The organism is Nonomuraea sp. NPDC049152 (assembly GCF_040648355.1).
Taxonomy (GTDB): Bacteria; Actinomycetota; Actinomycetes; order Streptosporangiales; family Streptosporangiaceae; genus Nonomuraea.
The window spans coordinates 1-115,343 of sequence record NZ_JBEZDO010000025.1; the positions used below are offsets into that span (position 1 = coordinate 1).

Sequence of the window (115,343 nt, forward strand, 5' to 3'; positions counted from 1 at the left end):
CGGTCAGCGCGATTCCCTGCCCCCACGCCAGGAAGATCGCGATTCCCAACGCGACGAACGGCAGAACGACGATCGTCGCCATCAGCGCTATCTGTGCTCTGCCGGCCGGAGCGTGTTGGGCGGCCGAGGGGAAGGGGGAAACGCCGTCGTAGTCCTCCCGGCGTCTCTCCGCTCGTTCAGAAATGGTCATGGTCTCTTCCGTCTCTGTCACACGGCTTGACCGTGCACGTAACACCATCGCCAGGTCGTTCCCGGCTCCAGCGCGGCAGCGACCGGATGGTCGGTCTCGCGGTAGTGCTCCCTGGCGTGACCGCCCGGCGAGTCGTCGGAGCAGGCCACCCACCCGCACGTCAGGCACACCAGGAGGCGTGACCAGGTCAAGCCGGACGCCAGGCACTTTTGGCACTCGGGCGCGCCCCGCTCGGCGACGGGAACCAGATCGTGGTCGCAGCGTGGCGCCTGACCGTTCAGACCGCCGCGCGCGGTCACATGCATGCCATGGATGTTCAGGGTCATGGCGACCCCCTCACAGCGACAGTGACGCGGAGTGCGTCGACTGATCACCTACCAGTCAACGTGATCGGCGGGTCCGCGGAAACGTCCAATGTCAGCAAGCCTCATCACCGGCTGCGATCGCCGGTCTGACGCCGCGTTGCTCTCGTCTCCGCCATCCGGGTGTACGGCAGGCGGCTGCTCGATCTCAGGACCATGATCCGCGCCGATGGCTCACCGCGTGGTCTCTTCCGGGTCATCGTCTCACCGGAACCGATGAGCACGCGCTCGTCTGTGTCGGAGACGATCACCCATGGATCGGTCAGTCGTAGGACCGACTTGGCAGGCTCGCGGTGCTCCTCATCCGCTGGAAAGTGGGTGGCAGCCTCCCAGTACGTCGGCAACCTTCACCGACGCTTGGCTACGGACTCGGTGGGTGGGCATGCCTCGTCACGGTGGCCGGCGGCAGCGAACAGCCCCTTGACCGACACCGGTCATGAGTGGGCGGCGCGGATCTCCGTAACGGTGAACTCGTCGACGATGTGCCTGTTCTGCAGCAGGAACCCGACCACGCCCGCCACCGCCTCCGCGCCCAGAGCGGCTCTCACCTGTCCGCTCAGGAGGTAGACGAGGGGAGTCGACGGCTGGGTGAGCGCGAGGCTGCGGTCGTGGCGGTGGACGTCCTGCAGGGCCCTGATCGGGATCGGCTTCGCCGTGGTGAACCACGCCGCGACCTCCCACAACGGCAGTGCCGGATCGGCTTCGGCTGAGGCGTGGTAGCAGGTGACGCAGCCGTGCCCGGCGTGCTGGCCGTGCGGGCAGGTCCACTGGACGAGGTCTGCCCGGCTCTGGTCGCGGGTGTTGAGGATCGCCGCCTCGGTGACGCGGCGGCGTACGGGTCGTGGCGGATCCTGCGAAGGGGGAAAGGAGTCGCTGACGATGATCGGATCCCTTCGCGCCTACGTTTCGACATATCCGAGCCTAGCCGCGTACGGCGCGCAACCTGGCGAACCCCCCTCTCGTGCGCGCCACCTGGAGATGCGGCCGCCCGGTGGCAGCCCCGACCACATCCGCTTCCCGGACGGCTGATGCGGAAACGACAACTCGGGCGGCAGGCCCGAGGACTCCCCACGGCCTGGAACAGGGGAGCGCCGGGAGCGGGGACGGAGAAGGTCTCGCACAGCTGCCTGGACTCCTCCTCGGTGATGCGGGTCAGCCGGGGGTCACTCAGGACCTGGGCGTACCGGCGCTCGACGCGCAGGCCATGCGGCTGCGCGGGCTGCTCAGCGTCATGCTCGGCAGGGAAGGCGGGGTCGGGCTGCTGCTCGACGCGGCGCGGATCCTGGCCGAGATCGATGCCCGGGCGGCCAGGGACACGCTGCTCGAGGCGCTGGACGCTTCGCTCGTCGTGGCAGGGAAGGAGGAAGACGCGTGGCGGCTGCAGATCGCGCGGGCCGCGCTCGATCTGCCGCGCGTGATGTTCGGTCTTGAGCATCAACGGAGGGACCGCGCCGAGCAGCACGGCCTTGGCGACGCGGGAGGTGCCGTGGCGGCCGATGTAGCGGGTCACCTCGCCGCCGCCCGTGGAGTGGCCGACCAGGACGACCTCGCGCAGGTCGAGGGTCTCGATGAGCTGGGCCAGGTCGTCGGCGTAGGTGTCCATGTCGTTGCCGGTCCACGTCTGGGTGGAGCGGCCGTGCCCGCGCCGGTCGTGGGCGATCGCGCGGAAGCCGTTGTCGGCCACGGCGCGAAGCTGGTCGTCCCAGGCGTCGGCGTTGAGCGGCCAGCCGTGACTGAACACGACCGGCCGGCCGCTGCCCCAGTCCTTGTAGAAGATCTCGGTACCGTCGGCGGTGGTGATGAAAGCCATGGTCATTCCCCTTCGTTTGCTGTAGGGCTTCAGTCAACCGGGTGGGGTACGTGGCAACATCGCGTGAATAAGCCATTTTGTGTGGGTTTGGCCCAGGCTGGCGGTAGCCGGGCGCGCGATGCGCTTCCGATACGATGCGCTTAGGCGTGAGGTGCTCCTTCTTGCGGGGACCTCGGCCACTACCTGAGAGCGAGACGCGACATGAGCAGTGCTCGCACAAACAATGATCATGATGCCACGGATTCCGCCCAGCGCGATGAGGTCGACGAGCGCGCCGAGCATGCGGCGAACGCGCAGTGGCTCAAGGACAACCCGGCCGCGATGCCACAGGTGGGCGCGGGCCGCTGGGCCGTGTACGACCGCGAAGGCCACCTGTGCGGCCACCTGGTCGGCGACGGACCGACCCGCGACACCCGTTTCAAGGCGACCGTCGCGACGAACGAGTGGATGCCCCCAGGGGGCGTACCGGACGGTTTCGGCATCACCCTGCACGATGCGGGGGCGCACCTCCTCGACGCCGCCGCGCGCGGCGGCGGCAGGTGAAGGAAGGGGTCCGGCGACGGGGTCCGGCATAGGCCTTGCCGACGAGGGACCAAGGACCCTAGTAGTGCTGTGATAGATCGTGGAACGTCGGGCATATGACGGCAATGCAGCGAATCGACGCCTACTGGCGCGCGGCCAACTACCTGTCCGTGGGCCAGATCTACCTGCTCGACAATCCGTTGCTGACGGAACCGCTCAGGCCCGAGCACATCAAACCCCGCCTGCTCGGTCACTGGGGCACCACACCCGGGCTGAACTTCTGCTTCGCGCACCTCAACCGGATCATCGCCGAGCGCGAGCAGGACATGATCTACATCGCGGGCCCCGGTCACGGCGGCCCCGCGGCGGTCGCGCACGCCTGGCTGGAGGGTTCGTACTCCGAACGCTACCCGCAGGTCTCGCAGGACGCCGCGGGGATGCGCAGGCTGTTCCGCCAGTTCTCCTTCCCCGGTGGCGTCCCCAGTCACGTGGCGCCCGAGACGCCGGGCTCCGTCCACGAGGGCGGCGAGCTCGGATACGCGCTGGCCCACGCGTTCGGGGCGGCCTTCGACAACCCTCGCCTGGTCGTCGCGTGCGTCGTCGGCGACGGAGAGGCCGAGACGGGGCCGCTGGCGGCGAGCTGGCATTCCAACAAGTTCCTCGACCCCCAGCGCGACGGCGTCGTCCTGCCCATCCTCCACCTGAACGGCTACAAGATCGCCAACCCGACCGTCCTGGCCAGGATCCCCGAAGAGGAGCTGGTCAAGCTGATGGAGGGGTACGGCTACCGCCCCCATCTCGTCGGCCCCGACCACCAGGAGATGGCGCGGGTGCTGGACGAGGTATTCGACCAGATCGCCGCCTACAAGGACGGCGACCAGGCCAGGCTCCCGATGATCATTATGCGGACCCCGAAGGGCTGGACCGGTCCGAGCACCGTGGACGGACTGCCCGTGGAGGGCACCTGGCGCGCGCACCAGGTGCCGTTGTCGGGGGTGCGCGACAACCCGGAACACCTGGCGATGCTGGAGGAGTGGATGCGCTCCTACCGGCCGGAGGAGCTGTTCGACGCCGAAGGCCGCCCGGTGCCCGACGTACTCCGGAACGTGCCGGACAGCTCGCTCAGGATGAGCTCCAGCCCGCACGCCAACGGGGGAGAGATCCTGCGCCCGCTGGCGATGCCTGACTTCCGCGCCTACGCGATAGAGATGAAGGCGCCCGCGACGCAGTCGAGCGAGCCGACGCGGGTCCTGGGCGGCCTGTTGCGCGACGTGATCGCCGCCAACCCGCGGAGCTTCCGGCTGATGGGCCCGGACGAGACCGCCTCCAACCGGCTCTCGGCCGTCTTCGAGGTCACAGACAGGGCGTGGAACGCCTCTCTGCTGCCGACCGACGAGCACCTGGCTCCAGGCGGACGGGTCATGGAGGTGCTGTCGGAGCATCTGTGCCAGGGCTGGCTCGAAGGCTATCTCCTCACCGGCAGGCACGGGCTCTTCAACTGCTACGAGGCGTTCATCCACATCGTCGACGCCATGTTCAACCAGCACGCCAAGTGGCTGGAGTCGTCGAAGAAGATCACCTGGCGCCGCCCGGTGGCCTCGCTGAACTACCTGCTGTCCTCGCACGTGTGGCGGCAGGACCACAACGGTTTCAGCCACCAGGACCCCGGATTCCTCGACGTGGTGGTCAACAAGAAGGCCGAGGTGGTGCGCGTCTACCTGCCGCCGGACGCCAACACCCTCCTCTCCGTCGCCGACCACTGCCTGCGCTCGCGCGACTACATCAACGTGATCGTCGCGGGCAAGCAGCCGGTGCTCGACCTGTTCACCATGGAAGAGGCGGTCGCGCACTGCACCCGCGGGCTGGGCGTCCTGCCCTGGGCCTCGACCGACGAAGGCCAGGCGCCCGACGTCGTGATGGCATGCGCGGGCGACGTGCCGACCCTGGAGACGCTGGCCGCGACCGCGATCCTGCGCGAGCACCTGCCCGAACTGAAGGTCCGCGTGGTCAACGTGGTGGACCTCATGCGGCTCCAGCAGCCGTCGGAGCACCCGCACGGGATGTCGGACGCCGAGTTCGACGCCCTGTTCACAGCCGACAGGCCGGTCATCTTCAACTTCCACGGCTATCCCTGGCTGATCCACCGGCTCACCTACCGCCGGCACGGCCATCACAACCTCCACGTGCGCGGCTACAAGGAGGAGGGCACCACGACCACCCCCTTCGACATGGCCATGCTCAACGACATCGACCGCTACCACCTCGTGATGGACGTCATCGACCGCGTGCCCGGACTGGGCACCACGGCGGCCCACCTGCGCCAGCGGATGTCCGACAGCCGCCTTCGGGCCCGCGCCCACACCCGCGAGTACGGCGAGGACGCTCCCGAGATCCGCGACTGGACCTGGCCGTGAGCGTCCTGGTGCTGAACACGGGCTCCTCCACCGTCAAGTACGAGCTGATCGACGTCGAGACGGGCGAGCGCCAGGCCAAGGGCCTGGTCGAGCGCATCGGCGAGGAGGAAGGGCTGCTCACCCACGACAACGGCTCCGTCAAGGACCGCTTCGCCGACCACGAGGCCGCGCTGAAGGCGATCCTGCAGGTGCTCGGCGACATCTCTCCTGAGGCCGTGGGCCATCGCGTGGTCCACGGCGGGGAGCGCTTCCGGGAAGCGGTGGTCGTGGACGAGGAGGTGATCGCCGCCGTCGAACGGCTGGCACCGCTGGCCCCGCTGCACAACCCGGTGAACGTCGCCGGCATCAGGGTGGCCCAGCGCGCCTTCCCCGGCGTGCCCCAGGTCGCGGTGTTCGACACCGCCTTCCACCACACGCTTCCTCCGCACGCCTCCACCTACGCCGTCCCGCGGGAATGGCAGGTGCGCCGCTTCGGCTTCCACGGCACCTCGTGCGCCTACGTGGCCGAGCGGGCGTCGGCCATGCTCGGCAGAGGGCTCTCGCAGACCAACCTCATCGTCCTGCACCTGGGCAACGGCGCCAGCGCCACCGCCATCCGCGCGGGCCGCAGCGCCGACACCTCGATGGGGCTGACGCCCATGGAGGGCCTGGTGATGGGCACCCGCTCCGGCGACGTGGACCCCGGCCTGGCCGGATACCTCGCCAGGACCCGGGGGATCGACGCCGACGAGGCGCTCACCAGGGACAGCGGCCTGCTCGCGCTGGCCGGCGTCTCCGACATGCGTGCCGTACGGCAGCGGGCCGACGACGGCGACCAGGACGCCCGCCTGGCCCGCGAGGTCTACTGCCACAGGATCCGCAAGTACGTCGGCGCCTACTACGCGGTGCTCGGCAGGGTGGACGCGATCGTCTTCACCGGGGGAGTGGGCGAGCACGACTCCGGCGTGCGCGCGATGTCCATGGCCGGGCTCGACCGCCTGGGCATCACCCTCGATCCCGCGCGCAACGACGAGCCATCCACCGGCGAGCGGGCGGTCTCCGCCCCGGACGGCGAGGTCGCCGTCCTCGTCATCCCCACCGACGAGGAATGGGAGATCGCCCGCCAGACCGTCACGGCGATCAGGAACATGCCGGCCAGGTGACCCTTCTGGCTCTTCGTGCTGCATCGACCGCTTAAGACCCTGATGACGCGGGACCTTCGGCCCTGAACGAGGCGCGGGTCGCGTGATGGGCTGGAGTCCGGAGGTGATGGCCATGCAGGCCGAGGCGATCCGCACGGCTCTCGAGGCCGCGACGTGGGCTCCGTCGGTGCACAACAGCCAAGCCTTTTCCCGCATGAGCGGCCGTCACGGGTGAGCCCGGCGGATCGGAGGGTATGGGGCAGGTCTGCTCTGTGATGCGGGTCAGGCGTGTCGGGCAGTCCGGAGGCCGAGGTGAGAGCGCGTGGGACGATGCGACATCGGTACTCTCGCGGCGCCAGCTGATCACTATCCTTGGGTGTTCGAAGGTGCGGCTTGCGGCCCAGGCCGCGGTGGGGACGGTGGCGTGGTGACGTTGGATGCGGATACCCAGATCACGGACTTGAGACTCAACGATCACGCCTGCCTCACTTTCGGCGAGTCCGAAGAACTGCTCGACCTCACCGCCGCGTACATTCGGGACGGACTGGCCGCTGGGCTTCGGGTCGTATGGTTGAGCGAGGAGCCGCAGGGAGCGCTGATCGAGCTGAGTCGCCGGGGGATTGCCGTGGATTCCACCGCCGCCACGGGACGGGTGGAGATCGCGGCCTGCCAGGATGGATTGCTGGCCGGTCAGAATTTCGCCGTCGAGCACGCGATGGGCTGGCTGCGGGCCCAGATGGCGCTCACCGAGAGTGAGGGCTACTCAGGTCTGCGGGTCGCCCTCGACATGAGCTGGGCGCTACGGCCGATCAGCGGGATCGAGCAGCTCCCGATGTTCGAGGAGGAGATCGCCGCCGCGCTGTCGGGTACCAGAGCATCGGTCCTCTGTCAGTACGACCGCGACCGTTTCGACCCGGTCACCCTCGCCTCGGTGTCCGCCTACCACACGCGCTCTGTCGCCGCGGCCACCTATCACTACGACCCTCTGCTGCGGATCTGCCGTCAGTACGCGCCACCTGGCATCCGGCTGGCCGGCCAGATCGACCGGACCGCCGAGGACTCGCTGGCGCTGGCGCTGGCCGAAGCCATCCGGGTCGACGGCGACATCACCGTCAACATGGTCGAGCTGTCGTTCATCGACCTGCTGTGCGCCCGGATGATCATTGACGCGGCCAGGAGCGTCGCCCCCGCCCGCAAGGTCGTCCTGTACTGCAACAGCACGGTCGCGGCGAGATTCGTGCTGCTCGGCGCTACCGGCATTCCCGGTGTCAGTCTGGTGACCGTTCATGACCGGTGACAAAGCGCTGAACAACCCACCGGCCGCGACAGACCGGCGGGGCGACATCCCTGCCGGCACGCCGCTGCTCGTGGACCAGGCGTTCGACGGCGACTCGCTCTACGCGCTACGGGCGACATTGGAGGCGCACGCCACGGAGGCCGGGCTGCCCGAAGGCCGAGCGGGCGATCTCGTGATCACCGTCCACGAACTGGCGACCAACGCCGTCCTGCACGGCGCGGGGGCCGGACGGGTCAGGGTCTGGGGACACGCCAGGGCACTGCATTGCCAGGTCAGCGACGACGGAACCCCCCGGACGGACGTGCAGCCCGCGGAGAAGTGGCCTTACGAGCACGGACACGGCCTGTGGATCGCACGTTATCTGTCCGACCGGTTCGCCGTGAGCTCCGGCCCCGGCGGGACCACCGCCACGGTCACCTTCGCCCTGCCGGCCAATGATCACTCCGACTCCTTCAGGCTCGTCCGTCACTCGAGGAACACCCACGTCGTCCTCTCGCTGGCCGGCGACCTCGACCAGCGAGCGGCTCACGAGGTCGGCGCCGCTGTCCGGGCTCTCCTGTCCGAGAATCCGGCGCCCAGGCTCATCCTGGACCTGACCGCCGTGACCTTCTGGGACGCCATCGGCATCGCCGCTCTCGTCACGGCGCAGCAGCGCATCGACGAGACGTCGGCGGGAGCGATGTTCCTGGTCGGTTTGTCCGAGGAATTCAAGAAGCGGCTGGCCGCCCTCAGCCCTACGCCCTTCACCTTCAGTGACACGCCCGACGACGCCGTCCAGCACCTCCCGCCACCCTCGTGAGAGTCCGGCGCGTCAGCGCCTTTTGTGACATAGCCCATAGCCACCTAATCTGGACATATAGGAGGTAAAGCGGCGTAAGGGAGATGGGCGTGCATATCGACTACGAGGCGGTATTCAAGGCCAGCCCGACCCCGTCGTTGATACTGACGCCTGATTTCGTCATGGTGGCGGCGAACGACTCCTATCTGAAGGTCGTCCCACGTACCCTGCCGGACCTGCTCGGCCAGAATCTCTTCACCGCCTTCCCTGCCAATCCGCACACGGCCAATGATCCGGAGTCGCAGGGAGTGGAGGTCTTGCGCGCTTCGCTCGAATACGCGATGGCCACCGGCAAGCCGGACTGCATGCCACTGCAGAGATACGACCGCGAGGTGGCCGGTAGGCCAGGGGTGTTCGAGGAGCGGTACTGGACCACGGTCAACACGCCCATCCTCGGCCCGGACGGCGACGTGAAATGGCTCATGCTCAGTATCGAGGACGTCACCGACGTCGTCCAGGTGCTGAAGCGCAGCCAACGCGCGGCCCACGGCAAGCTGGCACAACGGCAGGAGGTGGACGTCGACCTCTACGCCCGAGCCCGCGAGCTGCACAACCTCGGCGTACAGCTCAAGCAGGCGCACAGCCAACACCGCGAGATAACCACAGCGCTGCACGAGGCCATCAAGCGGCAGCGGCAAATGGTCTTCGACGTGTCCCACGATCTCCGCAACCCGATCACCGGGCTGCTGACCGAGCTGGAGGTCGCCCTTTCGGAACCTGTCATCGACCTGCAGCAGATCCTGCGCAACCTGCTGCGCGACGCGGAGCGGCTCAACGAGATCGTGGCCGACGTGCTCGAGCTCGCCAGGATGGACAGCATCACGCCCGACGCCCCCGATGAGGTTGACCTGGGGTATCTCGTCGCGGAAGAGCTCCAACGCCGCATCCCGGCCGCCGGCATCCGCACCCGACTCGATCAGGGGGTGGTGGTGCGGGCCTCACGGATTCGGCTGGCCCGGCTGCTGAGCAACCTGCTGGCCAACGCCGAACGGCACACCTCCACCACCATCGAGATCATCGTCACCACCGACCCGCCTGACGCGGTCCTCGAAGTCATCGACGATGGGGCGGGCATTCCCCCTGCCGACAGGGAAGGAGTCTTCGAGCGACTGCGCCGTCTGGACGAGGCCCGCCGCCGTGACCCCGGCGGCTCGGGACTCGGGCTGCCCATCGCGCGCGCCATCGCCGAGGCGTACGGCGGTCGCCTGTACGTCGCCGACCATCCCCAGGGCGCTCGTCTCGTCCTGCGCCTCCCGCTGTGCCGGCCAGGGACCGAGAACGCCTCCCGCGCGGAGTGAACGCGCCGCTCGGAGGCCTTCGCAGGCCGCGAAGCCGGACGGCGGACCTTCATCATTGATCTTCTGTCGCCGGCACCTACCCTTGGCCGCATGGGGTTATCACGACCCCATGGTGCAAATCGGCTACACCCTGATGTCCGAACAGACTCCGGCGCGGCAGCTCGTGGACTACGCGGCCGCGGCGGAGCGCATCGGTTTCGACTACGCGGTCATCTCCGACCACTACTTCCCGTGGGTGGAGGAGATGGGGCACTCGCCCTACGCCTGGTCGGTGCTCGGAGCCGTCGCTCAGGCGACCACGCGGCTACCCCTCATGACGTACGTGACCTGCCCCATCATGCGCTACCACCCGGCCGTGGTCGCGCAGAAGGCCGCCACGATGGGCGTGCTGAGCGAGGGTAGGTTCACGCTCGGGCTGGGCGCGGGCGAGAATCTGAACGAGCACGTGATCGGCAAGGGCTGGCCGGCGGTGGACACCAGGCATCGCATGTTCGCCGAGGCCGTCCAGATCATCAGGCAGCTGTTCAGCGGCGATTACATCACCTACCAGGGCGAGTACTACAACGTCGACTCGGCCAAGCTCTACGATCTGCCGGACGAGCAGGTCCCGATCGGCATCGCCGCCTCCGGCGGCAGGTCCGCCAGGATCGCCGCCGAGCACGGCGACGTCCTGGTCGTCAACGACCCGATGCCGGAGGTGGTCACGCAGTTCCAGGCCGCGGGAGGCGAGGGCAAACCCGTCTACGGTCAGCTCCCCATCGCCTATGACCGCGACGCCGAGGTCGCCGAGCAGCGGGCGCACCAGCTGTGGCGCTGGGCCGCGGTCGGCGGCTGGAAGGTCATGGCGGAACTGCCTGGACCGGTGAACTTCGCCGCGGCGGCCGGGTCGGTCCGTCCCGAGGACGTGGCGCAGAGCGTTCCCTGCGGCAACGACGTGGACGCGGTCGTGCGGGCCGTGCGGAAGTTCGCCGACGCGGGCTACACGCACGTGGCCCTGGTGCAGATCGGCGCCGATCAGCAGCAGCCGTTCTTCGAGTGGGCGGAGAAGGACCTCATGCCCGCGCTGCGCGGCCTCTAGCCGTACCGGCTCCCCGGCCGGCGGCCGCGTGCCGTCAGTGAGTGGTGCGGGTCCAGTCCTCGGCCGCCGCCTGGGCGGTCGGGTAGGTGGCCATGACCTGGTCGAGGCCGACCAGGCGGAAGACCCGGGTGACCCTGGCAGGCACGGCGGCCAGCGCGACGGCCGCGTCGGCGGCCAGAGCGCGGTTACGAGCCGCGACAAAGGTGGCGATGCCGCTGGAGTCGCAGAACGTGAGGTCCGACAGGTCGATGATGAGCTGCTGGCCTGCCGTCAGAGTGATGTCCGCCAGCGCCGCGCGGACCTCGGGAGCGGTGCGGTGGTCCAGGTGTCCGGCGAGTTCGAGCAGGGCGCCGCTGTCGATGCCGCGGGCGGTGACGGTCAGGCCGGTCATGGCGGCTCTTCCTCGGGACGTGGGACGCTGAGCGCCAGGATGGCGGTGTCGTCGTCCAGGCCGGTGCCGAAGCTGTCCAGGAGCTCGGACAGTGCGGTGATGGCGACCGCCGCGGTGGTGGGCGCGAGGCGCGTGGCGAAGGCGTGCAGGGCCTGCTCTCCGTAGCGGTCGACGGCGACGCCGGTGACGCCGGTACGGGCCTCGGTCAGCCCGTCGGTGTACAGCAGCAGGGTGTCTCCGGGTGACAGGCGGATCGTCCTGGCGCTGAACGTGGCGTCGGGCAGGATGCCGATGAGCATGCCGTGCGGGGTGGGCTGGTAGTCGGCCGTGCCGTCGGCGCGCAGCAGCAGACATGGGGGGTGGCCGCCGCCGGCCAGCGTGATGGAGAAAGCGTCGCCGTCGGGGGTGAGAATGCCGAAGACGGCGGTGCAGTAGTGGGGATCGTCACCGCTGTATTCCCGGTGCAGGGCGGTGTTGAGGGTGTCCAGCACGGTGACCGGGTCGGGATCGTAGACCGCGGCCGCGCGCAGGGTGTAGCGGATCAGGGATGTCACCGTCGCGGCCTCGGCGCCTTTGCCGCACACGTCGCCAAGGAAGAAGCCCCACCGGTCGCGGGAGAGCGGGAACAGGTCGTAGAAGTCGCCGCTGACCTCGTCGCGGGAGGCGATGTGGTAGTGGGCGGCGGCCTCCAGACCGGGTACGGCAGGCAGCGAGGACGGCAACAGGCTGCGCTGCAGGGTGGTGACCAGGCGCTGGAGCCGTTCGCGTTCGCGGTCGGCCTCCTGGCGTGCGCGCAGCAGTTCCTGTTCGTAGGAGCGGCGGTCGGAGGCGTCGAAGATCGTGGTGCGGATGAGCTGGGGTTGCCCGTCCGCGCTGGTCTTGACCGTGGAGGTGACCAGGACCGGTAGCCGGCTGCCGTCGGCGGCGCGCAGCTCCAGGGCCACGCCGCCGATCTCGCCCTGTATCGCCAGCAGGGGCGCGAAATGCGTCTCGTGGTAGAGCCTGCCGCCGACGGTGAGCAGGTCGGAGAAGGACCGGCGGCCCACCAGTTCCTCCCTGGTGTAGCCGAGCCAGGTCAGCAGCGTGGCGTTCACCTTGGCGATCTGGCCGTCCAGAAGGGTGGACAGGTAGCCGCAGGGCGCGTTGTCGTACAGGTCCTCGGCGCTGTCCTCCAGCAGCGAGGGGAACGCCGCCGCCCCGTACTCGTCGCCGGGGTCGCGCCGCCCCGATTCGTGCCCGTTCATGTTCTCCGATGGCCCGCGGCGAAGGCGGCGATCGCCTCGCTGGTGGCCTCCGGGGCGCTCAGCTGCGGGCAGTGACCGGTCGCGGGCAGCGTGATCAGTCGGCTTCCCCTGATCTGGCTCTGGACGAACGCGCCGACCTCGGGTGGTGCGATCACGTCCTGGGCGCAGTCGAGAATCAGCGTCGGCACGCTCACGTGGGCTAGATCGGCGCGGTGGTCGGACAGGAACGTCACGCGAGCGAACGACCTGGCGATCCGCGGGTCGGTCCTGCAGAAACTGTTGGTCAGTTCCTGGGTCAGCTCGGGACGGTCAGGATTGCCCATGATGACCGGGGCCATCGCCGCGGACCAGCCGAGATAGTTGCTGTCCAGCGACGCCAGCAGCTCCTCGATGTCGGCTCCGCTGAACCCGCCCCGGTAGCCGTCGTCATCGATGTAGCAGGGCGAGGGGACCAGCAGCACGAGCTTGGCGAACCTCTCCGGTTCCCGGGCCGCGGCGAGCACGCCGATCATCGCGCTGACCGAATGCCCCACGAACACCACCTGTGACAGGTCCAGCTCCCGGCAGATCCGCAGCACATCGTCGGCGTACCCGTCCAGGGTGGCGTACCGCTCAGCCTGCCAGGCCGACAGGTCCGACCTGCCCGATCCCACATGATCGAACAACACCACCCGAAAGTCCCTGGCCAGCGCCGGCGCCACCAGGCGCCAGAGGTTCTGATCGCAGCCGAACCCGTGAGAGAGCATCACCGTCGGACCGTCCTCGCGGCCGGTCACCACCACATGATTCCTGACATTTACCTCAATATCGCTCATAATCGCCCACTCTTTCACTCCCCATCTGGAGAGCGCGGAAACGCGTAGCCGAACCACGGGAGTCCTGGCCGGGGGCCGGCCCCCCGTGGTCGAGGCCGACGCCGACCCGCGTCTGCCATCGAAGCATGACGCGGGTGCCGGCGGTGGAGGACGACTCGCTTATCGGCTCGGCGTCAGGCGGTGACGCCTCCGTCCACCGCTATGGAGGCGCCCGTGATGTACCGGCCTCCCTCACCGGCCAGGTGGGCGACGGTCGCGGCGATGTCCGCCGGCTGCCCGTAGTGCCCGAGGGCGGTGTAGGCGCTCTGGGCGTCGGCGCCGGGTCCGTCGGCCGGGTTCATGTCGGTGTCGATCGGGCCTGGGTGGATCACGTTGGCGGTGATGCCGCGCGGACCGAGGTCGCGGGCGAGGCCCTTGGTCAGCCCGGTGAGGGCGGTCTTGCTCAACGCGTACAGGGTGATGCCGGGGAAAGGCGTACGGCCGGCCAGGCAGCTGCCGATGTTGATGATCCGTCCGCCTTCGGTCATGTGTCCCGCCGCGATCTGGGCGGCGATGAACGGCGCGCGCACGTTGACGGCCAGCACCCGGTCGAAGTCCTCCGGCCTCACGTCCTGCAGCGGCCCGGAGGGGAACACCCCGGCGTTGTTGACCAGGACGTCCAACCGGCCGAACTCGGCGGCCGCCCGCCGCACGGTGTGCGCCACCGCCTCAGGGCCACCGGCGTCGGCCCGCAGAGCCACGGCCCTGCGGCCCAGCGCCTTGACCCGCTCGACCACCTCGTTGGCCTGGTCGGCGCGGTGCTGGTAGGTCACGGCGACGTCCGCCCCGTCCGCGGCCAGCCGGAGCGCGATCGCCTCGCCGATGCCGCGGCTTCCGCCGGTCACCAGCGCCGCCTTGCCGTCCAGAACTGCAGTCATGCCGGACTCCTGTCGTGAGTGAGCTTCAGGTGAGAGGCGGTAACCCGTCTCCCATGTGTCCCTGTAACCCCACTCCGCCTTGCCCGGTTGCACGGGGACGGCTTGCTCGAAGGTTTCCCGCGTGCTCCGCGTCCAGTTCCCGTTGCCAGGGCGGTTCGGCGCCCACGCGGGTGCAGGTGAGGGCGGCCACGCGCTGGGCATGGGTGAGCGCCGCGGTCAGCGTGTCGATGGGGATGGTGGCGAGCCGGTCCCTGGCCAGCCTCCCACCCTGGTCGAGAGCGGCGAGCAGACCGGACATGAACGCGTCTCCGGCCCCAACGGTGTCGGCGACCCGCACCCGGGGTGCGGGCAGGTCGACCGGCCCGTCAGGCCCGAGCGCGTGGACGCCCGCGGCCCCGCGCGTCACGACGACGAGAGTGGGGCCGCGCCCTCGCCAGCGGGCCGCGACGGCCTCGACCGGCTCGCCGGGGGCGAACCAGGCGAGGTCGTCAGAACTCACCTTGACCAGGTCCACCAGAGTGATCCAGCGATCCAGCCGCGCGCGCAGCTGGGCGGGATCGCGGGACAGCCTGGGCCTGAGGTTCGGGTCGAAGGTGAGAGTGCGCCGGGTTCGCTCCCGCCGCAGCAGCGACTCGAGGGTGTCGCCCATGCCGGGTACGGCGAGCGCGAGCGACCCGCTCACGTGCAGGCAGGCGGCGCCGTCGGGCAGCTTCGACGGCAGCTGGCCGGACTCCCATGCGCCGTCGGCGCTGCCTTCGACGTAGAAGGTGTACTCGGCGGCGCCCTGCGGGCCGAGGGTGACGACGGCCAGCGTCGTCGGCTCGTCGGCGGGGATGGCGATGCTCAGGTCGACGTGCGAGTCCGTCAGATGCGCCCGCAGGAGCCGGCCGAACCCGTCGTCCGCGATCCTGGCGAGCAGCGCGACGTCGACGCCGAGGCGGCCGAGACCGGCGGCGACGTTGGCAGGGCTGCCCCCCGGCCGGGCGGCGTAACCGTCGCCGTCCCGCCGCGGGACCAGGTCGACCAGTGCCTCACCACAGGACACGATCACGTGCTGGGCCCCCTGTCCTGATGCCCGTGGTCAGATGGACAGCCGTTGGCCGGTGACCGCGGAGAAGAGCCGTTCCTTGCCCGGCTGGATCCGCAGGCGGACCTGCTCGCCCTTGGCCGGCGGCGCGTTGGGGTCGACTCGCGCGATGACCGTCTGCTCTCGCATCACAGGGTCGGTCGCGCCGGCGTACTGGCCGTAGAGGAAGGCGTCCGAGCCGAGTTCCTCGACGACCGTGACGTCGATCGGGAAGGTCGAGTCGTCGGTGCCGCCCTCGCCGACCACGTCCACCCCCTCGGGCCGGAACCCCACGATGACGCGGTCGCTGCCCTCGTCCTTGAGCGCCTTGAGCGCCTCGCGGGTCAGCCGGATCCGCACCTGCCCGAGGACCGCCTCGTCACCTTCGACGCGGTACTCGGCCAGGTTCATCGACGGTGAGCCGATGAAGCCGGCGACGAAGACGTTGGCCGGATGCTGGTAGAGCCGCAACGGGGTGTCGACCTGCTGGAGAACCCCGTCCTTGAGCACGGCCACCCGGTCGCCCATCGTCATGGCCTCGACCTGGTCGTGGGTGACGTAGACCGTCGTCACCCCGAGCCGGCGCTGCAGGGCGGCGATCTGGGTGCGGGTCTGCACCCTCAGTTTGGCGTCCAGGTTGGACAGCGGCTCGTCCATGAGGAACACCTTCGGCTCGCGCACGATCGCCCTGCCCATGGCCACGCGTTGCCGCTGTCCGCCGGAGAGCGCCTTCGGTTTCCTGTCGAGGAACTCCTCCAGGTCCAGCAGGCGGGCGGCCTCCAGGACCCGCCGGTCGCGCTCCTCCTTGGGCGCCTTCATCACCCGCAGGGCGAAGCCCATGTTGTCGGCCACCGACATGTGCGGGTAGAGCGCGTAGTTCTGGAACACCATCGCGATGTCCCTGTCGCGCGGCGCCAGGTGGGTGACGTCACGTTCACCGATGCTGATGTGCCCGCCGTCCACCCTCTCCAGTCCCGCGAGCATGCGCAGCGAGGTGGACTTCCCGCAGCCGGACGGACCAACGAGGACCAGGAACTCGCCGTCGGTGATGTCGAGGTCGAGGGCGTCCACCGCGGGTCGTTCGGATCCGGGGTAGACGCGGGTCGCCTCGTCGTAGAGAACTCTGGCCATCGATGTCTCCTTACGAGTTCGCCGGAAGTGGTTCGGTGAAGGCGGCCGTCGGCCGGCCGTTCTGGACGCTGACGAGAAGCAGGCGAGTGCCCAGCCTGCGGACGGTTCGCTCCTCGTCCTGCGGGACACCCCGATCGGTGATCACGATGTCGTAGGCGCTCACGTCGCGGTGGCTGAAGGGGGCGTGGCGGCCGAACTTGGAGGAGTCCACGAGCAGCAGGCGCCGCTGGGCCGCGTCGAGCATCGCCTCCTTGATCGCGGCGTAGCCTTGCACCGGGTGGTAGAGACGGCCGCCGGTGATCGCCACCGCCGACATGAGCGCGAGATCCGCGTGGACGCGCTGCAGGGCACGGGACACCTCCGGCCCCACCGTGGAGTCGAAGGCGCTGTGATAGTCACCGCCGAGCAGGATCGCGTCACTGCGCTCGGTGGCGGCGACGATGCGCGCGATCCCGATGGAGTTCGTTATCACCGTGTAGCCGCCGCACTCGTCGAGGCGTCGCGCCAGCGGGAACAGCGTGGTCGAGTCGTCCATGAGGAGCACTCCCCTGGGCGGCAGTTCCTTCAGCGCGGCCTCGGCTATGGCTTCCTTCTCCGCCAGCCGCGCCTGCCTCCGCACGTCCGAGGAGACCTCCACCATGACGGCCGCGACGGTCGCCACCTGGCCGCGGGACTTGCGCAACAGCGCACGGCCGACGAGGGTGTCCAGGTCCCTGTGCATGGTCATCAGGCTGACGCCGAACTCGCCTGCCAGCTCGGCGATGCCTATCTGCCCCACCTGGGCGACCCGGGCGAGCACCGCCCGCCGCCTCTCCTCGAGGCCGGCGGTCGTGGTTCGCGCTCTCGCCATGCCATCACTCCTGCGGCCGCACGACTGCCTTGACCAGTTCGGGATCGCGGGAGCCCGCCGTGAGAGCCTTCTCGACCTCGGCCAGGCCGTAGTGGCCGGTGACCAGGGCGTCCAGCTCCACGCGTCCTGAGGCGGCCAGCGCGATGGCCTGGGGCCAGGTGTTGGCGTAGCGGAACGTGCCCGTCACCTCGATCTCGCGCGTCTGCACGTGCGAGAGCGGCAGCGGGATCTCGTCCCCGCCCATGCCGATGAGGACGACCCGCCCGGCCCTTCCCACCGCTCGGACGGCCTCCCCGATCGCGGCCGGATGACCCGAGCATTCGAGCAGCACGTCGGGGTCGAACCTGGCGTCCCCCAAGCGATTCTCGCGCACGTTGAGGGTTTCGCTCGCGCCCAGGTCGCGGGCCCGCCCCAGCCTGGCCGGGTTGACGTCGGTGACCAGGATGTCGGTCGCGCCGAAGGCCAGCGCGGCCTGCAGGCACAGCAGCCCGATCGGGCCCGCGCCGGTGACGAGCACGCGGGTGCCGGGCCCGACCCGCGCCTTCCCGCAGGCCCACACGCCCACCGACAGCGGCTCGATCAGGGCGGCGGCGTCGTCGGACACGGCGTCGGGGACCGGGTAGGCGAACTCCTCGTGCACCACGACGTACTCGCAGAAGGCGCCGTCGATCGGCGGGGTGCCGAAGAAGCGCATCCGCGGGCAGAGGTTGTACCGGCCGGCCCTGCACTGGGGGCAGGTGAAGTCGGGCACTCCAGGCTCCAGCGAGACCCGCTGCCCCGGGCGATGGCGGCCGGCCCCGGGCCCGGCCGCCACCACGGTCCCCGACGGCTCGTGGCCGAGCACCAGCGGGGAGGTCACCACGAAGTCGCCGATCCGCCCGTGTTCGTAGTAGTGCACGTCGGAGCCGCACGTCCCCACCGACGCGACCTGCACGAGGACCTCCCGAGGACCGGGCTCGGGCCTGGGCCGCTCCTCCAGAACGATCTCGCCGACGCCGTGCAGTACGGCTGCGCGCATGACTTCCCTCCTACTCGCCCGTGACGGCGCCGAGGGTGAGTCCGGTGACCAGCCAGCGGCGCACGGCGAGCCCCGCGAGCATCATCGGGACGACCACGATCGTGCCGATAGCGGTGAGCTGACCCCAGTCCACGCCCGTCTGGGTGACCAGCTGGGAGGCGGCGATGGGCAGCGTCTGGGAGTTCGGCCCGGAGAAGACCACGGCGAAGGCGTAGTCGTTCCAGGCGAAGACGAGACACAGGACGAAGGTGGTGACCAGACCCGACTTCGTCAGCGGGAGGATGACCGTGTGGAAGGCCTGCCAGCGGGTGCAGCCGGCGACGAGCGCGGACTCCTCCAGAGAGGGCGGCACCTCGGCGAAGAACGCGCTCATCAGCCAGATGGCGAACGGCAGGTTGAAGGTCAGGTAGGCCAGCACCAGCCCGGGAATCGAGTCGATCAGGCCGATCCCGCGGAAGATGATGAACAGCGGGACCACGACCGCGGCGATCGGCGCCATACGGGTCGAGATGATCCAGAAGGCCAGGTGCCTCTTCCCTCGCATCTGGGTACGGGCCAGGCCGTACCCGGCGAGCGCTCCCAGGCCGACCGCGAGCACCGCGGAGATCCCGGCGGCGAGCACGCTGTGCAGGATGTACGGCCAGAGGTTGTTCGAGCCGGTGAACAGGTTGCGGTAGTTGTCCAGCGTCGGCCCGAACAGGAGCTGCGGCGTGGCCGAGGTCACGTCCGTGCGGTTCTTGAACGAGGACAGCAGCATCCACAGCAGCGGGACCAGCGTCCATAGCAGGGCCACGACGAGGAGCAGCGCCACCACCCACCGCGTGCGCTTGCTGGTCGCCTCGAGCGGCGACTGCGGTGTCCCTCGCGGGGCGGCGGTGACCGCTTGCCCCTTCGTCTGCGCGACCTGAGCGGTGCTCATCGGGTCAACCCCCTGACGTCCAGCAGCCGGACGAAGGTGCGGGCGATGAAGATGGAGAAGGCCAGCATCGCCAGGCCGATGGCGGCCGCGTAGCCGAGGTCGAAGAAGCGGAACGCCGTCTCGTACAGCCGGACAGGGACGATCTTGGTCGCGTCCGCGGGTCCTCCGTTGGTGGTGACCCAGATGATGTCGAAGTAGCGGATGGCATCCATCGACCGGATGAGCAGCGCGACGAGCAGCACGTTGGAGATCGCCGGGAAGATGATGTAGCGCAGCGTCATCCATCCGGGGGCGCCGTCGACGGCCGCGGCCTCCCGCACCGACTGCGGCACGCTGGAAAGACCGGCCAGCGTGATCAGGGCGATCAGGGGAGTCCACTCCCATACGTCCATCAGCACGACCGCGGCGAAGGCGCTGACCGGGCTGCCGAGGACGTCGCCGGTGTAGCCCAACGAGCGCAGCACCCACGCGTAGAGCCCGAAGGTCGAGTCGGTGAGGTAGCGGCCCAGCAGGCCGACGATCGAGGGCGCGGCGAACATCGGCAGCAGCAGCAGACTGAGCATGATGTTACGGCCGCGCAGCACCCGGAACAGGCACAGCGCGATACCCACGCCCAGTGCCATCTCCAGCCCGACGGTGAGGACGAAGTAGATGATCGTGCGAAGCCACGACATCCACATGTCGGCGTCGGTGAAGAAGCGCACCCAGTTGGTGACGCCCACCAGATCGAGCCGCACCCCGCCCAGCAGCCGGACATGGGAGAAGCTCATGGCGACGAGGGCGAGGAACGGCACGATCGACAGCGCGGCCAGCAGGAGCAGGCCCGGTGACATCATCTTGCCCTCGAAGCCGAGCCTCGGCTCCCTGGGAGCGGTGGCCTTCGGCCTGGTGGATCGGTCGATCGCCGATGAGTAGTCCGCGGCGTGCGTCATCTAGGCCACCCACCCTCGCGCCACGATCTGGTCGACCCGTGACTTGATCGAACGCATCGCTTCCTCCGGTGACGCTCCTCCGGTAAGCATGCGCGACAGCTGAGTGAAGATCGCGGTGTTGCACTCGTTCCACATCGGGATCTTGGGCCGCAGGCCGATCTTGTCGGCCTGCCAGGCCTCCCGCACCGCGGCGGCCGTGAGCATGTTGGGCATCGGCGAAGGCCGCTTCTCGGCCGCGCGGACTTCCGGCAGCTCGTACACGGAGGTGCGCGTGGGGGTGCCGCCGCCTGCCTTGCTCTTGAGGTTGGCGAGCTGCGTCTGCGGCGAGGTGGCCCACACGAGGAACAGCCAGGCCGCGCCGCGCTCGTGAGGCAGCGTGTTCGCGCTGATCGCCAGGCCCGTGCCGCCGTACATGTTGGCCGTGCTGACCGGCCCCTTGGGCAGCGCCGAGTAGCCGACCTTGCCGGGCATCACCTGCTCGTTGCTGGCCGCGAACTCGTGCCAGTTCGGGCACATCGCCAGCCGGCCCGCGCGGAAGGCGGCGCCCACGCCGTCCCAGTCCCACGTCTTGGAGGCGGGGTCGGCGATGCTGAGCAGCCGCTGGTAGAACTCCGCGCCCGCGATCGCGGCGGCGGAGTCGAGGCGGCACGGCCCGGGGTCGCGCGACCCCAGACGCCCCACCTGCTTGCCGTTGTCGAAGTAGTCGCCGCCGAAGGACCACAGCACGTTGCTGAAGTCGTTCATCAGGGAGTCGTGCTGCCGGGCCTGGTGGCCGGTGCCGTACTTGACGTCCGACGTGCCGTTCTTGTTGAACCACTGGGCGATGCGGAAGTACTCCTCCCACGTCCGCTCGCCGCTCGGCGTGGGATCGAACCCGAGATCATTGGCCATGCGGTCGTGGTACTTGTCGAACAGGTCGTGCCGGTACTGCCAGATCATCGTCGGCGCGTCGTACGGCAGGGCGAAGACCGCCTGCGGATCGACGAAGCGGCCGGCGGCGTCCATCTGCGCGGGGATGAAGTCCGCGACGCCGCCGGGCAGGTCCGGCAGGTTCGGATCGGCCTGCATCGATCGCAGGTCGACCAGCCCTCGCTGGTATGGCGCCAGCACCTGGTAGGGGTCGGCGTAGATCACCTGATACTGGGCCCGGCCCGAGGCCAGGTCCAGAGCGACCCGCTGGACCAGCGCGGTCAGCTCGAGCGTCACGATCCTGACATCGATCCCCGTCAGGTCGCTGAACGGGCGGGTGTTCGCGGCGATGGCCGCGGTGGGAGCGGTGTTCTCCGAGATGAAGTTCAGGGTGGCGCCCTGGAACTGGCGCCACTGGTCGCCGGCGGTTCGCGGCGCGTCGGCGCGCGATCCGCAGGAGCTCACGCTCCCGGACAAGGTAAGCGCCGCCCCGGCGGCCAATGCGCCACGAAGGACAGCACGCCTACTCGGCTCGGGCGGATAGCGGTCCACTGTCCACTTCACCCCCGTACTCCAGCAGGTAAGGGCAATGAGGCAGGTTTACTCCGCGGAAAAAGCCGATGTAAACTAATATGTGAGAAAATCTCACAAATAATATGAGATTTTGACTCCGCCATCGTGGATGACCAGCCTCTTATGGGGTCACCGGCTTCTAGGCTCGGCGAATGAGGCAGCAATGACACTCGTCGCGGGCGTCGATTCCTCGACCCAGAACTGCAAGGTCGTGATCCGAGATGCCGCGACGGGACATCTCGTGCGCTCCGGCAGGGCGGCCCATCCGGACGGCACCGAAGTGGATCCCGCGCGATGGTGGGAAGCGCTGCAGACGGCCATCGCGCGAGCCGGCGGAATCGACGAGGTCGCGGCGATCGCGATAGCGGGCCAGCAGCACGGCCTCATCGCCCTCGACGCCGACGGCCACGTCATCAGGCCGGCGCTCCTGTGGAACGACACGCGGTCGGCCGCGGCCGCGCGCGACCTCGTCGCCGAAACGGGCGCGGAGACCTACGCCCGGAGGACGGGAACCGTGCCCGTGGCCTCCTTCACCGCCGCGAAGCTGCGCTGGCTGCGCGATCAGGAACCGGGCAACGCCGCCAAGGTCGCCGCCGTCGCGCTGCCGCACGACTGGCTGACCTGGCGGCTGCGCGGATACGGCCCTGCCGGTTCGAGTCCGCTCGGGCCCGATCTCGGCGAGCTCGTCACGGACCGATCGGACGCGAGCGGCACGGCGTACTGGAACCCGTCCACCGGCCGGTACGACAGGGAGCTGTTCGAGCGGGCGCTCGGGCACGCGGCGATCGTGCCACGGATCCTCGGGCCCTCCGAACGCGCGGGCACGGCCGCCGGAACCTCGATCGTCGTCGGCGCCGGCGCGGGCGACAACGCCGGAGCGGCGCTCGGGCTCGGCGCGGCGCGCGGCGACGTCGTCGTGTCGATCGGGACGAGCGGCACCGTTTTCGCCGTGACCGACCGGCCGACCCGCGACAGCACCGGCATCGTCGCCGGATTCGCCGACGCGAGCGGCCTGTTCCTGCCGCTGGTCGCGACGTTGAACGCGGCACGCGTCCTGGATGCCGTGGCGGGCGTCCTCGACGTCGATCACGACAGACTCGGCCGGCTCGCCCTCGAAGCCCCTCCCGGCTCGCACGGCCTCGTGCTCCAGCCGTATTTCGAAGGGGAACGCACCCCCAATCTGCCCGACGCCACGGCCACGCTGTTCGGGCTGACGCTGGAGTCGACGACTCGCCCGTGCCTGGCACGCGCTGCCATCGAGGGCATGCTGTGCGGCCTGGCCGACGCTCTCGAAGCCGTCCGCGGGCAGGGAGTCGAGACCGAGCGCATCCTGCTGATCGGCGGGGCGGCCCAGAACACCGCCGTGCAGGACATCGCCGCCCAGACGTTCGAGCCGCCGGTGGTCGTCCCCCGACCAGGCGAATACGTCGCAGACGGGGCCGCGATCCAGGCGGCATGGGCCCTCACGGGGACGCGTCCGCGCTGGCCGTTGTCCATCGCGGCCGAACCGGCACCCGACTACCGCCCCGTCATCCGGGAGCAGTACGCCCGGCACGCGCTCTGAGCCGCCGTACGCTCACGCGCGCATTCCCGCGAGCTCCCGCACCGTCGCACGCGCGCCCCGCTCGTGCAGCGACTCCAGGGCGTGCAGGTACGGTTCGACGAACCGCTTGTCGCCGGCGAGGTCGCCGAAGAGGTCCTGGTTGTCGATGAAGGCCGTGGGCTGTCCCCGCTGCGTTCTCGCGATGGCCGTCAGCTGGTCCTTCAGCCGGTCGACGATCGCGATCGGCTCACCTGATTCATCGACTCCCTCGGCGTAGCGCGCCCAACTGGCCACCACGGCGGCCGCGCGGGCGACCTCACCGCCACGGGCCAGCCGCTCGCGTACGACGGGAAGCACCCACTTGGGGATCCGGTCCGACGACTCGGCGCACAGTCTCGCGAGCGTGTCGCGCACCTCGGGGTTGGAGAACCGCTCGATGAGGGTCCGCTTGTAGAGGTCCAGATCGACACCCGGCACCGGCCGGAGCGTCGGCGTGGCCTCGAGGTCCATGTAGTCGAGAACGAACTTCGCGATCGCGGGGTCGGTGGCCGCCTCGTGGACGTACACGTGGCCGCTGAGATAGCCGAAGTAGCCCAGCGCCTGATGTCCGGCGTTGAGCAGGCGTAGTTTCATCAGCTCGTACGGCTCCACGTCCGCGACGACCTGGACTCCGGCCTCCTCGAAGGGGGGACGTCCAGCGGAGAAGCGCTCCTCGAGCACCCACTGGGTGAACGGCTCGCAGGTGACCGGCCAGGCATCGTGGACGCCGAACCGCACGGCCACGGTCTCGCGGTCCTGGTCGGTGGTGGCGGGCGTGATGCGATCGACCATGGAATTGGGGAACGCGACGGCATCCTCGACCCAGGCCCCGAGGCCGGGGTCGGCCAGCCGGGCGAAGGCGGTGAAGCTGCGACGCGCGACGTCGCCGTTCCCCTGGATGTTGTCGCACGACATGATCGTGAACGGCGGGAGCCCTCGGTCGCGCCGGCGGCGCAGAGCCTCGGTGACGAGCCCGAACACCGTCGCGGGGACCGCACCAGGCTCCAGGTCCGCGCGGATCGCCGGGGACTCCGCGGCGAACTCCCCGGTCACGGGGTGGATGTTGTAGCCGCCTTCGGTGACCGTGAGCGAGACGATTCTCACCGCCGCATCGGCCATCCTCTCGATGACCGCCTCAGGGTCGTCGGGCGCGAAGAGGAATTCGGTGATCGAACCGATGACGCGGGCCTCACGCGTTCCGTCCGGGTGCTTCAGCATGAGCGTGTAGAGGCCGTCCTGCGCGGTCAGCGCGTCCCGCATCCGCGCGTCTCCAGGTAGGACGCCGACACCGCAGATCGCCCAATCGTGTGCCTTGCCCTCGTTCATCAGCCGGTCGAGGTACATCGCCTGATGCGCGCGATGGAATCCCCCCACCCCGATATGGACGATCCCGACAGTGAGGCCCGACCGGTCATAGGAGGGGGTCGCCACCTCCTCGGGAAGAGCAGAAAGCGTCTCCTGCGTCAGTGCTGTCACGGCCATCAAGTCCCCTCGTCGCTCAGCATGGCCGACTCCCACGGCTTCCAGCCGGGACCATGACGGGCTCGCCCGGTGCCGGGCTCCCCGATGGCGGGGAGCCCGGCACGGCGGTGATGGCGTCGCCGTCTACGGCAGGTTCGGGAAGCGGCCGTAGTAGTCGCCGACCTGCTGGCGGTAGCCCGGCTCCTTGTAGGTGCTCTCGTCGAACTCCGGAGCGTCCTTGATCTCCTCCTTGGTGCGGGCGAGGTAGACCTTCTTCTCCTGCGGGTCGACCCGGATGATCGTGCTGGCGGGCAGGACGACCTTCTTGCCGAAGATCCAGAAGCCGGTGTCGACGACGACGTAGCTGTCGCCGACCACGTTGCTCTCCTCGTCCACCGCACCGATCTTGCCGTCAGTGGCCTCGACGTCGAAGCCGACCAGGCTGAGGTCGCCGCCGGAGACGACGCCTTCGCGGTAGTTCCATGGCTCGGTCATGTATGTCTGCTCCTTGGTGTTGAAGTGGTGAGTCGGTCAGCTACCCCGCGGTGGGGTGGGAAACGTGGTCGTCTCAGCCGCTCGGCCGGTCGCCGCGGGGGCGGGACGGCGTCGGCCGCCGGTGCGACGGTGCCCACGTCCGGTGGACCGACGCGGTCAGGCCGTCGTGGCGGAGGTCTTCGCCGTGGCGCCGCGCGCGGGCTTGCCGTTGTGGGCGGCGGCGGTGGCGACGTGCAGGATCGAGCCGCGCTCGTCGCGCTCGTCGGCGTCGGGCTCGTCCATCCAGACCCCTCCCTCGGCCAGGTAGCGGAAGCAGATGCTGCTGCCCTGGGGCAGCTCGATCACGGCGGTGTGCGCGCCCTGCTGGGTGCGGGTCATGGGGTGGGCGTAGGGGTCCCACTGGTTGAAGTCGCCCACGACCGAGATCGGCCCGGGGATGTCCGCGGGCATGGTGAAGGTGAGCTGGACGAGCCCGTCATCGGTTGGCTTGTCTTGCCTGATCATGGAGAGCCCCTTGTCGGCACGCGTGTGGGATCAGATGGCGACGCGCCGGGCAGTCGCCGGCCACGAAGAGCCGGAGGCGTCTGGGCCTGTTGGCGCGCTTGCGGCCATTGCAGGACACGAGAGGTGGTGGCGGCAATTCGCCACGACGCAGGGCAAGGGCATCTTGATCCGCTTTTTCGGTCCCTTATAGCTGACCGTCGCCGCGAGCGCCGTGAAGCCGACGTTCCATCGCACAACGCCCGCCGGTGTCGGGGTTTCTCGATGATCTCGCCGCATCGGCGCGGTCAGAAAAGGACCAGGTCGGCCGTGCGGGCCGAGAGCGCATGGCTCACGCGGCAGGCCACTGAGTGGCCCCTCCGGATCGCCGCCCTCGGCCTCGGCATGGGCATTGGAGACCATGCAGCCCCAGCGCGCGTGCGGTACAGCTGCCGCTTGCCGCCGAATGCTGCCGGGCCGTTCAGGGCAGCGGTTCTCGCGCGACGCCGGCGATGACGGTGGTCACGATCTTGTGGACGGCTCCAGCCTCCGGCGGGGTGCTCTCCCGGCCGGCGAAGAGCAGGTGCCCGGTGCCGATCAGCGTGAGCGCGAGCGTGTCGACGTCGGCATCGGCCGCGATGCGGCCCCGTTCGCGCTCGACGGTGAGATAGGAGGCGATCATGGCCGTCGCTTCCGTCAGTACGGGGACGCCGGCCGGCGTGGCCTGGCGCAGCCGGGCGCGCAGGTCGTCCCGGAAGGTGATGAGGCCGACGATCGCCACGGCGACCGACCCGAACAGGTCCATCAGCGCGTCGGTGAGGTTGCCGGCGACGGTGCCGGTCCCGGCGGAGTCGCGCAGGGCGGCGGCCTGGACGCCGATCCGGCCGATGCGGTCCAGCACGAGCTCGGTGAGGAAGGCGTCGAAGTCGGCGAAGTGCCGGTGCAGGACGCCCTTGGCGCAGCCCGCCTCCGTGGTGACCGCCCGGCTGGTCAGCGCGTTCGGCCCGTCCCTGAGCAGGATGCGCTCGGCGGCGTCGAACAGCTGCTCACGCGCGTCGCGGATGGCTACCCCTGTCGGCACGGTGCGTCTCCCCTTCGCTCGCGTGGCCCGCCCGTTGACGAGTGGGCGCATGCCCACTTATGGTGGGCGCATGCCCACTATACCTTCGGGGCGATCGCCTCTCTCCGAGAACGAGCCTCATCGACACCGTCAGGCGGCCGAGTCGTTCGGCTCGGACGCCGAACGCTACGACCGGACCCGCCCCCACTACCCCGACGCCATGGTGGACCGGATCATCGCCGCCAGCCCGGGGCCCGACGTCCTCGACGTCGGCATCGGCACCGGCATAGAAGCCCGGCAGTTCCAAGCGGCCGGCTGCAAGGTGCTCGGGGTCGAGCCCGACGCGCGGATGGCCGACTTCTCGCGGCGCGGCGGGGTCGAGGTCGAGGTGGCGACGTTCGAAGCCTGGGACCCCGCCGGCCGGAACTTCGACGCGGTCATCGCCGGGCAGGCCTGGCACTGGGTGGACCCGGTCGTGGGAGCGGCGAAGGCGGCGCGCGTGCTACGGCCCGGCGGCCGGCTGGCAGCGTTCTGGAACGTCGGCCAGCCCCCGCCCGAAGCGACGGAAGCCTTCGCCGCGGTCTACGACCAGGTGGTGCCCGACACACTCGCCTCGCGGGCCTACCGCCGGGCGATGCCCGCCCTGGACGGGTACGCGGTGCTGTTCACCAAGGCGACCGACGGGATACGGGAGGCCGGCGCGTTCGGCGATCCTGAGCAGTGGCGATTCGACTGGGAGCAGTCCTACACCCGGGACGCGTGGCTGGACCAGCTGCCCACCCAAGGCGGGCACAGCCAGCTGCCGCCGGCCAAGCTGGAGGAGCTGCTGGCGGGCATCGGGGCCGCCATCGACGCCATGGGGGGCGGCTTCACGATGCACTACACCGCGGTGGTGGTCACCGCGGTCCGCACGCCGAGCCCCACCAGCACGAGACCGCCGGCGTAGACCATCACCACGCGTGGCCGACCACCCGCCGAACCCGCCACGCCTGCCAGCACCTGTCCTCCCTGGTCTCCACGCCACGGGCAACCGGTGGATCATCCCACTCGGCCGCCGACATCAGGCAGGAGACCCAGCGTCGTGATGCCGTACGTCTCGTCGAGAGCGCGCATGGTCTGCTCCGAGAGGTCGCCTGTCTCCGCCTCGCGGTGGATCTCCCGGAAGAACCCTTCGGTCCCGCCAGGCACGAAGATCGTCAGTTTGCGCCCTCCGGAGGGTCCGACGCGCAGCCCGTGGGGACATCCTGGCGGCACGAACACCACCGCGCCCGCCTCCGCGGACAGCCATCGCCCAGCGACGTAGTAGGCGTACTGCCCGTCGAGGATGTACCAGAGCTCCGCCACCTCGTGACGGTGCAGCACCGTGGAGAAGCCTGGCGGATCCAGGCTCTCCAACATGCCGATCGCGCCGCCCGTGAGCTCGCTGGACGCCTTGATCGTCATGCTGTTGCGCTCCCGGGTGGTGGCGGGCTCGCCCTGACCGGCGGCCAGCAGGTACGGCCTCGGCGAGTCGCCCGTCACCAGGTCACCGGAAGGTCGTGCGGGCCGAAGGCGACCATGCCGCTGCGCCAGCGCAGGTCGGCGGGGTCCGCCGCCGGCCGGAGGTCTGGGAACCGGCGGATGAGAGCCGCCAGGCCGACCTGCAGTTCCAACCGGGCGATCGCGGCGCCCAAGCAGAAGTGCGCCCCGCGGCCGAACGTGAGGTGCTCGTTCTTGGCGCGTTCGAGGTCCGTCCTGACGGGCTCGGGGAAGGCGTGCTCGTCCCTGTTCGCGGCGGCGATCCAGGCAAGGACCATGCTGCCGGCGGGGATGAGCACGCCGCCGACCTCCACGTCCGCTGTGGCGATGCGTGCGGTGCCGTGAGTGGTCGGCGTCAGGCGCAGGAGTTCCTCGACCGCCGACGGCACGCGTGCCGGATCCTCGCGCAGGCCGGTGTACAGCTCGCGGTCGCGCAGCAGCACGTACGCGCTGATCGCCAACTGGTTGACCGTGGTCTCGAACCCCGCCCCCAGGATCGTGCCCGCGACGCTCACCATCTCCGCGTCGCTCAGCTCGTCCTGCCGTTCGGGAGCGGTGATCAGCATGCTCAGCAGGTCGTCCGACGGTGCCGCCCGCTTGGCCGCCACCAGCTCCACGAAGTAGGCGTGCAGCCGTGTCAGCGCCTCCGTGATGTCGTCGGGGGAGTGGGCCGTCAACGACAGGGCCCTGTCGGTCCAGTCGCGCAACGCCGCCCAGTCCGCCTGCGGTACGCCGAACAGCCGGCAGATCACCGAGATCGGCAGAGGGGAGCAGAACTCCTCGACCAGATCAGCGGGCCCGCCCTTGGCCTCCATGCGATCGAGCAGGCCTTCCGCGACCTCCCGCACGCTGGCCCGCATCGACTCGACCCGCCGCGGCACAAAGGCCCGCGACACCGCCCGGCGCAGCCGCGTGTGGTCGGGGGGATCCAGGTTGAGCAAGCTTTCGGGCAGGCCGAGCGGGCTGCCGGAGTACCGCGGTACGTCGGGACGGAACAGCCAGGCACGGCTGAAAGCCGGATCCATGAGCACCCTGACGACATCGTCGTAGCGGGTCACCAGGTAGCCCTCGTCTCCCGACGGCATGCGGACCCGGAACACCGGTGGTTCTGTGCTCGCCTTGGTCAGCAGCGAGGGAGGATCGAGCGGGGACGGCCAGTCGAAGGAGAACTCGTGCATGTCTCCTTACGATTCACCGCGAAACGATCCAACGGTCTCCCGCGCGAGAGGGAGTCGCATCCCTCGCGCGGGGGATCTCCGGCACGCGTGGGCACTCCGGAGCAGCGGCTCCGGTGACAGGGAACAGCAGGCGCGCACGGGGCTAAGGAAGCCGCAGGGTCGCGGGCCGCCTCATGCGCGTGGAGACGCCCGCCGGGCCGCCGGCGGCCCGGCCGCGATGACCGCGCACGTGAGGAGTGCCAGGCACACCGGCGTGTACGCGAGGAGATTGAGCCAGTAGAACGGGGTCTCGGGGCTCGCCCCGATCCCCAGCGCCCAGACCAGGCCCGCGACGCTGCGCACCAGCAGCCCGGCGGCGACCACCTGCCCGCCCAGCCTGGTGACGGCGGCGGGAATCCTGCGGCTGAGCAGGGCGGGCCGGCCGACGGCCATGAGGATCAGCGTCGATGCCGCGATCAGCAGCGCCAACGGCAGCAGGAGCCCCCGCGGCGTGAACGGAACCACGAAGTTGAGCACCGCCAGGGACAGCGACTCGGGGTCCCGCGCCGGCCAGGTACTGCCGGTCATCCAGTACACGTGCACCATGGCGTCCGCCGCCAGCACCGCGACCACCGCGAAACCCGCACGCACTCGTGTTCGATCTTTCACAACTACCGCCTCCTGATGACGTGAAATGCCGGCACGACGGAAGAGGGCTGGAACCGGTCCCGCGTTCCCTGTGACGTCGATCACCGGCAGGACAGGAGATGTGACGCAGAACACGGGGAACGTTCGGCCGGTCCGCGCGCTCTTCCTGGCTGACACCCCGTCAGAGGAGGAAACAGTGCGAATCCCATGGGCCCGCTCGGCCAGGCGCCTCGGCTGCGCCGTCGTCACAGGCCTGGCTCTCGCCGCGACGGTGCCCGGCACCGCCGCGGCGGCGCCCGCCGGCCGGTTGCCCGAGTCGTATGTGTCGATGTCCGGGCATGACGCGCCAGGCCCGGCGACCCACGACCGTATCCACGTGCTGAAAGTCGGCTCGGCCCGTGCCCGCCAGGTCCTGGTGCTGCTGCCGGGCCAGTTCGGTGCCGCGGGCAGCTTCGGCCCGCTCGCCAGGGAGCTGGCGGCCAGGCTGCCCGGCACGCAGGTCTGGGCAGTCGACCGCAGAGAGCAGAACCTGTCCGACCTCCGCGGGTTCCGGCGCTCGCCGGACCGGGCCGCCGACCACTACCTCGGCGGGCACTACCGGGCGCAGACGCCGCGGACCGTGCCGTACGTCGGAGACTGGGGTCTTGGCGTGCAACTCGCCGACCTGCGGCGGGTGGTGCTCGCGGCCCGGGACGGCGGGCGCCGTCAGGTGGTGCTGGGCGGTCATTCGTGGGGCGCGACCACCGCTCTCGCCTACGCAGGCTGGGACTTCGCGGGTCAGCCCGGATACCGCGACCTGTCCGGCCTGGTGCTGATCGACGGGGGTGTGCACGACGCGTTCGCCGGCGAGGGCTACGTCTACCGGCTCACCACCGACCAGGCGGACGACCGGCTCGGCAAGATCGCGGCAGGGGAGATCTTCGACGAGTCGCTCACCATGGGAAGGACCGAGACGTTCGCGATCCTGCAGCAGCTTGCCGGCAGGTACGCGCAGGCCGCCCCCGACCAGCCCTCCACTCTGGCCGCTCACCTGCCCGACCGGCTGCGCCCGCCGGCGCAGGTGACCAACGAGGGCTTGGTGAAGTGGCTGTACGTCACCCATCCGCTGGTGCCGGACATGAGCCTGAACCCTGACTACACCTCGACCGCCACCTTCGCGGGCGCGTTGTCCGGCCCGGTTCCCTCGATGCTGGAGTGGTACTGGCCGAGCCGGCTCAGCCTCGACCTGGAGGCGGCCGACCCGTTCGATGACACCCCTGTCGCCCGCAGGCTGGGACTGCGGCTGTGGCACACTCGCGGGATGGACGTGCCGCTGTACTCCTTCCAGAGCGGCCTGACGCACGGCACCGCCAACACGGCCGCGAGGTGGGTGGCGGCGCACTCGCGGATCACCGAGGCGACCTACGCGGGGAACGACGCCATGACCCATCTGGACCCGCTGTTCGCCTCACCGGAGAAGAACACCTTCCTGACCACGGTGACACCGTTCCTCTCCCGACTGAGCGAGCGGTGACCACGGTCCCCGACACCGGGGTCCCCGGCAGCACGGGCGCGGCCGAACTGGCGGCGCTCGTGCGGGCGGCCCAGCGCGGCGACAGCCTGGCCGTGCAGGAGCTGCTCGACCTGCTCACCCCCTACATAGGCAGGCTGTGCGGCCCGATCGCGCTGCAGGACGGCCCGGATGCCACGCAGGAAGCGCTGATCGTGATCTTCCGACGCCTCGGGCAGCTGCGGGAACCGGCGGCCCTGTTCGGCTGGGCGCGGGTGATCGCCGTCCGGGAGGCGGTACGGCTGGCCCGCGCGGCCGGGCGTGCCGTACCGGATCCACTCCACGACGTGCCCGCGAGGGACGACCCGCAGCTCGCCGCCGACGTGCGCGACGTACTGGAACGGCTGTCGCCCGCGCACCGTGCCGTGCTCGTCCTGCGCGATCTCGAAGGGCTGGACGAACATGCCGTCAGCGCCCTGCTCGGCGTGCCGGAACCCACCGTGAGGACCCGGCTGTTCCGGGCTCGCCGCAACTTCAGGAAGGCGTGGGAACGTTGACCGACTCCTGGCCGGTAGCCGAGCTCGACAGCGTCCGCAGGCTACGGGTGATCGCCCGGAGCACCCCCGGCATCAGCTACGCGGAGCAGGTGATCGCCGCCCCGTACGACCGGGTCTGGGCCCTCGCCTCCGATCTCGAGAGCCAGATGCCCATGCTCATCACCGACATCAGGTCCTTCACCGTCCTCTCGGCGGAAGGGGAGCACCTCGAGGCACTGGCCCGCAGCCCCCTGGGTCTGAGGGCGCGCTTCGACATCGTGCTGCGCCCGGGCTGGTGCCTGATGCAGAGCCGCTTCCTGCTCGGCGGCATGGCCGCCGTACCGGAGGGGGAGGGGACCAGGTTCGCCTTCTTCGGCGGGCTGCGCCTGCCCGGCATCCGCCTGGTCGACTTCTTGCTGGGCCCGGTGAAGGATCCGCTGATCGCGCGGGCGCTCAGGCGCTTCACCAGCCAGCTGAGCCCCTGAGCGCCGCCGACCCCCCGTCATGCCGTTCCCGAAGGGCGGGAGCCGACTCCGCGGGCGTCCCGCGATCCCGCGAACACCACGACGAGCTCCAGGCCGCCCCCCGGGTTGGGGTTCGCTCGTACGTCGGCCCCATGCGCCTTCGCGATCGACGCCACGATCGACAACCCGAGCCCGGTGCCCTGCTCACGGGTCGTGTGCAGTCGCCGGAAGGGCTCGAAGAGATCGCCGCAACGCTCCCTCGGCACGTCCGGGCCGGTGTTCCGGACTGTCAGAATCCCCTGAGAGAGCGTTATCCCGACGGTTCCGCCTGGATGGTTGTAGCGGACCGCGTTGTCGACGAGGTTGGTGACGAGCCGGCTCAGCAGGACCGGATCCCCGTCCACGACGAACGGCTCGATCCGCGTCGTCACGGTGACCTCGTCCGAGCCCCCTTCGGCCAGGACGAGTCGTACCACCTCGTCCAGGGCCACCGGCTGCCTGTTGTCCAGGCCGTTCTCCGCCTGGGCCAGGACCAGCAGGGCGTCGATGAGGTTCTCGGTGCGGTGGTTGTGGAACAGGAGCTTGTCGCGGATCTCGCCGACGTCCTCGGGGAGGCCGATCTCGATCGCCGCCCGCTGGACGGCCAGCGGGGTCCGCAACTCGTGGGAGGCGTTCGCGATGAAGCGCCGCTGCCCCTTGACCGCGCGTTCGAGCCGGTCGAGCATCGCGTCGAACGTGTCGGCCAGTTCCTTCAGCTCGTCCTTCGGCCCGCTGAGCGCGATCCGCTCGTGCAGGTTCGACACGGACAGCCGCCGCGCGGTGGCGGTGATCTGGTGGACGGGCCGCAGGATCCGCCCGGCGACCAGCCATCCGACGACCACCGACACCACCGCCAAGATCCCGATCATCAGCGCGGTCACCCCCCACTGGTAGTCGATCACGTCGTCCACCAGTCCGGGCAGCTGCGGCATCGGCCCGTCGTCCGGCGCCCCTCGCGTCGGCGCCGTCGGCGCCACCGGCGTCAGGGTGAGCCCGGCGATCCGCGCGCGCAGTGCCTCGCGCAGCAGCAGGTTGACCGTGACCAGTAGCACGACCGAGGTCAGCAGGAACAGCCCGGAGTAGATCAGCGTGAGCCGTACCCTGACGGTCGTCACAGCAGGTATCCGGCGCCGGGAATCGTCTGGACGCACGGCGGGTCGCCCAGCTTGGCCCGCAAGCGGCTGACCACCACCCGCACCACGGTCGTGAACGGGTCGGTGTTCTCGTCCCACGCCTCTTCGAGCAGCCGTTCGGAGCTCACGACCGCGCCGTCCGCCCTCATCAGCGCCTCGAGGACGGCGAACTCCTTGAGCGACAGGTGCAGATGCCGCCCGTCCCGCGACGCCTGCAGCCGGTGCGTGTCGAGCACGATCCCATGCCGCGTCAGCACCGGCGGCACCTGCGACAGGCTGCGCCGCCCCAGCGCCTGCACCCGCGCGACCAGCTCGGCGTAGTCGAACGGCTTGGGCAGGTAGTCGTCGGCGCCCATCCCGAGACCCGCGACCCGCTCCGGCACCGACGCCGCCGCCGTCATCATCAGGATCCGCGTACGGTTCCCGCGCGCCACCAGCTCACGGCACACGAGGTCGCCGTGCATCTCGGGCAGATCCCGATCCAGCACGAGAACGTCGTAGTCGTGCACCGCCAGCCGCTCCGCCGCCGCGGCCCCGTCGTACACCACGTCGACGGCCATGGCGTGGCGGCGTAACCCCAACGCCACGAGGTCGGCCAGGTCACGTTCGTCTTCGGCCACCAGAACCCGCATGTCGACATTCGTACCCGAATCGGGGTGACAGCGGCGTTAACGGTTCCGTTCACGACCGTGCAACCCGCTGCCGGCCACGCTGGCGGCCATGATCAGAGCCCTCTGCGCGGCCGTCCTGGTGACGGCCTGCTCCATGTCCGTACCCGCGTCGGCACCGACGGCCCAGCCGCCGTCTCCACCGGCCGCCACCTCGGGCGGGGGTTGCGCCGCCATCACGGCGCCACCGCCGGACTCAGCCCCGCCGACCTCGGTGAACACGCTCCGGCAGGCGTACTTCTGCGTGCTCGACAACTACTACAGCGGCCCGGTCATGGCTCCGAAGTCCCTGCTGAAGAGCGCCTTCGCGGCCTACACCCAGAACCTCGTGCGGCGCGGCGCCGACCGGGCCTACCTCCGGCTGCCCGCCCTGACGGGGAACCGCGACATCGACTGGGCGGCCTTCGCGAAGGTCCTCGGCGACGGCGACCCCGCCGCGCTGCGCGACGCGATCACCGGCATGGTCGCAGGACTGCACGACAACCACGCTCGCTGGGTCAGGCCGTCCCCGCCGCCGGAGGGCGGGCCGACAGGAACGGGCATCGTGGGCGCGTCGGCCCTGCAGGGCCCGCAGCTCGACCCGGCGGCACGGCCGCCGCTGTTCATCACCCGCGTCCTGCCCGGCAGCCCTGCCGCCAAGGCCGACATCAGACCCGGCGACATCGTGGTCAGGGTCAACGGCATGCCGGTGTTCATCGGGGACACCCCGAACCAGGGCATCCTCGACGCCTTCGCCTCCGGCACGGTACGGCTGACGCTCAAGCGCCCCACGACGGGACGGTCCCGCACCGTCGAGCTGAGGGAGGGCCCCATCACGCGTCAGCCTCCGGCGGTGACGTCGAAGACGCTGCCAGACGGCGTCGCCTACGTTCAGCTGCCCGGGTTCTCCGAAGGCGCCGCCGACCAGGTCATCGCCAAGTTGCGGGACAAGCCGAAGGCGGTGGTCCTCGACCTGCGCGGCAACGGCGGCGGCTCGCCCCGCGAGGTGACGCGGCTGCTCGGCGCGTTCGCGCATGGCAAGATCACCAGTTACTTCTGCCCGCTCAAGGGCGGGTGCGTGCCCAACAGGACCGACGACAGCGTCCCGCTCCTCGGCCTGCGCCTGGTCGTCCTCACCGACCGCGGGTGCGCCTCGGCCTGCGAGGACTTCAGCGCCGCCGTCAAGGACAACGGCCTGGGCACCCTCGTCGGGACCCGCACCGCCGGGGCCGTCTCCGGTCCCTCCGAGGGGTACCTCCTCGACGACGGCAGCATCCTGCTCCTGCCCAAGGTCCGGCACCTCGGCCCCGCCCGCGAGATCATCGACACGATCGGCGTGCCGGTCGACCACTACGCCCCCATGACCGCCCTCGACCTGGCCACCGGGCGCGACCCCGGCGTGGCCAAGGCGCTCGCGCTGCTGTGACTCGAGCGCCTCGAGATCGTCGCGGCCTCCTCCGGCGAGATGGAGGCCGCGACGCCCGACGTGACCGAGCCCGCACGCCCCGCCCCTTCGCGTCCGGCGGGTGGCAGGGCGCCGGGACTCACCGCTCGAACAGGGCCCGGCCCCAGTAGTCGCCCGCGTCCTGGACCCCGGGGGGGACGGCGAACAGGCCGCTGGAGACGTGCTTGATGTACTCGTTGAGCGCGTCCTGCCGGGCCAGCGCCATCTGCACGGGCACGAACTGCTTGTGCGGGTCGCGCTGGTAGGCGATGAAGAACAGCCCGGCGTCCAGGCGTCCCAGGCCGTCGGAGCCGTCGACGAAGTTGTAGCCGCGGCGCAGCAGCCTGGCGCCCTTGTTGTTCGACGGGTGCGCGAGCCGTACGTGAGCGTCGTCGGCGATCAGCGCCTTGCCGTCCGAGCCCTTCTTCGTGAAGTCGATCGCGTCGAACTCCTTGTGGTGACCGAGCGCGGCGCCCTCGCCCTTGTTCCTGCCGAAGATCGCCTCCTGCTCGGTCAGGGAGGTGCGGTCCCAGGTCTCGATGTGCATCCTGATCTTGCGGGTGACCAGGTAGCTGCCGCCGGTCAGCCAGGCCGCGCCGTCGCCGTCGGCCACCCACAGGTGGTCGCGGAGCATCGCGGTGTCCTCCAGCTTCAGGTTGGCGGTGCCGTCCTTGAAGCCCAGCAGGTTGCGCGGCGTCGCCTGGGCGCGCGAGGTCGACGAGGTACGGCCGAAGCCGAGCTGGGAGTAGCGGACGGAGACCCGGCCGAACCCGATCCTGGCCAGGTTGCGGATCGCGTGCACGGCCACCTGCGGGTCGTGCGCACAGGCCTGGATGCACAGGTCGCCGCCGGAGATCTCCGGCAGCAGCGCTTCGCCGGGGAACTTCGGCAGGTCGGCCAGCCCGGCGGGCTTCTTCGCGGCCAGCCCGAACCGGTCGTCGAACAGCGACGCGCCGAACCCGATCGTCAGCGTCAGCCCGGAGGCGGGCAGGCCGAGGGCCTCGCCGGTGTCGTCAGGCGGGGCCTCGGGGAGGCCGCCGACCGCGCCGAAGGTGCCCGCCTCGCGGCCCTGCGTCATCCGGGCGGCGGCCGCCGTCCACTCCTGGAGCAGCTCGGCGAGTTCCTCGCGCTTGGTGGTGGTGACGTCGAACGCGACGAAGTGGAGCCTGTCCTGGGCCGGGGTGACGATCCCGGCCTGGTGGGCGCCGTAGAAGGGGACCGCGTCCGAAATGGAGGCGGCGTTGGCGACGGTGATGTCGGCGGCATGCTCGTCGGCCACCGCGCGGACGGCGAGCGCCCCCGCACCGGCGGCGGCCACTCCCGCCGCGCCGATGCCGAACAACTTCCTGCGGCTGATCTCGCCCACGGTCTCCCCTTCTACTTCGCGACGATGGCGGAGATCTTGCTGACCGGCTCCGCCAGGGCGTTGATCGTGTCGGACAGGACCTTCAGCTCGTCCTTCGACAGGTCGGTGTGCAGCTTCCAGCCGTCACCGGCGCGGTGGGCCTCAAGCGCGGCCTCGGCCGCCGCGAACTTCTCGTCCAGCGTCTTGACCAGCTCGGGGGCGCGCTCCTCCAGGATCGGACGGAGCGACTGGACGGCCGCCTTGGAGCCGGCCAGGTTGGCCGCGAAGTCCCACAGATCGGTGTGGGAGTAGCGGTCCTCCTCGCCGGTGATCTTGCCGGTGGCGACCTCGTCGAGGAGCTCCTTGGCACCGTTGCCGAGCTGCAGCGGCGACAGCTTCTCCGCGTTGGCCTTCTCGACGATCAGCTTCACGTTGGCCATCAGCTGGTCGGCCATGGGACCGGACTTGCTGATGTCCTTCGTGACCCACAGGTCCTTCTCCAGGCGGTGGAAGCCGGTGAACTCCATGCCCTCCTCGATGACCTCCTCGCGGCCGTCGATCTTGGGGTCGAGGTCGCCGAAGATCTCCGCGACCGGCTCGATGCGCTCCCAGTAGGTGCGCGCGACGGGGTACAGGGCCTTGGCCTTCTCCGCCTCGCCCGCCTTCACGGCGTCGACGAACTCCTGGGTCTTGTCCAGCAGCGCGGCGGTCTGGCTCTTGACGTACCGCTGGTAGCTCGCCGCGGCGCCGGCCAGCGCGGCGTCATCGGTCAGCGGCTTGTGCTCGCCGGTGACCTTGAGCGGGCCGCGGATGCCCTTGCCGATCATGCCGGGCTTGCAGACCGCCTCGTACGTCCCTGCCGGGAGCTCGACGACCAGTTCGCGGGTCAGGCCGGGGACGATGTTCTCGATCTCGCCCATGACGCGGTCGCCAGGGGCGTACACGTAGAACTCGGTGACCTTGCTGCCGCCGTTGGTGATGGAGAACGTCGAGGTGCCGGCCACGAGCTGGGCAGAGGAGACCCGGCATTCGGTGTCGCTCGCCGCCACCGTCACCTTGCCGGGCGCCGCCGCCGCGCTCTTGGCGCCGGTGGGCGCGGTCGTGGGGCCCTCCGTGCCACCGCAGGCGGTAAGCGTCGCCAGGGCGAGGACGCCGACGAGAAGGGGGGTGCGCATGGCAGTTCTCCTGAGTTACGAAACGGGCTGGGGGCTCACCTTGACGGTGGCCGGCCTGAGGAAGAGGAAGAGGACGGGCACGACGTAGGCGGTCCACACGACGACTTCCAGCACGGTCGGCTGGGCCGTGATGTTGAACATGCCGCTGAGCAGGGCCGAGTACCACGCGCCCGGGTCGAGCACGCCGCTGAGGTCGAAGGCCTGGCTGGTCAGGCCGGGAAGGACGCCCGCCTCCTGGAGGTCGTGCACGCCGTACTTGAGGATGCCGCCGGCGACCAGGATGAGCAGCAGGCCGGTCCAGGTGAAGAACCTGGTCAGGTTGATCCTGATCGCGCTCGCGTACAGGCCCCAGCCGATCACGATCGAGGTGAGCACGCCGAGGCTGATCCCGATCAGCGGGCTGGCGGTGGAGGCGGCGCCCTGGGCGGAGGCGAAGAACAGCAGCGAGGTCTCCAGGCCCTCCCTGACCACCGACAGGAACGCCATGACCGCCACAGCGACCGAGCCCACCTGGAGCGCCTCGCCGAGCTTGGACTTGAGGTCGGCCGAGATCTTCCTTGCCGCGCCGCGCATCCAGAAGATCATCCAGGTGACGAACACCGTGGCGCTGATCGACGCGATCGCCTCGAACAGCTCCTGGTGCTCGTACTGGAGCCGGGCGGCGGTGAAGGACAGGAGCGCGCCGAATCCGATCGAGAGCGCCACCGCGGCAGCGACACCGGACCAGACGAGGGGCAGTTTGTCCCGCCGGTCGCTCTTGACCAGGAAGGCGACCAGGATGGACACCACGAGTGTCGCCTCCAGTCCTTCGCGGAGGCCGATGAGATAGCTGGCGAACACGTGAACGCTCCCAAGGTGAGCCTTGCCTAATTTAGGTGTGCATTACCTTACTCGAGCACCCGCGCTCGTCCTCGCGGCGGGGTGGGCCCGCGACCTGAGGTCACGCGACACATGGCGGCTACATCCCTTTAGGGTAGGCAACCCTAATTAAAAACACCACCATGGATGGGAACGAAGTGGACCGGCTTCTCATGACGGCCGGGGCGTGAGTCTGTCGGCCTTGCTCGCGGCCTGCGGCGGACCGATCGCCACTCCACCCCGACGTGCTGGTCTGCGACGGATCGGCGGGGCATGTCACCGCCTCCCCGCACCGCTGGCGGATGACATGTCCGCCGCGCCTCTTGCGCCGGCAGACTAGTCCGTGTTCGGATTAATTCGGTCACCGGGCTCGGAGTATCCGGGCTCACTCCGGCCGCGATCGTCCGTGTCCGGACTAACTTGGCGTGATCATGGGAGAGTCGATGGACCAGAACCTGTTGAACGAGATCTGCCTGCGCCAGCTGACGCTCAGCGGCGTGCACGAGGGCGAGACGGTGGCGGTGCTCTCGGAGGGCGCCGAACGCCTCGACTACGCCGACGCGTTCCTCTACGCGGCCAGGCGCCTGGGGGCCTCCGCCTACCACCTGCGGCTCCCCGCTCCCACGACCACGTCGGGAGCCTGGGCGGTGGGCGCGTCCGAACTCGCCGCGAGCCCTCAGGCGGTGGAGGCGCTCAAGCGGGCCGACATGCTCGTCGACCTGAAGTTCCTGCTGTTCAGCAAGGAGCAGTTCGCCATCCAGGACGCGGGCACGCGGATCCTCACCGCCGTCGAGCCCGCCCCGCTGCTCGCCCGCCTCATGCCCACCCCAGAGCTCAGGGAACGGGTCGAGGTCGGCGCCGAGCTGCTCGCCAAGGCCGGCTCCATGCGCATCACCAGCCTAGGCGGGACCGACGTGACCTACCGCCTCGGCGTCTACCCCACGATGAGCGAGTACGGCTACACCGACCAACCCGGACGCTGGGACCACTGGCCGGCCGCGTTCGTCTTCACCGGGGGCGCCGACGACGGCGTGGACGGCAGGATCGTGCTGTCCCCCGGCGACGTGCTGCTTCCGTTCAACACCTACGTCCAGACGCCCGTCACGCTCACCATCGAGCAGGGCTTCATCACCGACATCCGCGGCGGCCTCGACGCCGAGCTGCTGTCGTCCTACATCAGGTCCTTCGACGACCCGCGCGGCTACGGGATGTCCCACGTCGGGTGGGGGCTGGACGAGCGGGCCCACTGGCACGGCCTGACCCAGTTCCCCGGCGGGATGGGTATGGAGCTGCGCTCGTTCTACGGCAACGTCATGTTCTCCATCGGGCCCAACAACGAGCTGGGCGGCCCGAACGACACCCCCTGTCACTTCGACATCCCGATGCGCGGCTGCAGCCTCTTCCTCGACGACGAGCCCGTGGTCGTGGACGGCGACGTCGTCGTCGCGGAGATGCGCCCTGCCGGACGCCGCTGACCCGCCTGGAGGATTCCGTGACCGACCATCACATCGGCCTGATCGTGCCGAGTTCCAACCTGACCATGGAGACCGAGCTGCCGCGGATGCTGCGCGCCCGCGAGGAGGCCGAGCCGGGCGACAGGTTCGTGTTCCACAGCAGCAGGGCGCGGATGCGGCAGGTGACGCCAGAGCAGCTCCGCGCCATGAACGCGCAGGCGGAGCGCGCCGCACGCGAGCTCGCCGACGCCCGCCCCGACGTGGTCGCCACCGCCTGCCTGGTGGCGATCATGGCGCAGGGGCCCGGCTACCACTGCAGCGCGGAGGACTCCATCCGCGACGCCCTGCGTGCCGAGGGCTCCGAGGCGCCCGTCATCTCCAGCGCGGGGGCGCTCCTGGCGGGGCTCGGCGCCCTCAAGGCCGGAAGGGTCGCCATCATCACCCCCTATATGAAACCGCTGACCCAGAAGGTCGTGGACTACATCGAGGACGCGGGCGTCGAGATCGTCGACGCGCTGAGCCTGGAGGTGGCCGACAACCTGGCCGTCGGCCGCCTCGACCCGCAGGGCCTGCGGGAACATTGGCGCAGGCTCGACCTGAGCCGCGCGGACGCGCTGGTCCTGTCGGCGTGTGTGCAGATGCCGTCGCTGCCGGTCGTGCAGGCCGTCGAGGACGAGGCCGGGCTGCCCGTCCTGACGGCCGCGACGGCGACCACCTACCGCATCCTGTCCGAACTGGGGCTCGCCACCACCGTCCCGCAGGCAGGAAGCCTGCTCGGCGGCACCTACTGACGAAACGAAGGAGGGCCGGGCTGCCCCGGCCCTCCTTCAGGCCATGTCTATAGCCAGGGGGCGCCTCAGGCCACCAGCTCGCGCAGGATGGCGCGAACGGCCGCCAGCCCATCCCGCGGGTTGTCCCAGAAGACCATGTGTCCCGCGTCGGGCACCTCGACCAGGCGCGCGGCGGTGTTGCTCCTGGCCGCCTCCTGCGCGCCCAGAGCGGTCACCACCGGGCTCTGCGCGCCGTACACCAGGAAGGCCGGATCGGGCACCGACGGCCAGAAGTCGAAGAAGTCCTCGCTCTCGAAGCCCCGGTGCGTCTCGGCCACGGCCTCGTCGCCGCAACTGGCCAGCCACCGCGCCCTCAACTCCTGCTCGCGCCGCGGCCACCGAGGCCAGGACCTGGCGACCTCGTCGGCGTCCGTCCCGCGCCGCGCCTGCTGGAGCTGGCTCTGGAACGCGGCGAGCGTGGTCGGATACGGCTCGCGCCTCGGGCCGCTCATCGGCGGGTCCACGAGCACCGTCCCGCGCAGCGCGAGGTTGCCCTTGGCGGCGGTCAGGCCCGCGATCCGCGCCCCCATCGAGTGGCCCAGCAGCACGGCGCCGTCGAGCCCGAGGCCCGTGATCACCGCCTCGGTGTCGGCGGCGTAGTCCTCCAGCGTGTACGAAGGGCCGTCGTCGGAGAATCCGCGGCCCCGCACGTCCAGGACGACGGGGCGGACCAGGCCGGTCAGCTCGCGCGCGACGAAGTCCATGGCGATCGCCGGACTGGTGATCCCCGGCAGGACGAGCACCGGCACGCCGTCGCCGCCGTAGTCGAGGGCGTGCAACCGGATCGGGCCCGAGCCGACCCAGCGGCTGCGTGCGGGCACCGCGGCGAGATCGGCGAGGGCCGGCTGGGTCAGGACGCGTTCAGACATCGGACGGAACTCCTTCCGTGAGATAGCCGGCGGCCTCCACGAGGTCGATGACGTCGCCGTACTTGGCCTGGATGTCGAAGAGGCTGGCCTCGTGCGGGCCTGCCGCGCGGTCGCCGACGCATTCGCGCGGCACCAGCACCGAGAACCCTGACTGGACGGCGTCCACCGCGGTGGCCCGTACGCAGCCGCTGGTGGTGGCGCCGCAGACCAGGACGGTGTCGCGGCCGAGACCGGTCAGGATCGAGGCGAGGCCGGTGCCGAAGAACGCCGAGGCGCCCTTCTTCACCACCAGGGTGTCGCCGGAGCGGCGCGGGAGCCGCCCGTCGATCGCCACCGCGTGGCTGCCCTCGCGCATCGCGCGCATCCCTGGGGCCTTGTGCAGCCAGGTCACCATCTCGCCGTCGGCCTCGGCCCGCGTGTAGGCGATGGTGGTGAAGACGACGGGCACCCCCGCCGCGCGGCCGTGCTCGATGAGCGTCGCGGTGGCGGCGACCACGTCCGACAGGTCGGAGCCCGACGGGTAGGCGGGATCCGTGAAGCCGTTGGTGAGGTCCACGACGACGATCGCGGGACGCTCGCCCCTGCGCGCCGACGCGCCGAACCCGGCGTGCGCGTAGGTGTCGTCGGTCGGCTTGCCGTACATCCCGCTAGCCACGGCGCAACTCCTTGATGATCTTGGCCTGGGCGCTCACCTTGCCGAGCAGCCAGCCCTGGAACAGGCCGAGCGCGAAGGCGGCGGCGATCGGCAGGTACTTGGCGGCGCCCGGCGGCAGCACCATCGACAGGGCGTCGAGTTCGCCCGCCGGCTCCGGCGCCAGGACGGCCGCGGCGGCGGCAGGCTTCGGGCCGCCGGAACGGTCGGCCTCGATCAGGCGCGCGAGGTTGCCCGCGAACTGCCGCAGCAGCTTGTCGGAGACGGTGACGATCGCGCCCTTGCCGAACTGGACGATCTTCCCCCGGATCAGCAGGTCGGTCTGCACCCGCAGCACCGCACCGCTGGGCGCCTCCGCCACCGTGAGGACCACCTCGGCCTCGGCGTCGCCGCTGCCGTGCGTGTCGGCGCCCCTGCCCTGCAGCCGCAGACGCCGCCTGCCGGGATCGACCTCCAGGAAGCGCACGGTCCCCGCGTACGCGGCGGTGATGGGACCGACCTTGACCTTGACGCCGCCGTGGTAGGCGTCGCCGTCGCGGCCGTCGAGCGCGGCGCCCGGCAGGCACGTCACGACCCGTTCCACGTCGTTGATCAGGGCGAAGACCTCGTCCGGCGAGGCGTTCACGGTGATCTCGTTGTCCAGGATCATCGGGTTTCCCTCACTTCGCGCCGCCCTCTGGCGCAGTCCTCGATCGCGTCGACGATGCTCTGGTAGCCGGTGCACCGGCACAGGTTGGCGGACACGACCTCGCGTATCTCCTCTCTCGTGGCCTCGGGGTGCTCGGCGAGGAAGCCCTCGGCGAGCATCAGGAAGCCGGGTGTGCAGAACCCGCACTGCAGGCCATGGCAGGCGGAGAAGGCCCGCTGGAGGTCGTTCATCTCACCGTCCTCTGCCAGCGTCTCGACCGTGCGGATCTCCTGGCCCTCGGCCTGGGCAGCGAAGATCAGGCACGAGCGCACGGGGGCGCCGTCGAGCAGGACGGTGCAGGCGCCGCAGATGCCGTGCTCGCAACCGACATGCGTGCCGGTGAGGCCGAGGTGGTGCCGCAGCACGTCCACCAGCGTGTGCCGGGACTCCACGACCAGATCGTCGTGCCGTTCGCCGTTCACGGTCAGACTGATCAGCAGTTTCTCCGTCATGCCTTCGCTCCGATCGCCCGCTGTACCGTCTCGGGCCGGATGGGTGTGTCGTCGAGCTCCACCCCGGTGGGCCGGAGCGCGTCGTTCACGGCGTTGAGCACCGCCGCGGGGGCGCCGATCGTGCCGCCCTCTCCCGCGCCCTTCGCTCCGCTCTCGGTGAACGCGCACGGGGTCTCCAGATGGTGGATCTCGATGTCGGGGATCTCGTTCGCGGTGGGCACCTTGTAGTCGATGAAGCTCGCGCACGACGGCTCGCCCTGCGCGTCGTAGGTCACCTCCTCGAACAGCGCCCCCGCGATGCCCTGCGCGATGCCGCCGCGGCACTGTCCCTCGACGACCTGCGGGTTGATGGCGACCCCGCAGTCCTCCACGCAGACGTACCGCAGGAACTCCACCCGTCCGGTGCCTGGATGCAGTTCGACGACCACGCCGTGCGCGGCGTTGGAGAACGTCCCGTCGCCGTGCACGTCGAACGACGCGCTCGCGGTCAGGCCTGGTTCGGCGTCCTTGGGCAGCAGGTTGGCCTTCAGGTAGGCGACCTCGGCCAGCTTCGGGTACGCCACGGCCTTCCCCTGGTCGTCGAGCCTGCGCACGTGCCCGCCGTACAGCTCCACGTTGTCGCGTGTCGTCTCCAGCAGGTGCGCGCCCAGGTGCAGGAGCCGGTCCGCCAGCCTGGTGGCCGCCCGCGCGACCGCGCTGCCGCCGATGGTGGCCGACCGGCTGGCGAACGTCCCGAACCCGTAGGTGATCCGGTCGGTGTCGCCCTGGTGGATCTTGACCTGGGCGAGGTCCAGACCGAGTCGGTCGGCGGCGATCTGGGCCAGCGTGGTCTCGTGGCTCTGCCCGTGGCTCATGGTCCCCGTCGTCACGGTGACGTTCCCCGTGAGGTCCATCCTGATCTCGGCGAGGTCGAAGCCGGGCACCACGGCCATCTTGCGCTTGGCGAACGCGCCGGAGCCGTAGCCGGTGCGCTCACTGAAGCACGAGTAGCCGATTCCGAGGAAGCGTCCTTCGGCGGCCGCCCGTTCCTTGCGTTCGTACCAGCCCTCCTCCCTGAGCGTCCGCTCACAGAGGTTCAGCGACTCCAGGTAGGAGCCAGGGTCGTAGGTGACGTCGTTGATCCCGGTGTAGGGGAACTCGGTGATCAGGTTCCGCCGCCGGATCTCGACAGGGTCCAGGTCCAGCTCGCGGGCCGCCCGCTCGAAGACCCGTTCCATGACCATGACGAACTGCGGCCTGCTCACGCCCCGGTACGGCGCGGACGGCGCCTTGTTGGTCGTGACGGCCCGGCCGCGCACCCGGTAGGCGGGCACCCGGTAGACGCCAGGCATCTCCGCCGACGCCATCAGCGGCTCGATGCCTGCGGTGAACGGATAGCAGGAGTAGGCGCCCATGTCGCACACCACGTCGGCGTCGAGGGCCAGGATCCGGCCGCCCGAATCGAAGGCGGCGCGCACGTCGTAGCGCTGCTCGCGGGCCAGGAACGAGGCGGTGAGCGCGTCTCTGCGGTCCTCGATCCACTTGACCGGGCGGCGCAGCCGCAGGGCCGCGGCCCCGGCCGCGATCTCCTCGCGCCCGACGACGCACTTCTGCCCGAAACCGCCGCCCATGTCGGGCACCACCACCCGTACGGCTCGCTCGCCGAGGCCGAGACACTGGGCCATCACCGTGCGGACCTGGTGCGGGACCTGGGTGCAGGTGTGCACGAGAAGCTGTTCCTCGCGCGCGTCCCATGCCGCGACGGCGCCTCTGGTCTCCAGCGGAAGCGCGTTCTGCCGGCCCGTCTTGGACCGCACCCGCACCACGCGATGCGCCGCGGAGAAGATGTCGTCGATGCCGGCGGTCGCGAACATCGACACGTCCACCAGGGTGTTGGCCGCCGCCGCGTCGTGCACGAGCGGGGCGCCGGGAGCGAGCGCCTGCTCGTCGGAGAGCACAGGCGTGCCCGCCTCGTAGGTCACCTTGGCGGCCTCCAGGCCGTCCTCCACGGAGTACGGGTCCTCGGCCAGCACGATGGCGATAGGCTCGCCGACGTAGCGGACCCGCTTCCTGGCCAGCACGGGCATCGCGGTGGGCACGAACTCCGAGAGCGGCCGGTCGAGGACGGCCGTGATGTCCCCGATGGTCAGGTCGTCGGCGGTGAACGCGGCGACGACCCCCGGCACGGCGAGCGTCCCGGACAGGTCGACGCCTGTCACGGTCCCGTTGGCGATGGTGCTGCGGACGAACTGCGCGTGCAGCATGCGAGGAAGGTGGATGTCGTCGACGAACCGCCCGTTCCCCGTCAGCAGCCGCGGGTCCTCCCGCCGGGCGGCCGACCTCCCGACCCAGCTCATTGCATCGCCTCCGCACAGGCTCGGACGAGCAGGGTCCTGGTGAGGGCCCTGCGGTAGTCGGCGCTGCCGTTGCCGTCGGCGGGCGGGTCGATGGCCGTCGCGGCCGCCTCGGCGCATTCGGCGAACGTGCCGCCGTTCGCGAGCACCGCCTCCGCCTCGGGGACCCGAAGCGGCACGGGGGCGACCCCGCCGAGCACGACGCGTTTCGCGTCCAGGTCGACGGCGGCGGCCACGATGGCGAAGTCGCCCCGCCGCTCTGCGTACTCGGTCAGCGCCGCGTGCGACGCGGCGCGCGGGAAGACCACCTCGATGATCATTTCTTCCGGTTCCAGCGCCGTGGTGAAGAAGCCGAGGAACAGGTCCTCGGCGGGAACGCGCCGCAGCCCTCCAGACCCCTGGACGACGACCTCGGCGCCCAGCAGGACCGCGAGCAGGCACCACTCGGCGGTGGCGTCGCTGTGGGCCAGACTACCGCCGACCGTGCCGCGCGTCCGGATCGGCAGGTGCCCGATCCATTTCATCGTGTCGCGGAGCACGGCGAAGTCCTGGCCGAGCGGCGCGTTCTCCACCTGGTGGTGGGTGGTCAGCGCCCCGATGCGCAGGCCGCCGCTCTCGTTCCTGATGGAGGAGAGCTCGCCGCGCAGGCCGGTGAGATCGACCAGGTGTGCGGGGCGGGCCAGGCGGAAGTTCATCATCGCGACCAGGCTCTGGCCGCCGGCGATGTACTTGGCGTCCTCGCCCAGCTCGGCGAGCAGGGCGACCGCTCCTTCGACGTCCCTGGCGCGGTGGTAGGTGAACGGCGCGGGCTTCATCACGTCCTCACATGCGCCGCGTCGTCGGAGGGACCGGTGATGTGGTCCAGCTCCCTGCCCTTGGTCTCCGGCGCTGCGAAGGCCATCCACAGCACGACCGCCAGCATCACGGCGCCCAGCACGGTGAACGTCAGGGTCAGACCCAGCGTGGGCCAGAGCAGTCCGCCGAAGATCAGAGGGATGAAGCCGGAGGTCACCCTGCTGGCCGACGAGGCCCAGCCGAACCCGCTGGCCCGGATCGGCGTGGGGTACAGCTCGGCGACGTAGGCGTACAGCACCGGGATGGCGACCTGGATGAAGAAGCCGAACAGGCCGAGCCACACCAGGGCGGCGGTCTTGAGGTCCAGGAACAGCGCGAAGCCCACCAGGGCGGCCGCGGACACCGGCGCCGACACCCCGATCACCCACTTGCGGCCGACGGTCTCGACCAGCCACGCGGAGACCAGGACGCCGACGATGCCCACCGCCGTCATCAGGGTGGTCTTGGCGAAGGCCGCGTAGTCGGTGTAGCCCCCCTCCTTGAGGATCGTGGGCATCCAGCTCAGCGCCACGTAGTACACCGTCATCACGGTGATGAACAGCAGCCAGGCGACGGAGGTCACCCGCGGGCTGAAGCTCCAGACCTGGCGGAGCTGGTCGAGCACCGCGCGCACTCCGCGTGAGCCCGCGCCCTCCTCGGCGGGAGCCTCGATGACGTACGGCTCGGCAGCGGCGCCCGCCCTGGCGACCAGATCGTCGATGATCTCACGAGCCTCCCGCTCACGACCGGTCTTGGCCAGGTAGAGGGGCGATTCGGGAACGCCGCGGCGCACCCAGAACAGCAGCAGCGCGGGAAGGACCATCACCGTGAGCATCCAGCGCCAGTTGCCCTGCACCGGCTCCAGCACGATGGCGACCACCCCGCACAGCGTCGCGCCGATCGGCCACCAGACGTCCATGGCCGCCAGGATCTTGCCGCGCAGCCGGCTCGGCGAGAACTCGCCCACCAGCGCGTAGTCGACGGGGATGCAGCCGCCCAGGCCGACCCCTGCCAGGAACCGCAACACCAGGAAGACGCCGTAGTTCGGGGCCAAGGCGCCGAGGACGGAGAAGAGCGCGAAGATGAGCAGGGTCAGGCTGAAGGCGCGCTTGCGGCCCAGGCGGTCGGCGATCGTGCCCCACAGGACGGCGCCTACCGCCATGCCGATGAGGTTGGCGGCGGCCACCAGGCCCTTCTCACCGACCGACAGGCCGAACTCCTTGCCCAGCAGCGGCGTGAGGAAGCCGTTGAGCGCGACGTCCCAGGCGTCGAACATGTAGCCGAGGCCACCGATGATGAAGATCTTGCCTTGGACGCTCCACTTCCACGGCAGATTCTGGACGATCTGGTCTCCTGTTTGCATGGTGCTCCCACCCTGATGTGAGTGTTGAGGAGACGGGAACGCGATAGGGGCGTTCCCGGGGGTGCCCGTACCCGTAGGGCCGGGGGACTGTCAGTTGTGGAACTGGTAGGAGAAGGTCTCTTCGTCGGGGTCGTTCAGCGGGGTGCCGCTCCACAGCCACTCGTAGGAGACGTCGGACTCGCCGTCGAACCGCTTGAGCTTCTCGTCGCGGGCCCGTTGCTCAGGGCCGTCGGGCAGGTGGTAGAAGGACATGTTGCGCCAGGCGGCGTCCTGGACCATCCCCGCGTGCTTGGCGCGGCGCGCCACGTACCGCATGAGTGCGGCCCCGACGCCCTCGGCCGGGACGGCGCCGAGCTCCTCGGCGAGCACGGCCGCGTCCTCCATCGCCTGCGAGGCGCCCTGCGCCTGATAGGGCAGCATGGCGTGGCAGGCGTCGCCGAGCAGGGCCACGTGGCCGTCCACCCACACCGGATCACGGCGGCGGTGGTACATGGCCCACGCGGAGATGTCGCCCTCGGCCTTGGAGAGCATCAGGGCGACCCGGTCGTCCCAGCCGGGGAAGGCGTCGGCCAGCTCGTCCACGGTGGCGGGCACGGTCCAGCGCTCCTCGACCTCGGGCGAGCACGGCACGATCGCGACGACGTTGAGCCACTCCCCGCCGCGGATCATGTAGTGGACCAGGTGCCGGTCAGGGCCGTACCAGATCGTGCTCTGGAAGCGATCCACCAGCCAGCGGGTCGCGGGGTCCGCGGCGATCTTGTCTCCTGGGATGAGCGCGCGGTAGGCCATCTCGCCGGAGAAGAGCAGGGTGTCGGGCAGGCCGAGCGCGTCGCGTACGCCCGACCGGATACCGTCCGCGCCGACCAGGACGTCGGCCTCGAACCGCTCACCCGCGGCGGTGACGGCGGCGGGCCTGGTGCGGTCCGAACGGTCGATCTCGACGACCTTGCGTCCCGTCCGCACCTCCACCACGGGGCCTGGGCGATCCTCGGCCAGGCAGGCGTCCAGCAGCACCTTGTGCAGGTCGGCGCGGTGATAGTGCCAGTAGGGGGCGTTGTACTCGCGCTTGCAGAAGTCGCCGAGCGGAGTCAGGCCGATCACGCTGCCGTCCTGCCAGCGGCGGCGCACCTGGTCCAGCGGTTCGGTGCGGATCTCCTCGAGGGCGGCGCGCAGCCCGAGCCCGAGCAGGACGCGGCTGGCGTTGGGCGCGGTCTGGATGCCCGCCCCGACCTCGCCCAGCTCCGCGGCCTGCTCAAGGACCGTGACCCGCAGACCGCGCTGCCGCAACGCCAGCGCGGCGGTCAGCCCGCCGAGACCACCTCCGACGATCGTGACGCGGTACGACTGGCTCACCTGGCTCTGCGCCAATGCTCCTCCAACCCCTCGGAATGTCATCACGAATGCCGTTACGGCTGTTCGCGGGCACGCAGATCACAGCCAACCCGCCAGTGCGGCGGAAGCACAGGGGCTGCGCCCGGCAAAACTAATCCGAACACGGACGATCCGGAAAAACAAGAGGTGAGCCAGGATGTGAACGCTTTACCCGCCGCTCGGGGGCGACGTCATTCGTCGCCCATGAGCCGTTCCCAGCGGGCGGCCAGCACCGTCATCTCGCGCAGTACGCGTTCGCGCTCGCTCTGCGAGTAGCCGTTCAGCAACTGCTCGTCCAGCGCTCGGGCGCGCCGGTTGACCTCCTCGAGGCGCCGCGCTCCCTCCTCGGTCAGGTGCAGCAGCTTGCGGCGGCCGTCGTGCAGCGCGGTGTGCCGGACGATCAGCCCGTTGTCCTCCAGTCGGCGGACGATGTCGGCCATCGTGGACCGGTCGAGCGCCACCGACGAGGCGAGCGAGCCCTGGTCGACACCGGGATAGTTGTCCACGGCCGTGAGCACCGCGAACTGCGGGCCGGTCAGGACCGGGTCGACCATGCGCGTCCACAAGGCGACATAGGACTGGTAGAGGCGCCGGGCCACGTAGCCAGGCGCGGCGAGGAGCTCGGCAGGGGTCGTGATCGCCTCGCCGCGGCCTCCCTTCGCCGCTGTCGATTTACCCGCTTCACGCACCATGCGCCTACCCAATCATGAACCCGCCGCGCCCCCTTAATCGCCGTCACCGCCTCAACGCTCGAGAGGCGGCGCCGATCGGCGGATCGCACAGGGGGCGGTCGGCCGCGACGCCGGACTGACCCCTCCGCCGCGCCCTGTGCGGGTCCCGCCGCAGGCGGCAGGGCGGGGGTCAGGAGCCGCGGTAGCCGGGGTGGACTCCCGGGGTGAGGTCCTGGTCGGCGGCGATCAACTGCAGCAGCGCGATGAGCTGTTTCTGCTGGTCGGGGTCTAGGGCCGAGGTGATGTCGGCCTCGTGCGCGATCGCGGTCCTCTTGATGTCGTCCATGACGCGCGTCGCGTCAGGGGTCAGGTGCAGCTCGTAGTTGCGGCGGTCGCCGGTGGACCGGCGGCGCTCAACCAGGCCCGCCCGGTCCAGCGGGTCGATCAGGGCGGTGACGCGGCTCGGCACCACGCCGAGGTCGGCGGCCAGCGACTGCTGGCTGCGGCCCGGCTGGGCGGCGATCATCCGCAGCAGCCCGACGTCGGCGGGGGACAGGCCGAGCTCGGCGATCCGCGCGGCGAACCGGTTCGCGGCGTGCGCGCCGAGTTGCGCGAGCAGGAACGCGGCGCCCATCGGCCGGTTGCGGGATTCGGGCATGACGCATACTGTACTCCGACAGAATGATTCATAATGATGAACCTTTCTCTCGAGAGAAGTGATGTGTGATGGCAACCGACTGGCCGAGGTATCCCGGGCTGGACGGCAAGGTCGCCCTGGTCACCGGCGGTTCACGCGGCATCGGCGCGGCGTCCTGCCGCGCCCTGGCCGCCAACGGCGTCAAGGTCGCGGTCACCGGCCGCGACACCGCGGCGGTCGACCGCGTCGTCGCGTCGATCACCGACGAGGGCGGGCGGGCGCTCGCCGCGCCCGGCGACGTGACCGACCAGGACGCGCTCGCCCGCATCCGCGCGAGCGTCGAGGACGAGCTGGGGCCGGTGGAGATCCTCGTCCCGTTCGCCGGTGGGCAGGGCGCGCCCGCGCCGACCGCCGGACTCGACCCCGCCCGCTGGCGGGCCGTGCTGGAATCCGATCTGACCTCGGTGTTCCTCACCGTCCACGAGTTCCTGCCGGGTATGCTCCGGCGCCGCGCCGGCTCGATCATCCTGATGTCGTCGACGGCGGGCCGCCGCCCCGGCGGCGCGAACGCCGCCTACGCCGCCGCCAAGGCGGGCGTCGTCATGTTCGCGCGGCACCTGGCCGCCGAGGTCGGCGGCGACGGAGTGCGCGTCAACTGCCTGGCGCCCTCCGCCGTGCTCAACGACAAGCTCGGTTCCCTGCCCGCCGAACGGCTCCAGCGACTCGCGGCGGCGTTCCCGCTCGGCCGCATCGGCGAGCCCGACGACATCGCGCAGGCGGTCCTCTACCTCGCCTCGCCCGCCTCTTCCTGGGTGACCGGCGCGACGTTCGACCTCACCGGCGGGCGCGTGAGCGGATGAACGCCCCCGCCCGCCCCGCTCACCCGTCCCGCCGCCCGAACGGAGACCCCCTGATGACCAGCCCGACGATCGACCCGATGACCGAGCGGCTCGTCCGGTTCCAGCGGCCCGGCACCGCCCTGCCCTACCTGGCGGGCGCGGACGAGGCCCGCGTCGCCGCCCTGTTCGGCCTCGACGCCGCCGCCTACCGCGCACTGCTCGACGGCTTCGAGCGGCAGGTCCTGCAGGCCGCCGAGACGCTGCTCGCGCGGCCGGACTTCGCCGACGCCGTGGACCGGCTGCCGCTGGAGGACGCCCCCCACGTCGTCGCCCTGGGCGAGAGCACCACCGCCGACCGGCTGTCGTGGTTCGAGATCCTGCGGCACGCCGTGACGCTGCGCCGCCCCGCCGAAGCCGTCCGGTTCACCAACCTGGCCGTCTCAGGCTCCACCAGCACCCAGGCGCTCAGGCAGGTGCCCGCACTGGCGTTCCAGCGGCCCGACCTGGTGCTGTGCATGCTCGGAGCCAACGACGCGGAGCATCCCGCGCCCGGCGCGCCGACCCTGGTCGGGCTGCCCGAGACCCAACGCAATCTGGCCCTGCTGCACGACCTCGCCCGGCAGCGGGGACCGGTGCGCTGGACGTGGCTCACCCCCAGCGCGGTGGACGAGCCGCGCGTCGCCGAATACCCGCACTTCCGGCGCGCCGGGATCGCCTGGGCCAACAAGGACATCGACGCGATCGCCGAATACCTGCTGGACCGGCCCGAACCCACCGTGGACACGCGATTCGACACCTCCGCCGAGGACCGCTACCTGGACGACGGCGTTCACCTTGCCATCGCTGGCCAGTGCGAGGTCGCTGCCGCCGTCGTCCATGCGATGGCCGGTGCGGCGTGAAGGTGATGGTCTTCGGCGCGACCGGCGGCACCGGACGCCAGGTAGTCGAGCAGGCGGTCGCCGCCGGGCACGACGTCACGGTCCTGGCACGCGACCCCGCCCGGGTCGTGGCGCGCGACCGGGTGACCGTGATCGGCGGCGACGTGCTGACGCCGCAACCCTGGCGCGCCGCCGTCGCCGGCCAGGACGCCGTGCTGTCGTGCCTGGGCAGCACCGACCGCCGCCACACCACCACCGTCTACTCCGAGGGCACCGCCAACATCCTCGCCGCGATGCGCGACGGCGGGGTGCGCCGCGTCCTGTGCCTGTCGTCGGCGGGCCTGGAGATCGCGCCGGGCACGCCGCTGGGACAGCGGCTCGTCACCCGGCTCGTGATCCAGCGCCTCTACCGGCACGGCTACGCCGACATGGCGCGCATGGAACGGCTGGTGGCCGCCGCCCGCGACCTCGACTGGACCATCGTGCGCCCGCCGATGCTGACCGACGGGCCGGCGGCCGGCGACCGCCAAGGCGAAGTCGATCTCCCGCGCCGACCTCGCCCACTACCTGCTCGCCCACGTCACCGACGAGGCGAGCCGGCACACCGTCGTCGAGATCTCCGGCTGACCGACACCGCCGTTCCCGAGGTGACACGGGAACGGCGGCACAGCCGGAACCCAGAGCGTTCGGGAAACCGTCATCGCGACGCTGACCTGTGTGTTCCGTTCAAGCCCGGTGGTCGGCGGGGTGAGGGCGGATCGTGACCGGGCTGCCGGTCCTGGCCGACTCGTAGGCCGCCTCGATCACGGCCACCGCCGCGGCGGCCTCCGCGCCGGGCGCGTGATTCCCGCCCCGCCCCGCGATCAGCGCACCGAACGCCTCGACGGGAGCGTGCCTGGCCCAGGCGGTCTGGCTGGGGTCGGGAGCCAGGCGGATCTGCGATCCGTCCGGCCGGTGGACGGCGGCGGTGCCGTACTGGAGGTCGTGCTCGACCATGCCGGCGGTGCCGTAGAAGCGCAGGCGCTGCCTGGTCGGCAGGCCGCCGGGCACGGTGCCGGTCGCGGTGAGCGCGCCCACGGCGCCGCCGGTGAGACGGAGCGCGAGCGCGTTCACCACGTCGACGGGCAGCGAGCGGTTGTCCATGTAGGCGAAGACCTGTTCGGCCCTGCGGCCCGTCGCGCGGGTCAGGGCGCCGACGAGGTGGGTGAGCTGGGCCTGGCCCTGCCCGCCCGCGGCCAGGGCGGGGTCGCCGTAGGTCGGGGTGCCGGTGAACAGGTCCATCATGGCGGAGGAGAAGTCGCCGTTGACGCAGACCAGCTCGCCGACCTCCTCCAGTACGGCGGCGCGCACGCGTGCGGCGGCGGCCGTGTACTGACCGGTGTAGCCGACCGACAGGTGTGCTCCGGCGCGTTCGGCCGTGGCGACCAGGTCCCATGCCTGCGCGGCGGTGGTCGCCATGGGTTTCTCGACCAGGACATGGATCCCGTCCGCCAGTGCGGCGCGGGCCAGCGCGTGGTGCGTGGTGTGCGGCGTGGCTATGACGACGCCGTCGACCAGGCCAGAGGCGAGCAGCTCGACCGGCTCGGTGAAGGCGCGGGCGGCGCCCAGGGCCCCGGCTTCCGCCAGGGCGGCGGCTCGGAGCGGATCGGTGTCGCACACCGCGGTCAGGTCGAGATCGGGAGCGGCGGCGATGGCCGGCAGGTGGGCGAAGCGTGCCCACCAGCCCAGGCCGATCACGCCCAGTCGCACGGTCACCGGATGCGGTGGAGCGGGACGGCGGGGTCGAGCTCCAGCCCGAAGCCGGGCGCGTCGCCCAGCCGCACCTTGCCGTCGATCGGGAACGATTCGCCGGTGAAGATGGGATGCTGCGGGACCGGCTGGTCGCAGCCTCCGGCGAAGATGCCGAACTCGGCCAGCGGCGGTTCCGGCCGGGTCGCGATGAAGTGGTAGGCGTAGTGGCCGCCGGTGTGCGGGATGAGCCGGGTACCGCTCATCCGGGCGACCGCCGAGATCCGGCGCAGCTCGGTGAGGCCTCCGCACCAGTTGGGGTCGGGCTGGACGAGGTCCACCCCCGATGCGCAGAGCAGGTCGAAACCGGCTGCGGTGTACTCGTGCTCACCCGAGGCCAGCGTCATCCCCGGCGGCAGGCGGTCACGCAGGCGCCGGTGGGCGGCGTAGTCGTCGGGCCGCAGCGGTTCCTCGATCCAGTGGAAGCCGAGCGGCGCGACGGCATGGCCCAGGCGGGCGGCGTAGTCGACGTCGAGCGACATCCAGCAGTCGTACATGAGCGGGAAGCCGGGCCCGACGCTGTCGCGCGCCTGCTCGGCGATGGAGACGTTGGCGCGGAAGCCGTCCTCACCCTCGACCGGCGCATAGGTCAGCGGGATCTTCGCCCCCCAGAAGCCGAGCTCGCGCGCGACGTCCGGCCGCGGCCCGGTGGCGTACAGCTCGACCGACTCGTGCACCGGGCCGCCGAGCAGGGTGTGCACCGGTGTCTGCGTGATGCGCCCGTGCAGGTCCCAGATCGCCAGGTCGACGGCGGAGAGGGCGTGCAGGGCCAGGCCCTTGCGCCCGTAGTGCAGCGTGCTGTTGAACATCCGGTCCCAGAGCCGCTCGTGGTCGAAGGCGCTCTGGCCCTCCACGAGGTAGGCCAGGTGCAGCGCGACCAGGGTGGCGACGACCACCCCGCCGTTGGTGGTGCCGACGCCCACGTGCCCGGAGACGCTCTCCACCTGCACCACCACGGTCTGCTGGGAGTTCGGCCCGATGGCCGCCATCCGGTCGTCGCGGAAGTCGGCGTGCTGGCTCATCGGGCTGGCGACCTTGCGCCGCTTCCACTGCCGTAACGCCTCGTGATCGGCGGGATCCGCCGCTACGGGCGGGAGATTGGTGTAGTCGGCCACGTAGGCGCGGACGTCCACGATCCGGTCCATCAGCTCCCCTGATCCTTGTACGGCTGGACGGCCTGCTGCGCCGCCGCCATGGTCTCGCCCGCCTGCCCGAAGGTCCGCTGGGCCACCGCGATGAACAGCACGTCGACCACGGCGAGCTGGCCGTGCCGGGCGGCCAGCGACTCGGTGCGGAACCCGGTCTGCTGGACCCTGGTCAGCAGGGTGAGCTCGGCGCGGGCGGCGAGCGGCGAGGCGGGGTCGTTGCAGATCGCGATGGTGGCCGCGCCGTGGGTCATCGCCTCGGTGACCAGGTCGACCACCTCTTTGGTGCGGCCGCTGTGGGAGATGGCCACGACCACGTCGTCGGGGCCGAGCAGCGCGGCGCCGCTGAGCGCGATGTGGGTGTCGGTCGAGGTCCAGGCGGACACGCCGACGTGGTAGAGCCGCTGCTGCAGCTCCGAGGCCACCGTGGAGCTGCCGCCCGCGCCGAACACCCACACCCTGCGGGCGGCGGCGAGCATGGTGGAGGCCCGGTCGGCCGCCTCCAGGTCGAGCCAGGAGACGGTCTCGACGGCGGCCTGCGTGATCGCGGCGGAGACCACCTCGGCGATGCGCTGGATGCCGTCGTCCTCGGCCACGTCGGCGCCGATGCTCGCACTCCACGGCTCGGCCCGGGTCCTGCCGCTGTCGGAGGCCAGAGCCAGCCGCAACTGGGCGTAGCCGTTGAGGCCGAGCGCCCGGCACAACCTGGTGACGCTGCCGGTGGACACGCCGCACCGCTCCGCCAGGTCGAGGATGGTCAGACGGGCCACCGCGCCCGGATCTGCCAGCACCAGCTCGGCGATGGCGCGCTGGGCCTCCGGCATCGAGGGCGCAAGCGCGGCGATCCGGTCGACGATGCCCTCCACGGGGCTGTGCATGTGGGTCCTCCCTCTCCGCTGTGGAGAATAATTATTCACTACGTAGGTCGTCAATGGCGAATCCGTGACGGCGAACCTCTTGACGACCAGGGTCTGGTGGTCGCATCTTAGCGGCCACAGAGAAAAATTGATCGCTATGTGATCGAGGTGTCGATGTCTTCCGTCTCTGCGGCCGCCTATCTGGACGTGCTTCAGGACCTCATGGCCAGGGTGAGCGCGTCCCAGGCGCCGCTCGTGGACAAGTCGGCGGGGCTCATCGCCGACGCCATCGCATCCGGAGGCGTCCTCCAGGCCTTCGGCAGCGGCCACTCCGAGGCGTTCGCCCTGGAGCTGACCGGCAGAGCGGGCGGGCTGGTCGCCGCCAACCGGATCGAGCTGCGCGATCTCGTGCTGCGCGGTGGCGCCGCGCCGGACGTGCTGACCGATCCACTGCTGGAACGCGATCCCGGCGCCGCCCGCCGGCTCTACGAGCTGGCCGCGCCGCACCCGCGCGACGTCTTCGTCATCGCGTCCAACTCGGGGGTCAACGGCTCGATCGTCGAACTCGCCGCCCTCGTCAAGGCCAGGGGCCACGCGCTGATCGCGGTGACCTCGGCCGAGCACTCCGGGCGGATGGCCTCCCGGCACCCGTCGGGGCTGCACCTGGCCGACCATGCCGACATCGTGCTGGACAACGGCGCACCGTACGGCGACGCCATCATCCCGCTGCGCGACGGCGGCCACGTGTGCGGGGTCTCCTCCATCACCGGCGCGCTGCTGGCCCAGCAGATCGTGGCCGAGGTGGTGCGCCGGATGGAGGAGTCGGGCGTGCGGCCGCCGGTGTACCTGTCGGCGAACGTCCAGGGCGGCGACGACCACAACCGCCGACTCGAAGAACGGTACGACGGGCGCATCCGCCGGACCACCAGGTAACCCCAGGAGAACGACCATGAAAGATCTTTCCCGGCGTCAGGTCCTGCGCGGAGCGGCCCTGACAGGGGCCGGCCTGCTGGCCGCGGCCTGCGCCACGCCCGGAGACCCGGCCGGCGCGCCCAAGCCGGCCATGACGGGCGCGATCAGCGCCGCCAACCCGCTCGGCATGGACGAGAACGGCCCCCTCGAGATCGTCATCTTCGACGGCGGATTCGGCGACGCCTACGCCACCAAGATCCACGAGCCGATGTTCCTTGGCAGGCACCCCAAGGTGCGGCTCAAGCACGTCAGCACCAAGGAGATCTCCGGGACCCTGCAGCCGCGGTTCGTCGGCGGCGACCCGCCCGAGGTGATCAACAACGACGGCGCCCAAGCGCTCGACCTGGCGGCGCTGGTGCAGGGCGGTCAGGTGCAGGACCTGACGCCGCTCCTCGACGCCCCCTCATGGGACGACCCTGGCAGGAAGGTACGCGAGGGCCTGCTGCCCGTCGCGATCGAGGCCGGCTCGTTCGACGGGAAGCCGTACAGCCTGCCGTACGTGTTCATGATCTTCGGCTTCTGGTACTCCGGCAAGCTCTTCGACGAGAAGGGCTGGAAGCCCGCCACCACCTGGGACGAGTTCCTCGTCCTCTGCGGCGAGATCAAGAAGGCGGGCATCGCGCCGTTCGCCTACGCGGGAAAGTATCCCGGCTACGTCTGGGAGGCGATCCTGACGATGGCCGTCAAGCATGGCGGGGTCGATGTGATGAGGAACGTCGACAACCTGGAGGACGGCGCCTGGAAGGTGGACGCGCTCAGGAAGGCGGCCACCGCGTTCGGCGAGCTGCACGCGAAGGGTTACCTGCTGCAGGGGAGCGAGGGTCTCAACCACACCGAGTCGCAGACCAGGCAGAACGGCTACGAGGTCGCAGTGATCCCTAACGGCTCCTGGCTGGAGAACGAGCAGAAAGACGTCGCCCCGGCCGACTTCGGCTACGCCATGTTCCCGGTCCCGGCGCTCGAGGCCGGCGAGGCACTCCCGCACGCCGCGCTGCACGCGATGCCCGGCGCCGGGTTCATCGTGGCGTCCAGGAGCAAGAACCCGACGGCGGGCATGGAGTACCTGCGCACGATGGTGTCCAGCGAGGGCGCGGGCAGGTACAGCGGCCTGGTCAGCACGCTCACCACGGTCCGCGGGGCCGCGCTGCCGGCCGACGCCAAGCCAGGGCTCAAGAGCGCGGCGGCCGCGCTGACCACGGCGGGGACAGACCTCGTCAACTGGCGTGTGCACGAGTGGTACAAGGAGATCGCCACCGAGCTGGACGCCGCCACCGGCCAGCTCATGACCGGCGGCATCACCGCCGACCAGTGGGTGGAGCGGCTGCAGCGCAAGGCCGACGCCGTCAAGAAGGACTCCTCGATCAAGAAGTTCTCGAGGTAGCCCGCCGTGCGACATGGACGGCGGCGCTTCGTCATCGGCTTCCTGACGGTGCCCGTCCTCCTCTACGTGGTCTACGTGATCTCCCCGTACGCCCAGGCGTTCCAGATCTCGATGACCGACTGGCGGGGGATCGACGCCCGGCCGGAGTTCGTCGGGCTGGCGAACTTCCGGCGGTTGCTGGAGGATCCCGTCTTCTGGAAGGCGATCAGCCACAACGCGATCCTCCTGGCCTGCCTTCCCGTCATCACCCTCGGGCTCGCCCTGCTCTTCGCCTACCTGCTCAACGCCGGAGGCGACCGCCCCGGCACCGGCATCCGCGGGTCGCGCTTCTACCGCGTGGTGTTCTTCTTCCCCCAGGTCCTATCCGTCACGATCATCGCGGTGATGTTCCAGTCGGTGCTCCGCCCCGACCGCAGCGGCGTCGTCAACGGGCTGCTCATGCAACTCGGCCTGGAACCCGTCGGCTTCCTCACCGACCCGGGCCTGGCTCTGTGGTCCGTTCTCGGGGTGCTGGTCTGGCAGGCGGTCGGCTTCTACGTCGTGCTGTTCTCCGCCGGCATGGCCGCGATCCCCAGAGAACTGCACGAGGCCGCGCAGATCGACGGCGCGGGCAGCGCCGCCTCCTTCTTCCAGGTCACCCTGCCCCTGCTGCGGCACACCGTACAGGTCGGCTGGGTCTACCTGGGAGTCGCCGCCTTCGACGCGTTCTCGATCGTGTTCGTGCTGTCGGCCGAGCACGGCGGCCCCGACTACAGCACCACCGTGCTGGCGAACGAGGTCTACCGCAACGCCTTCGGCTACGCGAAGTTCGGTTACGCGTCGGCCATCGGGGTGGCCCTGTTCTTCTGCACGATCACCTTCGCCGCGCTCACCCTGCGGCTGACCCGGCGCGACCGACTGGAGTACTGACGATGGCCGTTGACGTCCATCCCGCCGTACGGCAGCGCACCGCCCGCCCGCTCCGCGCCCCGCGGGCGTCCCTCCGCCTGGGGCGGCTGGCGCACCTGGCGCTGATCCTCTGGGCGATCCTGGTGATCGTCCCCATGCTCTGGACTTTCCTGGCGTCCTTCAAGGACACCGCGGAGATCTTCGGCCCCGCCTGGACGCTGCCGGCCAGGCTCCGGCTCGACAACTGGGCCAGGGCCGTCGACCAGGCGCACATCGGCACCTACCTGGTCAACACCGTGATCGTCGTGCTGCTCTCCACGGCGGGCACCATGGTGCTGGGCTCGATGGCCGCCTACGTACTGGCCCGCTATCCCTTCCGGGGCAGCGGCGCCATCTACCTGCTCCTGGTCTCCGGCATGGCCTTCCCCGTCTACCTGGCGCTCACCCCGCTCTTCTTCGTGGTGAAGAACACCGGCTCGATCCCGGTCATCGGTCCGTTCATCGGCCTGGACACGCACGGCGGCCTGGTATTGGTGTACATCGCCTACTCGCTGCCCTTCACGGTGTTCTTCCTGACCGCGTTCTTCAAGACGCTGCCCACCTCGGTGGCCGAGGCGGCGTTCATGGACGGCGCCTCGCACTCACGGATCTTCTTCCGGGTGATGCTTCCCATGGCGAGGCCCGCTCTGACCGGCATCACGATCTTCAACGTCCTCGGGCAGTGGAACCAGTACCAGCTGCCGCTGGTGCTGCTCAGCGGCAACGCCCGGGACAAGTGGGTGCTCACACAGGGCATCGCCGACATCTCGACAGCCACCGGTTACAGCGCAGACTGGGGCGCTCTGTTCGCCGCGCTCAGCATGTCGATCCTTCCGATGCTCGCCGTCTACATCGTGTTCCAGCGGCACATCCAGGCCGGCATGACGGAAGGGGCGCTCAAATGACCCTCACCCTCGGGCTGGACGTGGGCGGCAGCACCACCAGGGCGCTGGTCGCCGACCTGGAGGGCACGGTGATCGCCAGGGCGACGGGTGGCGGCGGCAATCCGGTCGCCCACGGCGCCGCGGCCGTGGAGGTGATCGGCGCCACCGTCCGTGAGGCACTGGCCGGACTGGACCCGGCCCGCGTGCGCGCCGGGGTGATCGGCCTGGCGGGCGGGATGGGTCGCTACACGGCGGAGTTCGACCGGCTCTGGGCCCGGCTGGGGCTGGGCCGCGGGCCCCGGCTGGTGAGCGACGTGGAGCTCGCCTTCGTCGCCGGCACGCACCACGCCTCGGGCAGCGTCCTGGTCAGCGGGACGGGGGCGGCCGCCGCCCGGATCGTCGACCGCACGGCGACCCGGACCGCCGACGGCCACGGCTGGCTGCTGGGCGACCTCGGGTCGGGAGTCTGGATCGGCAGGGAGGCGGTGCGGCACGCGCTGCGGTCCATCGATCGCGGGCTCGCTCCGCCGCTCGCCATGACCGTGCTGGAGCGGCTCGCCGGGGGCGGCCCCGCCGATCGTGCCGCCGTCGGGAGGGTGGTCGAAGCGGTGCACGCCGCCCCGGTGACCGCGCCGGCCGCGCTCGCCCCCGCAGTGCTCCAGGCCGCGGCCGAAGGCGACAGGGACGCGGTGGACATCCTCACCCGGGCCGCCGCCCACCTCGTGACCACTCTGGACGTCGTCAGGGACGCGGCCGACGACTCGCCCATCGTGCTCGGCGGCGGCCTGCTCGCCGCCGGCAGCCCGCTCGCCGTCGCCGTGGGACGGCCGACCGCCAAGCGCTGGCCCGCGGCGCCGATCACGCACTCGGGCGACGGCGCGGCCGCCGCCGCCCTGCTCGCCCGCCACGACCTAGGAAAGGCCGGCCGATGAAGCGCGCCCTGTTATGCCTGACCCTGCTCGCCTCCTGCCTGACAGTTCTCCCGGCCGCCGCCGCTGACGCCGCCGCGGCCCCTCAGCTCACCGACGGCTTCGACCGGGCGCGCGACACCGACCCCACCTACGGGCTCAACGACTCCCTGGGGGTTCGGCAGGGCGGGACGGCGCGGGGTGTCACCTACACCAGGGTGTCGGGGTCGTGGACCTCCACCGGCACGCCTCCGCCGTACTACTCGCAGGTCAACCACCCCGACTATCCCGGCAAGCTGTCCTTCGCGCTGGCTCGCTCCGCCGTGCGGCTGGACGCGCCGGTGGCGCCGGACGTCAACGACGCCTACACGGTCTCGGCCACCGTGGACCCGGACCCGAAGCTGCGCGGCACGCCGGGGGACTGGAGCTCGATCATGCTGTCGCGGACGTCCGGCTCGGTGGGATACGTCACGAGCGCGGACGTCCAGCTGGGGCTGACGGTCGCGCGCAACGGCGAAGTCCAGCTGTTCCGCTCAGGGACCGCGCTGTGGAGTTCCACGCTGACCGCCACGCGGGCCGACGACGGCTTCCACGTCACCATCGCCGTGACCGGGGCGTCCAAGGCCGACCCGTCGGTCACCGTCACCGTCAACGGCGCCACCCGCACCACCGGCCTCGGCGCCTCCATCGCCAAGCCGTACCTCTACCTGGGCGCCTACGTCAGCAACGACAAGCAGGTCAGCACCGTCGACGACCTGGCCGTCAGCCGCGTCTCCCGATTCGCCGACAGCTTCGACGGCGCGAAAGACGTCGACCCCGGGTACGGGCTCAACGACGCGCTGACCGCCAGGCAGGCGCCGCTCGGCAACGAGAAGTACACCCGGGTGTCGGGGAACTGGTATTCCTTCGACCCGCCCCCGCCGTACTACTCGCAGGTCAACCACCCCGACTACCCCGGAAAGCTGTCCTTCGCGCTGGGCCGCTCCGCCGTACGGCTGGACGCGCCGGTGGCGCCGGACGTCAACGACGCCTACACGGTCTCGGCCACCGTGGACCCCGACCCGAAGCTGCGCGGCACGCCGGGGGACTGGAGCTCGATCATGCTGTCGCGGGCGGCGGACTCCACCGGCTACGTGACCAACGGCAACGTCCAGCTGGGACTGACGGTGGCTCGCAACGGCGAGGTCCAGCTGTTCCGCGCGGGGACCGCGCTGTGGAGCGCCCCGCTGACCACGACGCGCGCCGACGACGGCTTCCACGTCTCCATCGCCGTGACCGACGCCTCCAAGGCCGATCCGTCGGTCACCGTCACCGTCAACGGCGCGACCCGCACCGCACACCTCGGCGCCTCCATCGCCAAGCCGTACCTCTACCTGGGCGCCTACGTCAGCAACGACAAGCAGGTCAGCACCGTCGACGACCTGGCCGTCAGCCGCGTCGACCCCTACCCCGGCCTGGAGTACTACGGCTACTTCGCCACCCGCGCGCTCAAGAGCTGGGGCAACCACCTGCCCGAGGTCACCGGTTTCGCCAACCTCCACTGGATCAGCGTCTCTCCCGACTGGAACGACCCGGGGACCGGGTACTCGGTCTCCGAGCTGGCCGGCTGTCCGCCCCACTCCTGCGCGCTGTACGTGGGTGAGGAGTTCTTCCCGCCCTCGACCTGCCACGACGGCAGCTGCCCCATCGATCCGCAGCTGACCAGATGGAAGGCGTTCGTCGAGATGGTCAAGCCGTACCAGAACCGGATCAGGGCGATCTACCTGAAGGACGAGCCCCAGGTCTACGGCGTCACCAACACCGACCTGCAGACCATGGCCGGCGCGGTGAAGGCGTCGATGGCGCCCGGATCCGGATTCGGGCCGTTCCCCATCATGCTGACTCTGGCCGCCGGAGACGTGAACCCGGCCACGTACATCCCCGCGGAGGTCGACTGGGTCGGCGTCGACGACTACAACGCGGACGCGGCGAGGCTCGACTACCTGCTCGGCGCTCTGGAGCGGATGATGGGCGGCTCGAAGCGGACCTACCTCTTCCCACCGACGGAGGTCGCCCCCTACACCGGCCGGTACGACACCCCCGCGAAGATCGAGGCGGTCCAGCAGGTCTACTTCGACGCCGCCAAGAAACACCCGAGCGTGATCGCCATCATGAACTTCGGTGTCTGGGTGGAGGCCACGGCGGGCAAGCCGATCACCTACCCGAACCAGATCCCCGGCGTCTGGGCGGCCCAGGAGAGGTACGGCATTGCCGTCACCGTCAAGAATTGAGAGTTCCTCGCCATGGCGGCCGCGTCGTCTCTCGTGGCGGGTGTCGTCGGATGGGCGGATCTCGCCGGCCCCGGCCTGGCAGGTGAGCTGGACGCGCTGGCCGCCTCGCCCGGCGGGGACAAAACTGGTCGACCCGGATCCGCGCGCTCGCCCGGCTGCCCAACGTGACCTGCAAACTCTCCGGCTGTCGCCGAGCGAACGCGCCGCCGTGCTCCACGGGACGGCGAGCACTGTCTACGACCTCACCTGATCCACGGGAGTCTCCATGCCGCTGTTCGATCTCCCTCTCGACGGCCTGCGGTCCTACCGGCCCGCCGTTCCCTCGCCGGACGACTTCGACGAGTTCTGGAAGGCGACCCTCGCCGCACCGGGCCCCATCGCGCCGGTCTTCACACCGGTGGACGTGGGCCTGTCCCTCGTCGACGTCTTCGACGTGACCTTCGCCGGGTTCGGCGGCCATCCGATCCGCGGCTGGCTGCTGCTCCCCGCCGGTACGGCGGAGCCCATGCCCTGCGTGGTGCAGTACCTGGGGTACGGCCGCGGCCGGGGCGAGCCCTACGCCTGGCTGACCTGGCCCGCGGCGGGCTACGCCACTCTCGTCATGGACAGCAGAGGGCAGGGCACCGCCTCCGCCGAACACGCCGGGGCCACCCCCGACCCCCACGGCGCCACCCACGGAATGCTGACCCACGGAATCCTCGACCCGGCCGCGTACTACTACCGCAGGCTCTACACCGACGCCGTCCGCGCGGTCGACGCGGCCCGCGCCCATCCCGCCGTCGACGCGGCCCGCGTCCTGGTCGCCGGCGGCAGCCAGGGCGGCGGCATCGCGCTGGCCGTCGCGGGGCTGCGCTCCGACCTGGCCGGCGCCCTCATCGACGTACCGTTCCTGTGCCACTTCCGGCGCGCCGTGGAACTGGTCGACACCGAGCCGTACGCCGAGATCACCAGGTTCTGCGCGGCGAACCGGCACCAGATCGACCAGGTCTTCGCGACCCTCTCCTACTTCGACGGCGTCACCTTCGCCGCCCGCGCCACCGCACCGGCTCTGTTCTCGGTCGGCCTCATGGATCAGGTCTGCCCGCCGTCGACGGTCTACGCCGCGTTCAACGCCTACGCGGGGACGGCGGAGATCACCGTGCATCCGTTCAACGGCCACGAGGGTGGCGCCGCCACCAGGCTCCGCGGCCAGATCAGCTGGGCCACCTCCTGACCGGGGCGCCTCGCGTCGCCGATCATCCCGCCACAGGGGCGCCCACGCGCTTGGCGTACCCGGTGATCGGCACGGTTTCGATGTCCTGCACGCCGTCCATCGCGCCCACCCGTCCGGTGAGGTACGCGTACAGGGCGTCGGCGTCCCGGCAGACCACGTACGCCATGAGGTTCGCCGTGCCCGTGACGGCCGCCACGAACGCGGCCTCGATGTCGCGGGAGAGCGTCTCGCCGACGTCGGTGAGGCGGCCGGGCGCGACCTTCAGCCACAGCATGCACTCGATGGTGAAGCCGAACAGGCGGATGTCGGTCTCCACGCTGAACAGGACCGTGCGGGCCCTGCGCAGGTGTTCGAGGCGGCGCCGTACGGCCGACTCCGACCAGCCGACTGATCGCGCGAGCACAGGAAAGGGCGCCCGGCCGTCCACCGACAGCTCGGGCAGCAGTTTCCGGTCGAGTTCGGTCAGCGCGACCGCCGCGCCCACGGCGGGATAGTCCGGGCGCAGCGCCTCGGCCTGCTCGGGGGTCAGCGCCGAGACGCGGGCGCCCCAGCAGTTGTCCTCGTCCATGAAGGGCCGCAGCAGCCGGTGCGCCTGGACCGAGACGACGCGGGGGCTGCGGGCGAGCCCGTCCAGGCGCAGGTGTTCGGCGCCGCGCAGGAGGCAGGAGATCTCGCTGCCGCCGGACAGCACCGTCACCCAGGAGGTGTCGGGATGCCGGGCCAGCGTCCGCGCCACCGCGGAGGCGCCGTCAGGCAGGCAGCGCATGCGGACGAACCACTCAGGCCGCCCGATCCTTCGGCTGTCGACCAGGCCGGACACCCGGGCCGCGCCGGAGGAGCGCAGCCGGCTGTAGCGGCGGGCGAGGGTGCGTTCGGGGACGCCCAGGACACCGGCGATCCGGTTGAACGATGCCCGGCCGTCGAGCTGGAGGGCGTGCAGCAACTGCCGATCGAGGTCGTCCAGCGTGACCGATTCCACCCCGACACCCTAGAACAATGTCCGGATGCGGCGTCCGGGCGTTCCGCCGAGGACGCAGGCCCCACGAGCCGGGCACGCTGATGGGCATGGCACACGACATCCACCGCATCGATCACACCGGCATCCTGAGCCGGGACCTCGACAAGCTCGAGGAGCGCTACGAGGCGCTCGGTTTCACGCTCAGCCCGCGCTCGCGGCACCTGCTCAGCGAGCGTCCCGGCGAGCCGCCTGTCCTCGGCGGCACCGCCAACCGGTGCGCCCTGTTCGGCGAGACCTACATCGAGCTGCTCGGCATCGTCGACGAGTCGGCGCCGGACCCCTGGCGGACCAAGGAGGTGCCCGACGGGTTCCGGATCTTCTACGTCGGCACGGACGACGCCGACGCTCAGGTTTTTCGGCTGTCCGAGGCCGGCGTGCCGATCCTCGGCGTGCGCTCCCTGGAACGCGAGGTCGACACCGTGGAAGGCCCGCGCACGATGCGGGCGCGCGCCCTGCACATCGACCCGCGCTTCACCCCGCAGGGCTACGTCGGCATCGCCCAGCAGCTCACGCCCGAGTACCTGCACCAGCCCCGCTATCTCGAGCACCCGAACGGGGCGCAGGCCATCGGCGGCGTGCTGATGGTGGCCGCGGACGCCGAGGTGGAGACGCACGTCGAACGTTATGCGCGCATCCTGGACACGGCCCCGCGAAGAGAGGGGAACCGGCACGTCCTGGACCTGCGCGCCGGCCGGTTGGAGATCATCTCGGCCTCCGCCGCCGAGGAGACCATTCCCGGCGACGCCTCCTCCGCGCCGTCGTACCTGGCCGCCATGTCCATCGTGGTGCGCGATGTGCGAGCGGCCAGGACGCTGGTGGAAGGCAACGGGATCGCCACGCGGGCGGCGGGCGACGGCTTCTACGTCTCCGCCGGCGACGCGTTCGGCGCGGGCCTCTTCTTCACCGGCCGATGATCGTTGAGACGGCGGCAGGGCGGGTGCGCGGCGCGACCCGCGGCGCGGTTACGGCGTTCCTGGGCGTCCCGTACGCGACGGCCGACCGATTCGGCCGCCCGCGTCCCCCCGAGCCGTGGCCGGGTGTACGCGAGGCGATCGCGCCGGGTCCGGCCGCGCCGCAGACCGCTTCCCGGCTGGAGCGCGTGATGGGGCCGCAGCAGCCGGAGCAGTCTGAGGACTGCCTGTCGGTGAACGTGTGGCGGCCGAGCGCCGCCTCGGGGCCGCGTCCTGTCCTGGTGTTCCTGCACGGCGGCGGCTACTCCAGCGGCTCGGGCGGCTTCGCCTGGTACGGCGGCGCCGTGCTCGCCGAGCGCGGCGACCTCGTCGTCGTCACCGTCAACTACCGGCTGGGCGCCTTGGGATTCCTGCGCCTGCCGGAGGTGAGCGAAGGCAACCTCGGGCTGCTCGACCAGCTCACGGCGCTGCGCTGGGTGCGGGAGAACATCGCCTCGTTCGGCGGGGACCCGGACGCCGTGACGGTGGCGGGCCAGTCGGCGGGCGCGTTCTCGATCCTGGCGCTGCTGTCCGGCACCGCAGGCGCCGCCGGGCTCTTCCACCGCGCGATCCTGCAGAGCACGCCCGCCGGCATGCTCCCGCGCTCACCTGAGGACGCGGTCCGGATCGGCGGGAGCTATCTGGACGTCCTCGGCGTCACAGCGGGACGGCTGCACGACCTGCCGGTGGCCGAGCTTCTGGCGGCACAGCAGGAGCTCGCCCGCAGGACCGCCCGCCCGCTCGACGTCGTCCCGCCGTTCCAACTGGTCGCGGACGGCGAGTTGGTCGCCGCCGACCCGGTCACCGCCGCGGGGACGCGGGCGGCCGACGGTGTGGCGATCCTCATGGGCACCACGAGGGACGAGGCGGCGGCGTTCTTCGGACTCGACGCGGCGAGCGCACGCGTCACCGAGGACCAGTTCCTCCTGCCCATGCTCAGGCTGGCCGAGCTGCTCGCCGAGGGCGGGAACCCGGCGTGGCTGTACCGCTTCGACTGGCATCCCGACGGCAGCCCGTACGGCGCGTGCCACTGCGTCGAGCTGCCGTTCGTCTTCGGCGACCCCCTGCCGTGGCGGGACGCGCCGATGCTCCACGGCCGTCTTCCCGCCATGCTGGTGGAGGAGGTGCAGCGTCGCTGGATCGGGTTCGTACGGCACGGCGATCCCGGCTGGCCCCGGGGGACGAGACACGATTTCACCGCCTGAGGACGCGGTCTGGCCGGGCGGTCGTTTGCGGCTCGGATGGGTGGGCATGAACGCCGAGTGGGAGCCTGCCCTGGCAAGCCTCGACGGCCTCGGGCAGGTCCCGGTCGGGCTCCCGCGAGCCCCGGGTGCTCGCCCGGCCGTGCGTGCGGCTCGGCTGGGCAGGAGCACCCTCCGGCGTGTGGTCAGGCGCTCTCCGCCGCCTTCTTGAGATGGTCCAGCCAGGCGGCCAGCGAGCCGTCGAGTGCGGCGCGCAGGTTCTCGACGTCGGCGCGGACCGGCTCGCCGTCCCACGACTCCTCGGTGTGCGCGTGCACCACGCCGTCCTCCTCGGCGAACGTCCACAGGTGGATGCCGGTGATGCCGTGGGCGGTGCCGCCCCACAGGATGCGGCCTGGCGCCTCCATCGCGTAGACGGTGGAGTCGATGCTCAACCCGGCGGTCTTCCAGTGGAACACCGAGCCGGGCGCCAGCGGGCCTTCGAGACCGGCGGCGGTGATGTCGGACTGCCACGACGGCCAGGAGTTCACGTCGGTGTGCAGGTCCCAGACCCGCTCCAGGGGCGCCTCGATCTTCGTGCCGCGCCGTACGACGATGGCGGCGGCGGTGTCGATTCCGGTGATCACAGCGAGTCCTTCGTGTCGGGGATCCAGTGGCCGTGGATGCCCGCCGGAACGCGGCGGGGCAGCTCGACCGTGGCGATGGGGTCGTTGTTCAGGTCGCTCGCGTCCAGCACGAGCAGCTGGGAGGCGTCTGCCTTCAGGTCGCTGACGATGGTGAGGAGATATCCGTCGTCCTCGGCGGTGGCGCCTTCGGCCGGGACGAACACCGCCTCGCCTGGCATGCGGTGCTCGCCGTGGAACAGCAGCTCCCTGCGGCCGGTGGCGTTGTCGAACTTGACGGTGTGGTAGCCGGACAGGCCCGCGCCGGGGAAGGCGATGGCGTAGCTGTAGCGGTTGACCAGGCCGGTGTGGGCGTCGTTGATCGAGGGGAACTCGGTGGCCAGGTCGTCCAGGGGCTCGTCGGTGGCCTTGCCGGTGGCCGGGTCGAGGATCCAGCGGTGGAAGGTCGATCCGGCGTCGGGGCTGGTGCCGTAGCCGGGCGCGCCGATCCACCACTTCCACGAGTTCTCCCAGGAGGCGCGGTCGTAGCGCGGGCCCTCGAGCACCACGCGCCCCTGCGGGTCGAGGTAGGAGTTGGTGACGTGCAGGAGCGCGGCCTGCTCCACCTCGAACCAGGTGACCTGGCCATGGCCGGTGCGCGGCATCACGCCGATCCTGAACGGCACGTCGTCGTGCCAGCGGTAGGGGATGCCGGAGTGCTCGGCGTGGTTGAACACGACCGGGGAGTTGAGGAAGACGGCGTGCTCGGAGGTGATGGCGAAGTCGTGCATGAGCGACGGTCCCGAGCCGTCGACGACCTGCGAGCGGATGATGTCACCCGAAGGGGCGGCGACGTGGTAGGTCAGGTAGGGCGGGAACGGACTGTAGCTGAAGAAGTGCAGCTCGCCGGTGACCGGGTCCTCCTTGGGGTGGGCGGTCATCGCGCTGGTGAGCTTGCCGCCGAAGTCGTAGGGGCCGATGGTGTCGAGCTCGGCGCTGACCTCCCAGGGCAGGTTGGCCTCCTGCAGCGCCAGGTAGCGGCCGCCGTGGAAGATGATGTTGGTGGCCGCGGCGCTGACCTCCAGCTCGGTCCCCGTGAACGGCACGCCGTGCAGGAACGGGGTGCGCACCCAGCGGTTGCGGTACCACTCGGCCCTGCCCTGGGTCAGGCGCACGCCGTGCAGCATGCCCTCGCCCCTGAACCAGTGGCTGGGCGTGACGCCCGGCTTGGGGTTGTGGCCGTTGCGGAAGTAGCGCCCGTCCAGCTCCGGCGGAAGGGTGCCGTGGACGGTCAGCTCGCGGGCGGTGATCTCGTCGGTGACGGGGGTGAAGTGGCCGGTGATGTACGGCACGGGCAGGTCGCTCATGGTGAGCCGGTCCTTTCAGTCGCGGATGATGACAGGGGAGAGGAGGGCGGTCAGCAGGGTGATGGCGGCGGAGGCCAGGAACGCCCCGCCGTACCCGCCGATGGCGGAGACGATGGTCAGGAGGGCCAGCCCGAGCGCGCCGCCGATCTGGCGGGTGGCGTTGATCAGGCCTCCGGCCAGGCCGCTGTCGGCTGCCGGGACACCGGTCGACGACAGGGCGGTGAGCTGGACGAAGGCCACGCCCAGCCCGGCGCCCACCAGCAGTGACGGGCCGAGCAGGTCGGCGAGGAACCTGCCGTCCGCAGGGGCGCGGGACAGCCAGGCCAGCCCGGCGGCCAGCGTCAGCAGCCCGCCGGCCAGCAGGATCCTGGCCGACAGTCGTCCGGCCAGCCGGGGCGTGGCCCACGAGGAGACGGTGATCATCAGGGCGAGCGGCAGCTGGGTCAGGCCGGCCTCCATCGGCGTGTAGCCGAGGACCCGCTGCTGGTAGAGGGGCAGGAAGAAGAACAGTCCGAGCCAGACCGCGCCGAGCAGCGCCATGAGCAGGTTGGCCGCCGCCACCGACGGGACCGTGAAGATTCGCGACGGCACGAGCGGATCGGCCGAGCGGCGCTGGAGGACCACGAAGAGGCCGGAAAGCAGCAGCCCCGCGGCGATCGCGAGCCAATTCGTCGCGGACAGGCCGTACGTGAGCGCGACCAGGCCTCCCGTCACCGCGAGCGCGCCCGGCACGTCGAGGCGGCCGCCGCGCGGCCGGTCGGCGGCCACCAGCAGCCGGGTGGCCGCCATCACCGCCCCCGCGAGGGGGACCATGACGAAGAACACCGACCGCCAGCCGTAGAGGTCGCCGAGCAGGCCGCCCAGCAGCACTCCTGCCGCGCCGCCTGCGCCGGAGACCGCGCCCCACACGCCCAGCGCCGTGCCGCGGCCCTGCCCGCCGGGGAACAGGGTCAGCACCAGGGCCAGCGCGGTCGGCGCGAGCAGGGCGGCTCCGACCCCCTGGGCCGCTCTCGCCGCGATCAGCGTCGCCGGCCCGGTGGCGAGCGCGGCGGCCAGGGAGGAGAGCGCGAACAGGCCGGTGCCGATCAGGAAGACGCGGCGCAGGCCGTACACGTCGCCGGACCGGCCGCCGAGCAGCAGCAGCGCCCCGAACACCAGCACGTAGGCGTTGACCACCCACGACAGCCCCGCAGGGGAGAACCCGAGGCCGGTGCGGATCTCCGGGAGCGCGACGTTCACGATCGAGGTGCTCAGCACGACGAGGAACTGGGCGGTCGCCAGGGCCCCCAGCGGCAGCCACGCCTGGGTCCGTTGGAGCGGAGGGCTGTTCATGTGCTCAAGGTCGCATCGGGACCTTGAGCCTCGCGTCGGTAGAAATCACCTATCTCGCGCAGGGCATCGCAGGCTAGGCGATCGTGCCTGAACTCCGTACGGCGGGCCCGAGGCCGGCGCTCACGCCGGACAGCCGCGGACGAAACCGGGCGGGATCGTGAAATCCTTGAATATGCGAACAGCGTCTCTCGTGGGCCGGCGGGACGAGATCCGGCGGCTCGACACCCTGCTCGACGAGGCCGCCCGCGGCAGGGGAGGGGCGCTGGTCCTGCGCGGCGAGCCCGGCATCGGCAAGAGCGCGTTGCTCAGGCACGTGCGGGAGGCCGCGTCCGGATTTCGTGTCATGCGCGCCTCCGGCGCCGAGTTCGAGATGGAGCTGCCGTTCGCCGCCCTTCACCAGCTGTGCGCGCCGGTGCTCGGCCATCTCACGGCGCTGCCCGCCGCGCACCGCACGGCCCTGGAGGTCGCCTTCGGCCTGGCCACGGGCACGCCCGACCCGTTCCTGGTCGGCATCGCCACGCTGGGGCTGCTGGTCGAGACGGTGCGCGAACGTCCGCTGCTGTGCGTGGTCGACGACGCGCAGTGGCTGGACGAGGCCTCGGCCAAGGCGCTGGCCTTCCTCGCCCGCAGGGTGTCGGCGGAGCGGGTGGCCGTGGTGTTCTCCTTGCGGGAGCCGAGCCGCCTCCCTGAACCCGGCCGGTCGCGCGAGCCGAGCCGGCTGCAGGAACTCGACCGGCTGCCGGGCCTGACCGTCGAAGGGCTGGGCGAGGCGGAGGCGCGGGCGCTGCTGGCAGCCGAGGTGCGCGCCCCGCTTGACGAGCGGGTCCGCGCTCGCATCCTGGCCGAGGCCCGCGGCAATCCCCTGGCGTTGCTGGAGCTGCCCCGGAGCGTGGGGCTGACCGGGCTGGCGGGCGGATTCGCCATGCCCGACGCGGCACCGGTGTCGAGCAGGATCGAGCAGAGCTTCCAGGCCCGCCTGGAGCGGCTGCCCGAGGGAGCGCGGCTGCTGCTGACCGTCGCGGCGGCCGAGCCGGTCGGTGACCCGGCCCTGCTGTGGCGGGCCGCCGAGCTGCTCGGGCTGGACGCCACGAGCGCGGCACCCGCGCAGGCCTCGGCTCTGATCGAGTTCGGCACCCGCATCCGCTTCTGCCACCCCCTCGCGCGATCGGCGGTGTACCGGTCCGCGGGCCTGGAGGAGCGCAGGAGGGCCCACCACGCGCTGGCCGCGTCCACCGATCCGGTGGCCGACCCGGACCGGCTGGCCTGGCACCGCGCCCAGGCGAGCGCGGGTCCGGACGAGGACGTCGCGGCCGAGCTCGAACGATCCGCGGCCCGCGCCCAGGCCCGCGGCGGGGTGGCGGCAGCGGCGGCCTTCCTCGAGCGGTCGGCGGCGCTCACCCTCACTCCGGACCTGCGTGTCGAACGCGTGCTCGCCGCGGCACAGGCCAAACTCGCGGTCGGCGCCTTCGACGTGGCGGCCGAGCTGCTCACCACCGCGGAGACCGGCCCCCTCGATCAGCCGCAACACGCCAGGATCGACCTGCTGCGCGGCCGGCTCAGCTTCGCCAGGCACCGGGGGAGCGGCGGAGCCCTGACCCATCTGCTGCGCGCGGCCGACCGGCTGGCGGGCTCCGATCCGGCGTGGTCACGCGCCTGCTATCTGGACGCGCTCGAGATGGGCGTCCTCATCGGCGGAACGGGCGCGATCGCGGACGCGGCCCGCGCCGCCCCTCCCGCTCCTCAGCCGCCCTCCAGCGCCGACGCGGTGCTGGACGGCCTGGTCCGCCTGTCCACCGAGGGCCACCAGGCCGCGGCCGCGGTCCTGCGGCCGATCATCGCCACCATCGACGACGACGTGTGGACCCGGCGGCCGTCGCTGGGATTCCTGCTTTCAGTGGAGATGTGGGATTTCGAGGCCCTCATCGGCATCGCCGATCGTGTGGTGGAAGCGGGCAGGGAGTCCGGCTCGTTCCACAGCCTGCCCATCGGCCTGGCCATGCTGGCCACCGCTTCCGCACACGCGGGCCACTTCGGTCAGGCCATGGAGATGATCTCGGAGGAGGAGGCGATCGCCGAGGCCACCGGCGCGGCGCCGCTGGTGTACCCACGGCTCCACCTGGCCGCCCTGCGTGGGCGCAGGCAGGAGGCAACCGAGCTGTTCGAGACCGTTCTCGCGGCGAGCCAGCGGATGAGCCTCAGCGTCCGGTGGGCGGCGGCCGTACTGAACAACGGCCTGGCCGACTACCCCGCCGCGCTGCACTCGGCGCGCCAGGCCGTCGCGCACGACGACCTGGGCCTGTCCGGGCTGGCGCTACCCGAGCTGGTCGAGGCGGCGGTCCGGTGCGGAGAGCGGGAACTGGCCGCGTCGGCGCTGAAGACCTTCACCGAGCGCACCCGCTCAGGCGGCGTGGACTGGGGGCTGGGCGTGGAGGCGTACGCCAGGGCGCTGGTCACCGAAGACGAGGCCGCCTACCGGGAGGCGATCGAGCGACTCGACGGCTGCCGCGCGGCCGTCTACCGCGCCAGGGCACACCTGCTCTACGGCGAATGGCTGCGGCGCCAGGGACGGCGGCGAGAAGCCCGCGAGCGGCTGCGCCACGCCCACGACCTGCTGTCCGACATCGGAGCCGAGGCGTTCGCCGGTCGCGCCGCGGGTGAGCTGCGCGCCACGGGCGAGCACGCCCGCAGCCGCTCCTCGCAGGCGAGCGAGCAGCTCACCGTGCAGGAGGTGCACATCGCCCGCCTGGTCGCCGACGGGACGACCTCCAAGGAGGTCGCCGCCAGGCTGTTCCTCAGCCCGCGTACGGTCGACGCCCACCTGCGCAACATCTTCAGGAAGCTCGGCCTCACCTCACGAAAGCAGCTCAGGGACCTGCCCGAGATCCGCTGAGGCGCGCAGGCGCATGGTGGTGCCGGCGGGTTCGCTCCCGGCCATCGTCTCGGCCGGGCCGGGCCAGCCGAGCGCGTACTTCACGCGGTAGCCGTCCGAGACCCGCTGGACGAGCGCGGGATCCTCCACCGGTTCCAGGCGAACCGAAAGGATCAGCCCGGCCGCCGCTATCTCGGTCACGGCGCCGGCGCGGACCCTGCGGTACCAGGAGCCGCGAGGTCCGAAGGCGGAGCGGACGTAGGCCTCGTCGTCGACCACGACGACCCAGATCGGCCTGGCCGACCAGGAGCCGTCGGCGTGCCGGACGCGCATCAGGATCTCGGCCAGGTCCGCGAAGGTGTTCACGGTGCCACGTTCTCTCGGACGGGCCGCCGATCGCGTCGGTGATATTCGCCTACCTCGACGCGTCGCCGTAGTAAATGAGTGGACTCCGGGCGAATGACTGATCAGCCTGTGGGTTGACGTTTTCGGTCCGTTCGAAAGGCAGCCGCGTGTCGTTGTGGCGCAACAAGAACTACTCCCTCTTTTTGGTGATCCAGGCGATGTCGGTCGCCGGCGACTCCTTCTCCATGATCGCCATCCCCTTGCTGGTGCTGCGCGAGACCGGCTCCATCGTGCAGATGGGCCTGATGACCGGCCTGTCCGGAGTGGCGTCGCTGGTGGCGGGCGCGTTCGCCGGGCTCGCCGCCGACCGTCTGGACCGGCGGCGGCTGCTGATCGCCTGTGACATCGCCAGGGCGGCCCTCTACGCGCTGGTTCCCCTGGTCTGGATCTTCGCGCCGCAGATCTGGCTGCTGTACGTGATCGTTCCGCTGGGCGCGGCCCTGGGGATGGTCTTCCAGGTCACCTACGTCACCGTGGTCCCGCGCCTGGTCGACAAGGACCAGATCACCCAGGCCAACGGCCGCCTGTACGCGGTCTACGCCGCCGCGAGCGTCGGCGGTCCCGCACTCGCCGGGCTGGCCTCTCAGCGTTTCGGTCCGACCGTCGCGCTCGGCATCGACGCGGCGAGTTTCGCGATCTCGGCGCTCGGTCTCTGTCTCGTACGGCTGCGCCCGGCCGAGGCGCCGGTCGCCGAGCGCGGCGGCTTCCTCGACGGCGCCCGATTCCTCTGGCGCCACCCGGTGCTGCGCTCGCTGACGATCCTGCTGACGTTCTTCATCTTCCTCACCGCGGGGCTGGACGACATCGTCATCTACTACCTCAAGCACGACCTCGGCCAGAACGACGACGCCGTCGGCGTCGTGCTCGCCTGCGCGGCGGTCGGGTCGCTCGCCGGGGCCGCGGTGGTGGCCAGGGTCAGGGGACGGCTCGGGTTCGGCCCGACGTGGATCGCAGGGGTCGCCGTCTCGGGTACGGCTGTCGCCTGCACGGGCCTGGCCCCCGAAGTGCCGGGCATCGCGGCGATCATGGCAGGCTTCCTGTTCGGTTCCGCCATCGGCGGGATCTGCTCGCAGTCGCTGCGCCAGGAGATCACCCCCGACCACCTGCTCGGCCGGGTCACCTCGGCCTTCTGGACGATCCACTTCGCGCTCGGCCCGATCGGCGCCGCCCTCCTCACACTGGGCGCCTCCCGTTACGGCGCACCGGAGATCGCGCTGGCCGTTGGCGTCGCCATCGTCGCGATCGCCCTGGCGGGAGCGCTGACCCCGGTCAGGCAGTCTCACCCCCAGCCGGTGACGTCGACGTGAGCCTGCCCTCCAACGTCGCTTTCGCTCATGCGGGAGAAGCCGTGCGACCGCCGACTCGCTGACGCCGGTGGTGCCGTCGAAGTCAATCAGCCGCGGCGGCCGCTACGGCTGACCGGTCTCGAGGTTGGCGATCATGCGGTCCAGGGTCCGCATGAAGGCGTCGATCTCCTCCTGGTCGATTCCGTGGAGCGCCCGCGCGTTCGCCGCCCTCGCGCCCTGTGTGAGAGCGTCCTGGATCCGGCGCGCCCGCTCGGTGAGCGTGTAGCGGGAGCGCCGCCGGTCCTCGGGATCGGTGGCGCGGACGATCAGCCCGTCACGCTGCATGCGGTGCAGTGTGTGGGCCATCGTGGACTGGTCGATCCTGACCCGGTCGCACAGCTCCTGCTGGGTGAGTCCGTCCTCCTCGTAGAGGGCCAGGAGCTGGGCGAACTGCCCCGGCGTCACGCCGGTGTCCGCGATGTTGACCCGCAGGCCGTTGGCGAGCAGCCTGGCCAGATGGTTGACCTGGTAACCGAGGGATGACTGGCGGGGCAGTGACGTCACACACGTTCCTTTGCGCGGATCAGGCGGCGGATGCGCGGCCACTGCCACATGGCCACCCCGGTGGCCACGAGGACGGGCACGATGAACCAGCGTATCGCCGTGTGCGCGGGGGAATCCGCCGGCGGCGCGAGGTAGATGTAGATCGCGATCGCCAGCCCGGTGGCGAGATGCACGGCGCGCTGAATCGTACGGATCTGTTTCGCCTTCATGGCGTCCTCCGATTTATATGGCTTGCCATGGATAATACATGGCAAGCCATATATTTCAACGGAACCCTCCGTCGGGCGGGCGGAGAGCGATGGGCCGGACCATGCCGGAAGGCTAGACTCGGCCTTGGACCGATCCTCGTCACCGGACGAGAGGGCAGGTGTGATGCGTGTCCGATGAGCATCTCACCCATGGCTGGGAGCCGGATCTCGATGCCGGCGACTCCCTGGTGCGCAGGTTCGTGCTGGCCAATGCTGACCGGAACGCCTTCGTCGCGGCCTGCGCGGGCGGGCGCGCCGAACGCTGGGAGGATCTCGCGGTCGCCGATCCCGCCTCCCAGGTCCTGTTCGACAATGCCGCGGTGCTGCTGCGGCCGCCGGCGTACATCGATCTGGCGGACACGCTGCGGCGGCTGCTGGCCTTCTACCCGCCCGAGCGCCACTTCGTGTTCCTGTCGGTCTGGCCGACGCCGGACCTCTCCGGGGAGGGCCTGGAGCTGATGGGCCATCCTCCGCTCATGCTGCGCCCGCCGGGTGGCACGCGGCCGGCCGTTCCCGAGACGCTCAGGATCGTCCCCGTCGCGGATCGGCTCGGTCTCGATGACTTCGTCGGCACCCTCGTCGAGGCGTACCCGATGCCGGAAGCGAAAGGCACGATATTCGGCGACGTACGGGTCCTGCGGGGGCCGGTCAAGCTGTTCGTGGGCTACGTCGGCGATCAGCCTGTCGCCACCTCCGGCGCCCGGCTCGGGCACGGCATCGTCGATGTGGAATGGGTGTCCACCTTGCCCGCTTATCGCGGCCGGGGCATCGGCACGGCCCTCACCTGGGCGGCCACCGCCGTCGAGCCGGATCAACCGGCCATGCTCATCGCGAGTGACGAGGGCCGGCCCGTCTACGAGGCGATGGGCTACCTCAGGCTGATGCGGCTGACGATGTGGCACCGGCCTCCGGTGGCCTGACGCGCAGCGGCGCCGACGAGCGGTCCGCCGGCGACCGCGACGATCTCACGAATTCCCGGCCGCGTCGTGTCGTTCCGGCCGTTCCCCGCTCGTCGTTGAGGCGAAGGACTTCCTGGAAGGGGAACCCATGAACGACATCAGAGCGGCCATCGCCGCTGAACGTCGCGATCTCGCCGCCGTGCTCGCCGGCCTGTCGCCCGAGCAGTGGGACGAGCCGACCTTGTGCGCCGGGTGGCGGGTGCGGGAGGTGGTGGCCCACCTGACGATGGCCTTCCGGTACTCGCTGCCGAAGGTCGGGCTCGGCATCCTCATGGCGCGCGGCGACTTCAACAAGGCGGCTGACAGGTTCGCCAGGCGGGACGCGGGCAAGATGACGCCCGAGCAGCTCACCACCTCGCTGAGCCGCAACGCGAACCACCCGTGGAAGCCGCCGGTCGGCGGCTACGAGGGCGCGCTGGCCCACGACCTGATCCACGGCCTCGACATCACCGTCCCTCTGGGCCTGGATCGGAAGGTCCCCGAGGATCGGCTGCGGCCCGTCCTGCCGGGCGAGCCCTCCGACAGGAGCGTCGCGTTCTTCGGCGTCGACCTCGACGGCGTCGAGTTCCGCGCCGACGACCTCGACTGGACCTTCGGCGCGGGCACGCCGGTCCACGGCTCGGCCCAGGACCTGCTGCTGGCGATCTGCGGCAGGAAACTGCCGCCCGGCAGGCTGCTCGGCGCGCCCGCGGCACGCTTCACCAGGACCTAGCGCGGGGACGACCGTCGGCCACGGAGGCGGCCTGCGTCACCCTTCCGAGGTGACGTGCATGGCGACCGGACGGTAGACCAGGCCGTCGGTCCAGGTCACCGACTCGGCCGAGGCGGCCAGGCGCAGGGCGGGCCGCTGGGTGACCAGGGCCCTGATCGCCTCGGTGAGCTCGACCCTGGCGAGGCTGGCGGCCAGGCAGCGATGCGGGCCGTACCCGAACGCCACATGCGGATGGGGCGGATGGTCGGTGAAGCGGTGGATGTCGAACCGGCCCGGCTCGGGAAAGGCCTGCGGGTCGTGGTTGGCCGCGTTCAGGTTCGGCATGACGACCGTGCCGGCGCTGAGCGAGCCGCTGGGGATGTCGGTGTCCTTCGTGATCCGGCGCATGAAGGCGCTGGCCGGCGGCCCGTCGAAGCGCAGGATCTCCTCCACGGCGACGGCCGTCAGGGTCGGGTCCGCGACCAGCTCGGCCCACTGCTCGGGGTGCAGGAGCAGCCGGAAGACGCCGCGGGCGATCATCGAGGCCGTGGTCTCGTGACCGGCCGTGATGAGAGAGAACACGGTGTTGACCAGCTCGCCCTCCGACAGGCTGTCGTCCTCGTCCCTGGCCTGGATCAGCAGGTCGATGAGGTCCGCGCCGGGCTCGGAGCGATGCTGGGCGACCAGCTCGGCGGCATAGGCCATGAACTCGGTGTAGCCCTCGTAGCGCGCCTGCTCCGTAGCCGTGGAGGTGGTCAGGAACATGTCCGTCCATCGGCAGAACTGCTCGTATCGGTCCAGCGGCACGCCGAGCATCTCGCAGATGACGTGCCCGGGAAGCTGCAGCGCGTATCCCTGGACCAGGTCGAAGTCGTCGCCCAGGCCGTCGAGGAGGTCACCGGCGATCTTCGCGATGCGGGGGCGCCAGGGTTCGATCTGGCGCGGGGTGAACGTGCCCTGCATGATCCGGCGGTAGCGGGTGTGCTCCGGTGGGTCCTGATTGATCAGCGCGTCGGGATCGTCGTCGATGCCGATGCCGCTGACCAGCCGCGGTAACCCCGGCAGGCGCAGATTGCGGCTGCACGTGGGCGAGGCCAGCAGGGCGCGGACGTCCTCGTACCTCACGGCCACCGGGACGCGGTCGCCGCTGGGCATGGCCGCCGGCTCCAGCGGGCCCGACTCGCGCCTGCGGGCGAACCCCGGCGGCGGCGTGCCCAGCGGCCCCGGCACCATGTCCGGCCACGATACGTTCGGCTCCAGCTCGGCGGCCATCGCAACCCCTTCCGGTCCGGACTGCCCGAAAGGCGGCCCACGCGGAACGTACGAAACGCCGTGCGGACGGTCAACCCGGCAAATCCAGGCCACGGAGCGGGGCTCACCGGTCGGAGGGGAGGGCCGGCGGTCCGCGTGCGCTAGCCTGCCTCGTCGTAGCGGTCGCGGGCCGCGTTGACCTGCTCGATGTGGTTCTCGGCCCAGTCCTTCACAGCGGAGAGCAGGCAGCTCAGGCTGCGTCCCAGGTCGGTGAGCGCGTAGTCCACGCGCACGGGCACGGACGCCGTCACCGCGCGGGCCACGATGCCGTCCCTTTCGAGGGAGCGCAGCGTCTGGGTGAGCATCTTCTGGCTCACGCCAGGGATCCGGCGGCCCAGGTCGCTGTAGCGCATCGGGCTCCGCTCATCCAGCGCGCTCACGATCAGGCTCACCCACTTGTCGCTGATCCGCGCGAGCAACTGGCTGGTCGGGCAGTCCTTGATGAACGCGTCGTAGGCGAGACGCTCTTCGTCTCGGCGCTCGGCGGCGGTCAGGGTCGCCATGGCTCACCTCCGGGTCGGGTACGCACTCTGAAGTACGTACTTCCCAAGAGAGAGTAACACTCCCTAGGTTCGTTGCCGTGCGGAGACACCGCCAACGAAAGGGAGCTCTGTTGACCATGCGTGCCGCGATTGTCAGAACCTTCGGCGGACCCGACGTCGTCGAGATCGCCGAGATCCCGCTGCCCGAGCCGGGCCGCGGCCAGGTGCGGATCAAGGTGGCGGCCGCCGCGCTCAATCCCGTGGACGCGGGCGTCCGTGTCGGCGTCTTCGGCGGGGACGGCACGCCGCTCGGCCTCGGCTGGGACGTGGCCGGGACCATTGACGCGGTCGGCGAGGGCGCGGCGGACCTGGCGGTGGGTGACGAGGTCGTCGGCCTCGCCTACGGCCACCGCAAGCCCTTGGGCACCCACGCCGAGTACGTCGTGATCGACGCGAGCGCCGTGGCCACCGCCCCGCGCTCCGCCGACGCCGTGCTCGCCGCGACGCTGCCGCTCAACGCCCTGGCCGCCGCCCAGGCTCTGGACCTGCTCGCGCTCGAGCCGGGAGACAGCGTGCTGATCACCGGTGCGGCGGGCGCGCTCGGCGGCTACGCCGTCCAGCTCGCCTACCACAGGGGCCTGAAGGTCGCCGCGCTGGCGAGCGAGGCCGACGAGGACCTCGTCCGCTCGCTCGGCGCCCAGGACTTCGTCGCCCGTACGGCGACGCCCGCACAGGTGGACGGCGTGCTGGACGCCGCGGTGATCGGAGCCCCCGCACTGGAGTTCGTGCGCGACGGAGGCGCATACGCGGGCGTGATCCCGGGCGCGGAGCCCGAGGGGGTACGGGGCATCCGCGCCGGCGCCATCGAGGTGAACCCGGACGGGACGCGGCTCGCCGAGCTGGTCGGGCTGGTCGACGAGGGACATCTGACACTGCGCGTGGCGCAGACCTACCCGCTGGACCAGGCCGGGGTGGCCCACGGACGGCTCGCCGAAGGCGGCCTGCGCGGCCGGCTGGTGCTGGTGCCGTAGCAGGCGGCACTCAATCGAAGAGGTGGCTGTTCTCGGAGACCCAGTCGTGCAGAGTCAGCGGCGCGCTGCCGGTGAGCTGCTCGACGGTGTCGAAGACGGTGAAGTCCCAGGCGGCCGACTGGCGCTTGAGTTCGAGCAGCGCCTCCAGACGGGGGCCGGACCAGCCGAGCCGGTCGAACTCGGCCTGGGCCTCCGCCCGGGTGCGTTCGACGAGCCTGATCGGCCGGCCGAGAACCTGGCCGATGGTGTCGGCCTGCTGGCGCGGTGAGAGGGCTTGGCCGCCGGTGAGGGTGTAGGCGCGGCCTTCGTGGCCGGGGGTGGTGAGCACGTGGGCGGCGACGGCGGCGATGTCCCGGGGGTGGATCATGGCGGAGACGGGGTCGCCTTCGGTGACGTACATGGTCTTTTCGGCGGCGATGGTCGGAGCGTAGCCGTACAGGTAGACCATGAAGGTGCCGGGGCGCAGGATCGTCCAGGACAGGCCGGAATCTTCGACGACCTGTTCGCCGAGCCGGTGGCCGGCGCTGATGGGGTCGGTGGCGTCGAAGGTGACGCCGCTGGTCGACAGCTTGACCAGGTGGGAGACGCCGGCCTGGGCGGCGGCGGCGGCCAGGGCGCGTTCCTGGACGGGGCCGTCGGAGCCGTAGCCGGGCGGGAGCACGAAGACCCGGTCGACGCCGTCCATCGCGCCGACGAGGCTGTCAGGCCGGTCGAAGTCGCCGGCGACGACCTCGACGCCGGCGGGGAAGCGCGCCTTGCCGGGCGAGCGGGTCATGGCCCGCACGGGGACGTTCTCCGCGGCGAGCAGGGCGACGAGTTCGGAGCCGACATTGCCGGTGGCACCGGTGATCAGAATCATGCTGTGTCCTTCGAGAAGTGAGAGAGGGGAGGTCAGGAGCGGGAGAGCGTGATGTCGTCGAGGAAGAGCGAGATGACGAGCCCGATGAGGGCGATCGGGATCACGGCGATGAAGACGAGCCGCAGCGCGTCGGCGTAGGCGGCGGGATCGGTCGAATCCTCAGCGAGCACCGGGATCCTGCTCGTCATCAGGGCGCCGAAGAACGACACGCCGAGCGCTGTGCCGATCTGCCGCGACATGGTGGCGGTGCCCTGGACGGCGCCGATGTCGTCACGGGCGGCGGTGTTGCGCGCGGCGAGGCTGAGCGCCTGGGAGTTGAGACCGCCGGCGACGCCGAACAGCAGCAGGCAGACGGTGGCCAGGGCGGGGCCGGTGCCGGCGGTGGCGAACAGGGCGGCGGTGACGGCGAAGAGGATCATGCTCACGGTGGGATACCAGCGGTAGGAGCCGGTGCGGGCGATCCGCCTGGTGGACAGGTAGGAGGTGACGACGACGCCGAGCATCATCGCGGTCAGCACGTAGCCGGACTGCTGGATACCGAGGGACAGTACGGCCTGCAGCCACAGCACCAGGTAGTTGACGATGCCGAGTCCGACGAACCCGGCGACGAAGCCGACGGCGACGACGATGGTGAAGGTCCGGTCGCCGAACAGGCGCGGCGGGACGACCGGGTCGGACGCGCGGCGCTCGGCAATGACGAACAGTGCCGGCAGAAGCACGCAGCCGACGGCGAGGCCGATGATGATCGGGGAGTTCCAGGCGTAGGCGGTGCCGGCCCAGGTGGTGAGCAGGTTCACCGCGACGATCGCGGCGGTGAGCAGGATGACGCCGGTGTGGTCGATGCGTGCCTTCTCGGGGCGGGCCGGTAGGCGCAGCCGCACGGCCAGGACGAGGACGACGATCACGCCGATGGGCAGGTTGACCAGGAAGACCCAGCGCCAGTCGGCCAGGTCGGTGAGCAGGCCGCCGAGGGTGGGGCCGGCCAGGGAGGCGGCGCCGAAGGTGAGGGAGAACCAGCCGTGGTAGCGGGCGCCCTCGCGGGGAGTGAACATCTCGCCGATGATGGCGAGTACCGAGATGAACAGGCCGCCGCTGCCGATGCCCTGGACGACGCGGAACGCGATCAGCTGGGTCATGGTCTGGGCGAGGCCGCAGGCGGCCGATCCGGCCAGGAAGACCAGGATGGAGATCAGCAAGACGCGCTTGCGGCCGAAGAGGTCACCGAGCTTGCCGTACACGGGGACGGCGGCGCTGCCGGCGATGAGATAGCCGGTGGTGACCCAGGCGAACCGGTCCAGCCCGCCGAGGTCGCCGATGATGCGGGGGAGCGCGGTGGCGACGATCTGGGAGTCGAGCAGGGACAGGAAGACCACCACCATCAAGGTGGCGACGGCGCCGGCGCTGCGGGGCTCAGCCCGTACGGCATCGACGGCGGGCGTGGAAGAGCGAGAGATCAAGGGAGGTCCTTGCGATCGGAGGAGCGGGCTCCCGGGGGAGCTCGCGAAACGAACGGACGAAGAAGAACGGCGCCACGTGGGCGACGGAGATGGGCTTGGTCAGGCACGCGCCTGACGTGAACCGGCCTGTTCGGCCCTCTCGACCCTGATCAACCCGGTATGCGGGCTTACCGATCACGGTCCTTCTGGTGTTCGTCTGTTCTCGAGGCTCCCGATGGATCGCAGGTACTCAGTCCGGGTGCCGGTTACTGATCGACCGGCTGGACGTGGGCGACAGTAACAGCACGTTCTGGAACGGCGCAACCGCGGTGCGGGGGAGTGCGGCGCGTCGGCGGCAAGGTCCTGGCCAGGCTAAAGGTGGGATGTCTCCCGGCGCGCGGAAGCCTGATCCGTCCGATGAATATCGGGGGCCGGGTGCCCGGCCCCCGATTCACGCGATCAGCCGGTGGAGGCGTTGGAGTTGCCCGCCAGCTTGGTGGAGGCCAGGTCGTGGGCCAGAATCGCGGTCTCGACCTGGGCGACCGTCGAACTCGAGCTCAGACCGGGCAGCGTCGCCGTGTCCACCGCGTAGAGCGTGAACTCGTACTTGTGCGTCGAGCCGCCTGGGCACGGCCCGAAGTACTGCAGCGACTTGTTGCCCGAGCTCATCGCCTTCTGCTTGGCAGGCGACTGGTTCGGCACGTTGAAGCCGAGCCCGAGTCCTTCGGGCAGCGACACCTTGGCGGCCGGGATGTCCCAGATGGCCCAGTGCTTGCCGCTGTTGGCCGTGTCGATGAAGGTGATGGCGTAGCTCTGCGCGCCGGAGGGCCCGTTGGACCAGGCCAGCGGCGGTGAGATGTCGTTGCCCGACACCCCGTCCTGCGCGCAGGTGTACTTCGCGGGGATGGTGCCGTTGTTGGCGAAGGCCGTGCTCGTGAGCCCGAAAGGCGGCCCCGCGAATTTCAGGCGGACGATGTCGTTGTCGATGGTGGACGGCGTGCCGCCGTTCTTGTCGTTGTTGGTGGAGGTCAGCCAGAGGCCGCCGTCAGGCGTCTTGACGACCGTGCGCAGGCGTCCCCACCGGCCGTTGAAGAAGGCGCGGGGCGTGTCGGTGGTGTTGCCGTTGATCTTCATGACCCACAGGCGGGCGCCGCGGACGGCCGCCATGTAGATCCAGTCGTTGACGATCTCGATGCCGCTCGGCGAGGCGGCGGCGACGTCCCACTGCTGGACGGGGTTGACGTAGCGGGTGTCGCTGCAGCGGCCCTCGCAGTTCGGCCAGCCGTAGTTCTTGCCCGCCTGGATGATGTTCAGCTCGTCCCAGGTGCCGTCGCCGAACTCCGACTCCCACAGCCTGCCCTGGGAGTCCCACGCCAGGCCCTGCGGGTTGCGGTGACCGAGGCTGTAGACGCGCGGGGCGTTCGGGAACGGGTTGCCGGGCGCGCCCGCCCCGGTCGGCGTCACGCGAAGGATCTTGCCGTTGAGCGAGTTGAGGTCCTGGGCCCTACTGGAGACCTGGCCGTCGCCGGTGGTGATGTAGAGCATGCCGTCGGGACCGAACGTGATCCGCCCGCCGTTGTGGAACTTGTTCTTCACGATGCCGGTGACCAGCGCCTCTCGCGGGCCGATGGCGTTGTTCTCGTACTTGAAGCGCACGACCCTGTTGTCGGAGGCGGCGGTGTGCATGGCGTAGACATAGTGGTCGGTGGCGAAGTTCGGCGACAGGGCGAGCCCCAGCAGGCCGCCCTCGCCCGTGGTGGTGACCGCCTCGGCGATCTTGCCGACCGTGGTCTTCTGGCCTGTCGCGGTGACGCGGACGATCTCGAAGCGGTCGCGCTCGGCGACCAGGGCACTGCCGTCGGGGAGGAAGGCCACGCCCCAGGGCAGGTCGAGCTTGGCGATGTCGCGGTCGTAGACGGGGTCGCCGCCGGAGGCCGTCGTGGTGGTCCTGACCTTCAGCTCGGGGCTCCTGGCCGAGGTGTTGCCGTTGGCGTCGAAGGCCTCGACCTGGAAGGAGTACTCCGTGTTGGGCGTCAGCCCGTCCGCGGTCGCGGTCAGGTCGGGGACCGTGGCGAACCTGGCGCCGTCGCGGTAGACGTTGTAGCCGGTGACCTCGACGTTGTCGGTGGAGGCTGTCCACGCCAGCGTGACGCTGGTGGCGCTGACGTTGGTCGAGCGCAGGCCGGACGGCACGCTCGGCGCCTCGTGGTCGTCGCTCGGCGGGGTGGTGATCGGCACGTTGTTGCTGCCCTGCGAGGCGTTGCCCGCGGCGTCGTAGGCCAGGACGCTCAGCACGTAGCCGGTGTTCGGCGTCAGACCGGTGATGGTGGCCGTCGTCTGGTTGCCGCCGACCGTCTTGAGCACGTTGCCGCCGTTGTAGATCACGTAGCTGGAGACGCCCACATTGTCGGTGGAGGCGTCCCACGCCAGGTCCACCGCGGTGGGCCGGACCTCGCCCACCACGCGCAGGTTGCCGGGCGGGGTCGGCGGCTCGGGGTCCGCCGGTACGGTGGTGCTGATCCGGTCCAGGTTCGGCCCGCCGTTCGCGGTGCTCGCGGTGGCGCGGATCTTGTTGGCGCCCGCGATGAGCGGGGCCGTGACCGACTTCTCCACCCAGGTGGTCCAGGCGCCGGTGCCGGGGAAGCCCACGTTGGTGGCCGCCGCCCCGTTGACCGTGATGTCCATCGGACGGTCGACGGTCGTGCCGTTGGCGAAGCGGAACTTCACCTCGTAGTTGCCCGCGGTGGCGGCGTTGACGGTGAACTCCACGTAGGAGCCCGCCACGTTGTCGTAGTTGACGAAGCCGGTGCCGGTGAACCCGGCGTGGTTGGACTCCACGACGCCCTGGGAGATCGTCGCGTTCTCGGCCTGCAGGTCGCTGCTGGGCGCTGCCACCTCGACGTCGACGAAGTCGAGGTTGGGGTTGCCGTTGGCCGTGGTGGAGGTGAGCCGGATCCTGTTGGCGCCCGCGGTGACCGGCGCCGTGAGGGTGGAGGTGACCCACGTGGTCCACGCGCCGGTGCCTTCGAAGGCCCGCCCGGTCGAGACCACGCTGCCGTTGACCGAGACATCGGATGGCCGGTTCACGGTGGTGCCGTTGGCGTAACGGATGCCGATCGTGGCCTGTCCAGCGGTGGCGGCGTTGACGGTGAACTCCACGTAGCTGCCCGCGACGTTGTCGCCGTTGACGAAGCCGGTGCCCGAGTAGCCGGCGTGGTTGGACTCCACCACGCCCTGGGAGATGGTCGCGTTCTCGGCCTCGTACCTGGTCGGAGCGGCTTGGGCGGGCGCCGCCACCACCATGCTCGCCAGTAACACGGCCGCGAGCGCGCCGGCTAGGGAGCGCGCCCGGGTGAGAGGTCGCATGGATCCTCCTCGGTGGGGGGTTAGTTAGGAATACTTCCTAACTTGCGATTGATGGGATCACTCGCCACGCGAGCTGTCAAGCGATCTGACTTGACAGGCGAGACGTCCCACCACTGCCCCGCCGGCGTCGTGGTGAGGAAGCAGGTCAGGGCCGGCCCACACGAGGTCACTCGCGAGCCGTCACGGATGATCCGACCATCAGGGCTCCCACCCACCGGGTCGCCTTCGCCCACCCGCCCCAGCAAGATCATTGACTTGCCTTGGAACGATCTTTATGGTGAGTCGAATCGATCACCGCTCGCCTCGGGGGATGCATCATGCGGTTCGTCTCTGGTTTAGTCGTCGTCGCGCTGATGGCCGGGCTGGCGCCGCCACCGCCTGCCGTACCCGCTCGATCTCCGAGCCCCGTCGCCGGCGCGACGGCCCTCGCTCCGCCCGGGACTCGGGCGGCCGAGCCGCAGCAGCCCGCGCAGGTGTCCAGCGTCGCTTACGCGCACGACGCCAACGGCCGGGTGACCGGGGTGTTCGCGGAGCCCGGCGACGGCTCGAAGATCACCCATGACGCGTCGGGCAACATCACCGAGATCCGCGGCCTTCCCGCCGGAACTCTCGCGCTCGCCCAGATCTCCCCGCCCAGCGCCGCCGCCGGCACCACGGTCACGATCTACGGCACGGCCTTCGGCACCGACAAGGGCGCCGTGTCCGTCTCGTTCGGCGGCGCCTCCGCCACTCCCAGCGCGGTCACCGACCACACGATCACCGTGGCGGTGCCCACGGGCGCCGCGGCAGGCGACGTCACCGTCACGGTCGGCGGCAAGTCCGCCTCCTGGAACGGCTTCAAGGTCATCGGGGCGCGCCCCAAGCCCGCGATCTCCTTGACGGGCATCAGGGTCGCCGACACGGGCACCGAGGTCGCCCTGACCGGCAGCGGCTTCGACACCGACAGGATCCGCAACGTCACCTCCCTCAACGGCGGCAAGGTCCAGGTGACCCAGGCCACCGCGAGCGGCATGACCATCAAGGCCCCGCCCGGGCCCGCCTTCGGCCACGTCAAGATCGTCAACCCGGCGGGAAGCGACGTCTCCGCGGGTGACATCGTGGTCCCGCCGGCTCCCTACCTGGCCGCCAACATCGGCGCAGGCGGTGCCGTACGGCTGGCGCCGAACACCCTGACCGCGGTACCGGTCGCCGCCGCGCAGCAGATCGCCATCGCGCTGTTCGAGGTGGACGCCGGCAAACGCACCGTCGTGTACCTGTCAGGCAAGACCGTTTCCGGCTGCCTGCCCACCCGCCTGTACGGCCCCGACGGCACGGCGCTGTTCAACCAGACCATGTGCGGCGCCACCCAGGAGTGGGACGTGCCCGCCGGCTCGCCCCAGGGCACCTACGCCGTGGTGATCGACCCCGAGGACGACCTGACAGGCAAGGTGGACGTCCTGACGTCACAGTCCGCCGACGCCACGGCCGAGGTCGGCGTGGACGGCCCCGAGGCGTCCCTCACCACGACCGTTCCTGGCCAGCAGGCCGTCTTCACCTTCTCCGGCACGGCGGGGCAGCGGGTCTTCACCAAGCTCGGCGTGCCGGCCGGGACCAAGGCCTGTGACATCCGCGTGAGCCTGCGCGGCCCCGACGGAACCGAGCTGGCCAAGGACACCTGCGTCTACGAGGCCGACGCCTTCTCCGACACGCTCGCCCTCCCCGCCGACGGCGTCTACCGCTGGATCGTCGACCCCGAGGGCGTCGTCGTCGGCACCTTCCGGGTGACGGCGATGAACGTGCCCGCCGATGTGGCGGTGTCCACCTCGCCGGACGCGGGTCCTGCCGCGGTGGCGATCGCCAAGCCGGGCCAGAACGGTTCGGTGAGCTTCTCCGGCACGGCGGGCCAGCGGGTCTTCACCAGGCTCACCGTTCCGGCCGGGGCGCCCGCCTGCGCGCTGGACGTGCGGCTCGTGCAGCCGGACGGCGCCGAGCTGGTCAAGGACACCTGCCTGTACAACGCCACGAAGTACCTCGACACGGTCACCCTGTCCGCCGACGGCACCTATACCTACAAGGTCAACCCCAAGGGCGCATGGACCGGCACCCCGAGCGTCGAGGTGCTGAACGTGCCCGCCGACGCGGCGGTGTCCACCTCCGTGGACGCGGCCGCGGTCGCGGTGGCGATCGCCAAGCCGGGCCAGAACGGCTCGGTGACCTTCTCCGGCACGGCGGGCCAGCGGGTCTTCACCAAGGTGGTCGTTCCCGCAGGGGCGCCCAGCTGCGGGCTGGCCGTGCGGTTGCTGCGGCCGGACGGCGCCGAGCTGGCCGAGAACACCTGCCTGTCCCAGGGGAACCAGTACCTGGACACGGTGGTCCTGCCCGCCGACGGCACCTACACCTACACAGTCAACCCCAAGGACGCCTGGACCGGCTCCCCGACGCTGGCGGTGACCGGCGTCCCCGCCGACGCGGCGGTGTCCACCTCCGTGGACGCGGCCGCGGTCGCGGTGGCGATCGCCAAGCCGGGCCAGAACGGCTCGGTGACCTTCTCCGGCACGGCGGGCCAGCGGGTCTTCACCAAGGTGACCATTCCCGCAGGGGCGCCCGCCTGCGCGCTGGACGTGCGGCTCGTGCAGCCGAGCGGCGCCGAACTGGTCAAGGACACCTGCCTCTACAACGCCGCCGAGTACTTCGACACCGTCACCCTGCCCGCCGACGGCACCTACACCTACAAGATCAACCCCAAGGACGCCTGGACCGGCTCCCCGACGCTGGCGGTGACCGGCGTCCCCGCCGACGCGGCGGTGACCACCTCGCCGGACGCGGCCCCTGTCGCGGTGGCGATCGCCAAGCCGGGCCAGAACGGCTCGGTCACCTTCACCGGCGCGACGGGCAAGCGGGTCTTCACCAAACTGCAGATCTCACCCGTGCCCCCGTCGTGCGGCATCGCCGTACGGCTGCTGAAGCCGGACGGCACGGAGCTGGCCAAGAACGCGTGCATCTCCAAGGCCGCCGAGTATCTCGACACCGTGGCGCTGCCGGCCGACGGCGCCTACACGCTCGCCATCGACCCGAAGGACGCCTATTCGGGCACGGTGACGGTCACCGTCGTCGACGTCCCCGCCGACGCGCAGAAGAGCGCCACCGTCGGCGGCCCCGACGTCGCGGTCACCACCACCAAGGCCGGGCAGAACGCGGCGGTCACCTTCCCCGTCACCGCCGGGCAGAGCGTCAAGATCACCATGGTCGACGAGACGTACGCGGCGAGCTGCGTCAGCACCGAACTGCTGCCGCCCACGGGCGCGCGGCTGTGGACCTCCTGCATGAGCAAGGGCACCAACCGCACGACCACGCTGACGGCCGCCGGCACGTACACCTTCAGGATCAATCCCGCTGACGCCGAGACAGGGACGGCCACCGTCCGCATCGCGTCCGGCACGGCCGTGGCCGCCCGCGCGGACGAACAGCGCACGGACGAACAGCGCACGGACGAACAGCGCACGGAGAAGCGGAGCACGGAGGAGCGGCACGCGGAGGAGGAGCCCGGCCGGACCGGGATCGCGAGGCGGCCGGAGCCGGAGACGCCCCCCGCGCAGACCGTGTCGCTGCCCGGCCACGTGCGCAGGGGCAAGCCGCTGGCCTCGTTCGCTCCCGGCAAGCGCGCGCAGGCCGAGCTCACCGGGGTGGTGAAGACCACCGCCGGCCTGCCTCTCCCCGACGTCACCCTGAGCGCCGACGGCCGGAAGGCCCGTACCGACGCCAAGGGCGCCTTCCGGCTCACCGACCTGCCGCAAGGGATGCGCACCCTGCGCATCGACGGCCGCACCGCCTCGACGGGCAAGCTGTCCTACGGTGTGTTCGACGTGCGGGTGCCGCTCAAGGCGGGCGACAACGAACTCTTCTACACGCCATACCTGCCCGCCCTGGACACCGACTACGAGATCGAGATCCCCTCGCCGACCACCAGCGAGGTCGTCGTCTCCAATCCCGCCGTGCCCGGCCTGGAGGTGCGCATCCCGCCGGGCGTCACGATCGAGGACGCCGACGGCAAGCCCGTTCGGCGCATCGGCATCACCTCGATCCCGGTGGACCGCACGCCCATCCCCATGCCCGACGGGGTCCGCGTGCCCGTCTACTACACCGTCCAGCCCGCAGGCGGCCGCCTGGTCGGCGGGACCGCCCAGATCACCTATCCGAACTACCTGAAGCTCCCCGCCGGGCAGCGGGTCAACTTCTGGCACTACGACAAGCACGGCGAAGGCTGGGAGATCTTCGGGGCGGGCAAGGTCGACCCGCCCGCCAGGCAGGTCGTCCCCGACACCGGGACCAGGATCTCCGACTTCGACGGCGCCATGATCAACGTACCGGGCAACGAGGAACCGGCGTGGAAGTGGCTGCTGAAGTTCCTCAACTCCGCCGGTGACCCCGTCGAGCTGAGCACCGGCCTGTTCAGCCTCAGCCAGACCGACCTCACGGTGGACGACGTGCTGCCGCTGGCCGTCACCCGCGGCTACAACCCGGGCGACGTGCGCAAACGCTCCATGGGCATCGGATCGAACGACCAGTACAACATGTACCTGTCGTCGAGGAAGCAGTACCAGGAGGCCGACCTCAACTTCCCCGACGGCTCCCAGGTCCACTACGTGCGGACCTCACCCGGCACCGGATTCTGCGACGCCGTCTTCGAGGCCCGTCACACCTCGCCGGAGTTCTCCGGATCCCGCTTCTCCTACGTGGGCGCCTGCAACAAGGGCGGTTGGCACCTCAAGTTGCGCAACGGCCTGATCTACGTCTTCGGCGACGAGGCGCCGCTGCAGGAGATCCGCGACCCGCAGGGCAACACCGTCAAGATCTTCCGCAAGTACAAGAACTCCTTCGGCAGCTATCTCGGTCCCGTCACCGAGGTCCGCTCCCCGAACGGGTTCTGGCTCAGCTACACGCACGACACGGCGGACCGGGTCACCAAGGTCGAGGACAACGCGGGCCGCGCGGTCACCTACACCTACGACGGCGACCGGCTCAAGACCGTGACAGGACCGAGCGGCCGTACCACCACCTACGGCTACGACGCCGCGGGCCGGATGAACACCATCACCGACGCACGCGGCCGCACCTACCTGACCAACGTCTACGACACGGCGGGCAGGGTCGCCACCCAGACGATCCTCGGCCAGGGCAGCTACACCTTCGCCTACACGCTCTCGGCCGACGCGTCACGCGTCGTCGCCGCCCAGGTCACCGAGCCCGACGGCGCCGTCCGCAAGACCACCTACGACGATCTGGGCTACCTGTCCACCGACACCCAGGCGACCGGGACCGGCCGGGAGCACACCATCAGGATCTCCCGCGATCCGGCCACCGACCTGCCCAACCGGATCGAGGACGGGCTCGGGCGCACCACCACGATCGCCTACGACGCGTCGGGCAACCCCGAGGAGCTCAAGGGCGCCGCGGGGTCGGCCACCGTCACCGGCCGCGCCACCTACCGGGGCACCCCGTACGGCAGGCCGGACACGCTGACCGATCCCACGGGAGCCGTCACCCGGCTCGGCTACGACCAGCGCGGCAACCTCGAGAAACTGACCGACGCGCAGGGCCGTACCTGGAAGACGACCTACAACGGCCAAGGCCGCCCGCTCACCCAGACCACCCCGCGAGGGCGGGTCACCACCTACGGCTACGCCGACGGCGCCCTGTCCACCGTGACCGACCCGGCCGGGCGCGAGACCCGTTTCGTGCGCGACGCCGCCAACCGGGTGATCGAGATCATCGCGCCGGACGGCACCTCGACCAAGCGCGTCTACGACGAGTCCGACGTGCTGCGGTCGGTCACCGACGCGGCGGGCGACGAGCTGGCCTTCGACTACGACGAGAACGGCAACGTCACCTCGGTCAAGGACGGCAGAGGAAAGATCACCGCCTACCGTTACGACGACGCCGACCGGCTCGTCGAGCGGACCGACCCCCTGGGGGCCAAGGACACCTTCGCCTACGACGCGCTGAACCGGCTGTCGACCGTCACCGACCGGCGCGGCAAGGTCACCGAGTACCGCTACGACGAGCTCGGCCGGACGACCTTCACCGGCTTCGGCAAGAACGGCGAGAACTTCGAGTCGACGCTGAGCGCCCAGTACGACGCCAGGGGCCGCGTCCGCGAGCTGACCGACTCCACCCCCGGCGCCGGCAAGATCACCTACGACTACGACGATCTCGACCACCTCGTCACCGAGACCAGCTCGGCGGGCGCCGTCGGCTACACCTACGACGCCGCGGGGCGGCTCAAGTCCATGACCGCCTCCGGTCAGGCGGCGGTCGCCTACGACTACTTCCCCAACGGCCTGCTCAAGTCGGTGACCCGGGGAGCGGTGAGCGTCCTCTACGGCTACGACGACGACGGGAGAATGACCTCGAAGGCGCTGCCCGGCGGCGTGGCGGCCACCTACGGCTACGACGACTCGGGCCTGCTGACCTCGATCGGCTACAAGCGCGACACCACCGGACTGGGCGAGGTGGCCTACGACCACGACCTGCTCGGCCGCAGGGTCCGTACGCACGGCACGCTCGTCCGCGCCCAGCTGCCCACGGCGGCCACCGGCCTGACCTACGACGACGCCAACCGGCTGACCGGCAACGGCGGCAGAACCCTCGGCTACGACCCCGCTGGCAACCTGACCTCCGACAACGGGTTCACCTACACCTGGAACGCCCGCGGCGAGCTGGTCTCGGTGTCGGACGGGAACGCCACCACGACGCTCGGCTACGACCCGGCAGGCCGCAGGGTCGGCAGCACCACGGGCACGGACGTCACCAGGTTCCGCTTCGACGGCGACGCCCTCATCGGCCAGACCGGGCCAGGCGGAGCCGACGTCTCCTTCCTCAACGGCTTCGGCCAGGACGAGACCCTCGCCCGCGTCGGCGCCGACGGCCAGGTTCGCGGCCTGCTGCCCGACGCCCTCGGCTCGACCATGGCCCTGACCGACGGCTCCGGCCAGATCACCACCACCTACGGCTACGACCTGTTCGGCACCACCACCTCATCGCAGGCCGACGACCCGAACCTCATCCGCTGGACCGGCCGCGTCTCAGGCGCGCCGATCCCCGGTGGGCTGCAGGACAACAGGTCCCGGATGTATTCCCCGTCGTTGCGCCGCTTCATCTCCGAGGACACGATCGGCTTCGGCGGCGGCTACAACCTCTACGAGTACGCGCTGGGCGACCCTGTCGACCACACCGACCCCGACGGCACCATCCCGCCGCAGCTGGCCGCGGCGGGCGGAGCCTGCGTCACCAACGGGATCATCAACACCGTCGCCGGAGCGCTGCTGGGACGCAAGCACTCCTTCGGCGACTACGCCAGAGGCTTCGGCAAGGGCTGCTTCGAAGGGGCCCTCGGCGCGATCACCTTCGGCGGAACCAGGTTCGCCCGCTTCGGCAAGTACGGCGACGAGGTCGTGGAGACCGCGGGCAAGACCTGCAGGATCACCAGCAGCTTCGTGCCCGGCACCAAGGTCAGGATGGCGGACGGCAGCGCCAAGCCCATCGAGGAGGTCGCCGTCGGCGACCGGGTCCTGGCGACCGACGCCGCCACGGGGCGGACAGGCTCCCAGCCGGTCGTGGCCACCATGACAAGTCAGGGCGCCAAGGATCTGGTCAAGGTGGGCGTCGAGGGCGGCGGAGTGATCGTCGCCACCGACAACCACCCGTTCTGGGTGCCCGCGCTGAAGACCTGGCTCAGCGCCGGCGAGCTGCGCAAGGGCATGTGGCTGCGCACCTCGGCGGGCACGTTCGCGCAGGTCTCCGCCGTCGAGACCGAACACCGCGCGAACCAGCGGGTCCACAACCTCAGCGTGGAAGGTCCGCACACCTATCACGTGGTCCAGGGCGAAGCCGATGTCCTGGTCCACAACAGCCCCCGACCCAAGTACCCCTGCGGCTGGATGTCGCCGACGGAATGGGCCAACTCGGTCAAGCGCGAGATCCGCGACAAGTACCGCGGCGACACCGGCTACGAGAGCGGACGGCATGGCGAAGGCTTCAAGGCCGCGGCCCGAGAGCTGGAGCGCTTCATCAAGGATCACCCGGGTATGCTGCCTGAGATCGAGAAGGAGCTGCGCGCCACCGCCAAGCGCTGGATGGCCAACGGCAGGTCCACCGGCCACTCCGGAGGATGGTGAGCGGTGCCTGACGACCTCCGGCTCGCCGATCTGATCGAAGCGGCGGAAGACGGTCCGGAGGTGCCCGAGACGTTCAGGCGGCTGCTGCGCGAGAGCGAACGGCTGACCAGGGAGGACCCCGGCTCGGCGGACGCCCACTACGCGCGGGGATACACCCTGTACCTGCTGGGCGCCTGGCCGGAGGCCAGGCAGGCCTTCGCCAGGTCGGAGGGGCTGCGTCCCGGCCACCAGTGGGCGCTGTTCCACCTGATCGTGCTCGGCTACCGCGCCGGTGACGACGGCGCCGTCCTCGGCGCCTTCGCCCGGCTGCGGCGCGCCTTCTTCGAGGAGGACGGCAAGCTCTGGCGGTACCTGGTGGCCTGGGAGTACGAGCTGTGCTCGGCCGCCAGGATGGGCATGGACGAGCACGTCACCGCCCGCCTGCCGGAGCTGATCACCGAGTTCACCGACCGCCAGGACGACCCCGACGAGATCCTGGAGCGTCCCGGCAGGTTGCTCGAGCTGTACGGCCAGGCCCCCGAAGGCCCGCTGCGCGCTCTGCTCGGCGCGCAGCTGGCCCGGCTGGTGCCTGGCGGCTGGATCCGCCAGGAGGAGCTGGGCCGCTAGCCCAGCAGGCTCTCGCCCCAGTGCCCGCCGGGGGACACGCCCGGCGGGCACGCCCACAGGCCGGAGCCCACGTGCCGGATGTAGGTCGACAGCCGGTCGTCGGCCGCCAGCCTGCGCTGCAGAGGCACGAACTGGCGGCGTGGATCGCGCTGATAGGCCAGGAAGAACAGGCCGGCGTCGATCCGCCCCTGGCTGTCGCTCCCGTCCACGAAGGAGTAGCCGCGCCGCAGGATCCGCACGCCGCCGTTGGCCGAGGGGTGGGCCAGGCGGACATGGCTGTCGGCAGGCAGTGTGGCGGGGACGAACGGGTCACGCTCGCCCCTGCCCCCGAGCGGCGCGCCCTCGACCTTCGTGCGGCCGATCGTGGCCTCCTGGTCCTCCTGGGAGACCTGGTCCCACGCCTCCAGATGCATGCGGATCCGCCGTGCCACCAGATAGCTGCCGCCGGACATCCACGCGGGACCGTCGCCCCTGCCCACCCATACGTGCTGGTCGAGCGTCGCCAGGTCGTCGCCCGAGACGTTGTCGGTGCCGTCCTTGAAGCCCATGAGGTTACGAGGGGTGAGCTGGGCGGGCGTGGTGGAGGCGGTCTTGCCGAAGCCGAGCTGGGACCATCGCACGCTCACCCGGCCCAGCCCGATGCGGGCCAGCGTCCTGATGGCGTGCACCGCGACCTGCGGGTCGTCGGCGCAGGCCTGGACGGCGATGTCGCCGCCGCCGCGCGCGGGGTCGAGCTTCTCGCCCTCGAACGCCGGCAGGTCGGCCAGCGCGGGCGGCCGTAAGGAGGCCAGGCCGAAGCGGTCCTCGCCCGCCCTGTCGAACAGGGTGGTGCCGAAGCCGACGGTCAGCGTCAGGCGGGAGGCGGGCAGATCCAGTGCCTCACCGGAGTCGTCGGGGGAGCTGGCACGGCCCGCAGTCATCAGCTCCGCGGCCCTGGTCCATGACACCAGCAGCGCGGTGAGCTCCTCGCGGGTGCTCACAGCCACGTCGAAGGCCGCGAAGTGAAGACGATCCTGCACGGGGGTGGCGATGCCGGCCTGATGCGGCCCGTGGAAGGGCACGACCTGCGGCTCGGCCGCCTTCGGCGCGGCCGTGCTCGCGGGCTCGCCCTGGCCCAGCAGGAACGCGCCCGCCGTACCGGCGGCCCCCGCCAGCGCGCCGGCGCCGGAGGCGGCCAGCAGCCCCCGCCTGTTCAGCATCCCCACCCACCCCCTTCAAGATTCTTGATCTTACCGTGGGGGTCAGGAGGGGTCGGGCCGCCCGATGCCGGGGAGTGCGGCTTCCAGGCAGGAGGCGATCTGGAAGACCGTCACGTCGTCGTAGGTGCGGCCCACGAGTTGCACGCCGGTCGGCACGCCGTTGGCGGCCAGCCCCGAGGGGACGGACAGGACCGGGCAGCGGCTGGCGATGTTGAAGGGGATCGTCATCACGCCGTGCATGTAGTGGCCCTGCTCGCCGTTGATCGGCAGCGGGCCCCCGTCGTGCTCGGCGGGGAAGGCGGACGCGGCCGTGGTCGGGCAGAGCAGGGCGTCGTGGCGCTCGAGCAGCTCGCCGAGCGGCCGGTAGATCTCCCCCTCCAGTTCGAGGCCCTGATAGAAGCTGAGCTCCGAGCGGGTGCCCGCGAAGGAGCGCGTGTAGTCCGACAGCAGGTCCGCGTGCTCTTCGGCCAGCTCGCCGATCCCGGCGCCGAAGATCCCGGCGAAGTGGGCGTCGGCGGCGGCCATGATCTGCTTCCTGGTCCAGGGCAGCTCGACCTCCTCCACGATCGCCCCGGCCGCGCGCAGCGCCTCGGCGGCGGCGAGCGTGTTCGCGACGATGTCCGGCTCCACCAGGTAGTCGCCGAGCGTCACGGACAGGGCGATCCGCAGCCCGCGCACGTCCCCGGTGAGCGGCGGCAGCTCCAGCTTGGGCCGGACGGAGACGACGTCCCACGGGTGCGGGCCGGCGATCACGTTCTGCAGCAGGGCGACGTCGGCCACGGTGCGGGCCATGGGACCGTCGTGGCAGAACTGGTCGAGGTTGAACGGCGGCAGCGCGGGCACCCGGCCGAAGGGCGGCTTGAACCCGACCACGCCACAGTACGAGGCCGGTATGCGGATGGAGCCGCCGATGTCGGAACCGGTGGCGAGAAGAGAGGTGCCCGCGGCCAGCGACGCGCCCGAGCCTCCGGAGGAGCCGCCCGGCGAGCAGTCGAGGTTCCACGGGTTGCGCGTCACGCCCCACAGCCTGCTGTGGGTGAAGCCGGCGCAGCTGAACTCGGGGGTCGTGGTGCGGGCGTGGACGATGCCCCCGGCCTGCGTGATCCGGGTGACCACCGGGTGGGTCACGTCCGCGATCACGCCCTTGAGCAGCAGCGAGCCCTCCTCATGGGTGCGGCCCTCGATCGGCTGCTCCTCCTTGACGGCCACCGGGATGCCTTCGAGCGGCCTCGCGGTGCCGTTCAGGTAGGCGGTCTCGGCCGCCTTCGCCTGCTCCATCGCCGACTCGTAGAGGCGCTCGGTGAACGCGTTGATCCGCGGTTCCATCACCTCGGCGCGGTCGATCACGGCGGTCAGCAACTCCACTGGCGACAGTTCGCCCCTGGACATGAGGGCGTGGGCCTCAGTGGCCGACAGGTAGCTCAACATTCCGCGAAATCTCCTCTTAAAAGGCGTGCTGTGGCACGGAATCCAGCAGGAACCGTGTGTAGTCGTGCTCCGGCGCGGTCAGCACCCGCGCCGTCGGTCCCGACTCGACGATCCGGCCGCGCCGCATGACCGCCACCTGGTCGGTGACGCAGCCGACCACGGCCAGGTCGTGCGTGATGAACAGATAGGAGACGCCGCCGGCCGCGCGGATCTCGGCCAGCAGGCCGAGGATCTGCGCCTGGACCGAGACGTCCAGCGCGGCCACCGCCTCGTCCAGCACCAGCACCATGGGCCGGACCGCCAGCGCCCTGGCGATGGCGACGCGCTGCCGCTGCCCGCCCGACAGTTCCCTGGGCAGCGCCCCGGCCTCACGCGGGCCGAGTCCGACCTGATCGAGCAACTCGGCCACCCTCGGCGCGTGAGGCTCGCCGGGAAAGTGCAGCCGCAGGACCTCGGTCAGAGACTCCCGTACGGCAAGGCGCGGGTCGAGCGAGCCGAAGGGGTCTTGGAAGACGATCTGGATCAGCCTCGCCCTGGCCTTGCGGTCGAGCGTCGACAGCGGCCTGCCCGCCACGAGCACCGTGCCCGCGTCGGCCCGCTCCAGGCCGAGCAGCAGCCTGGCCGTGGTGGTCTTGCCCGAGCCCGACTCACCGACCAGGCCGAGCGAGCCGCCCTCCGCCAGGTCGAAGGACACGTCGTCCACCGCGGTGAAGGTGCCGTAGCGCTTGCGCAGGTTCCTGACCTCGAGATCGATGTTCACAGTTCCGCCTTCACACAGGCGACCCCGTCCACCAGCGGCGGGGCGGCAGCCGTACAGGAGTCCATGACGTGCGGGCAGCGAGGGGCGAACCCACAGCCCGGCGGGGCCGACAGCAGGTCCGGCGGGCGTCCGGGGATCGCGGGCGGCAGCGTGCCCAGATCGGAGACGCGCGGGGTGGCGGCGAGCAGGCCGGAGGTGTACGGGTGGCGCGGCTTGGCGAACAGCTGCCGCGTCGGCCCCGTCTCCATGATCCGCCCCGCGTACATGACGTAGACGCGGTCGCAGATCATCGAGGCCAGTTCGAGGTCGTGGGTGATGAAGAGCATCCCGGTCCGCGTCCTTGCGCGCAGCTCGGCGAGCAGCCGGACGATCTCGGCCTGGGTGGTCACGTCGAGCGCGGTGGTCGGCTCGTCGGCCAGCAGCAGCCGGGGCTCTCCTGCCAGGGCCGCCGCGATCACCACGCGCTGGAGCATGCCGCCGGACAGCTCGTGAGGGTACTGGCGCACGTGCCGCTCCGGCTCGGGCAGGCCGACCATGCCCAGCAGCTCGACGGCCCTGGCGCGGGCCGCCTTCCTGCCGATCTCCTCGCTGATGATCTCGGCGAGGAAGTCGCCGATCCGCCGGAAGGGGCTGATCGCCGCGCGCGGATCCTGGTAGATCATCGCGGTCGAGTGTGCGCGGTGGCGGCGCAGCCCGGCGGGGGACATGGACAGCACGTCGGCGCCGTCCATCCGGATCTCGCCCGAGGTCCGCGCGTCCTTCGGCAGCAGTCCGAGTACGGCCCGCGCGGTCAGGGACTTGCCCGAGCCCGACTCGCCGACCAGGCCGACGGTCTCGTTCTCGGCCACGGCCAGCGAGAGGTGGTCGATCGCCGGGCGGGCGGTGTGCGGGAGCCGTACGGAGAGGTCGTCGATCTCCAGCATGGTCACCTCCTGGAGACGCGGTCGGCGAGGCTCTCGCCGACGATGTTGAAGGCGATCACGCTCAGCACGATGGCCAGGCCTGGGACGAGGATCGGGCCGAGCGCCCCCTGCAGGACGGCGGACTGGCCCTCGTTGATCATGGCTCCCCAGTCGGCGGCCGGTGGCTGCACGCCCAGGCCGAGGAAGGCGAGTCCGGCCAGGTCGAGCAGGGCGTAGCCGAAGTTGATCGTGGACTGGGCCAGGATCACGGGGACGATGTTCGGCAGCAGGTGGCGCAGGCAGATGGCCAGGCCGCCGAAGCCGAGCGCCCGGTAGGCGGCGATGTAGGGGCGGCCCATCTCCCCTCTTGCCACCCCGCGGACCAGGCGGCCCACGAATGGCGTGTAGGCGACGGCAAGGGTGATCATGGGTCCGGTCTGGCCGGGGCCATACATCGCGACCACCAGGATGGCCAGCAGCAGGCCGGGGAAGGCGAAGACCAGCTCCATCGAGCGTGACAGCGCGGTGTCCACCCACCCGCCGTGCCAGGCGGCGGTCAGCCCGACCACCACGCCGAGCACCGTGGAGATGGCGACGACGCCCAGCGGGCCGAGCAGGCCGCTCCTGGCTCCGTAGATCACCCGGGAGAGCAGGTCACGGCCGGAGGCGTCGGCGCCGAGCAGGTGCTCGCCGCCCGGTCCGGCCAGCGCGGCCGACAGGTCGACCGCGTCGGGGTCCGCGGGCGCGATGAGCGGAGCGAGCACGGCGGCCAGGACCAGCAGCGCGATCACGGCGAGCGCGGCCCTGAGCAGGCCGCCGCCCTTGGCCCGGCCGCCGAGACGGCGCAGGCCCGGTCTGACGACGAATGTCTCCATCAGTTCTGCGCTCCCAGTCGCACGCGCGGATCGGCCAGTGGCGCGAGCAGGTCGACGACGAGGTTGGCGACCACGAACACCGCCACGGTCAGCAGGACCAGCGCCTGCACGACGGGGAAGTCCTTGACCGTCACCGAGTACTGCAGCAGCTGGCCCAGGCCGTTGACCCCGAACGTGGTCTCCACCAGCACGGTGGAGACCAGCAGACCGGGCACCAGCAGACCGCCGTAGGTGAGCGTCACGGTCATGGCGCCGCGCAGCACGTGCCTGCGGACGATGGTCCGCTCGGGCACCCCGCGGCCGCGGGCGACCGTGACGTACTCCTGGCCCAGCTGGTCGAGCATCGCCGTGCGCGACACCCGGGCCAGCACTCCGGCGAAGGTGAGCGCGAGGGCCACGGCGGGCAGCGCGAGGTGGTGCAGCCGGTCGGCCAACCCCTCGCCCGCGCCGATGGAGGGGAACCAGCGCAGGTTCACCGAGAACACCGCGATGAGCACGAACCCCAGCACGAAAGAGGGCGTGGCGACCGCGACCGAGCTGCCCACGAGCACCGCCTTGTCGACCGCGCCAGGCCTGATCGCACTCCACACGCCCAGCGCCAGGCCGAGAACCATGGTGAGCGCGAAGGCCATGCCGATCAGGGTGAGCGTGATGGGCACCCGGGAGGCGATCAGCCCTCCGACGTCGGTGCGGAACTGCACCGACCGCCCGAAGTCGCCGGTGAGCACGCCGCCGATCCAGTGCAGGTACTGCACGGGGAACGGGTCGTCGAGCCGGTACTGGGCGCGGATGGCGGCGATCGCCTCGGGAGTGGCCGAGCGCCCGCTGAGCAGGAAGCTGGCGGGATCGCCTGGGGCGAGCTGGAGGGCGCCGAACACCAGGAACGAGGACGCTGCCAGGATCGCGGCCATCCCGGCCAGCCGCCTCAGCAGGAAGCGGGCCATCAGCCCGCCGCGCCGATGTCCGCGGCCCACGGGTAGTAGAGGTAGGAGATGCTGGTGGGCGCCCCGGTGATGCGCTTGCCGAGGAACATCACGTTGTCGAGGTCGGCCAGCGGGATCCAGGGCAGCTGCGTGGCCACCGTCTCCTGCAGCTTCGCCGTCAGCCGTGCCCGCTCGACCCGGTCGAACTCGGACTCGGCCGCGTCGACGAGCTTGTCGTAGGCGGGGTCGGAGAAGCCGCCGTAGTTCTCGAACTGCCCCGTCGCGAACAGTCCGTAGAGCTCCAGCGGGTCGGTGGCCGACAGGTACCAGAACGTCGGGAACAGGTCGATGCCCTTGCGCGCCTCAGGGTCGGAGAACAGCGCGGTGTAGGCGTCGGGGGCGATGGTCCGCACCTCGGCCGCCAGCCCGATCTCCTTGGCCGCCGCCTGCACGCTGTTGGAGATCACCGGGAACTCGGGCGCCGCGTTGGAGGTGGCGATCACGATCTTCTTGCCCTGTGCCCCGGCCTCGGCGACCAGCTTCCTGGCCGCTTCGACGTCACGCTTGACGGCCGGAGCGGCGGGTCTGGCGTCCGCCGCGTTGCGCCAGGCCTGGACGGGGCCGGGCACGAGCGTGGGCGCGCTGTACTCGCCGAGGGCCGCCTTGACCAGGCCTTCCCTGTCGATGGCCAGGGAGAGCGCCTGCCGTACCCTGACGTCGGCGAGCGTGCCGTTGCTGAGATCGGAGACGATCAGGTTCGCGGTGGTCAGGTTGGGGCCGCCGTAGACGGTGCCCGCGCCCGAGGAGCGCAGCGGGGCGATGGACGCGGCCGGGATCAGGTAGCCGCCGTCGGCCTCACCGGTCACCAGGGCGTTGGTCCTGGCCGCCGTGTCCGGCACGAAGGTGAAGGTGACCTTGCCTGACCTGGCCTTCTTCCTCCAGTAGCCGTCGAAGCGGTCCAGCTGGATCGACTGGCCCTTGGTCCAGGCGCCGAGCTTGAACGGTCCCGTGCAGTCCAGGCCGCCGTCGGCGGTGCCGAACGCTCTGCCCTGCGCCTTGACCGAGGCCGCGCTGACCACCGTGCCGGGCGAGGCGCCCATCTCCAGATTGAACAGCGCGTCGGGCCGTTTGAACCTGACGGTCACCTCCATCGGGCCGGTCTTGGTGATCGACTCGACGTTGCGGAAGCTGGAGACCCAGTAGGAGCCGACCTTCTCGTCCAGGTGCCGGTTGAGGCTGGCCACCACGTCGTCGGCGGTCATCTCGGCGCCGCTGTGGAACCGCACGCCCTTGCGGATCGTGTAGACGAGGGTCTTGGGGTCGCGCTGCTCGGCCTTCTCCGCCAGGCCCGGCTCCTCCTTCAGGTCCGGCGTCCAGCGCATGAGGCTCTCGCAGACATTGGACAGCACCATGTTCTGCGGGTAGTCGAAGGCGTGGACGTAGTCGAGGGTCGGGGGCTCGGCATAGGAGACCCAGGTGAAGGCGTCGATGTCACCCTTGGGCACGGGGGTTCCGGAGCTCAGCCCCTTGCCCGGCGCGGGGGGCCCGCCCTTGTCGCCGCCACCCCCGCCGCACGCCGCCACGGTCACGGTCACGGTCATGGCCAGGGAGAATACGGCGAGCGCTGTCCGCAGTCGTCTGCTCATAAGTCACGCCTTTCGGAGGTTCGCGAAATATCAGGCCTGGTGGACGAGCCGGCCCTCGACATAGGTCCTGACGACCCGGGTCGCGCCGATCTCCTCCGCCGGCCCGGCGAAGGGATCGCGGTCCAGCACCACGAGATCCGCGTACTTGCCCGCTTCGACCGTGCCGGTGACGTCCTCGAGATGGTTGATCCAGGCGCTGCCCGCCGTGTACGCGGTGAGCGCCTGCGCCAGGGTGAGTGCCTGCTCGGGCAGGAACGGCTCGCCTGGCTCGCCCTCGGGCACCGTCCTGTTCACCGCGACGTGCACACCCCACAGCGGGTTGGGACTGCTCACCGACCAGTCGCTGCCCGCGACCAGGCGGGCGCCCGCGCGCAGGAGGTCGCCGAAGGGGTACTGCCGGGCCGCGCGCTCGGCCCCGAGGAACGGGATGGTCAGCTCGTCCATCTGGGGTTCGTGCGCCGCCCACAGCGGCTGCATGTTGGCGGCGGCGCCCACCTCGGCGAACCTTGCGATGTCGGCGGGATCGACGACCTGCAGGTGCGCGAGGTGGTGGCGGTTGTCGTTGGCGCCGTTGGCCGCACGCGCCCCGGCCAGCGCGTCGAGCGCCTCCCTGACCGCGCGGTCGCCGAGCGCGTGGAAGTGGATCTGGAAGCCGAGCGCGTCCAGCTCGCGCACCGCCTCGCGCAGCAGGCCGGGATCGACGAAACTGATGCCGCTGTTGGCGGTCGCGCAGCCGCAGCCGTCGAGGTACGGCTCCAGCATCGCCGCGGTGAAGTTCTCCGCGACGCCGTCCTGCATGATCTTGACGCTGGTCGCGTTGAACCGGCCGACCTGCCCGGTCCTGCGCCGTTCCACCAGTTCGGGGATCTGCTCCAGGCCGCGCTCGCGGTCCCACCAGAGGGCGCCCACGACGCGTGCCTTCAGCGTTCCCTCGTCGGCGGCGCGGAGATAGACCTCGAAGTTGTCGGGGTTGCCGGGGAAAGCGCCGATCATGGCGTCCTGCCAGCCGGTGATGCCCATCGAGAACAGGTGGGCCTGGCCCGCGAGCAGACCGGCGTAGGCCTCCTCGGCGTTGGCCACCGGCACGTGCCCGCTCACCAGGGTCATGGCCCCCTCGTGCAGGGTGCCCTGCGGGGTGCCGTCCGGCTCCCGCTCGATCCGGCCGTCCACCGGGTCTGGTGTGTCACGGTCGAGACCCGCCAGGCGCAGGGCCAGGCTGTTGGCCCAGGCGCCGTGCCCGTCGCGGTTGGTCAGCAGCGCGGGCCGGTCGGGAACCACCTTGTCGAGCATCTGCCTGGTCGGCGTGCCACCGGGGAACACGTCCATCGACCAGCCGCCACCGTGGATCCACGACTTGTCGGGGTGCGCCTCGGCGTAGGCGGCGATCACCGCGAGATAACCCTCGACGTCGTGTTCCGCCGACAGGTCGCAACGGAGCATCTGGCCGCCGCCGAAGGCCGGGTGGACGTGGGCGTCCTGGAAACCCGCCATGAGCAGGCCGCCGGCGAGGTCGACCACCTCGGTGTCCTCGCCCGCCGACGCCCGCACCGCCTCCTGGTCGCCGACCAGGAGGATGCGCCCGCCACCGACCGCGACCGCCGCCTCGATCGGGGCGTCGGCCGTGCCGGTGAAGACCCGCCCGCCAACGAAGATCGTTTCCACCATGACAGCACCTTCCGCTCACGCAGTGTTGGGGAGGAGTGAACGCCAGCACAACATAGATGTCAACAGCGTTGCGCTACGTGGAGACCGAACCGATACACTGGTGCGATCATGGCGAAGACACCTGTGAGGACCAGGCGCTCGGGCAGTCAGCTCAGCCCCGAGGCCATCATCGAGGCCAGCCTGCGCATCGCCGCCCGGGGCAGCGAGGACGCGTTCACCGTGCGCCGGCTGGGCGAGGAGTTGGGGGCCGACCCCACGGCGATCTACCGTCACTTCCGTGACAAGGACGAGTTGCTGCTGTCGGTGGCGGACCGGGCCTACGGCGAGATCCTGGAGGGCATTCCCGACGGGCTCGGCTGGAAGGACCGGCTGCGGGCGCTGGCCGGCGGGTCGTTGCGGGTCGCGCTGAAGTATCCGGCGGTGGCCTCCATCACCGCGAGCCGTACGACCAGGCGGATCAACGAGTTCAGGATCGTCGAACTCATCCTCGGCGCCGTCGGCGAGGCGGGGCTCGACGGCGCGGACGCCGCGCTGTACTACCGGGTCGTGGCCGACGCCCTCCTGGCGTACGTGGGCCAGTCGGCCGCCTACGTGCTCTTCGCCCCTGAGATCAGGGCGGGGGACGAGTCGTCATGGAGGCGGGAGTACCGGATGGTCGACCCTGAGCGCTTCCCCGCGATCACCCGCCTCGGCACGGAACTGGCGGAGGTCAGCTCCGAAGCGGTCTACGACGTCCGGGTGGAGGCCCTGATCGCCGCGATCGAAGCCAGGGCCGCGTCGCTTTCCAAGGACGCGGCGCGGGCCTGACGCGTCCCCTGTCAGCGAATGCGGCCGCGATTTCCCGAAAAAGGCGCCTTTTTGAATTGTCCTTGTATTCCGGCTGAATCGCCGGCCTGGCGGGCCGCCGCTACGGGGAAGGGCTGACGGCGACGACGTTCGATTGCCCTGAGGGCCCCGGTCACTCCGTGACGTGGACGCGAAGGGGCCACACCAGCCCACGACGCAGCCTGTTCACCTGATCCTCGTGCCGGCTACGCGTCGTCGTCGAATGATTTCATGGAACTATTCGGGGACATATTTTCGCTCGGCCCGGCCCCTTATTTCGCGGTCAAGAATCCTTTTATGGCCCTTTGTTTCGCATCTGGAACTCCTCGTACAAAGCCTGGGTACGGTGACCTCGACGTTTTCTCGACGGAGCGGAGAAAACAATGGGCAGAATGCCGTACGACGAACTCCTGGCGAAGGTCAGGAATCTGGCCCCCGAGGACCGCGACACCCTGGACTCGCCGTACACGATCTCGAACGAGCTGTATGCCGCGCTGCGTGCGGTGCCTCACGACGTCGGCGGCCAGCCCGACACTCCTCGGCCCTACCTGGAGAAGGAAGAGGAGGAGTGGGAGCCGAACACCTATCTCACCACCTGCGTGTGCCTGGCCTGGCGGACCGAGTGGAACGCCGAGATCGATGAAGTCCGCGCCCGGTTGGAGGCGAACAGGTGATGGCCCCGCCGAAGTACAACATCGGTGACCGGGTCGTCGTCCGGGACGAGACGACGCTCTTCCACGCTCGCACCCAGAAATTCACCAGAGGCCGCACCGGCGTCGTCGTGGAACACCGGCACGAATGGGTCATCCCGGAGGACGAGGCGTTCGGCCGCGACGAGGACGGGCGGAAAGAGCACTTCTACGTCGTCCGGTTCGAGCAGCGCGACCTGTGGCCGGACTACACCGGCTTCGACATCGACACCCTGGAATCGGAGTTCTCGGAGCGCTGGCTGGAGCCGGCGGACAAGGGGAAGTGATGAGCGGGCACGACCATGACCACACAGGGTTTCCCGTGGCCTCGGAGGTCAGCGAGTTCGAGATCCTCGAACTCGCGGTCAGGGAGCTGGCGATCGAGAAGGGGATCTTCTCGGCCGACGACCATCGGCGCTTCGCCGAATGGGCCGACGGCATCGGCCCGCACGGAGGGTCGAGACTGGTCGCCAAGGCGTTGTCCACGTCTTGAGCGCCGCCTGGCCGAGGACCGGCTGGGGGAGACCGTCCACGCAGGGTTCCCCGTGCGGGCGCGTTCGGCGCTGGTGGTCGCGCACTCGCTCATGGACAGGCGCGTCTTCACCGAGGACGAGCTCCGGCGGAAAAGGGAAGGAGTGCGCGCACGCCTGAGCGAGGAATGACCCCCGGACCGCGCCCCGCCGTCTCACCGCTCGCCTGCCACTAGGTGAGCTTATTTCCGCCTTATATCCGTACCTATACCGATATCTATACGGATGTCTTGGTTGCCAGTTCGGATCTATTGTCAAGCCGCCACACCCCCCACCTCCACACCGTCCCGCCCACCCCGGCGGGCCCGTCTGGAGGACGCATGAAAGGAACTGGCGAGTGAGACGCAGATCCGTTCTCGCGGCAGTCGCCGGGCTGGCCACCACAACAGCCCTGGTGATCAATCCAGCCGCCGCGGCAGCACCTCCAGGCGTGCGACCCCCACAGAACCTGACCGCCGCGAACGACCCGGAAAGCCGCGCCGCCGCGGCCGCCGACCAGGCCGTCTCCAGCGGGCTGGACGAGTTACGCAAGGGACCCGACGAGACCTACTGGCGCCGAGCCGTGACGGCCGGCGCCAGTGGCATGTTCTACGTCTCCTACGAGCGCACCTACAAGGGCCTGCCGGTGGTCGGCGGCGACGCGGTCGTCGTCACCGACTCCGAGGGACGGGTGCGCGACACCACCGCCGCCTCGGGACCAGGACAGGAGAACCTGAACGTCAACCCGCGGGTGAGCGCCGAGCAGGCGACCAAGGTCTCCCGCTCCCGCCTGTCGCGCGTCGACGACAGCGAGGCGCCCCGCCTGGTCGTGCTGGCCTGGGGCGCGCGCCCCAAGCTCGCCTGGGAGACCGTGGTCTTGGGCGTCGCCGACGGCAAGCCGAGCAAGCAGCACGTCTTCGTCGACGCCCGCACCGGCAAGGTCGCCGACTCCTACGACGAGGTGCGGGCGGGCACCGGCAACGGCAACTACTACCCGAACGTGACCATCGACACCAGCCAGTCCAGCGGCACCTACCGGATGGTCGACACCTCGCGGCCCGGCCTGCAGTGCGGCGGCCAGAACGGCCAGCCGTACACGGGGCCCGACGACGTCTGGGGCAACAACTCCGGCACCAACCTGGAGACGGCCTGCGTCGACGCCCTCTACAGCGTGCAGCGCGAATGGGACATGTTACGTGACTGGCTCGGCCGTAACGGCATCGACGGCCAGGGCCGAGGCTTCCCCGCCAGGGTCGGCCTCTCGGACGTCAACGCCTACTGGAACGGCAGCTACACCAATTTCGGCCACTCCCAGGACAACCAGCGCCAGGCCACCCCGATCGACGTGGTCGGCCACGAGTTCGGCCACGCCATCTTCCAGACCACGCCGGGCGGCGCCGGTTCGGGCAACGAGAACGGCGGCATCAACGAGGCCACGGGCGACATCTTCGGCGCCCTGACCGAGCACTTCGCCAACAACGCCAGCGACCCGCCGGACTACGAGGTGGGCGAGGAGGTCAACCTGGTCGGCGACGGCCCGATCAGGTACATGTACAACCCCTCGCGCGTCGGCGACCCGAACTGCTGGTCGACCTCGATTCCCGGCACCGAGGTGCACGCGGCGGCCGGTCCGCTCAACCACTGGTTCTACCTGCTGGCCGAGGGGTCGGCGCCGGGCGGCGGCAAGCCGCCAAGCCCGATCTGCTCCGGCGGCCCCTCGTCGGTCACCGGCGTCGGCGTCCAGAAGGCCGGCAAGATCTTCATGGGCGCCCTGGCCCGCAAGACCTCGTCCTGGCGGTACGCGAACGTCCGTTCCGCGTCGCTGGCCGCGGCCGTGGAGCTGTACGGGGCCGGCAGCCCCGAGTGCGCCACGACCAAGGCGGCGTGGAACGCGGTGAGCGTGCCCGTGCAGACCGGCGAGCCCACCTGCACCGCGCAGAGCCGGGACTTCTCCATCAGCACGAACCCGGCCTCAGGGACGGTCGAGCCAGGGCAGTCCGTGGCCACCACCGTCGGCACCCAGACGACCGCGGGCGCCGCGCAGACGGTGAACCTCGCCGCCTCCGGCCTGCCCTCCGGCGCCACGGCCACGTTCAACCCCACCCCGGTGACCAGCGGAAACTCCTCCACGCTGACGATCACGGCCAGCGGCTCGACGCCGAGGGGCAACTACACCGTCACGGTCACCGGCACGGGCGAGACGGCCACCCACACCGCCACCTACGCCCTGACCGTGGGCGGCGGGCCGAACCCGACGGATCCGCCCGACGTCAGCCTGGCCAACGTGAAGGCGCACCTGGCGCAGCTGCAGACGATCGCCACCAACAACGGCGGCAACCGCAGGTCCACCGGCGCGGGCTACACCGCCTCCGTCTCCTACCTGGAGCAGAAGCTCACCGCCGCCGGCTACACGGTCGTGCGCCAGAACTGCGGCTCGACCTGCAGCTCCGGAGCGGGACCCAACCTGATCGCGGACTGGCCCGGCGGTGACGCCAACCAGGTGATCATGGCGGGCGCCCACCTCGACAGCGTCTCGGCGGGACCGGGCATCAACGACAACGGCTCGGGTTCGAGCGCGCTCCTCGAGGTCGCGCTGACCCTGGCCGCCAAGAACCCGACGATGGCCAAGCACGTCAGGTTCGGCTGGTGGAGCGACGAGGAGCAGGGGCTCAACGGCTCCGAGGGCTACGTCGCCTCGCTCAACTCCACCGAGCGCGCCAAGATCAAGAGCTACCACAACTACGACATGGTGGGCTCGCGCAACGGCGGCTACTTCATCAACAACATCAACACCGCCGCGGCCACCCAGCTCAAGGCGTTCTACGACGCGCTGAACCTGCAGCCCGAGGAGAACACCGAGGGCGCCAACCGCTCCGACGACGCCTCCTTCCGCAACGCGGGCATCGCCACGTCCGGTGTGGCGGCCGGCGCCAGCAACACCAAGACCTCCGCACAGGCCGCCAAGTGGGGAGGCACGGCAGGCCAGGCCTACGACTCCTGCTACCACGCCTCCTGCGACACCACCACCAACATCAACGACACGATCCTGGACCGGGCCGCCGACGCGGCGGCGTACGCCATCTGGAAACTCGCGGTGGGCACCCCCACCTCGCGTGATTTCTCCGTCGCGGTGAACCCCTCGTCGGGCACCGTCCAGGCCGGCCAGGCGATCACCACGACGGTCGCCACCCAGACCACCGCGGGCACCGCGCAGACGGTCAACCTGACCGCCACCGGCCTGCCGGCGGGGGCCACGGCGAGCTTCAACCCGTCGTCGGTGACCTCGGGCGCCAGCTCCACGCTGACGATCAACACCACCGCCTCGACACCGGCGGGCAGTTACCAGGTGACGATCGTCGGCACCGGCGAGACCGGCACGCACAACACGGTGTTCACGCTGACCGTGCAGACCACCCAGCCGGGTCGCACGTTCCGCAACGACACCGACTACCGGATCAACGACTTCTCCACCATCCAGAGTCCCATCACCTCGAACGCGAGCGGCAACGCCGTCTCGCCGGTGAAGATCTCGATCACCAGCACGCACACCTGCATCGAGGACCTGGAGATCTGGCTGCGCGGCCCGAACGGCTCGTGGTACAGGCTCAGGTCCGCCGGCGGCATCTCCTGTTCGGTCTTCGGCACCAGGAACTTCTCGGTGCCGGTGACCCAGCCGGCGGCCGGCACGTGGACGCTGGAGATCGAGGACGTCTACGCCTACGACACAGGAATCCTGGATTCCTGGAGCATCACCGTCTAGGCACCTGTGGTCCCGGCCGGATCGTCGGCCGGGACCACGATCTCGGTGCGCGACCGCACACCGAGCTTGCGCAGAAGGGTGGCCACGTGGGTCTCGACCGTACGGCGCGACAGGAACAGCACCTCCGCTATCTCCTTGTTCGTCCGGCCGAGCGCGACCAGCCTGGCCACCTCCCGCTCGCGGGGCGACAGCACCCCCGTGGCCCGGCGGCGGACCGCGGGGGTGGCCACGCCGAACCCGCGCAACTGGTGCCGGCAGCGGGCGGCGTCGCGGGTGGCGCCCAGCGTGGCGAAGCGCTCGGCGGCCTCGGCCAGCGCGGCGGCGGCGGCCGTACGGTCGCCCATGCCGAGCCTGGCGCCGGCCTCCGCCTCGCCCGCGCGCGCCGCGGCGTACGGCTGGGGCATGGCGGCGTAGGTGGCGCGGGCCAGGGCGAAGTGCGCCGCGGCCGCCTCGTGCCTGAACTCGGCCGCCTCGATCGTTCCACGCGCGAGCTCCACCGCGGCCGCCGCGGACGGCGCCGTCTCCTCGCCGGTCCCCTCGGCGAACCGCGACGCCAGCTCGGTCGCCTCGGCCACCCGCCCGGTCTGCAGAAGGGCGGAGACGGCCGGCGGCACCAGCTGGTCGCCCCAGACCCACACCCCCGTCGCGCTGAGCCTGGCCACCGCCCGCCCGGCCTCGGCCACCGCTCGCCCTGCCTCGCCGCGGGCGAGCAGCAACTCGATGAAGCCGCCCCACGCGGCCAGCACCAGCGGCAGGTAGCGCGCGTCGGGGTCGTCGAGTCCCGCGGCACGCAGGCGCTCGGCGGCCTCGGCCCACTCGCCGGAGGCCAGCGCCAGCCGCCCGAGCACGAAGTGCGCCTCCATCGCCGCCACCGGCGACTCCTCCATGGCCTCGATCGCCGCGGCCGCCCTGGCCGCCAGGCCGTCCCACCGGCCGGTCATCAGCTCGACGCGTAACGTCACCCCCTGCGCCAGGTGGGCGGGGAAGAACGCGCCGGTCTCCTCGGCGAGAGTGCGCACCTGCCTGCCGTACTCCTCGGCCTCGGTGTAACGGCCGAGCGTGACCGCCAGGTCGTAGAGGTTGCAGTAGGCGCGGGCCACCTGCCTGCGCACGGCGGCGGACGGGTCCGTGGCGGGCAGCGTCGCCGCCAGGGCGGCCGAGTCGGGCGAGCCGACGGACATGGCCAGCGCGGCCCTGTTGCCCCGCACCGCCGCTTCGAGCTCGGCGTCGTCGGCGGTCGCGACCAGCTCCTCCGCTCGCGCCATCCACTTCTCACGCGTCGGCAGGGACTCCGCGCCCCACCCAGGCATGGCCAGGGCGGCCAGGCCCCTGGCCGCCAGAGGCCGGTCGCCCAGCTCCTCCACGGCCGCGAGGATCGCAGAGCGTCCCGCGATCACGTCGCCGCCCTGCCCGAACAGCATCAGGCCGAGCGACAGCCGCGCCTCGCCGCGCAGGTCGCGCGACAGCCGGTCGTCGGTGAGCAGGTGCTTGAGCAGCCTGATCACCCGCGGATACGACAGGCCGGCCAGCGCCAGGCGGCCCAGCGTGAGCACCAGCGCCACCTGTTCCGAGCCGGGCAGCTCGGGGTCGGCGAGCATCTCCTCCAGCACCTCGACCGCGAGCGGCGTGTCGCCCATCGCCGCGGCACGGGCCGCCGCGGCCGCGCCGTACCGCAGCCAGGCGGCCGTGTCGCCCGACCTGCGCGCGTGGAAGGTGAGCTGGACCAGAGGCGGAGGGTCGACCGCGGCCAGCGCGGCGACGGCGCGCTCGTGGGCGAGCCTGCGGTCGGGGCCGGGGATGGTGTCGTAGACGGCCTCCTGGGCGAGGGCGTGGCGGAAGCCGTACCTGCCGTCCCGGTACTCGTGGAGCACGCCGAGCCGCAGCGCCTCTACCAGCCCGCCCGCGTCGCCCGCCACCGCGGCCAGCTGCGGCTCGCCGACCGGCAGGCGCAAGACGGCCGCCGCCCGCACGGCGCCGAGCGCCGCGGGGGAGAGCCTGGCCAGGCGTTCGGTCATCGACTCGCGCAGCAGCCGCGGCACGCCGGCGCGCTCGAGCGCCTCGGGCTCCCGGTCGTCGCCCAGGGAGCGGACGACCTCCTCCACGAGGAAGGGGATGCCCGAGGTGCGTTCGTGCAGCCGCGTCACGAACCCGGGTGGCAGGGCGGGTCTGTCGAGCAGCGTGGCCGCCAGTGCGCCGACGTCGTGCGCGTCGAGCGGTTCGAGGGAGATCACCACGCTGGTGGCCTCGGGGGAGTGCCGGTAGGAGGGGCCGAGCGGCGGCCCGGTGGCGGGCAGGTCCTGGCTCCGGTAGGTCAGGACCAGCGCCAGTCCCTCCGGCGGCCGGCGTCGGAGGAAGCGCAGCAGGTCCTGGGTGCCGTCGTCGGCCCAGTGCAGGTCCTCGACGACGAGCACGGTGGGGCCTGCCGCCGCGAGCAGCTCGTGGACCGCGCGGAACAACCGGTGGCGTTCCGCGCCCGGGTCGGTCAGCGGCATGGGCGCGGCGGGCAGCACGTCTGTGAGCTCCGGCAGGTGACCGCGCAGCGCGCCGGTCACCGGATTGAGCCGCCCGTGCCCCGGCAGCCGGTCCATCAGGTCGCGCAGCGCCTCGAAGACGGGACCGTAGGGGAACGGCTCGCGCAACTGGTGGCAGTGGCCGAGCAGGACGGTCCGGTCACCCCGCACGGCCTGCGCCGCCGCGTGCACCAGCGTCGTCTTGCCGATGCCCGGCTCCCCCTCCACCAGAGCGACCGACGGTGGATGCGTCATGGATTCCAGGAGCATCCGGAACGCGGCGTCACGCCCTACTAACCCGCCCACCTCGCGCATGAATGACTCCAAACGGCTAGGTGAATCCTTCCGGACGTTATCCACCCAGGACACAATGTTCAATCCCGCATCAAAGCCTCGTGACGTATCATTTCGGCCCCGATGCCGCCGTCCGCCTGTTTCGCGATCGTCAGGACACACCGAGTCAGGGTCACCCGGCGGGCTTACTGTCCTGACTCGCCCGAGGTGGAAGAAGGAGCCGTCGGCCGGAGGCTGATCGAGGTGGGTGAGGCGATCCAGGCGGGTCAGGGCCTCGGCGGCAGGGGCCGGCCCGTGCGGAGCCGGACGCCGGGACGCGTCGTCAGCCGGTGGGGGCCGGTCCGCTCGTGAGGTCTCTGATCGCCAGCTCCGCGAGTTGGCGCACGCGAGCGTGCAGGGCGGCCGGTTCCGCCTTCTCCTGGGCGATTCCGGCCACGGCGGCGATCAGGAGGCCGGCGGCGTCACAGGCGGGCAGAGCGACGTCGAGCAGGTCGAGTTCCTCGGCCGAGTCGGTGAGCACGGCCTCCACCACGGACAGGTAGGCGGCCTCGAACGAGGTCACCACGTCGTCGGCGATCGCGCCGGCCTCGGTGAACATCTCCGCCCTGAACTCCGCCTCGGCCGCGCCGGTGAAGAACTCGATCTTGACCGCGAGCACTGACAGATTGGACGAAGATTGTCAGTGTGTCATGCGGCGCCGATGATCGAGATGCCGCGTTCCGACCAGAGTGCCCGCGAGGGTGCCTCGGGGTCCGAGACGTCCGAGGGATCGACGTCGAACAGGTGGGTGGTGGCCTTCACCGCGTCGTAGGCGGGCCAGCCTGGGTCGCCGGTGGCCGCGAACCGGGTCCACGCGGTGCGGAACTGGCGGGACAGACCTTCTCCCTCGGGTGAGCCGCCCGTCAGCAGCGCCCCGAGCTGGGTGTCGAGGGTGCCGAAGGTCAGCGGCACGTCGAGCCCGTGGCAGGCCCCCATCCCCGTGGGCGACCAGGTCAGCTCGTAGGCGTAGGCCGACCCCTGGTGCGCGTCGGCCAGCAGCGCGCTGGGCATCCTGAACAGCCAGTCCGACATCAGCAGCACATACGGCTCCTCGGGCGTCGCGCCGGAGTGCGCGGTCCGGTAGACGGCGTCCGCGCCGGCGGGCGCGAGCGTCTTCATGGCCGCGTCGAGGTCGCCTGT

100 protein-coding genes and 1 pseudogene (1 of these 101 running past the window's edge) are annotated in these 115,343 nt (G+C 70.8%); 39 read left to right on the forward strand and 62 right to left on the reverse strand.

The features are described 5' to 3' along the window. The 3 genes and pseudogenes from AB0B45_RS35650 to AB0B45_RS35660 form a co-directional block, all read right to left on the reverse strand. Positions 1-190: pseudogene (locus AB0B45_RS35650) on the reverse strand (acyl-CoA desaturase); the annotation flags it as partial. A 17-nt stretch (positions 191-207) separates the two neighbouring features. Beyond that, positions 208-516, reverse strand: a complete 309-nt coding sequence (locus AB0B45_RS35655; RefSeq protein ID WP_358139790.1) for a UBP-type zinc finger domain-containing protein — start codon at positions 514-516, stop codon at positions 208-210. Between the two features lie 592 nt (positions 517-1,108). Beyond that, a complete protein-coding gene (locus AB0B45_RS35660) occupies positions 1,109-2,362 on the reverse strand; it encodes an alpha/beta hydrolase (protein ID WP_358139793.1) in 1,254 nt (417 codons plus the stop codon). Between the two features lie 201 nt (positions 2,363-2,563). On the opposite strand from AB0B45_RS35660, the gene AB0B45_RS35665 reads away from it, so the two are divergent. From AB0B45_RS35665 to AB0B45_RS35695, 7 genes are all read left to right on the forward strand, one after another. Then, positions 2,564-2,905 (forward strand): hypothetical protein, encoded by a 342-nt coding sequence (locus AB0B45_RS35665; RefSeq protein ID WP_358139796.1) that lies wholly within the window; start codon positions 2,564-2,566, stop codon positions 2,903-2,905. A 95-nt stretch (positions 2,906-3,000) separates the two neighbouring features. Then, positions 3,001-5,298 (forward strand): phosphoketolase family protein, encoded by a 2,298-nt coding sequence (locus tag AB0B45_RS35670; protein ID WP_358139799.1) that lies wholly within the window; start codon positions 3,001-3,003, stop codon positions 5,296-5,298. Beyond that, the gene (locus AB0B45_RS35675) at positions 5,295-6,440 is read left to right on the forward strand and encodes an acetate kinase (protein ID WP_358139802.1); all 1,146 of its coding nucleotides are present in this window, start codon (positions 5,295-5,297) and stop codon (positions 6,438-6,440) included. Before AB0B45_RS35670 ends, AB0B45_RS35675 begins: the two co-directional genes overlap by 4 nt. 301 nt (positions 6,441-6,741) lie before the next feature. Continuing rightward, positions 6,742-7,716 (forward strand): MEDS domain-containing protein, encoded by a 975-nt coding sequence (locus AB0B45_RS35680; RefSeq protein WP_358139805.1) that lies wholly within the window; start codon positions 6,742-6,744, stop codon positions 7,714-7,716. Then, positions 7,706-8,515: an ATP-binding protein gene (locus AB0B45_RS35685; protein ID WP_358139808.1), complete on the forward strand. Its 810-nt coding sequence runs from the start codon at positions 7,706-7,708 to the stop codon at positions 8,513-8,515. The genes AB0B45_RS35680 and AB0B45_RS35685 overlap by 11 nt, the downstream gene beginning before the upstream one ends. Positions 8,516-8,604: 89 nt before the next feature. Then, positions 8,605-9,852: an ATP-binding protein gene (locus AB0B45_RS35690; RefSeq protein WP_358139811.1), complete on the forward strand. Its 1,248-nt coding sequence runs from the start codon at positions 8,605-8,607 to the stop codon at positions 9,850-9,852. A gap of 109 nt (positions 9,853-9,961) precedes the next feature. Then, positions 9,962-10,930, forward strand: a complete 969-nt coding sequence (locus AB0B45_RS35695; RefSeq protein ID WP_358139814.1) for a TIGR03557 family F420-dependent LLM class oxidoreductase — start codon at positions 9,962-9,964, stop codon at positions 10,928-10,930. Between the two features lie 34 nt (positions 10,931-10,964). Here the strand turns inward: AB0B45_RS35695 and AB0B45_RS35700 are convergent, their stop codons facing one another. From AB0B45_RS35700 to AB0B45_RS35750, 11 genes are all read right to left on the reverse strand, one after another. Beyond that, positions 10,965-11,321 (reverse strand): STAS domain-containing protein, encoded by a 357-nt coding sequence (locus AB0B45_RS35700; RefSeq protein ID WP_358139817.1) that lies wholly within the window; start codon positions 11,319-11,321, stop codon positions 10,965-10,967. Then, entirely contained in the window at positions 11,318-12,565 is a 1,248-nt protein-coding gene (locus AB0B45_RS35705; protein WP_358139819.1) for a SpoIIE family protein phosphatase, read from the reverse strand. The genes AB0B45_RS35700 and AB0B45_RS35705 overlap by 4 nt, the downstream gene beginning before the upstream one ends. Next, complete coding sequence (locus AB0B45_RS35710; RefSeq protein WP_358139822.1) at positions 12,562-13,341, reverse strand: alpha/beta hydrolase; 780 nt, start codon at positions 13,339-13,341, stop codon at positions 12,562-12,564. Before AB0B45_RS35710 ends, AB0B45_RS35705 begins: the two co-directional genes overlap by 4 nt. 212 nt (positions 13,342-13,553) lie before the next feature. Next, positions 13,554-14,297 carry a 3-oxoacyl-ACP reductase family protein gene (locus AB0B45_RS35715; protein ID WP_358139825.1) on the reverse strand — a complete coding sequence of 248 codons (744 nt, stop codon included), beginning with the start codon at positions 14,295-14,297 and terminating at the stop codon, positions 13,554-13,556. Positions 14,298-14,322: 25 nt separating this feature from the next. Continuing rightward, a complete protein-coding gene (locus AB0B45_RS35720; protein ID WP_358139828.1) occupies positions 14,323-15,348 on the reverse strand; it encodes a carbohydrate kinase in 1,026 nt (341 codons plus the stop codon). A 30-nt stretch (positions 15,349-15,378) separates the two neighbouring features. Further along, positions 15,379-16,494, reverse strand: coding sequence for a sn-glycerol-3-phosphate ABC transporter ATP-binding protein UgpC (gene ugpC, locus AB0B45_RS35725; protein ID WP_358139831.1), 1,116 nt, complete (start codon positions 16,492-16,494; stop codon positions 15,379-15,381). 10 nt (positions 16,495-16,504) lie between these two features. Then, entirely contained in the window at positions 16,505-17,344 is an 840-nt protein-coding gene (locus AB0B45_RS35730; RefSeq protein WP_358139834.1) for a DeoR/GlpR family DNA-binding transcription regulator, read from the reverse strand. Positions 17,345-17,348: 4 nt separating this feature from the next. After that, positions 17,349-18,362, reverse strand: coding sequence for an NAD(P)-dependent alcohol dehydrogenase (locus AB0B45_RS35735; protein WP_358139837.1), 1,014 nt, complete (start codon positions 18,360-18,362; stop codon positions 17,349-17,351). A gap of 10 nt (positions 18,363-18,372) precedes the next feature. After that, complete coding sequence (locus tag AB0B45_RS35740) at positions 18,373-19,281, reverse strand: carbohydrate ABC transporter permease (RefSeq protein WP_358139840.1); 909 nt, start codon at positions 19,279-19,281, stop codon at positions 18,373-18,375. Continuing rightward, positions 19,278-20,213 carry a sugar ABC transporter permease gene (locus AB0B45_RS35745; protein ID WP_358139843.1) on the reverse strand — a complete coding sequence of 312 codons (936 nt, stop codon included), beginning with the start codon at positions 20,211-20,213 and terminating at the stop codon, positions 19,278-19,280. The genes AB0B45_RS35740 and AB0B45_RS35745 overlap by 4 nt, the downstream gene beginning before the upstream one ends. Continuing rightward, entirely contained in the window at positions 20,214-21,587 is a 1,374-nt protein-coding gene (locus AB0B45_RS35750; protein WP_358139846.1) for an extracellular solute-binding protein, read from the reverse strand. It lies immediately after the preceding gene. 271 nt (positions 21,588-21,858) lie between these two features. Between AB0B45_RS35750 and xylB the strand changes: the two genes are divergently transcribed. Further along, positions 21,859-23,259: a xylulokinase gene (gene xylB / locus AB0B45_RS35755; protein ID WP_358139849.1), complete on the forward strand. Its 1,401-nt coding sequence runs from the start codon at positions 21,859-21,861 to the stop codon at positions 23,257-23,259. Positions 23,260-23,271: 12 nt separating this feature from the next. Here xylB and AB0B45_RS35760 read toward each other — a convergent pair whose 3' ends face one another. The 4 genes from AB0B45_RS35760 to AB0B45_RS35775 all read right to left on the reverse strand — a co-directional run bounded on the left by AB0B45_RS35760 (position 23,272) and on the right by AB0B45_RS35775 (position 26,794). Further along, positions 23,272-24,759 carry a mannitol dehydrogenase family protein gene (locus AB0B45_RS35760; protein ID WP_358139852.1) on the reverse strand — a complete coding sequence of 496 codons (1,488 nt, stop codon included), beginning with the start codon at positions 24,757-24,759 and terminating at the stop codon, positions 23,272-23,274. Positions 24,760-24,882: 123 nt separating this feature from the next. After that, positions 24,883-25,233, reverse strand: a complete 351-nt coding sequence (locus tag AB0B45_RS35765; RefSeq protein WP_358139855.1) for a PRC-barrel domain containing protein — start codon at positions 25,231-25,233, stop codon at positions 24,883-24,885. Positions 25,234-25,389: 156 nt separating this feature from the next. Next, positions 25,390-25,737, reverse strand: a complete 348-nt coding sequence (locus AB0B45_RS35770) for an isoamylase early set domain-containing protein (protein WP_358139857.1) — start codon at positions 25,735-25,737, stop codon at positions 25,390-25,392. 457 nt (positions 25,738-26,194) lie between these two features. After that, positions 26,195-26,794 (reverse strand): TetR/AcrR family transcriptional regulator, encoded by a 600-nt coding sequence (locus AB0B45_RS35775; protein WP_358139860.1) that lies wholly within the window; start codon positions 26,792-26,794, stop codon positions 26,195-26,197. Positions 26,795-26,864: 70 nt separating this feature from the next. Between AB0B45_RS35775 and AB0B45_RS35780 the strand changes: the two genes are divergently transcribed. Then, the gene (locus AB0B45_RS35780) at positions 26,865-27,719 is read left to right on the forward strand and encodes a class I SAM-dependent methyltransferase (RefSeq protein WP_358139863.1); all 855 of its coding nucleotides are present in this window, start codon (positions 26,865-26,867) and stop codon (positions 27,717-27,719) included. Between the two features lie 92 nt (positions 27,720-27,811). On the opposite strand, the gene AB0B45_RS35785 is transcribed toward AB0B45_RS35780, so the two are convergent. The 3 genes from AB0B45_RS35785 to AB0B45_RS35795 form a co-directional block, all read right to left on the reverse strand. Then, positions 27,812-28,294 carry a cupin domain-containing protein gene (locus AB0B45_RS35785; RefSeq protein WP_358139866.1) on the reverse strand — a complete coding sequence of 161 codons (483 nt, stop codon included), beginning with the start codon at positions 28,292-28,294 and terminating at the stop codon, positions 27,812-27,814. After that, complete coding sequence (locus AB0B45_RS35790; RefSeq protein ID WP_358139869.1) at positions 28,291-29,469, reverse strand: cytochrome P450; 1,179 nt, start codon at positions 29,467-29,469, stop codon at positions 28,291-28,293. Before AB0B45_RS35790 ends, AB0B45_RS35785 begins: the two co-directional genes overlap by 4 nt. 171 nt (positions 29,470-29,640) lie before the next feature. Then, entirely contained in the window at positions 29,641-30,099 is a 459-nt protein-coding gene (locus tag AB0B45_RS35795; RefSeq protein WP_358139872.1) for a DUF3995 domain-containing protein, read from the reverse strand. Between the two features lie 193 nt (positions 30,100-30,292). Between AB0B45_RS35795 and AB0B45_RS35800 the strand changes: the two genes are divergently transcribed. Genes AB0B45_RS35800 through AB0B45_RS35810 form a run of 3 tightly spaced genes read left to right on the forward strand, consistent with a single transcriptional unit; the run spans position 30,293 to position 32,606 of the window. Then, positions 30,293-31,609, forward strand: a complete 1,317-nt coding sequence (locus tag AB0B45_RS35800; RefSeq protein WP_358139875.1) for an alpha/beta fold hydrolase — start codon at positions 30,293-30,295, stop codon at positions 31,607-31,609. Next, positions 31,606-32,142: an RNA polymerase sigma factor gene (locus AB0B45_RS35805; protein ID WP_358139878.1), complete on the forward strand. Its 537-nt coding sequence runs from the start codon at positions 31,606-31,608 to the stop codon at positions 32,140-32,142. Before AB0B45_RS35800 ends, AB0B45_RS35805 begins: the two co-directional genes overlap by 4 nt. Then, a complete protein-coding gene (locus AB0B45_RS35810; RefSeq protein ID WP_358139881.1) occupies positions 32,130-32,606 on the forward strand; it encodes a hypothetical protein in 477 nt (158 codons plus the stop codon). Before AB0B45_RS35805 ends, AB0B45_RS35810 begins: the two co-directional genes overlap by 13 nt. A 17-nt stretch (positions 32,607-32,623) precedes the next feature. Here AB0B45_RS35810 and AB0B45_RS35815 read toward each other — a convergent pair whose 3' ends face one another. Beyond that, a complete protein-coding gene (locus AB0B45_RS35815) occupies positions 32,624-33,739 on the reverse strand; it encodes a HAMP domain-containing sensor histidine kinase (RefSeq protein WP_358139884.1) in 1,116 nt (371 codons plus the stop codon). Continuing rightward, positions 33,736-34,389, reverse strand: a complete 654-nt coding sequence (locus tag AB0B45_RS35820) for a response regulator transcription factor (RefSeq protein WP_358139887.1) — start codon at positions 34,387-34,389, stop codon at positions 33,736-33,738. Before AB0B45_RS35820 ends, AB0B45_RS35815 begins: the two co-directional genes overlap by 4 nt. Before the next feature lie 88 nt (positions 34,390-34,477). Between AB0B45_RS35820 and AB0B45_RS35825 the strand changes: the two genes are divergently transcribed. Then, the gene (locus AB0B45_RS35825) at positions 34,478-35,830 is read left to right on the forward strand and encodes a S41 family peptidase (protein WP_358139889.1); all 1,353 of its coding nucleotides are present in this window, start codon (positions 34,478-34,480) and stop codon (positions 35,828-35,830) included. Between the two features lie 118 nt (positions 35,831-35,948). Here the strand turns inward: AB0B45_RS35825 and efeB (AB0B45_RS35830) are convergent, their stop codons facing one another. From efeB (AB0B45_RS35830) to efeU, 3 genes are read right to left on the reverse strand one after another with little or no spacing between them, the layout of a single operon-like run. After that, positions 35,949-37,214: an iron uptake transporter deferrochelatase/peroxidase subunit gene (gene efeB / locus AB0B45_RS35830; protein ID WP_358139892.1), complete on the reverse strand. Its 1,266-nt coding sequence runs from the start codon at positions 37,212-37,214 to the stop codon at positions 35,949-35,951. Positions 37,215-37,225: 11 nt separating this feature from the next. Continuing rightward, positions 37,226-38,368: an iron uptake system protein EfeO gene (gene efeO / locus AB0B45_RS35835; protein WP_358139895.1), complete on the reverse strand. Its 1,143-nt coding sequence runs from the start codon at positions 38,366-38,368 to the stop codon at positions 37,226-37,228. Positions 38,369-38,383: 15 nt separating this feature from the next. Further along, positions 38,384-39,208 carry an iron uptake transporter permease EfeU gene (gene efeU / locus AB0B45_RS35840; RefSeq protein ID WP_358139898.1) on the reverse strand — a complete coding sequence of 275 codons (825 nt, stop codon included), beginning with the start codon at positions 39,206-39,208 and terminating at the stop codon, positions 38,384-38,386. A gap of 461 nt (positions 39,209-39,669) precedes the next feature. Between efeU and AB0B45_RS35845 the strand changes: the two genes are divergently transcribed. Both AB0B45_RS35845 and AB0B45_RS35850 read left to right on the forward strand, forming a co-directional pair. Beyond that, positions 39,670-40,701 carry a leucyl aminopeptidase gene (locus AB0B45_RS35845; RefSeq protein ID WP_358139901.1) on the forward strand — a complete coding sequence of 344 codons (1,032 nt, stop codon included), beginning with the start codon at positions 39,670-39,672 and terminating at the stop codon, positions 40,699-40,701. A gap of 17 nt (positions 40,702-40,718) precedes the next feature. Continuing rightward, positions 40,719-41,471, forward strand: coding sequence for an aspartate/glutamate racemase family protein (locus AB0B45_RS35850; RefSeq protein WP_358139904.1), 753 nt, complete (start codon positions 40,719-40,721; stop codon positions 41,469-41,471). Positions 41,472-41,536: 65 nt separating this feature from the next. Here AB0B45_RS35850 and AB0B45_RS35855 read toward each other — a convergent pair whose 3' ends face one another. The 10 genes from AB0B45_RS35855 to AB0B45_RS35900 form a co-directional block, all read right to left on the reverse strand. After that, positions 41,537-42,379 carry an alpha/beta hydrolase gene (locus AB0B45_RS35855; RefSeq protein ID WP_358139907.1) on the reverse strand — a complete coding sequence of 281 codons (843 nt, stop codon included), beginning with the start codon at positions 42,377-42,379 and terminating at the stop codon, positions 41,537-41,539. Further along, positions 42,372-43,034, reverse strand: a complete 663-nt coding sequence (locus AB0B45_RS35860; RefSeq protein WP_358139910.1) for an isochorismatase family protein — start codon at positions 43,032-43,034, stop codon at positions 42,372-42,374. Before AB0B45_RS35860 ends, AB0B45_RS35855 begins: the two co-directional genes overlap by 8 nt. After that, complete coding sequence (locus AB0B45_RS35865) at positions 43,027-43,680, reverse strand: SRPBCC family protein (protein ID WP_358139913.1); 654 nt, start codon at positions 43,678-43,680, stop codon at positions 43,027-43,029. The genes AB0B45_RS35860 and AB0B45_RS35865 overlap by 8 nt, the downstream gene beginning before the upstream one ends. Continuing rightward, positions 43,677-44,171 carry a (2Fe-2S)-binding protein gene (locus tag AB0B45_RS35870; protein WP_358139916.1) on the reverse strand — a complete coding sequence of 165 codons (495 nt, stop codon included), beginning with the start codon at positions 44,169-44,171 and terminating at the stop codon, positions 43,677-43,679. The genes AB0B45_RS35865 and AB0B45_RS35870 overlap by 4 nt, the downstream gene beginning before the upstream one ends. Then, the gene (locus tag AB0B45_RS35875; RefSeq protein ID WP_358139919.1) at positions 44,168-46,507 is read right to left on the reverse strand and encodes a xanthine dehydrogenase family protein molybdopterin-binding subunit; all 2,340 of its coding nucleotides are present in this window, start codon (positions 46,505-46,507) and stop codon (positions 44,168-44,170) included. Before AB0B45_RS35875 ends, AB0B45_RS35870 begins: the two co-directional genes overlap by 4 nt. After that, positions 46,504-47,319: an FAD binding domain-containing protein gene (locus AB0B45_RS35880; protein ID WP_358140192.1), complete on the reverse strand. Its 816-nt coding sequence runs from the start codon at positions 47,317-47,319 to the stop codon at positions 46,504-46,506. The genes AB0B45_RS35875 and AB0B45_RS35880 overlap by 4 nt, the downstream gene beginning before the upstream one ends. Then, entirely contained in the window at positions 47,319-48,701 is a 1,383-nt protein-coding gene (locus tag AB0B45_RS35885) for an MFS transporter (RefSeq protein ID WP_358139921.1), read from the reverse strand. The genes AB0B45_RS35880 and AB0B45_RS35885 overlap by 1 nt, the downstream gene beginning before the upstream one ends. Positions 48,702-48,791: 90 nt before the next feature. Continuing rightward, positions 48,792-50,069, reverse strand: coding sequence for an FAD-dependent monooxygenase (locus tag AB0B45_RS35890; RefSeq protein WP_358139924.1), 1,278 nt, complete (start codon positions 50,067-50,069; stop codon positions 48,792-48,794). A 194-nt stretch (positions 50,070-50,263) separates the two neighbouring features. Further along, positions 50,264-50,764 (reverse strand): MarR family transcriptional regulator, encoded by a 501-nt coding sequence (locus AB0B45_RS35895; RefSeq protein WP_358139927.1) that lies wholly within the window; start codon positions 50,762-50,764, stop codon positions 50,264-50,266. Between the two features lie 169 nt (positions 50,765-50,933). Then, entirely contained in the window at positions 50,934-51,401 is a 468-nt protein-coding gene (locus AB0B45_RS35900; RefSeq protein ID WP_358139930.1) for a MarR family winged helix-turn-helix transcriptional regulator, read from the reverse strand. 68 nt (positions 51,402-51,469) lie between these two features. Between AB0B45_RS35900 and AB0B45_RS35905 the strand changes: the two genes are divergently transcribed. From AB0B45_RS35905 to AB0B45_RS35915, 3 genes are read left to right on the forward strand one after another with little or no spacing between them, the layout of a single operon-like run. Continuing rightward, the gene (locus AB0B45_RS35905) at positions 51,470-52,240 is read left to right on the forward strand and encodes an SDR family NAD(P)-dependent oxidoreductase (protein WP_358139933.1); all 771 of its coding nucleotides are present in this window, start codon (positions 51,470-51,472) and stop codon (positions 52,238-52,240) included. A gap of 53 nt (positions 52,241-52,293) precedes the next feature. After that, positions 52,294-53,118, forward strand: a complete 825-nt coding sequence (locus AB0B45_RS35910; protein ID WP_358139935.1) for an SGNH/GDSL hydrolase family protein — start codon at positions 52,294-52,296, stop codon at positions 53,116-53,118. Between the two features lie 5 nt (positions 53,119-53,123). Continuing rightward, on the forward strand, positions 53,124-53,861 hold the full coding sequence (locus AB0B45_RS35915; RefSeq protein WP_358140194.1) for an NAD(P)H-binding protein: 738 nt from the start codon (positions 53,124-53,126) through the stop codon (positions 53,859-53,861). Here AB0B45_RS35915 and AB0B45_RS35920 read toward each other — a convergent pair. Genes AB0B45_RS35920 through AB0B45_RS35930 form a run of 3 tightly spaced genes read right to left on the reverse strand, consistent with a single transcriptional unit; the run spans position 53,824 to position 56,908 of the window. Continuing rightward, positions 53,824-54,852, reverse strand: coding sequence for a Gfo/Idh/MocA family oxidoreductase (locus tag AB0B45_RS35920; RefSeq protein WP_358139938.1), 1,029 nt, complete (start codon positions 54,850-54,852; stop codon positions 53,824-53,826). The genes AB0B45_RS35915 and AB0B45_RS35920 overlap by 38 nt on opposite strands. Then, the gene (rhmD, locus tag AB0B45_RS35925; RefSeq protein ID WP_358139941.1) at positions 54,849-56,030 is read right to left on the reverse strand and encodes an L-rhamnonate dehydratase; all 1,182 of its coding nucleotides are present in this window, start codon (positions 56,028-56,030) and stop codon (positions 54,849-54,851) included. Before rhmD ends, AB0B45_RS35920 begins: the two co-directional genes overlap by 4 nt. Then, positions 56,030-56,908, reverse strand: coding sequence for a MurR/RpiR family transcriptional regulator (locus tag AB0B45_RS35930; protein ID WP_358139944.1), 879 nt, complete (start codon positions 56,906-56,908; stop codon positions 56,030-56,032). Before AB0B45_RS35930 ends, rhmD begins: the two co-directional genes overlap by 1 nt. 153 nt (positions 56,909-57,061) lie before the next feature. On the opposite strand from AB0B45_RS35930, the gene AB0B45_RS35935 reads away from it, so the two are divergent. The 7 genes from AB0B45_RS35935 to AB0B45_RS35965 all read left to right on the forward strand — a co-directional run bounded on the left by AB0B45_RS35935 (position 57,062) and on the right by AB0B45_RS35965 (position 65,442). After that, on the forward strand, positions 57,062-57,820 hold the full coding sequence (locus AB0B45_RS35935) for an SIS domain-containing protein (protein ID WP_358139946.1): 759 nt from the start codon (positions 57,062-57,064) through the stop codon (positions 57,818-57,820). Positions 57,821-57,836: 16 nt separating this feature from the next. Beyond that, positions 57,837-59,240, forward strand: coding sequence for an N-acetylglucosamine/diacetylchitobiose ABC transporter substrate-binding protein (gene ngcE, locus AB0B45_RS35940; protein ID WP_358139949.1), 1,404 nt, complete (start codon positions 57,837-57,839; stop codon positions 59,238-59,240). A gap of 6 nt (positions 59,241-59,246) precedes the next feature. Further along, a complete protein-coding gene (locus tag AB0B45_RS35945; protein ID WP_358139952.1) occupies positions 59,247-60,149 on the forward strand; it encodes a sugar ABC transporter permease in 903 nt (300 codons plus the stop codon). Positions 60,150-60,151: 2 nt separating this feature from the next. Next, positions 60,152-61,072 (forward strand): carbohydrate ABC transporter permease, encoded by a 921-nt coding sequence (locus tag AB0B45_RS35950; RefSeq protein WP_358139954.1) that lies wholly within the window; start codon positions 60,152-60,154, stop codon positions 61,070-61,072. Beyond that, positions 61,069-61,983 carry a BadF/BadG/BcrA/BcrD ATPase family protein gene (locus AB0B45_RS35955; protein ID WP_358139956.1) on the forward strand — a complete coding sequence of 305 codons (915 nt, stop codon included), beginning with the start codon at positions 61,069-61,071 and terminating at the stop codon, positions 61,981-61,983. Before AB0B45_RS35950 ends, AB0B45_RS35955 begins: the two co-directional genes overlap by 4 nt. After that, positions 61,980-64,229, forward strand: coding sequence for a hypothetical protein (locus AB0B45_RS35960; protein ID WP_358139959.1), 2,250 nt, complete (start codon positions 61,980-61,982; stop codon positions 64,227-64,229). The genes AB0B45_RS35955 and AB0B45_RS35960 overlap by 4 nt, the downstream gene beginning before the upstream one ends. A gap of 265 nt (positions 64,230-64,494) precedes the next feature. Beyond that, positions 64,495-65,442, forward strand: a complete 948-nt coding sequence (locus tag AB0B45_RS35965) for an acetylxylan esterase (protein ID WP_358139962.1) — start codon at positions 64,495-64,497, stop codon at positions 65,440-65,442. A gap of 22 nt (positions 65,443-65,464) precedes the next feature. Here the strand turns inward: AB0B45_RS35965 and AB0B45_RS35970 are convergent, their stop codons facing one another. After that, on the reverse strand, positions 65,465-66,421 hold the full coding sequence (locus AB0B45_RS35970) for an Lrp/AsnC family transcriptional regulator (protein ID WP_358139965.1): 957 nt from the start codon (positions 66,419-66,421) through the stop codon (positions 65,465-65,467). An 86-nt stretch (positions 66,422-66,507) separates the two neighbouring features. On the opposite strand from AB0B45_RS35970, the gene AB0B45_RS35975 reads away from it, so the two are divergent. Together AB0B45_RS35975 and AB0B45_RS35980 are read left to right on the forward strand one after the other, a co-directional pair. After that, positions 66,508-67,374: a VOC family protein gene (locus AB0B45_RS35975; protein WP_358139968.1), complete on the forward strand. Its 867-nt coding sequence runs from the start codon at positions 66,508-66,510 to the stop codon at positions 67,372-67,374. Next, positions 67,371-68,615 (forward strand): carboxylesterase family protein, encoded by a 1,245-nt coding sequence (locus AB0B45_RS35980; protein WP_358139971.1) that lies wholly within the window; start codon positions 67,371-67,373, stop codon positions 68,613-68,615. The genes AB0B45_RS35975 and AB0B45_RS35980 overlap by 4 nt, the downstream gene beginning before the upstream one ends. Positions 68,616-68,797: 182 nt before the next feature. Here the strand turns inward: AB0B45_RS35980 and AB0B45_RS35985 are convergent, their stop codons facing one another. The 3 genes from AB0B45_RS35985 to AB0B45_RS35995 are packed head-to-tail and all read right to left on the reverse strand — an operon-like array spanning position 68,798 to position 71,913. Then, on the reverse strand, positions 68,798-69,238 hold the full coding sequence (locus tag AB0B45_RS35985) for an SRPBCC family protein (RefSeq protein ID WP_358139973.1): 441 nt from the start codon (positions 69,236-69,238) through the stop codon (positions 68,798-68,800). Beyond that, a complete protein-coding gene (locus tag AB0B45_RS35990) occupies positions 69,235-70,581 on the reverse strand; it encodes a carotenoid oxygenase family protein (RefSeq protein ID WP_358139976.1) in 1,347 nt (448 codons plus the stop codon). Before AB0B45_RS35990 ends, AB0B45_RS35985 begins: the two co-directional genes overlap by 4 nt. Before the next feature lie 15 nt (positions 70,582-70,596). Beyond that, entirely contained in the window at positions 70,597-71,913 is a 1,317-nt protein-coding gene (locus tag AB0B45_RS35995) for an MFS transporter (protein ID WP_358139979.1), read from the reverse strand. Between the two features lie 172 nt (positions 71,914-72,085). On the opposite strand from AB0B45_RS35995, the gene AB0B45_RS36000 reads away from it, so the two are divergent. Beyond that, a complete protein-coding gene (locus AB0B45_RS36000) occupies positions 72,086-74,803 on the forward strand; it encodes an AAA family ATPase (RefSeq protein ID WP_358139982.1) in 2,718 nt (905 codons plus the stop codon). Here the strand turns inward: AB0B45_RS36000 and AB0B45_RS36005 are convergent. After that, positions 74,765-75,148: a DUF2255 family protein gene (locus tag AB0B45_RS36005; protein ID WP_358139985.1), complete on the reverse strand. Its 384-nt coding sequence runs from the start codon at positions 75,146-75,148 to the stop codon at positions 74,765-74,767. The genes AB0B45_RS36000 and AB0B45_RS36005 overlap by 39 nt on opposite strands. 146 nt (positions 75,149-75,294) lie before the next feature. Between AB0B45_RS36005 and AB0B45_RS36010 the strand changes: the two genes are divergently transcribed. Continuing rightward, the gene (locus tag AB0B45_RS36010; protein ID WP_358139988.1) at positions 75,295-76,494 is read left to right on the forward strand and encodes an MFS transporter; all 1,200 of its coding nucleotides are present in this window, start codon (positions 75,295-75,297) and stop codon (positions 76,492-76,494) included. A 102-nt stretch (positions 76,495-76,596) separates the two neighbouring features. Here AB0B45_RS36010 and AB0B45_RS36015 read toward each other — a convergent pair whose 3' ends face one another. After that, complete coding sequence (locus AB0B45_RS36015) at positions 76,597-77,037, reverse strand: MarR family transcriptional regulator (protein ID WP_358139991.1); 441 nt, start codon at positions 77,035-77,037, stop codon at positions 76,597-76,599. Next, positions 77,034-77,246: a hypothetical protein gene (locus AB0B45_RS36020; protein WP_358139994.1), complete on the reverse strand. Its 213-nt coding sequence runs from the start codon at positions 77,244-77,246 to the stop codon at positions 77,034-77,036. Before AB0B45_RS36020 ends, AB0B45_RS36015 begins: the two co-directional genes overlap by 4 nt. Positions 77,247-77,413: 167 nt before the next feature. Between AB0B45_RS36020 and AB0B45_RS36025 the strand changes: the two genes are divergently transcribed. Then, a complete protein-coding gene (locus tag AB0B45_RS36025; protein WP_358139996.1) occupies positions 77,414-78,205 on the forward strand; it encodes a GNAT family N-acetyltransferase in 792 nt (263 codons plus the stop codon). 127 nt (positions 78,206-78,332) lie between these two features. Next, entirely contained in the window at positions 78,333-78,956 is a 624-nt protein-coding gene (locus AB0B45_RS36030) for a maleylpyruvate isomerase family mycothiol-dependent enzyme (protein WP_358139999.1), read from the forward strand. A 36-nt stretch (positions 78,957-78,992) separates the two neighbouring features. Here the strand turns inward: AB0B45_RS36030 and AB0B45_RS36035 are convergent, their stop codons facing one another. Next, on the reverse strand, positions 78,993-80,207 hold the full coding sequence (locus AB0B45_RS36035) for a cytochrome P450 (RefSeq protein ID WP_358140002.1): 1,215 nt from the start codon (positions 80,205-80,207) through the stop codon (positions 78,993-78,995). A 140-nt stretch (positions 80,208-80,347) separates the two neighbouring features. Further along, positions 80,348-80,749, reverse strand: a complete 402-nt coding sequence (locus AB0B45_RS36040; RefSeq protein WP_358140005.1) for a helix-turn-helix domain-containing protein — start codon at positions 80,747-80,749, stop codon at positions 80,348-80,350. A 116-nt stretch (positions 80,750-80,865) separates the two neighbouring features. Here AB0B45_RS36040 and AB0B45_RS36045 point away from each other — a divergent pair, with 116 nt between their 5' ends. Further along, positions 80,866-81,759, forward strand: a complete 894-nt coding sequence (locus AB0B45_RS36045) for an NADP-dependent oxidoreductase (protein WP_358140008.1) — start codon at positions 80,866-80,868, stop codon at positions 81,757-81,759. Positions 81,760-81,769: 10 nt separating this feature from the next. Here the strand turns inward: AB0B45_RS36045 and AB0B45_RS36050 are convergent, their stop codons facing one another. The 3 genes from AB0B45_RS36050 to AB0B45_RS36060 all read right to left on the reverse strand — a co-directional run bounded on the left by AB0B45_RS36050 (position 81,770) and on the right by AB0B45_RS36060 (position 87,420). Continuing rightward, positions 81,770-82,618: an SDR family oxidoreductase gene (locus AB0B45_RS36050; RefSeq protein WP_358140011.1), complete on the reverse strand. Its 849-nt coding sequence runs from the start codon at positions 82,616-82,618 to the stop codon at positions 81,770-81,772. Positions 82,619-82,650: 32 nt separating this feature from the next. Then, a complete protein-coding gene (locus AB0B45_RS36055; RefSeq protein ID WP_358140014.1) occupies positions 82,651-84,075 on the reverse strand; it encodes an MDR family MFS transporter in 1,425 nt (474 codons plus the stop codon). Between the two features lie 438 nt (positions 84,076-84,513). Next, positions 84,514-87,420, reverse strand: coding sequence for a YbhB/YbcL family Raf kinase inhibitor-like protein (locus AB0B45_RS36060; protein ID WP_358140017.1), 2,907 nt, complete (start codon positions 87,418-87,420; stop codon positions 84,514-84,516). A 317-nt stretch (positions 87,421-87,737) separates the two neighbouring features. On the opposite strand from AB0B45_RS36060, the gene AB0B45_RS36065 reads away from it, so the two are divergent. Beyond that, positions 87,738-95,573, forward strand: coding sequence for a polymorphic toxin-type HINT domain-containing protein (locus AB0B45_RS36065; RefSeq protein ID WP_358140020.1), 7,836 nt, complete (start codon positions 87,738-87,740; stop codon positions 95,571-95,573). Between the two features lie 3 nt (positions 95,574-95,576). Continuing rightward, positions 95,577-96,179, forward strand: coding sequence for a hypothetical protein (locus AB0B45_RS36070; RefSeq protein ID WP_358140023.1), 603 nt, complete (start codon positions 95,577-95,579; stop codon positions 96,177-96,179). On the opposite strand, the gene efeB (AB0B45_RS36075) is transcribed toward AB0B45_RS36070, so the two are convergent. The 8 genes from efeB (AB0B45_RS36075) to AB0B45_RS36110 are packed head-to-tail and all read right to left on the reverse strand — an operon-like array spanning position 96,176 to position 105,577. Next, entirely contained in the window at positions 96,176-97,378 is a 1,203-nt protein-coding gene (gene efeB / locus AB0B45_RS36075; protein ID WP_358140026.1) for an iron uptake transporter deferrochelatase/peroxidase subunit, read from the reverse strand. The genes AB0B45_RS36070 and efeB (AB0B45_RS36075) overlap by 4 nt on opposite strands. 42 nt (positions 97,379-97,420) lie before the next feature. Then, the gene (locus tag AB0B45_RS36080; protein WP_358140029.1) at positions 97,421-98,806 is read right to left on the reverse strand and encodes an amidase; all 1,386 of its coding nucleotides are present in this window, start codon (positions 98,804-98,806) and stop codon (positions 97,421-97,423) included. Between the two features lie 16 nt (positions 98,807-98,822). Then, on the reverse strand, positions 98,823-99,566 hold the full coding sequence (locus AB0B45_RS36085; protein WP_358140031.1) for an ATP-binding cassette domain-containing protein: 744 nt from the start codon (positions 99,564-99,566) through the stop codon (positions 98,823-98,825). Further along, on the reverse strand, positions 99,563-100,489 hold the full coding sequence (locus AB0B45_RS36090) for an ABC transporter ATP-binding protein (protein WP_358140033.1): 927 nt from the start codon (positions 100,487-100,489) through the stop codon (positions 99,563-99,565). Before AB0B45_RS36090 ends, AB0B45_RS36085 begins: the two co-directional genes overlap by 4 nt. Before the next feature lie 2 nt (positions 100,490-100,491). Beyond that, positions 100,492-101,343 carry an ABC transporter permease gene (locus AB0B45_RS36095; protein ID WP_358140035.1) on the reverse strand — a complete coding sequence of 284 codons (852 nt, stop codon included), beginning with the start codon at positions 101,341-101,343 and terminating at the stop codon, positions 100,492-100,494. Beyond that, positions 101,343-102,317 carry an ABC transporter permease gene (locus tag AB0B45_RS36100; protein WP_358140038.1) on the reverse strand — a complete coding sequence of 325 codons (975 nt, stop codon included), beginning with the start codon at positions 102,315-102,317 and terminating at the stop codon, positions 101,343-101,345. The genes AB0B45_RS36095 and AB0B45_RS36100 overlap by 1 nt, the downstream gene beginning before the upstream one ends. Further along, entirely contained in the window at positions 102,287-103,912 is a 1,626-nt protein-coding gene (locus tag AB0B45_RS36105) for an ABC transporter substrate-binding protein (RefSeq protein ID WP_358140040.1), read from the reverse strand. The genes AB0B45_RS36100 and AB0B45_RS36105 overlap by 31 nt, the downstream gene beginning before the upstream one ends. A gap of 30 nt (positions 103,913-103,942) precedes the next feature. Continuing rightward, positions 103,943-105,577 carry an amidohydrolase gene (locus AB0B45_RS36110; protein ID WP_358140044.1) on the reverse strand — a complete coding sequence of 545 codons (1,635 nt, stop codon included), beginning with the start codon at positions 105,575-105,577 and terminating at the stop codon, positions 103,943-103,945. A 108-nt stretch (positions 105,578-105,685) separates the two neighbouring features. Between AB0B45_RS36110 and AB0B45_RS36115 the strand changes: the two genes are divergently transcribed. The 5 genes from AB0B45_RS36115 to AB0B45_RS36135 all read left to right on the forward strand — a co-directional run bounded on the left by AB0B45_RS36115 (position 105,686) and on the right by AB0B45_RS36135 (position 111,360). Further along, positions 105,686-106,384: a TetR/AcrR family transcriptional regulator gene (locus tag AB0B45_RS36115; protein ID WP_358140047.1), complete on the forward strand. Its 699-nt coding sequence runs from the start codon at positions 105,686-105,688 to the stop codon at positions 106,382-106,384. Between the two features lie 401 nt (positions 106,385-106,785). Continuing rightward, on the forward strand, positions 106,786-107,076 hold the full coding sequence (locus AB0B45_RS36120) for a hypothetical protein (RefSeq protein WP_358140050.1): 291 nt from the start codon (positions 106,786-106,788) through the stop codon (positions 107,074-107,076). After that, positions 107,076-107,378, forward strand: a complete 303-nt coding sequence (locus AB0B45_RS36125) for an SH3-like domain-containing protein (protein WP_358140053.1) — start codon at positions 107,076-107,078, stop codon at positions 107,376-107,378. Before AB0B45_RS36120 ends, AB0B45_RS36125 begins: the two co-directional genes overlap by 1 nt. Continuing rightward, positions 107,378-107,584, forward strand: a complete 207-nt coding sequence (locus tag AB0B45_RS36130) for a hypothetical protein (protein WP_358140055.1) — start codon at positions 107,378-107,380, stop codon at positions 107,582-107,584. The genes AB0B45_RS36125 and AB0B45_RS36130 overlap by 1 nt, the downstream gene beginning before the upstream one ends. A gap of 374 nt (positions 107,585-107,958) precedes the next feature. Continuing rightward, entirely contained in the window at positions 107,959-111,360 is a 3,402-nt protein-coding gene (locus AB0B45_RS36135) for a M28 family peptidase (protein WP_358140058.1), read from the forward strand. Here AB0B45_RS36135 and AB0B45_RS36140 read toward each other — a convergent pair. The 3 genes from AB0B45_RS36140 to AB0B45_RS36150 form a co-directional block, all read right to left on the reverse strand. Beyond that, positions 111,357-114,185, reverse strand: a complete 2,829-nt coding sequence (locus tag AB0B45_RS36140) for an AAA family ATPase (protein WP_358140061.1) — start codon at positions 114,183-114,185, stop codon at positions 111,357-111,359. The genes AB0B45_RS36135 and AB0B45_RS36140 overlap by 4 nt on opposite strands. 301 nt (positions 114,186-114,486) lie before the next feature. Further along, positions 114,487-114,822 (reverse strand): hypothetical protein, encoded by a 336-nt coding sequence (locus tag AB0B45_RS36145; RefSeq protein WP_358140064.1) that lies wholly within the window; start codon positions 114,820-114,822, stop codon positions 114,487-114,489. 29 nt (positions 114,823-114,851) lie between these two features. Then, positions 114,852-115,343: the end of a carboxylesterase family protein gene (locus AB0B45_RS36150; RefSeq protein WP_358140067.1), read on the reverse strand. 957 nt of this gene lie beyond the right edge of the window; only the last 492 of its 1,449 coding nucleotides appear in the window; its start codon lies off the right edge, out of view — the gene reads right to left on this strand; the stop codon is at positions 114,852-114,854.

Coding starts and splice junctions, on each gene's coding strand:
- AB0B45_RS35655 (WP_358139790.1), bottom strand. CDS start 516: ATGACCCTGAACATCCATGGCATGCATGTGACCGCGCGCGGCGGTCTG.
- AB0B45_RS35660 (WP_358139793.1), bottom strand. CDS start 2,362: ATGGCTTTCATCACCACCGCCGACGGTACCGAGATCTTCTACAAGGAC.
- AB0B45_RS35665 (WP_358139796.1), top strand. CDS start 2,564: ATGAGCAGTGCTCGCACAAACAATGATCATGATGCCACGGATTCCGCC.
- AB0B45_RS35670 (WP_358139799.1), top strand. CDS start 3,001: ATGACGGCAATGCAGCGAATCGACGCCTACTGGCGCGCGGCCAACTAC.
- AB0B45_RS35685 (WP_358139808.1), top strand. CDS start 7,706: ATGACCGGTGACAAAGCGCTGAACAACCCACCGGCCGCGACAGACCGG.
- AB0B45_RS35695 (WP_358139814.1), top strand. CDS start 9,962: ATGGTGCAAATCGGCTACACCCTGATGTCCGAACAGACTCCGGCGCGG.
- AB0B45_RS35700 (WP_358139817.1), bottom strand. CDS start 11,321: ATGACCGGCCTGACCGTCACCGCCCGCGGCATCGACAGCGGCGCCCTG.
- AB0B45_RS35705 (WP_358139819.1), bottom strand. CDS start 12,565: ATGAACGGGCACGAATCGGGGCGGCGCGACCCCGGCGACGAGTACGGG.
- AB0B45_RS35715 (WP_358139825.1), bottom strand. CDS start 14,297: ATGACTGCAGTTCTGGACGGCAAGGCGGCGCTGGTGACCGGCGGAAGC.
- ugpC (WP_358139831.1), bottom strand. CDS start 16,494: ATGGCCAGAGTTCTCTACGACGAGGCGACCCGCGTCTACCCCGGATCC.
- AB0B45_RS35730 (WP_358139834.1), bottom strand. CDS start 17,344: ATGGCGAGAGCGCGAACCACGACCGCCGGCCTCGAGGAGAGGCGGCGG.
- AB0B45_RS35735 (WP_358139837.1), bottom strand. CDS start 18,362: ATGCGCGCAGCCGTACTGCACGGCGTCGGCGAGATCGTTCTGGAGGAG.
- AB0B45_RS35740 (WP_358139840.1), bottom strand. CDS start 19,281: ATGAGCACCGCTCAGGTCGCGCAGACGAAGGGGCAAGCGGTCACCGCC.
- AB0B45_RS35745 (WP_358139843.1), bottom strand. CDS start 20,213: ATGACGCACGCCGCGGACTACTCATCGGCGATCGACCGATCCACCAGG.
- xylB (WP_358139849.1), top strand. CDS start 21,859: ATGACACTCGTCGCGGGCGTCGATTCCTCGACCCAGAACTGCAAGGTC.
- AB0B45_RS35760 (WP_358139852.1), bottom strand. CDS start 24,759: ATGGCCGTGACAGCACTGACGCAGGAGACGCTTTCTGCTCTTCCCGAG.
- AB0B45_RS35765 (WP_358139855.1), bottom strand. CDS start 25,233: ATGACCGAGCCATGGAACTACCGCGAAGGCGTCGTCTCCGGCGGCGAC.
- AB0B45_RS35770 (WP_358139857.1), bottom strand. CDS start 25,737: ATGATCAGGCAAGACAAGCCAACCGATGACGGGCTCGTCCAGCTCACC.
- AB0B45_RS35780 (WP_358139863.1), top strand. CDS start 26,865: ATGCCCACTATACCTTCGGGGCGATCGCCTCTCTCCGAGAACGAGCCT.
- AB0B45_RS35790 (WP_358139869.1), bottom strand. CDS start 29,469: ATGCACGAGTTCTCCTTCGACTGGCCGTCCCCGCTCGATCCTCCCTCG.
- AB0B45_RS35820 (WP_358139887.1), bottom strand. CDS start 34,389: ATGCGGGTTCTGGTGGCCGAAGACGAACGTGACCTGGCCGACCTCGTG.
- AB0B45_RS35825 (WP_358139889.1), top strand. CDS start 34,478: ATGATCAGAGCCCTCTGCGCGGCCGTCCTGGTGACGGCCTGCTCCATG.
- efeO (WP_358139895.1), bottom strand. CDS start 38,368: ATGCGCACCCCCCTTCTCGTCGGCGTCCTCGCCCTGGCGACGCTTACC.
- AB0B45_RS35845 (WP_358139901.1), top strand. CDS start 39,670: ATGGACCAGAACCTGTTGAACGAGATCTGCCTGCGCCAGCTGACGCTC.
- AB0B45_RS35855 (WP_358139907.1), bottom strand. CDS start 42,379: ATGTCTGAACGCGTCCTGACCCAGCCGGCCCTCGCCGATCTCGCCGCG.
- AB0B45_RS35865 (WP_358139913.1), bottom strand. CDS start 43,680: ATGATCCTGGACAACGAGATCACCGTGAACGCCTCGCCGGACGAGGTC.
- AB0B45_RS35870 (WP_358139916.1), bottom strand. CDS start 44,171: ATGACGGAGAAACTGCTGATCAGTCTGACCGTGAACGGCGAACGGCAC.
- AB0B45_RS35875 (WP_358139919.1), bottom strand. CDS start 46,507: ATGAGCTGGGTCGGGAGGTCGGCCGCCCGGCGGGAGGACCCGCGGCTG.
- AB0B45_RS35880 (WP_358140192.1), bottom strand. CDS start 47,319: ATGAAGCCCGCGCCGTTCACCTACCACCGCGCCAGGGACGTCGAAGGA.
- AB0B45_RS35885 (WP_358139921.1), bottom strand. CDS start 48,701: ATGCAAACAGGAGACCAGATCGTCCAGAATCTGCCGTGGAAGTGGAGC.
- AB0B45_RS35895 (WP_358139927.1), bottom strand. CDS start 50,764: ATGGTGCGTGAAGCGGGTAAATCGACAGCGGCGAAGGGAGGCCGCGGC.
- AB0B45_RS35900 (WP_358139930.1), bottom strand. CDS start 51,401: ATGCCCGAATCCCGCAACCGGCCGATGGGCGCCGCGTTCCTGCTCGCG.
- AB0B45_RS35905 (WP_358139933.1), top strand. CDS start 51,470: ATGGCAACCGACTGGCCGAGGTATCCCGGGCTGGACGGCAAGGTCGCC.
- AB0B45_RS35910 (WP_358139935.1), top strand. CDS start 52,294: ATGACCAGCCCGACGATCGACCCGATGACCGAGCGGCTCGTCCGGTTC.
- AB0B45_RS35915 (WP_358140194.1), top strand. CDS start 53,124: ATGGTCTTCGGCGCGACCGGCGGCACCGGACGCCAGGTAGTCGAGCAG.
- rhmD (WP_358139941.1), bottom strand. CDS start 56,030: ATGGACCGGATCGTGGACGTCCGCGCCTACGTGGCCGACTACACCAAT.
- AB0B45_RS35930 (WP_358139944.1), bottom strand. CDS start 56,908: ATGCACAGCCCCGTGGAGGGCATCGTCGACCGGATCGCCGCGCTTGCG.
- AB0B45_RS35935 (WP_358139946.1), top strand. CDS start 57,062: ATGTCTTCCGTCTCTGCGGCCGCCTATCTGGACGTGCTTCAGGACCTC.
- ngcE (WP_358139949.1), top strand. CDS start 57,837: ATGAAAGATCTTTCCCGGCGTCAGGTCCTGCGCGGAGCGGCCCTGACA.
- AB0B45_RS35950 (WP_358139954.1), top strand. CDS start 60,152: ATGGCCGTTGACGTCCATCCCGCCGTACGGCAGCGCACCGCCCGCCCG.
- AB0B45_RS35955 (WP_358139956.1), top strand. CDS start 61,069: ATGACCCTCACCCTCGGGCTGGACGTGGGCGGCAGCACCACCAGGGCG.
- AB0B45_RS35960 (WP_358139959.1), top strand. CDS start 61,980: ATGAAGCGCGCCCTGTTATGCCTGACCCTGCTCGCCTCCTGCCTGACA.
- AB0B45_RS35965 (WP_358139962.1), top strand. CDS start 64,495: ATGCCGCTGTTCGATCTCCCTCTCGACGGCCTGCGGTCCTACCGGCCC.
- AB0B45_RS35975 (WP_358139968.1), top strand. CDS start 66,508: ATGGCACACGACATCCACCGCATCGATCACACCGGCATCCTGAGCCGG.
- AB0B45_RS35980 (WP_358139971.1), top strand. CDS start 67,371: ATGATCGTTGAGACGGCGGCAGGGCGGGTGCGCGGCGCGACCCGCGGC.
- AB0B45_RS35990 (WP_358139976.1), bottom strand. CDS start 70,581: ATGAGCGACCTGCCCGTGCCGTACATCACCGGCCACTTCACCCCCGTC.
- AB0B45_RS35995 (WP_358139979.1), bottom strand. CDS start 71,913: ATGAACAGCCCTCCGCTCCAACGGACCCAGGCGTGGCTGCCGCTGGGG.
- AB0B45_RS36000 (WP_358139982.1), top strand. CDS start 72,086: ATGCGAACAGCGTCTCTCGTGGGCCGGCGGGACGAGATCCGGCGGCTC.
- AB0B45_RS36020 (WP_358139994.1), bottom strand. CDS start 77,246: ATGAAGGCGAAACAGATCCGTACGATTCAGCGCGCCGTGCATCTCGCC.
- AB0B45_RS36030 (WP_358139999.1), top strand. CDS start 78,333: ATGAACGACATCAGAGCGGCCATCGCCGCTGAACGTCGCGATCTCGCC.
- AB0B45_RS36035 (WP_358140002.1), bottom strand. CDS start 80,207: ATGGCCGCCGAGCTGGAGCCGAACGTATCGTGGCCGGACATGGTGCCG.
- AB0B45_RS36040 (WP_358140005.1), bottom strand. CDS start 80,749: ATGGCGACCCTGACCGCCGCCGAGCGCCGAGACGAAGAGCGTCTCGCC.
- AB0B45_RS36045 (WP_358140008.1), top strand. CDS start 80,866: ATGCGTGCCGCGATTGTCAGAACCTTCGGCGGACCCGACGTCGTCGAG.
- AB0B45_RS36050 (WP_358140011.1), bottom strand. CDS start 82,618: ATGATTCTGATCACCGGTGCCACCGGCAATGTCGGCTCCGAACTCGTC.
- AB0B45_RS36060 (WP_358140017.1), bottom strand. CDS start 87,420: ATGCGACCTCTCACCCGGGCGCGCTCCCTAGCCGGCGCGCTCGCGGCC.
- AB0B45_RS36065 (WP_358140020.1), top strand. CDS start 87,738: ATGCGGTTCGTCTCTGGTTTAGTCGTCGTCGCGCTGATGGCCGGGCTG.
- efeB (WP_358140026.1), bottom strand. CDS start 97,378: ATGCTGAACAGGCGGGGGCTGCTGGCCGCCTCCGGCGCCGGCGCGCTG.
- AB0B45_RS36080 (WP_358140029.1), bottom strand. CDS start 98,806: ATGTTGAGCTACCTGTCGGCCACTGAGGCCCACGCCCTCATGTCCAGG.
- AB0B45_RS36090 (WP_358140033.1), bottom strand. CDS start 100,489: ATGCTGGAGATCGACGACCTCTCCGTACGGCTCCCGCACACCGCCCGC.
- AB0B45_RS36095 (WP_358140035.1), bottom strand. CDS start 101,343: ATGGAGACATTCGTCGTCAGACCGGGCCTGCGCCGTCTCGGCGGCCGG.
- AB0B45_RS36105 (WP_358140040.1), bottom strand. CDS start 103,912: ATGAGCAGACGACTGCGGACAGCGCTCGCCGTATTCTCCCTGGCCATG.
- AB0B45_RS36110 (WP_358140044.1), bottom strand. CDS start 105,577: ATGGTGGAAACGATCTTCGTTGGCGGGCGGGTCTTCACCGGCACGGCC.
- AB0B45_RS36115 (WP_358140047.1), top strand. CDS start 105,686: ATGGCGAAGACACCTGTGAGGACCAGGCGCTCGGGCAGTCAGCTCAGC.
- AB0B45_RS36120 (WP_358140050.1), top strand. CDS start 106,786: ATGGGCAGAATGCCGTACGACGAACTCCTGGCGAAGGTCAGGAATCTG.
- AB0B45_RS36125 (WP_358140053.1), top strand. CDS start 107,076: ATGGCCCCGCCGAAGTACAACATCGGTGACCGGGTCGTCGTCCGGGAC.
- AB0B45_RS36130 (WP_358140055.1), top strand. CDS start 107,378: ATGAGCGGGCACGACCATGACCACACAGGGTTTCCCGTGGCCTCGGAG.
- AB0B45_RS36140 (WP_358140061.1), bottom strand. CDS start 114,185: ATGCGCGAGGTGGGCGGGTTAGTAGGGCGTGACGCCGCGTTCCGGATG.